At 66.7% G+C, this 112,986-nt stretch carries 109 protein-coding genes, 1 tRNA gene and 1 pseudogene (2 of these 111 running past the window's edge); 64 read left to right on the top strand and 47 right to left on the bottom strand.

The genetic code is table 11. The features are described 5' to 3' along the window. From AAFP30_RS10170 to AAFP30_RS10160, 3 genes are all read right to left on the bottom strand, one after another. Positions 1–380, bottom strand: partial view of a DUF350 domain-containing protein gene (locus AAFP30_RS10170; RefSeq protein ID WP_419229779.1) — the 5' portion only. The gene continues 49 nt to the left of window position 1, outside the view; the window shows 380 of its 429 coding nt (coding positions 1–380); it begins with the start codon at positions 378–380; its stop codon lies off the left edge, out of view. A gap of 122 nt (positions 381–502) precedes the next feature. Beyond that, on the bottom strand, positions 503–1,615 hold the full coding sequence (locus AAFP30_RS10165) for an acyl-CoA dehydrogenase family protein (RefSeq protein WP_419229778.1): 1,113 nt from the start codon (positions 1,613–1,615) through the stop codon (positions 503–505). A gap of 52 nt (positions 1,616–1,667) precedes the next feature. Further along, positions 1,668–2,861 carry an acyl-CoA dehydrogenase family protein gene (locus tag AAFP30_RS10160; RefSeq protein WP_419229777.1) on the bottom strand — a complete coding sequence of 398 codons (1,194 nt, stop codon included), beginning with the start codon at positions 2,859–2,861 and terminating at the stop codon, positions 1,668–1,670. Between the two features lie 162 nt (positions 2,862–3,023). Here AAFP30_RS10160 and AAFP30_RS10155 point away from each other — a divergent pair, with 162 nt between their 5' ends. Further along, positions 3,024–3,602, top strand: coding sequence for a TetR/AcrR family transcriptional regulator (locus AAFP30_RS10155; protein WP_419229776.1), 579 nt, complete (start codon positions 3,024–3,026; stop codon positions 3,600–3,602). Then, on the top strand, positions 3,599–5,029 hold the full coding sequence (locus tag AAFP30_RS10150; RefSeq protein ID WP_419229775.1) for an amidase: 1,431 nt from the start codon (positions 3,599–3,601) through the stop codon (positions 5,027–5,029). The genes AAFP30_RS10155 and AAFP30_RS10150 overlap by 4 nt, the downstream gene beginning before the upstream one ends. Positions 5,030–5,137: 108 nt before the next feature. Here AAFP30_RS10150 and AAFP30_RS10145 read toward each other — a convergent pair whose 3' ends face one another. The 6 genes and pseudogenes from AAFP30_RS10145 to AAFP30_RS10120 form a co-directional block, all read right to left on the bottom strand. Further along, complete coding sequence (locus tag AAFP30_RS10145; protein WP_419229774.1) at positions 5,138–6,769, bottom strand: cation acetate symporter; 1,632 nt, start codon at positions 6,767–6,769, stop codon at positions 5,138–5,140. Further along, positions 6,766–7,122, bottom strand: a complete 357-nt coding sequence (locus AAFP30_RS10140; protein ID WP_419229773.1) for a DUF485 domain-containing protein — start codon at positions 7,120–7,122, stop codon at positions 6,766–6,768. Before AAFP30_RS10140 ends, AAFP30_RS10145 begins: the two co-directional genes overlap by 4 nt. Before the next feature lie 149 nt (positions 7,123–7,271). Further along, positions 7,272–9,013, bottom strand: a pseudogene (locus AAFP30_RS10135) (cation acetate symporter). Between the two features lie 18 nt (positions 9,014–9,031). Next, a complete protein-coding gene (locus AAFP30_RS10130; RefSeq protein WP_419229772.1) occupies positions 9,032–9,403 on the bottom strand; it encodes a hypothetical protein in 372 nt (123 codons plus the stop codon). Then, entirely contained in the window at positions 9,400–10,209 is an 810-nt protein-coding gene (locus AAFP30_RS10125; RefSeq protein WP_419229771.1) for a LytR/AlgR family response regulator transcription factor, read from the bottom strand. The genes AAFP30_RS10130 and AAFP30_RS10125 overlap by 4 nt, the downstream gene beginning before the upstream one ends. A gap of 15 nt (positions 10,210–10,224) precedes the next feature. After that, a complete protein-coding gene (locus tag AAFP30_RS10120; RefSeq protein ID WP_419229770.1) occupies positions 10,225–11,433 on the bottom strand; it encodes a sensor histidine kinase in 1,209 nt (402 codons plus the stop codon). A 225-nt stretch (positions 11,434–11,658) separates the two neighbouring features. On the opposite strand from AAFP30_RS10120, the gene AAFP30_RS10115 reads away from it, so the two are divergent. Next, positions 11,659–11,802, top strand: coding sequence for a hypothetical protein (locus tag AAFP30_RS10115; RefSeq protein WP_419229769.1), 144 nt, complete (start codon positions 11,659–11,661; stop codon positions 11,800–11,802). Positions 11,803–11,850: 48 nt separating this feature from the next. Further along, complete coding sequence (locus tag AAFP30_RS10110) at positions 11,851–12,027, top strand: hypothetical protein (protein ID WP_419229768.1); 177 nt, start codon at positions 11,851–11,853, stop codon at positions 12,025–12,027. 102 nt (positions 12,028–12,129) lie between these two features. Here the strand turns inward: AAFP30_RS10110 and AAFP30_RS10105 are convergent, their stop codons facing one another. Then, on the bottom strand, positions 12,130–13,311 hold the full coding sequence (locus tag AAFP30_RS10105; RefSeq protein WP_419229767.1) for a nitrate ABC transporter substrate-binding protein: 1,182 nt from the start codon (positions 13,309–13,311) through the stop codon (positions 12,130–12,132). A gap of 298 nt (positions 13,312–13,609) precedes the next feature. Here AAFP30_RS10105 and AAFP30_RS10100 point away from each other — a divergent pair, with 298 nt between their 5' ends. The 7 genes from AAFP30_RS10100 (at position 13,610) to AAFP30_RS10070 (ending at position 20,666) form a co-directional block, all read left to right on the top strand. Then, complete coding sequence (locus AAFP30_RS10100) at positions 13,610–14,392, top strand: ABC transporter ATP-binding protein (RefSeq protein WP_419229766.1); 783 nt, start codon at positions 13,610–13,612, stop codon at positions 14,390–14,392. Continuing rightward, positions 14,389–15,264 carry an ABC transporter permease gene (locus AAFP30_RS10095; protein ID WP_419229765.1) on the top strand — a complete coding sequence of 292 codons (876 nt, stop codon included), beginning with the start codon at positions 14,389–14,391 and terminating at the stop codon, positions 15,262–15,264. Before AAFP30_RS10100 ends, AAFP30_RS10095 begins: the two co-directional genes overlap by 4 nt. Positions 15,265–15,288: 24 nt before the next feature. Next, positions 15,289–16,320: an isopenicillin N synthase family dioxygenase gene (locus tag AAFP30_RS10090; protein ID WP_419229764.1), complete on the top strand. Its 1,032-nt coding sequence runs from the start codon at positions 15,289–15,291 to the stop codon at positions 16,318–16,320. A 21-nt stretch (positions 16,321–16,341) separates the two neighbouring features. Next, complete coding sequence (locus AAFP30_RS10085) at positions 16,342–16,989, top strand: GntR family transcriptional regulator (RefSeq protein ID WP_419229763.1); 648 nt, start codon at positions 16,342–16,344, stop codon at positions 16,987–16,989. A 177-nt stretch (positions 16,990–17,166) separates the two neighbouring features. Further along, entirely contained in the window at positions 17,167–18,792 is a 1,626-nt protein-coding gene (gene groL / locus AAFP30_RS10080; RefSeq protein ID WP_419229762.1) for a chaperonin GroEL, read from the top strand. Positions 18,793–19,034: 242 nt separating this feature from the next. Further along, on the top strand, positions 19,035–19,838 hold the full coding sequence (locus tag AAFP30_RS10075) for a tyrosine-protein phosphatase (protein WP_419229761.1): 804 nt from the start codon (positions 19,035–19,037) through the stop codon (positions 19,836–19,838). Between the two features lie 27 nt (positions 19,839–19,865). Further along, a complete protein-coding gene (locus AAFP30_RS10070; protein ID WP_419229760.1) occupies positions 19,866–20,666 on the top strand; it encodes a tyrosine-protein phosphatase in 801 nt (266 codons plus the stop codon). 11 nt (positions 20,667–20,677) lie between these two features. On the opposite strand, the gene AAFP30_RS10065 is transcribed toward AAFP30_RS10070, so the two are convergent. After that, complete coding sequence (locus AAFP30_RS10065; protein ID WP_419229759.1) at positions 20,678–21,178, bottom strand: PaaI family thioesterase; 501 nt, start codon at positions 21,176–21,178, stop codon at positions 20,678–20,680. 55 nt (positions 21,179–21,233) lie between these two features. Here AAFP30_RS10065 and AAFP30_RS10060 point away from each other — a divergent pair, with 55 nt between their 5' ends. The 7 genes from AAFP30_RS10060 to AAFP30_RS10030 all read left to right on the top strand — a co-directional run bounded on the left by AAFP30_RS10060 (position 21,234) and on the right by AAFP30_RS10030 (position 26,418). After that, positions 21,234–21,836 (top strand): TetR/AcrR family transcriptional regulator, encoded by a 603-nt coding sequence (locus AAFP30_RS10060; RefSeq protein WP_419229758.1) that lies wholly within the window; start codon positions 21,234–21,236, stop codon positions 21,834–21,836. A gap of 91 nt (positions 21,837–21,927) precedes the next feature. After that, positions 21,928–22,605 carry a DUF4166 domain-containing protein gene (locus AAFP30_RS10055; protein ID WP_419229757.1) on the top strand — a complete coding sequence of 226 codons (678 nt, stop codon included), beginning with the start codon at positions 21,928–21,930 and terminating at the stop codon, positions 22,603–22,605. Positions 22,606–22,655: 50 nt separating this feature from the next. Then, entirely contained in the window at positions 22,656–23,099 is a 444-nt protein-coding gene (locus tag AAFP30_RS10050) for an SRPBCC family protein (RefSeq protein WP_419229756.1), read from the top strand. A gap of 116 nt (positions 23,100–23,215) precedes the next feature. Further along, entirely contained in the window at positions 23,216–23,734 is a 519-nt protein-coding gene (locus AAFP30_RS10045; RefSeq protein ID WP_419229755.1) for a DUF6764 family protein, read from the top strand. Between the two features lie 86 nt (positions 23,735–23,820). Beyond that, positions 23,821–24,783: a polyphosphate kinase 2 gene (gene ppk2, locus AAFP30_RS10040; protein ID WP_419229754.1), complete on the top strand. Its 963-nt coding sequence runs from the start codon at positions 23,821–23,823 to the stop codon at positions 24,781–24,783. Positions 24,784–24,824: 41 nt separating this feature from the next. Continuing rightward, positions 24,825–25,640, top strand: coding sequence for a hypothetical protein (locus tag AAFP30_RS10035; protein WP_419229753.1), 816 nt, complete (start codon positions 24,825–24,827; stop codon positions 25,638–25,640). Between the two features lie 61 nt (positions 25,641–25,701). Next, positions 25,702–26,418 (top strand): rhomboid-like protein, encoded by a 717-nt coding sequence (locus AAFP30_RS10030; RefSeq protein ID WP_419229752.1) that lies wholly within the window; start codon positions 25,702–25,704, stop codon positions 26,416–26,418. Here the strand turns inward: AAFP30_RS10030 and AAFP30_RS10025 are convergent. After that, the gene (locus AAFP30_RS10025; protein ID WP_419229751.1) at positions 26,364–28,424 is read right to left on the bottom strand and encodes a prolyl oligopeptidase family serine peptidase; all 2,061 of its coding nucleotides are present in this window, start codon (positions 28,422–28,424) and stop codon (positions 26,364–26,366) included. The genes AAFP30_RS10030 and AAFP30_RS10025 overlap by 55 nt on opposite strands. A gap of 150 nt (positions 28,425–28,574) precedes the next feature. On the opposite strand from AAFP30_RS10025, the gene AAFP30_RS10020 reads away from it, so the two are divergent. Continuing rightward, positions 28,575–30,230, top strand: a complete 1,656-nt coding sequence (locus AAFP30_RS10020) for a serine hydrolase (protein ID WP_419229750.1) — start codon at positions 28,575–28,577, stop codon at positions 30,228–30,230. On the opposite strand, the gene AAFP30_RS10015 is transcribed toward AAFP30_RS10020, so the two are convergent. From AAFP30_RS10015 to AAFP30_RS10005, 3 genes are read right to left on the bottom strand one after another with little or no spacing between them, the layout of a single operon-like run. Next, complete coding sequence (locus AAFP30_RS10015) at positions 30,188–31,447, bottom strand: NADH:flavin oxidoreductase (protein WP_419229749.1); 1,260 nt, start codon at positions 31,445–31,447, stop codon at positions 30,188–30,190. The two genes, AAFP30_RS10020 and AAFP30_RS10015, sit on opposite strands and share 43 nt — an antisense overlap. Next, the gene (locus tag AAFP30_RS10010) at positions 31,447–32,052 is read right to left on the bottom strand and encodes a TetR/AcrR family transcriptional regulator (RefSeq protein WP_419229748.1); all 606 of its coding nucleotides are present in this window, start codon (positions 32,050–32,052) and stop codon (positions 31,447–31,449) included. Before AAFP30_RS10010 ends, AAFP30_RS10015 begins: the two co-directional genes overlap by 1 nt. Before the next feature lie 58 nt (positions 32,053–32,110). Beyond that, positions 32,111–32,287, bottom strand: a complete 177-nt coding sequence (locus AAFP30_RS10005) for a hypothetical protein (protein WP_419229747.1) — start codon at positions 32,285–32,287, stop codon at positions 32,111–32,113. A gap of 91 nt (positions 32,288–32,378) precedes the next feature. Between AAFP30_RS10005 and lpdA the strand changes: the two genes are divergently transcribed. Further along, positions 32,379–33,764: a dihydrolipoyl dehydrogenase gene (gene lpdA / locus AAFP30_RS10000; protein WP_419229746.1), complete on the top strand. Its 1,386-nt coding sequence runs from the start codon at positions 32,379–32,381 to the stop codon at positions 33,762–33,764. Between the two features lie 115 nt (positions 33,765–33,879). Then, positions 33,880–34,758 carry a DNA-3-methyladenine glycosylase family protein gene (locus AAFP30_RS09995; RefSeq protein ID WP_419229745.1) on the top strand — a complete coding sequence of 293 codons (879 nt, stop codon included), beginning with the start codon at positions 33,880–33,882 and terminating at the stop codon, positions 34,756–34,758. Here the strand turns inward: AAFP30_RS09995 and AAFP30_RS09990 are convergent. Both AAFP30_RS09990 and AAFP30_RS09985 read right to left on the bottom strand, forming a co-directional pair. Beyond that, positions 34,743–35,402: a class I SAM-dependent methyltransferase gene (locus AAFP30_RS09990; protein WP_419229744.1), complete on the bottom strand. Its 660-nt coding sequence runs from the start codon at positions 35,400–35,402 to the stop codon at positions 34,743–34,745. The genes AAFP30_RS09995 and AAFP30_RS09990 overlap by 16 nt on opposite strands. Before the next feature lie 2 nt (positions 35,403–35,404). Further along, entirely contained in the window at positions 35,405–35,944 is a 540-nt protein-coding gene (locus AAFP30_RS09985; RefSeq protein WP_419229743.1) for a carboxymuconolactone decarboxylase family protein, read from the bottom strand. Between the two features lie 26 nt (positions 35,945–35,970). Between AAFP30_RS09985 and AAFP30_RS09980 the strand changes: the two genes are divergently transcribed. Next, a complete protein-coding gene (locus tag AAFP30_RS09980) occupies positions 35,971–36,438 on the top strand; it encodes a MaoC family dehydratase (protein ID WP_419229742.1) in 468 nt (155 codons plus the stop codon). Between the two features lie 6 nt (positions 36,439–36,444). Here AAFP30_RS09980 and AAFP30_RS09975 read toward each other — a convergent pair whose 3' ends face one another. From AAFP30_RS09975 to ramB, 3 genes are all read right to left on the bottom strand, one after another. Then, positions 36,445–37,872: a lipase family protein gene (locus AAFP30_RS09975; RefSeq protein WP_419229741.1), complete on the bottom strand. Its 1,428-nt coding sequence runs from the start codon at positions 37,870–37,872 to the stop codon at positions 36,445–36,447. Between the two features lie 174 nt (positions 37,873–38,046). Next, positions 38,047–39,420 (bottom strand): lipase family protein, encoded by a 1,374-nt coding sequence (locus AAFP30_RS09970; RefSeq protein WP_419229740.1) that lies wholly within the window; start codon positions 39,418–39,420, stop codon positions 38,047–38,049. 175 nt (positions 39,421–39,595) lie between these two features. Further along, positions 39,596–41,014, bottom strand: coding sequence for an acetate metabolism transcriptional regulator RamB (gene ramB / locus AAFP30_RS09965; protein WP_419229739.1), 1,419 nt, complete (start codon positions 41,012–41,014; stop codon positions 39,596–39,598). 39 nt (positions 41,015–41,053) lie between these two features. Between ramB and AAFP30_RS09960 the strand changes: the two genes are divergently transcribed. The 4 genes from AAFP30_RS09960 (at position 41,054) to AAFP30_RS09945 (ending at position 45,630) form a co-directional block, all read left to right on the top strand. Continuing rightward, on the top strand, positions 41,054–41,809 hold the full coding sequence (locus tag AAFP30_RS09960) for a hypothetical protein (protein ID WP_419229738.1): 756 nt from the start codon (positions 41,054–41,056) through the stop codon (positions 41,807–41,809). A 423-nt stretch (positions 41,810–42,232) separates the two neighbouring features. Next, the gene (gene aceA, locus AAFP30_RS09955; RefSeq protein ID WP_419229737.1) at positions 42,233–43,528 is read left to right on the top strand and encodes an isocitrate lyase; all 1,296 of its coding nucleotides are present in this window, start codon (positions 42,233–42,235) and stop codon (positions 43,526–43,528) included. A gap of 181 nt (positions 43,529–43,709) precedes the next feature. Further along, entirely contained in the window at positions 43,710–44,585 is an 876-nt protein-coding gene (locus tag AAFP30_RS09950; RefSeq protein ID WP_419229736.1) for a 3-hydroxybutyryl-CoA dehydrogenase, read from the top strand. 235 nt (positions 44,586–44,820) lie between these two features. Then, on the top strand, positions 44,821–45,630 hold the full coding sequence (locus AAFP30_RS09945) for a heparin-binding hemagglutinin (protein WP_419229735.1): 810 nt from the start codon (positions 44,821–44,823) through the stop codon (positions 45,628–45,630). Positions 45,631–45,660: 30 nt separating this feature from the next. Here AAFP30_RS09945 and AAFP30_RS09940 read toward each other — a convergent pair whose 3' ends face one another. Beyond that, positions 45,661–46,218 carry a helix-turn-helix domain-containing protein gene (locus AAFP30_RS09940; protein WP_419229734.1) on the bottom strand — a complete coding sequence of 186 codons (558 nt, stop codon included), beginning with the start codon at positions 46,216–46,218 and terminating at the stop codon, positions 45,661–45,663. Positions 46,219–46,282: 64 nt separating this feature from the next. On the opposite strand from AAFP30_RS09940, the gene AAFP30_RS09935 reads away from it, so the two are divergent. Beyond that, on the top strand, positions 46,283–47,464 hold the full coding sequence (locus AAFP30_RS09935) for a benzoate/H(+) symporter BenE family transporter (RefSeq protein ID WP_419229733.1): 1,182 nt from the start codon (positions 46,283–46,285) through the stop codon (positions 47,462–47,464). A 44-nt stretch (positions 47,465–47,508) separates the two neighbouring features. On the opposite strand, the gene AAFP30_RS09930 is transcribed toward AAFP30_RS09935, so the two are convergent. Both AAFP30_RS09930 and AAFP30_RS09925 read right to left on the bottom strand, forming a co-directional pair. Then, positions 47,509–48,378: a polyphosphate kinase 2 family protein gene (locus AAFP30_RS09930; RefSeq protein ID WP_419229732.1), complete on the bottom strand. Its 870-nt coding sequence runs from the start codon at positions 48,376–48,378 to the stop codon at positions 47,509–47,511. Positions 48,379–48,387: 9 nt separating this feature from the next. After that, complete coding sequence (locus AAFP30_RS09925) at positions 48,388–49,191, bottom strand: SDR family NAD(P)-dependent oxidoreductase (RefSeq protein WP_419229731.1); 804 nt, start codon at positions 49,189–49,191, stop codon at positions 48,388–48,390. A gap of 151 nt (positions 49,192–49,342) precedes the next feature. Here AAFP30_RS09925 and AAFP30_RS09920 point away from each other — a divergent pair, with 151 nt between their 5' ends. From AAFP30_RS09920 to AAFP30_RS09895, 6 genes are all read left to right on the top strand, one after another. Next, positions 49,343–50,695, top strand: a complete 1,353-nt coding sequence (locus AAFP30_RS09920; protein WP_419229730.1) for a DUF445 domain-containing protein — start codon at positions 49,343–49,345, stop codon at positions 50,693–50,695. An 84-nt stretch (positions 50,696–50,779) separates the two neighbouring features. Continuing rightward, on the top strand, positions 50,780–51,250 hold the full coding sequence (locus AAFP30_RS09915) for a helix-turn-helix domain-containing protein (protein ID WP_419229729.1): 471 nt from the start codon (positions 50,780–50,782) through the stop codon (positions 51,248–51,250). A gap of 4 nt (positions 51,251–51,254) precedes the next feature. Beyond that, positions 51,255–52,169, top strand: coding sequence for a histone H1-like repetitive region-containing protein (locus AAFP30_RS09910; RefSeq protein WP_419229728.1), 915 nt, complete (start codon positions 51,255–51,257; stop codon positions 52,167–52,169). Positions 52,170–52,278: 109 nt separating this feature from the next. After that, positions 52,279–52,575, top strand: coding sequence for a DUF2516 family protein (locus tag AAFP30_RS09905; RefSeq protein ID WP_419230151.1), 297 nt, complete (start codon positions 52,279–52,281; stop codon positions 52,573–52,575). A 50-nt stretch (positions 52,576–52,625) separates the two neighbouring features. Then, positions 52,626–53,501, top strand: a complete 876-nt coding sequence (locus tag AAFP30_RS09900) for a MerR family transcriptional regulator (protein ID WP_419229727.1) — start codon at positions 52,626–52,628, stop codon at positions 53,499–53,501. Between the two features lie 33 nt (positions 53,502–53,534). Beyond that, a complete protein-coding gene (locus tag AAFP30_RS09895) occupies positions 53,535–54,614 on the top strand; it encodes an alpha/beta fold hydrolase (RefSeq protein WP_419229726.1) in 1,080 nt (359 codons plus the stop codon). Positions 54,615–54,624: 10 nt separating this feature from the next. On the opposite strand, the gene AAFP30_RS09890 is transcribed toward AAFP30_RS09895, so the two are convergent. Beyond that, entirely contained in the window at positions 54,625–55,707 is a 1,083-nt protein-coding gene (locus tag AAFP30_RS09890) for a UDP-N-acetylmuramate dehydrogenase (RefSeq protein WP_419229725.1), read from the bottom strand. Between the two features lie 36 nt (positions 55,708–55,743). On the opposite strand from AAFP30_RS09890, the gene AAFP30_RS09885 reads away from it, so the two are divergent. The 6 genes from AAFP30_RS09885 (at position 55,744) to AAFP30_RS09860 (ending at position 60,382) form a co-directional block, all read left to right on the top strand. Beyond that, on the top strand, positions 55,744–56,241 hold the full coding sequence (locus tag AAFP30_RS09885; RefSeq protein ID WP_419229724.1) for a DUF2505 domain-containing protein: 498 nt from the start codon (positions 55,744–55,746) through the stop codon (positions 56,239–56,241). 57 nt (positions 56,242–56,298) lie between these two features. Further along, entirely contained in the window at positions 56,299–56,808 is a 510-nt protein-coding gene (locus tag AAFP30_RS09880) for a DUF2505 domain-containing protein (protein WP_419229723.1), read from the top strand. Between the two features lie 74 nt (positions 56,809–56,882). Next, positions 56,883–57,584 carry a class I SAM-dependent methyltransferase gene (locus AAFP30_RS09875; protein ID WP_419229722.1) on the top strand — a complete coding sequence of 234 codons (702 nt, stop codon included), beginning with the start codon at positions 56,883–56,885 and terminating at the stop codon, positions 57,582–57,584. Positions 57,585–57,635: 51 nt separating this feature from the next. Beyond that, the gene (locus tag AAFP30_RS09870) at positions 57,636–58,454 is read left to right on the top strand and encodes a carbon-nitrogen hydrolase family protein (RefSeq protein ID WP_419229721.1); all 819 of its coding nucleotides are present in this window, start codon (positions 57,636–57,638) and stop codon (positions 58,452–58,454) included. 11 nt (positions 58,455–58,465) lie between these two features. Beyond that, positions 58,466–59,491 (top strand): LmeA family phospholipid-binding protein, encoded by a 1,026-nt coding sequence (locus tag AAFP30_RS09865; RefSeq protein ID WP_419229720.1) that lies wholly within the window; start codon positions 58,466–58,468, stop codon positions 59,489–59,491. Positions 59,492–59,584: 93 nt separating this feature from the next. Continuing rightward, positions 59,585–60,382, top strand: a complete 798-nt coding sequence (locus tag AAFP30_RS09860) for a DUF1542 domain-containing protein (protein WP_419229719.1) — start codon at positions 59,585–59,587, stop codon at positions 60,380–60,382. On the opposite strand, the gene purU is transcribed toward AAFP30_RS09860, so the two are convergent. Continuing rightward, the gene (purU, locus tag AAFP30_RS09855) at positions 60,379–61,281 is read right to left on the bottom strand and encodes a formyltetrahydrofolate deformylase (RefSeq protein ID WP_419229718.1); all 903 of its coding nucleotides are present in this window, start codon (positions 61,279–61,281) and stop codon (positions 60,379–60,381) included. The two genes, AAFP30_RS09860 and purU, sit on opposite strands and share 4 nt — an antisense overlap. Positions 61,282–61,308: 27 nt before the next feature. Between purU and deoC the strand changes: the two genes are divergently transcribed. After that, a complete protein-coding gene (deoC, locus tag AAFP30_RS09850) occupies positions 61,309–62,001 on the top strand; it encodes a deoxyribose-phosphate aldolase (protein WP_419229717.1) in 693 nt (230 codons plus the stop codon). 231 nt (positions 62,002–62,232) lie between these two features. Further along, positions 62,233–63,870 (top strand): DUF222 domain-containing protein, encoded by a 1,638-nt coding sequence (locus tag AAFP30_RS09845; RefSeq protein ID WP_419229716.1) that lies wholly within the window; start codon positions 62,233–62,235, stop codon positions 63,868–63,870. Between the two features lie 83 nt (positions 63,871–63,953). Here AAFP30_RS09845 and AAFP30_RS09840 read toward each other — a convergent pair whose 3' ends face one another. Together AAFP30_RS09840 and AAFP30_RS09835 are read right to left on the bottom strand one after the other, a co-directional pair. Then, positions 63,954–64,907 (bottom strand): NAD(P)/FAD-dependent oxidoreductase, encoded by a 954-nt coding sequence (locus AAFP30_RS09840; protein WP_419229715.1) that lies wholly within the window; start codon positions 64,905–64,907, stop codon positions 63,954–63,956. Between the two features lie 20 nt (positions 64,908–64,927). Next, a complete protein-coding gene (locus tag AAFP30_RS09835) occupies positions 64,928–65,785 on the bottom strand; it encodes a class I SAM-dependent methyltransferase (protein WP_419229714.1) in 858 nt (285 codons plus the stop codon). A gap of 47 nt (positions 65,786–65,832) precedes the next feature. Between AAFP30_RS09835 and AAFP30_RS09830 the strand changes: the two genes are divergently transcribed. Continuing rightward, positions 65,833–66,396: a helix-turn-helix domain-containing protein gene (locus AAFP30_RS09830; RefSeq protein WP_419229713.1), complete on the top strand. Its 564-nt coding sequence runs from the start codon at positions 65,833–65,835 to the stop codon at positions 66,394–66,396. A gap of 42 nt (positions 66,397–66,438) precedes the next feature. Next, the gene (locus AAFP30_RS09825) at positions 66,439–67,710 is read left to right on the top strand and encodes a L,D-transpeptidase (protein WP_419229712.1); all 1,272 of its coding nucleotides are present in this window, start codon (positions 66,439–66,441) and stop codon (positions 67,708–67,710) included. A 50-nt stretch (positions 67,711–67,760) separates the two neighbouring features. Here AAFP30_RS09825 and AAFP30_RS09820 read toward each other — a convergent pair whose 3' ends face one another. Both AAFP30_RS09820 and AAFP30_RS09815 read right to left on the bottom strand, forming a co-directional pair. Continuing rightward, entirely contained in the window at positions 67,761–68,717 is a 957-nt protein-coding gene (locus AAFP30_RS09820; protein WP_419229711.1) for a hypothetical protein, read from the bottom strand. 138 nt (positions 68,718–68,855) lie between these two features. Continuing rightward, on the bottom strand, positions 68,856–69,632 hold the full coding sequence (locus tag AAFP30_RS09815; RefSeq protein ID WP_419229710.1) for an SDR family NAD(P)-dependent oxidoreductase: 777 nt from the start codon (positions 69,630–69,632) through the stop codon (positions 68,856–68,858). Positions 69,633–69,672: 40 nt separating this feature from the next. Between AAFP30_RS09815 and AAFP30_RS09810 the strand changes: the two genes are divergently transcribed. From AAFP30_RS09810 to AAFP30_RS09800, 3 genes are read left to right on the top strand one after another with little or no spacing between them, the layout of a single operon-like run. Next, the gene (locus AAFP30_RS09810; RefSeq protein WP_419229709.1) at positions 69,673–70,794 is read left to right on the top strand and encodes an ROK family protein; all 1,122 of its coding nucleotides are present in this window, start codon (positions 69,673–69,675) and stop codon (positions 70,792–70,794) included. A gap of 56 nt (positions 70,795–70,850) precedes the next feature. Continuing rightward, positions 70,851–71,663 carry a transglutaminase-like domain-containing protein gene (locus AAFP30_RS09805; protein ID WP_419229708.1) on the top strand — a complete coding sequence of 271 codons (813 nt, stop codon included), beginning with the start codon at positions 70,851–70,853 and terminating at the stop codon, positions 71,661–71,663. Positions 71,664–71,667: 4 nt separating this feature from the next. After that, complete coding sequence (locus AAFP30_RS09800; RefSeq protein WP_419229707.1) at positions 71,668–72,789, top strand: zinc-binding metallopeptidase family protein; 1,122 nt, start codon at positions 71,668–71,670, stop codon at positions 72,787–72,789. A gap of 60 nt (positions 72,790–72,849) precedes the next feature. On the opposite strand, the gene otsB is transcribed toward AAFP30_RS09800, so the two are convergent. The 4 genes from otsB to AAFP30_RS09780 all read right to left on the bottom strand — a co-directional run bounded on the left by otsB (position 72,850) and on the right by AAFP30_RS09780 (position 76,899). Further along, the gene (gene otsB / locus AAFP30_RS09795; protein WP_419229706.1) at positions 72,850–73,632 is read right to left on the bottom strand and encodes a trehalose-phosphatase; all 783 of its coding nucleotides are present in this window, start codon (positions 73,630–73,632) and stop codon (positions 72,850–72,852) included. Beyond that, entirely contained in the window at positions 73,629–75,152 is a 1,524-nt protein-coding gene (locus AAFP30_RS09790; RefSeq protein WP_419229705.1) for an alpha,alpha-trehalose-phosphate synthase (UDP-forming), read from the bottom strand. The genes otsB and AAFP30_RS09790 overlap by 4 nt, the downstream gene beginning before the upstream one ends. 4 nt (positions 75,153–75,156) lie before the next feature. Then, a complete protein-coding gene (locus AAFP30_RS09785; protein WP_419229704.1) occupies positions 75,157–75,318 on the bottom strand; it encodes a hypothetical protein in 162 nt (53 codons plus the stop codon). An 84-nt stretch (positions 75,319–75,402) separates the two neighbouring features. Then, the gene (locus AAFP30_RS09780) at positions 75,403–76,899 is read right to left on the bottom strand and encodes a threonine/serine ThrE exporter family protein (protein WP_419229703.1); all 1,497 of its coding nucleotides are present in this window, start codon (positions 76,897–76,899) and stop codon (positions 75,403–75,405) included. A 4-nt stretch (positions 76,900–76,903) separates the two neighbouring features. Between AAFP30_RS09780 and AAFP30_RS09775 the strand changes: the two genes are divergently transcribed. The 3 genes from AAFP30_RS09775 (at position 76,904) to AAFP30_RS09765 (ending at position 80,457) form a co-directional block, all read left to right on the top strand. Then, positions 76,904–76,978: transfer RNA gene (locus tag AAFP30_RS09775), tRNA-Thr, on the top strand. Between the two features lie 210 nt (positions 76,979–77,188). After that, positions 77,189–77,899: an ABC transporter ATP-binding protein gene (locus tag AAFP30_RS09770; protein ID WP_419229702.1), complete on the top strand. Its 711-nt coding sequence runs from the start codon at positions 77,189–77,191 to the stop codon at positions 77,897–77,899. Next, the gene (locus tag AAFP30_RS09765; protein WP_419229701.1) at positions 77,899–80,457 is read left to right on the top strand and encodes an FtsX-like permease family protein; all 2,559 of its coding nucleotides are present in this window, start codon (positions 77,899–77,901) and stop codon (positions 80,455–80,457) included. Before AAFP30_RS09770 ends, AAFP30_RS09765 begins: the two co-directional genes overlap by 1 nt. Before the next feature lie 15 nt (positions 80,458–80,472). On the opposite strand, the gene AAFP30_RS09760 is transcribed toward AAFP30_RS09765, so the two are convergent. Further along, the gene (locus AAFP30_RS09760; RefSeq protein ID WP_419229700.1) at positions 80,473–81,723 is read right to left on the bottom strand and encodes an acyltransferase; all 1,251 of its coding nucleotides are present in this window, start codon (positions 81,721–81,723) and stop codon (positions 80,473–80,475) included. A 152-nt stretch (positions 81,724–81,875) separates the two neighbouring features. On the opposite strand from AAFP30_RS09760, the gene AAFP30_RS09755 reads away from it, so the two are divergent. After that, a complete protein-coding gene (locus tag AAFP30_RS09755; protein WP_419229699.1) occupies positions 81,876–83,420 on the top strand; it encodes a carboxylesterase/lipase family protein in 1,545 nt (514 codons plus the stop codon). A 4-nt stretch (positions 83,421–83,424) separates the two neighbouring features. Here AAFP30_RS09755 and AAFP30_RS09750 read toward each other — a convergent pair whose 3' ends face one another. Next, positions 83,425–87,180: a hypothetical protein gene (locus AAFP30_RS09750; protein WP_419229698.1), complete on the bottom strand. Its 3,756-nt coding sequence runs from the start codon at positions 87,178–87,180 to the stop codon at positions 83,425–83,427. A gap of 365 nt (positions 87,181–87,545) precedes the next feature. Between AAFP30_RS09750 and AAFP30_RS09745 the strand changes: the two genes are divergently transcribed. The 5 genes from AAFP30_RS09745 to AAFP30_RS09725 all read left to right on the top strand — a co-directional run bounded on the left by AAFP30_RS09745 (position 87,546) and on the right by AAFP30_RS09725 (position 92,171). Continuing rightward, positions 87,546–87,947, top strand: a complete 402-nt coding sequence (locus tag AAFP30_RS09745; RefSeq protein ID WP_419229697.1) for a RidA family protein — start codon at positions 87,546–87,548, stop codon at positions 87,945–87,947. Next, entirely contained in the window at positions 87,944–89,128 is a 1,185-nt protein-coding gene (locus AAFP30_RS09740) for a winged helix DNA-binding domain-containing protein (RefSeq protein ID WP_419229696.1), read from the top strand. Before AAFP30_RS09745 ends, AAFP30_RS09740 begins: the two co-directional genes overlap by 4 nt. 65 nt (positions 89,129–89,193) lie before the next feature. Next, positions 89,194–89,883, top strand: a complete 690-nt coding sequence (locus tag AAFP30_RS09735; protein ID WP_419229695.1) for a DUF899 domain-containing protein — start codon at positions 89,194–89,196, stop codon at positions 89,881–89,883. A 78-nt stretch (positions 89,884–89,961) separates the two neighbouring features. Further along, positions 89,962–90,675 carry a response regulator transcription factor gene (locus AAFP30_RS09730; protein ID WP_419229694.1) on the top strand — a complete coding sequence of 238 codons (714 nt, stop codon included), beginning with the start codon at positions 89,962–89,964 and terminating at the stop codon, positions 90,673–90,675. 53 nt (positions 90,676–90,728) lie between these two features. After that, positions 90,729–92,171, top strand: a complete 1,443-nt coding sequence (locus AAFP30_RS09725) for a sensor histidine kinase (protein WP_419230150.1) — start codon at positions 90,729–90,731, stop codon at positions 92,169–92,171. Between the two features lie 183 nt (positions 92,172–92,354). On the opposite strand, the gene AAFP30_RS09720 is transcribed toward AAFP30_RS09725, so the two are convergent. Both AAFP30_RS09720 and AAFP30_RS09715 read right to left on the bottom strand, forming a co-directional pair. Next, positions 92,355–93,194, bottom strand: coding sequence for a hypothetical protein (locus AAFP30_RS09720; protein WP_419229693.1), 840 nt, complete (start codon positions 93,192–93,194; stop codon positions 92,355–92,357). A 19-nt stretch (positions 93,195–93,213) separates the two neighbouring features. Then, on the bottom strand, positions 93,214–94,215 hold the full coding sequence (locus AAFP30_RS09715; RefSeq protein WP_419230149.1) for a DNA adenine methylase: 1,002 nt from the start codon (positions 94,213–94,215) through the stop codon (positions 93,214–93,216). Between the two features lie 158 nt (positions 94,216–94,373). Between AAFP30_RS09715 and AAFP30_RS09710 the strand changes: the two genes are divergently transcribed. Then, positions 94,374–94,802: an HIT family protein gene (locus tag AAFP30_RS09710; RefSeq protein WP_419229692.1), complete on the top strand. Its 429-nt coding sequence runs from the start codon at positions 94,374–94,376 to the stop codon at positions 94,800–94,802. Between the two features lie 163 nt (positions 94,803–94,965). Here AAFP30_RS09710 and AAFP30_RS09705 read toward each other — a convergent pair whose 3' ends face one another. Beyond that, positions 94,966–97,062, bottom strand: a complete 2,097-nt coding sequence (locus tag AAFP30_RS09705; protein ID WP_419229691.1) for a RecQ family ATP-dependent DNA helicase — start codon at positions 97,060–97,062, stop codon at positions 94,966–94,968. Between the two features lie 114 nt (positions 97,063–97,176). Between AAFP30_RS09705 and AAFP30_RS09700 the strand changes: the two genes are divergently transcribed. The 4 genes from AAFP30_RS09700 to purD all read left to right on the top strand — a co-directional run bounded on the left by AAFP30_RS09700 (position 97,177) and on the right by purD (position 103,208). After that, positions 97,177–98,457, top strand: a complete 1,281-nt coding sequence (locus AAFP30_RS09700; RefSeq protein WP_419229690.1) for a glycosyltransferase — start codon at positions 97,177–97,179, stop codon at positions 98,455–98,457. Further along, on the top strand, positions 98,454–100,628 hold the full coding sequence (locus AAFP30_RS09695) for an ArnT family glycosyltransferase (RefSeq protein ID WP_419229689.1): 2,175 nt from the start codon (positions 98,454–98,456) through the stop codon (positions 100,626–100,628). Before AAFP30_RS09700 ends, AAFP30_RS09695 begins: the two co-directional genes overlap by 4 nt. A gap of 77 nt (positions 100,629–100,705) precedes the next feature. After that, entirely contained in the window at positions 100,706–101,920 is a 1,215-nt protein-coding gene (locus AAFP30_RS09690; protein ID WP_419230148.1) for a low temperature requirement protein A, read from the top strand. Between the two features lie 34 nt (positions 101,921–101,954). Continuing rightward, the gene (gene purD / locus AAFP30_RS09685) at positions 101,955–103,208 is read left to right on the top strand and encodes a phosphoribosylamine--glycine ligase (RefSeq protein ID WP_419229688.1); all 1,254 of its coding nucleotides are present in this window, start codon (positions 101,955–101,957) and stop codon (positions 103,206–103,208) included. Positions 103,209–103,212: 4 nt separating this feature from the next. Here the strand turns inward: purD and AAFP30_RS09680 are convergent, their stop codons facing one another. The 7 genes from AAFP30_RS09680 to AAFP30_RS09650 all read right to left on the bottom strand — a co-directional run bounded on the left by AAFP30_RS09680 (position 103,213) and on the right by AAFP30_RS09650 (position 108,677). Then, positions 103,213–104,187, bottom strand: coding sequence for an alpha/beta hydrolase (locus AAFP30_RS09680; RefSeq protein ID WP_419229687.1), 975 nt, complete (start codon positions 104,185–104,187; stop codon positions 103,213–103,215). Positions 104,188–104,264: 77 nt separating this feature from the next. Continuing rightward, entirely contained in the window at positions 104,265–104,420 is a 156-nt protein-coding gene (locus tag AAFP30_RS09675) for a hypothetical protein (RefSeq protein WP_419229686.1), read from the bottom strand. A gap of 1 nt (position 104,421) precedes the next feature. Further along, entirely contained in the window at positions 104,422–105,033 is a 612-nt protein-coding gene (locus AAFP30_RS09670; protein WP_419229685.1) for a DsbA family protein, read from the bottom strand. Positions 105,034–105,043: 10 nt separating this feature from the next. Beyond that, positions 105,044–105,454 (bottom strand): DUF302 domain-containing protein, encoded by a 411-nt coding sequence (locus tag AAFP30_RS09665; protein WP_419229684.1) that lies wholly within the window; start codon positions 105,452–105,454, stop codon positions 105,044–105,046. 15 nt (positions 105,455–105,469) lie between these two features. Further along, positions 105,470–105,739 (bottom strand): metal-sensitive transcriptional regulator, encoded by a 270-nt coding sequence (locus AAFP30_RS09660; RefSeq protein ID WP_419230147.1) that lies wholly within the window; start codon positions 105,737–105,739, stop codon positions 105,470–105,472. A gap of 61 nt (positions 105,740–105,800) precedes the next feature. Next, entirely contained in the window at positions 105,801–107,891 is a 2,091-nt protein-coding gene (locus tag AAFP30_RS09655; protein WP_419230146.1) for an MMPL family transporter, read from the bottom strand. Between the two features lie 177 nt (positions 107,892–108,068). After that, a complete protein-coding gene (locus tag AAFP30_RS09650) occupies positions 108,069–108,677 on the bottom strand; it encodes a TetR/AcrR family transcriptional regulator (RefSeq protein ID WP_419229683.1) in 609 nt (202 codons plus the stop codon). A 50-nt stretch (positions 108,678–108,727) separates the two neighbouring features. Here AAFP30_RS09650 and AAFP30_RS09645 point away from each other — a divergent pair, with 50 nt between their 5' ends. Further along, on the top strand, positions 108,728–109,633 hold the full coding sequence (locus tag AAFP30_RS09645; RefSeq protein ID WP_419229682.1) for an SDR family oxidoreductase: 906 nt from the start codon (positions 108,728–108,730) through the stop codon (positions 109,631–109,633). Positions 109,634–109,636: 3 nt separating this feature from the next. On the opposite strand, the gene AAFP30_RS09640 is transcribed toward AAFP30_RS09645, so the two are convergent. After that, the gene (locus tag AAFP30_RS09640) at positions 109,637–110,107 is read right to left on the bottom strand and encodes a nucleoside deaminase (RefSeq protein WP_419229681.1); all 471 of its coding nucleotides are present in this window, start codon (positions 110,105–110,107) and stop codon (positions 109,637–109,639) included. A gap of 100 nt (positions 110,108–110,207) precedes the next feature. Here AAFP30_RS09640 and AAFP30_RS09635 point away from each other — a divergent pair, with 100 nt between their 5' ends. From AAFP30_RS09635 to purB, 3 genes are all read left to right on the top strand, one after another. After that, positions 110,208–110,801: a TetR/AcrR family transcriptional regulator gene (locus tag AAFP30_RS09635; protein ID WP_419229680.1), complete on the top strand. Its 594-nt coding sequence runs from the start codon at positions 110,208–110,210 to the stop codon at positions 110,799–110,801. A gap of 77 nt (positions 110,802–110,878) precedes the next feature. Continuing rightward, the gene (locus tag AAFP30_RS09630; RefSeq protein ID WP_419229679.1) at positions 110,879–111,241 is read left to right on the top strand and encodes a hypothetical protein; all 363 of its coding nucleotides are present in this window, start codon (positions 110,879–110,881) and stop codon (positions 111,239–111,241) included. Between the two features lie 49 nt (positions 111,242–111,290). Next, positions 111,291–112,718, top strand: coding sequence for an adenylosuccinate lyase (purB, locus tag AAFP30_RS09625; RefSeq protein WP_419229678.1), 1,428 nt, complete (start codon positions 111,291–111,293; stop codon positions 112,716–112,718). A gap of 78 nt (positions 112,719–112,796) precedes the next feature. On the opposite strand, the gene AAFP30_RS09620 is transcribed toward purB, so the two are convergent. Next, positions 112,797–112,986 carry the 3' portion of a SelT/SelW/SelH family protein gene (locus AAFP30_RS09620; protein WP_419229677.1) on the bottom strand. It continues 101 nt past the right edge of the window, so 190 of the gene's 291 nt are visible here — the last part of the coding sequence; its start codon lies beyond the right edge, outside the window; it ends in the stop codon at positions 112,797–112,799.

Raw genomic sequence — 112,986 nt, 5'->3', positions numbered from 1 at the left:
ATGGCGCTGACGAACGCCGCGGGATGCTCGTCGTCGTAGATCACGGTGTCGCCGAGTTTGCCGGGTGTCACCCAGTCGACGAGCACGAAGGACCACATCATCACCGCGATCGCGAGGATCGTGTAGATAGTCGTGTACAGCAGACCGCGCCATAGTTCGAGTCCGGCCGACGCATTGATTCCGCAGACGAAGACGATCGCCAGGCCGATGATCTGGGCGACCACGAGCAGGGTGGCGTTGCGCTTGTGTTCGGTCCACAGGATGACGCGTAGTCGGCCGGGCGTCACCAGGTCGAGGGCGAAGAACCCGATGAAGAACAGCAGGATGCCGATGATGCTGTAGGCGGCGGCGTGCCCGACGTTGTCGCGAAGGAGTTCCACGCGTAAACCCTAGCGAGCGTTCCCTGTTCATCGGGCAGTTTGTCGCCAACACGTTTGGGACGACGCAATCCGGGCGCGCTGCTCGAGGCGGCGCGCCCGGATTGGCGGTACAGCAGCTCAGGTCAGCCGACGGTCACCATGTCGTAGTCGCCGACGGTGCGCGACAACGCGGACAGATGATCCGTGGCGTCGCCAAGGGTGTGCGAGATGGCAGTCAGGCGGGCCAGGTAGTGGCCGACCGGGTACTCGGCGGTCATGCCGATGCCGCCGTGCATCTGCACCGCTTCCTGTGCGATGTCGCGGCCCGAGCGGATGATCTGCAGCTTGGCGCGTGAGGCGATCGCCGGGTCACAGATGCCCGAGGCGAGCGCGGTGGTGGCGTAGAGGCTCATGCTGCGTGCCAGTTCCAGCTGTACGTACATGTCCGCGGCCCGCTGCGTCAGCGTCTGGAAGGTCGCCAGGGTCACACCGAACTGCTTGCGTGTCTTCAGGTATTCGACGGTGAGATCCATCGCGCGTTCCATCGCGCCCACGGCCTCTGCGCAGAGTGCGGTCTGCACGCCGACCTCGGCGTCGGCGATGATCTGCGATGCGTCGCCGCTGCCGAGTCGTGTTGCGGGCGTGTCGGAGAACTCGATCTGCGCGCCCCGACGACGGTCGCTGGTGCGGTACGCGGTACGGGTGACACCCGCCGCGTCGGCGTCGACCAGGAACAGCCCGATGCCGTCGTCGACCCGTGCCGACACGACCAGTTTGTCAGCGCAATCACCGTGGCCGACAAGGGTCTTGGTTCCGGTGAGCTTGTCGCCGGTGGCGGTGGTGGCCACCTTGGCGCCCGGCCAGCGGTCGCCCGGCTCGAGGTGTGCGAAGGCCATCAGCAGTTCGCCCTCGGCGAGGCCGCCGAGCAGTTCACCGCGAGTGGCGTCGTCGGCGGTCGCGGCGATCAGCGATCCGGGAACCAAGACCGAGTCCAGGTACGGCTCGGGTGCGATGGCGCGGCCGAGTTCGGTCATCACCGAGGTGAATTCGACCGGTCCGGCGCCCATGCCACCGTCGTCCTCGGGGAAGGTCAGACCGAGAATGCCGATCTCGGCCAACGACTTCCAGACGCCCTTGTCCCACCCGAGTTCGGTGTCGGTGACAGAGCGCAACGTCTCGATGTCGTACTTGCGGGTCAGTACCTCACGGACGGTGTCCCGCAACATCGTCTGTTCATCGGTGAGTTCGAAATCCATGAATGATCCCTCAGCGTCTATGTCTGGTGAAAAGTGTTGTGGCGATGTGGGTTTACAGACCCAGCACGGCCTTGTCGATGATCTGGCGCTGGACCTCGGACGAGCCGCCGTAGATGGAGACCTTGCGGTAGTTGAGGTAGGTCGGGACGCTCAGCTGGGCCCATTCCGGCGACGTCACGTCGGCGCTGCCGTTGCCGCCGCCGTCGATCGAGGACACCGGCAGGGAGTCCGGGCCGGCGATATCGGCGATCAGTTCGGTTGCCGCCTGCTGCAATTGGCTGCCCTTGAGCTTCAGCAGCGACGACGCCGGGTTCGGCTTGCCGTCGGCCGACGACGCGGCCACCCGCAGCTGGGTGAGTTCGAGGGCGAGCAGTTCGTTCTCGACCTCGGCGAGGCGGGCGGCGAACAGCGGATCGTCGAGCAGCGTCTTGCCATCAGCGGTCGCGGTTTCGCGAGCAAGCTGCTTGGCCGCGGCGAGCTTCACCTTGGTGTGGCCGATGCGGGCGATGCCGCTGCGCTCGTTGCCGAGCAGGAACTTCGCCTGCGTCCAGCCCTCGTTCTCGTTGCCGACCATGTTCTCCACCGGCACACGCACGTCGTTGAAGAAGACCTCGTTGACCTCGAAACCGCCGTCGATCAGCTGGATCGGCCGCAGTTCCACGCCCGGGGTGTCCATCGGGAAGAGGAACATGCTGATGCCCGCCTGCTTCTTGACATCCGGGTTGGTGCGGGCGAGGCAGAAGATCCAGTCGGCGTACTGGCCCAACGTGGTCCAGGTCTTCTGGCCGTTGATCACGTAGTGGTCGCCGTCGCGGACGGCGCGCGTCTTGAGCGAGGCGAGGTCGGAGCCGGCCTCGGGCTCGGAGAAGCCCTGGCACCACCAGATGTCGAGGTTTGCGGTCTTGGCGAGGAAGCGTTCCTTCATCTCCTGCGAACCGAACTGCGCGATGACCGGACCGATCATGCCGACGTTGAACGCCAGCAGATCCGGCACGTGTGCCAGCGCCATTTCTTCGCGGTAGATGTGGCTCTCGATCGGGGTCCAGTCCTTGCCGCCCCACTCGACCGGCCATCCGGGAGTCGCGACGCCGTGCTCGTTGAGGACGCGGGTGACGGTGACCATGTCCTCCGGAAAGTTGAGCTGGCCGGCGGCGGAGCGCTCGCGCAGATCCTCGGGCACCTTGGCAATGATGCTGCGGATCTCGTCGCGGAAGGTTTCTTCCTCAGGACTGAATTTCAGCTGCATGGGTTCTGTCTTACTCCTTGTCGAGGTGATTCGAGGCGCGCTCGCCGAAACCGGAAATCTGCATCGGTAACCCGCTCGAAGTGCACATGTAAGCAGTTGCTTAGGTACCAATCTACCGCCATGACGGTCTTAATGCAACGATCTTTGCAGTAATGTGCGGGTATGAGCACTGATGCACCGGACCGCACGGTCCGCACCCGTCCCGGTGGCCGCACTGCGCGCGTGCGATCGGCTGTCTACCGCGCGGTGGGTGAACTCGTCGACGGTGGGCGCGGGGCGACGATGACGATTCCGCAGATCGCCGAACAGGCCGGGGTGAACCCGACCACTGTCTATCGACGGTGGGGCACCGTCGACGCCCTGCTCGGTGAGGTGGCCGTTTTTGTGCTGACCCGGGAGGAGCACATCCCCGATCGGGGCCGACTGCACGACGACCTGCTCGAGTGGGGGGATGCGATGGCCATCGACATCGACAAGCCGGACCGCCGCGCGCATCTGCGCGCGATGATCTCCGCGCGCGACGGCGTCGTCGAGCTGTGCCCGTGCTGGGAGTTCCGTCGTCGGCAGGTCGAGGTGATGGTCGGACGCGCGCGCGACCGCGGTGAAGGAACGCCGACCGTCGATCAGGTTCTCGACCACGTCGTCGCTCCGCTGTACGGGAAGTCGGTGTTCGGACTGGCGATCGACCGCGCCTTCGGGGCGTCGCTCGTCGACGACGTGATGCGGATGGCGGCCGCGTGAAGAACGTTCACGCCTTCGGCGACGACTGCCTGGGTGACCTCGATGCGACGGCAGTCGCCGAAGCGATTGCGGCGGGCGAGTTCTCGGCCGCCGAGGCGCTGGAGGCGTCGCTTGCGCGGATCGACGCGGTGGAGCCTCACCTGCACGGTGTCGCTGTCGACGACCGGGAGCGAGCCCGTGTTCGCGCGCGGGACAACCGTTTTCCGGCAGGGTCGTTCGCCGGGGTGCCGTCGGCGATCAAGAACAACACCCTGTTCACCGGATTGCCCACCCGCCACGGCTCGGCTGCGGTGCCCGCCCGGCCGGCGACGGCGAACGAGCCGTTCACCGACCAGTTGCTCTCCACCGGACTCAACATCGTCGGAGCCACCACCCTGCCGCCGTTCGGTCTCACGGCGACAACTGAATTCGTCGACGACGAACCCACTCGCAACCCGTGGGGCACCGACTATTCCAGTGGTGCGTCGTCCGGCGGGTCCGCGGTGCTCGTCGCATCCGGGGCGCTACCGATCGCCCATGGCAACGACGGCGGCGGATCGATCCGCATCCCGGCCGCCGCCTGCGGCCTGGTGGGGCTCAAGCCCTCTCGTGGTCGGGTGGCACCCTCGCCCGAGGGTGAGGCCGCGCCGATCGACATCATCTCCAACGGCGTGCTGTCGCGGTCGGTGCGCGACACCGCCCGGTTCCTCGGTGACGCAGAGAGATTCCGTCGCGCGCCGGATATGCCGCCGGTCGGGCTCGTCGAAGGGGCGGCCACCCGCAGGCTGCGCATCGGGTTGATCACCGAGACGGTGACCGGCCGGCCGATCGACGACGACACCGCCGCCGCGATGAAACGGGCCGCCGATCTGCTGACGGTGCTCGGGCATCACGTCGAGCCGACGCCGATCCCGGTCGATGCGCGATTCGTGGAGCAGTTCGCCGACTACTGGGCGCTGCTGGCCTTCTCGCTGGAGTACTTCGGAAAACAGTTGATCGACAAGGGTTTCGATCGGCGTGCCATCGACCCGTTCACCCACGGGCTGTCGCGCAAGTACCTGCGCGGATTCTGGCGGACGCCGTCGTCGATCCTCGGTCTCAGACGCGCGGACGCCCGATTCCGTGCAGGCTTCGATCATTTCGACGTCGTCATGTCACCGACCCTCGCCCACACCACCCCGAAGATCGGCTACCTCGACCCGGCAGGCGATTTCGACCTGATCTTCGAACGCCTGGTGCACTACGTCGCCTTCACCCCGGCCAACAACACCACCGGGACTCCCGCGATCAGCCTGCCGATGGCGCAGACGTCGGCCGGCCTGCCCCTCGGCGTGCACTTCGCCGCGGACCGCGGTCGGGAACGGACCCTGCTCGAGTTGGCGTTCGAAATCGAAGCGGCGCAACCCTTTGCGCGGATACAGGATTCTCGCCAGCTCCCTGAGGTGTGAGGAGCGCAGCGGAGCCAGCCCGATCCCTGAGGTGTGAGGAGCGCAAGCGACGAGCCACGAAGGGTGACAAACCCTTCGTGGCTCGACGAACCGCTCAGTACACGGAACTCAGTGCACCACAGCCTTTTCCGCTCCGACGCCGGTGAGCGAACGCACCTCCATCTCCGCGTTGCGTTCCGGGGTGCCGCGTTCCGGCGACGTCAGGGTGCCGACGATGCCGAGGATGAAGCCGAGCGGGATCGAGATGATGCCCGGGTTGGCCAGCGGGAACCAGGCGAAGTCGGCCGACGGGACCATCGAGGTCGCCGAGCCGGAGACGGCAGGCGAGAAGATGATCAGCACGATGGTCGAGATCAGGCCGCCGTAGATGCTCCACAGCGCACCGCGGGTGTTGAATCGCTTCCAGTACAGCGAGTACACGATGGTCGGCAGGTTGGCCGCCGCGGCGATCGCGAAGGCCAGTGCGACCAGGAAGGCGATGTTCTGGCCGTTCGCCAGGATGCCGAGGATGATGCCCATGATGCCGAGAACCACGACGGTGTACCGGGATACGCGAACCTGGTCGGCCTCGCTGGCCTGTCCGCGCTTGATGACGCTGCCGTAGATGTCGTGGGCGAACGACGCCGACGCGGTGATGGCCAGACCCGCGACCACCGCGAGAATCGTCGCGAACGCGACCGCGGAGATGATGCCGAGCAGCACCACACCGCCGAGTTCGAACGCCAGCAGCGGTGCCGCCGAGTTCTGTTTGCCGGCCGCCGCCATGATCTTGTCCGGTCCGACGAGTGCGGCCGCGCCGTATCCGAGGACCAGGGTGAACAGGTAGAACGCACCGATCAACGCGATCGCCCACACCACCGACTTACGGGCCTCCTTGGCCGTCGGCACGGTGTAGAACCGCATCAACACGTGCGGCAGACCGGCGGTACCGAGCACCAGCGCGATGGCCAGCGAGACGAAGTTGATCTGTGAGGTGAGCGATCCGCCGTACTGCGCGCCCGGCGCGAGAACGTCACGCGCGGCGATCTTTTCGTCGGTCGACCCGGAGATCGCGTCCTGCGCGGAACCGAGGATGCTGGACAGGTTCATGCCGAACTTGGCCAGCACGATGAAGGTCATGATGGCCGCACCGGCGATCAGCAAGACCGCCTTGATGATCTGCACCCAGGTGGTGCCCTTCATGCCGCCGATGAGGACGTAGACGATCATCAGCGCGCCGACGACCGCGATGACGATGGACTGTCCCACACGGCCTTCGATGTCGAGTAGCAGTGCGACCAGACCGCCGGCACCGGCCATCTGCGCGAGCAGGTAGAACAGCGACACGGCCAGCGTGGAGATGGCGGCCGCCAGGCGCACCGGCCGTTGTCGCAGCCGGAAGCTCAGTACGTCGGCCATGGTGAATTTGCCGGTGTTGCGCAACAATTCGGCCACCAGCAGCAGGGCCACGAGCCAGGCGACGAGGAAGCCGATGGAGTAGAGGAAGCCGTCGTAGCCGTACACGGCGATGGCGCCGGCGATGCCGAGGAAGCTGGCTGCCGACAAGTAGTCGCCGGCGATGGCGATGCCGTTCTGGGGTCCGGAGAAGCCGCGGCCGCCGGTGAAGAAGTCGGCCGCCGACGAGTTGTTCTTGCTGGCGCGGATCACCACGAACATGGTGACCGCGACGAAGGCGACGAAGATCGAGATGTTGGCGACGGGATTGCCGACCGCCTCGGCGAGGATGTAGGTGTCGGTCATGACTGCGGTCCTTCCAGTTCTTCACGGATCGCGGAGGCGCGGGGGTCGAGTTCACGGTTCGCGAAGCGCACGTAGAGGCCGGTGATCACGAAGGTCGTGACGAACTGCAGCAACCCCAGGATCAGGCCGATGTTGATGTTGCCCCACACCTTGGTGCCCATGAAGTCCTCAGCGAAGGCGCCGAGGAGCACGTAGACCGCGTACCAGAGCAGGAAGAACGCCGTCATCGGAAAGACGAACCGGCGCAGACGATGACGCAGATCGGTGAACTCGGGACTCTGCTGCATGTCGAGAAACTCTTGGCCGGTCGGCGTGTGTGGCGCCGAGCCGGGTGGATGTTCAAGCGTGGACACGAATGACCTCCTGCGTTGACTGTGATGACACCTCTGGCGCTGAGATTATTGAGGCACGGGTCACAGGAGAATGGGGTGGCGCCGGTCACACGCTGAACATGTTCACTCGTGCGGTAAACGGTCGGTGCGGGCCGACGAGCGGCGAGCGGTCAGCCCTCCGGCAGCCGCTCCACGCCCATACCCAGGCGTTCCGGAACGTGCATGCGCGCGAAGATGCGGGCGCGGTCCGGCGGCAATCCGCTTGTGGTGGCCAAGCTGATCACGATCATTGTGAGGAAGGCCAGCGGCACCGTCACCGCGGCGGGATAGCCGATCAGCACAGCGGGCCAGCCGCCGAGCGCGGTCTCGTCGACGACTCCGGCGATCGCCAGACTCGTCGTCACCCCGGACGCCACACCACCCACGACCAGCCCGGAGATCGCGCCGGCCGGAGTCAGGCCGCGCCACCAGATCCCGAGAACCAACAGCGGACACAACGTCGAAGCGGCCACCGCGAACACCAGACCCACCGTGCGGGACAGCTCCAGGGACGCGGCCGCCAGGGAGAACAGGATCGGGATGATCCCGCCGATCACCGCGGCCACCCGGAAATCCCGGACCCGGCCGCGCAAAACATCGGTCGACAGGGCGCCGGCCACGCTGACCAGCAGCCCCGACGACGTCGCCAGGAACGCGGCGATCGCGCCGGCCGCCACCAACGCCGCCAGGAACTGCCCGGCGATTCCGCCCACCGCGGCGCTCGGCAGCAGCAACACCGCGGCGTCGGCGGTCCCGGTGATCAGCAGTTCGGGCACGTACAACCGGGCGAAGACGCCGAGCAGGGTGGGGAAGAGATAGAACAGCGACAGCAGCGCGATCACCGCGAGCGCGGTCCGCCGCGCCGACCGGCCGTCGGGGTTGGTGTAGAAGCGCACCAGCACATGGGGCAGTCCCATGGTGCCGAGGAAGGTCGCGACAATCAGCGAAAGCACCTGAAACAGTGCATGTTCGCCACCCAATCCGCCGCCGGAGGCGATCCAGTCGGAGCCGGTCGCGGGTGCGCCCTGGACGACGGGGGTCGCAGTGTCGGCGTCGAGGTGGATGATCGTGCCGGCCGACAACATGTGCGACCCGGGCGAGGTGATCGGTGCATCGACCACGTCGATGCCGTCGAGGGTGCCGGTGACCATGATGCCGGTGGTCTCGCTGACCGACACGACGACGTCGGTGGTCACGTCGACGGTGGTCGCGGCGGTCACGCGCGGGGGCGCCGGTGAACCGAGATCGGCTCGGTCACTGAGGAAGACACCGAGCAGCACCAGCGCGGGAATCGCGATCGCGGTCAGCTTCAGCCAGTACTGGAAGGCCTGCACGAAGGTGATCGAGCGCATTCCCCCGCCGACGACGTTGACGATGACGATCGCCCCGACGGCGACCGAGCCCACCCAGACGGGCGCGCCGAGCAGGATGTGCAAAGTCAGTCCGGCGCCCTGTAATTGAGGGATCAGGTACAAAACGCAGACCACGACGACCACCATCATTGCAGCGCGCCGGGCCGCCGACGACGCCAGTCGGAACTCGGCGAAGTCGGGGACGGTGTAGGCGCCCGAGCGGCGCAGAGGGGCGGCGACGAACAGTAGTAACCCGAGGTAGCCGGCGGTGAAGCCGACGGGATACCAGAGGGCGTCGGCGCCATACTTCGCGACCAGTCCGGCACGCCGAGAAATGATGCGGCGGAGAGATATTCACCGGAGATGGCAGCAGCATTCCAGCGCGAGCCGACGCTTCGGGAGGCGACCAGGAAGTCGGAAGTGGTCCGCGCGAAGCGCCCGCCGTAGGCGCCGACGGCGACGGTTGCGATCGCCGCGAGCGCGAGTGCCAGCGCGGTCAGCGAGTCGATGTGGTTGCTCATCGGATGATCCGGTTCGGGTCAACTGTCGTCATCGACGACGCCCATGAAGTCGCGTTCGTTTTGCTCGGCGAACCGCACGTACAGGCGGCCGGTGGCGTAGAGCAACGGGTACAGCAGCACGCCCAGGACGATCCAGTTCAGCCGTATGCCGGCGACGGTCGCCGTGGTGAGGGCGGGAAACAGGGTGCCCAGCAACGGGATCGCGACGATCACCGCGGTCACGCTCAGGCCCAGTCGCAACGCCAGGCCCAGTTGGGCGCGCATCAGTCCGCGGACGAGCGCATCACCCACCTCTGTCTGCTCCTGCACCTCGACGCGGGTGCGCACCACCCGAGCACCACGCCGCCGCCCCAGGACGACGCGCTCACGCCGGGGTATCTGACCGGTCATCGTGCGGTCCCGTCATCGACGCCGGACGGTCCGGTCCGGAACTGCCGCATCGGATCTCGGATCAGTCGGTCCTTGAGTTCGCGCACCTGTCGACGGCTCACCGGCAGCTCGACCGATCCCGACGCCCCGTTGTCTCGCACACTCACCATGGTCGTGGAGCCCTGCGTGCGGAGTCCGGTGACCATCGGGAGTGCGACCAGATAGGAGCGGTGGACCCGATGAAAGCCGTGATCGTGCCAGCGGGACGCCAAGGTGGACAATGGAATACGCACGAGGTGGGCACCCGAGTGGGAGTGTAGTCGGGCGTAGTCGCCGACGGCCTCCACCCAGGAGATGCTGTTGCGCGGTATCAGCGACGTCACGCCGGACATCTCGACCGGGATCACGTCATCGGCGACCGGCCCCTTCGTCGATGGGGATTCGGTTGGGCGGGCCGGGTTCTCGCGAGCCGCGACCACCCTCGCGATCGCCTGCGCGAGCCGTTCGGCGCGCAGGGGTTTGAGGAGGTAGTCGACGGCACCCACCTCGAACGCGTCGACGGCCTTGTCCTCGTGAGCCGTCACGAACACCACCGCCGGCGGGTCGGCGTAGTTGGTCAGGACGCCGGCGAGTTCGAGCCCGGACAGCCCCGGCATGTTGATGTCGAGGAAGATCGCGTCGAAGGGTCGCTCGTTCAACTCGCGCAACGCGGCGGTGGCCTCGCCCGCGCTGTACACCTCGCCGATGTCGGGTTGTCGGTCGAGTAGGTAGGTGAGTTCGTCGAGGGCGGGGCGTTCGTCGTCGACGGCGAGGACGGTCAGGGTCATGGGTGGTTCACCTCCTCAGGCGCGGATTCCGGCGCGGAACTTCGGGACTCGCATGCCGACCCGGGTGCCCGCCCCGACGCCGGTTTCGACCACTAGACCGTAGTCGTTGCCGAATGCGGCGCGCAGCCGATGATCGACATTGGTGAGTCCCACGTGCGCGCCGTCGGATTCGCTGCGCGCGCCCGGCACCGGGTCCAGTGCGTCGATGTCGCCGGACCGCAGCAGTTCCGGGTCCATGCCGACACCGTCGTCGTCGACGGTGATGACGCAGTCGGAGCCCTCGTCGCGGGCGGTGATGGTGATGGTGCCGCCGCCCTTGCCGGCCAGGCCGTGGCGGACCGCATTTTCCACCAGCGGTTGCAGGGCGAGGAACGGCAGCACCACGTTGAGGACCTCGGGTGCCACATGGAGTTTGACGTCCAGCGACGGTCCGAACCGTGCCCGTTCGAGGGTGAGGTAGCGGTCGATGTTGCGCAGTTCGTCGGCGAGCACGGTGTACTCGCCCGCCGCGCGGAACGAGTAGCGGGTGAAGTCGGCGAAATCCAGGATCAGTTCGCGGGCCCGGTCGGGATCGGTGCGGACGAACGACGCGATCGTGTTGAGCGCGTTGTAGATGAAGTGCGGACTGATCTGGGCGCGCAGCGCGAGCACCTCGGCGCGGTCGAGGCGGGCCCGGGAGGTTTCCAGATCGGCGAGCTCGATCTGGCTCGACACGTAGCGGGCGACCTCGGCGACCGCGCCGAGCATGCCCGGGCTCGGACGGCTGGTCGTCGCGACCACCAGCACGCCGACGCCGCTGTCGCCGGCGATCAGCGGCTGCGCGATCAAGGCCCGCCACGACGACATGTCGCCGCACGGATCGCTGATCATCACTCGGCGCCGGTCCACTTCCGCCGACTCCGCCGCGGTGTGCGACTGCTCGGCCACCTCCGCGGTCCACTCCTCGCCGCCGGTCTCCTGCGCGAGCAACTCCCCGTCGGCGTCGTAGAGCGCGACCGCCTCTGCGGCGGTCAGCGCCCGAAGATGTGGCAGCGCCTCCGACGCCGACTCCGCCGACAACCCCGACCGCAACGACCGGGCCGCCTGCGACGCGGTCTGCAGCGCGAAGTGCACAGCCCGCTCGGTCGGCGTCGCGACCTGCCGACGGGTGCGGACGAGTACGACGAGCGTGCCGATGATGAGCAGCACGAGGACTGCGAACACGACAGCGAGTTGGGCAGACATCGAACCTCCTGCGGCCATTTTCGCGCACCTGTGGATGGAGTTCGGAGAGGTCTGCCCAAATCGCGGCATGACTTATGGACGACACGAAGGGGGACAGGGATGTCGGCACAGGCGTGGGTCACGTTGATTGTCGGTGTCATCGGCTTTACCGGCGTCGTGGTGGGCTTGCTGCAACGGACACACGCCGACCGCCGAGCCGAGAGGTGACGCCGTGCGACCTGGGCGGTGGACCACACGCTGTCGGACGACGAAGCTCGACAACTTGTCGGCTTCGATGTGCTGGACTGGCTGAACAACTCCGGACTGCCTTCGCGCGCCGAGCGTGAGATGTTCGCCGCGTGGATTCTGGCATCCACCTTTGCACCGTGACATCGGCGACGATCACGCCGATAATGGCGCTACATCAGGAGGTGGGCAGTGACCAGATACGAAGACTCTCTCGCGCGCGAACGTTGGTCGCCCGAGGTGCGACAGGCTGCCGCTCGCGTCGTGGTGACCGTCAACAAGCGCAACCGTAAACCCACCGAGCAGTGGCTGATCGATATTGCCGAAGGCAAAGAGTTGCGCGACTATCGGCGGCGCGTGACACAGTAGTCCGACCAATCGGGCCGAGTTCGCCACTTCGCCACTATGTGGCACGAATACCCCCTCACCGCAGTTTCTGGAGTGAGAGGGTATTCGATCGATCAGAGTCCGTCAGCGCACCGACGCACTGATGAACTGAGTCGTGAACAGTTGATCGGCCGGCAACTGCGCAGGCAGGTTCGCCCCGTCGGCGTTGAGGATCGGCACGAGATCGTTGACCACCTGCTGTGCCTTGGCCGAGTCGTAACTGCCCCACACCCCATCGGTTCCCGGAGCAATAACGGCCTTGTCCTTCAACAACTTTGCCGAGTAGGCGGCTTCACCCGCGGTGTACGGGGTGAACGAAACATCCTGCGACACCCAGTCGACGATCGTGGCGTTGATGGCCTCGGGCGAGTTCACGTGGTTCTTGCCGGTCTGCTGGATCATCGGGACCAGCTTCTGCAGACACGGGGAGAGCTTCTCCACCCGGTCCGCGCGCACCGACACATTCGAGGCGTACACGTCATACCCGGCGTCCTTGACCATGGCGTAGCCGACCGGCTTGTCCCACGTCGGGGTCTCGTGCTCGTAGGTGTAGGGCTCGGAGTTGGCGAACCCCTGCTGGGTGATCGTGGGGTCGCCGACGAAACGAGCAGGCGCACCGTCGTAGCTGGTGTCGAGCTGGCCGGCCTTGAGTAGTCCCTTCGCGACGAGCCACTGCGGGAAGATCTGATCTTTCGACACCACCACGCTGGCATTCGACTTTCCTACGTCGGCAATGGTTTTGACGTTCGGATGCGACGATGGATCCCACATGATGATCGACGGGTTGTACTGCAGGAGCGGGGTCACGCCGACGACCCGCTGCTTGGCCGCGGCCGAGATCAGCTGGTCGCCGTGGACAAGCCCGAGGTCGATGGAATCGTCGGCATACATCGCCGACGGCACCGACTGGAATCCGATCGCCGGGCCGCCGGCCCGCAACGTGATGTCCACACCGGTGTCCTGGCCGTCGAAGGCCAGCGGCCCGGTCACCGACTTCGCGTTCGTATCGACGGTGTAGCCAGGTCCGAGTAGGCCGATCACCCCGGCCATGTCCGACTGTGGCTGCCACTGCAGCTGCACCACAACGTCTTTCGGGCAGACCGCGGACAGGTCGTACTCGGCCGAAGCCGGCGCGAGAGTTGTTGCCGCTGTGGAATCGGTACCGGAGTCGGTGCAACCGGCGAGAGCGGCGGCGCAGACCGCGGTGGTGGCGGTGGCGATCACCGCGCGGCTGCGGCCGCCGGTGAGCAGGGAACGAAGGGTCATGGGAGCTCCTGGGCTGATGCCGATGGATCTCGCGATTGCGAGCTGCATGTAAAGCTAAGCGCTAGACGGTGTCTTCGCCAGCGGACTGCATGTAATCAATGGAATGGTGTGGCGCGCTTCAGAATGTGGATAACGGCAGGTAGATGCTCAAAAATCGCTGATACAGACGGCAAATTCGTCAGACGACGTCACGAACTGTTTACATACAGATACTTCACCGCAATGCATGTAACCCACGATAGGAATCGGCTTCAGACCCACGATCTACATGTATCTCCGACCAGTTATGGGAGTGCGCATGACGCTGCACGACACGATGTCCGACGTCGACGCCCGGCACCTGACGAAAGGTGTGGTGGTGTCGGTGTCCGGCGTGACCAAGCAATACGACTCCGGCACGCGGGCGCTCGCCGACGTGGACCTCGACATCGCCGAAGGTGACTTCGTCGCCGTGGTGGGGCCGTCCGGATGTGGCAAATCGACCCTGCTGCGCATGGCGGCAGGCCTCGAACGGCCGAGCGCGGGCAGCGTCGCCCTCGCCACCGACTCGGTCGGCTTCATCTTTCAGGAGCCCACCCTGCTGCCGTGGCGGTCGGTCCGCGCGAACGTCGAACTCGTCGCCGAGATCGCCCGACTGCCCAAGTCGGAGAGGCGAACCCGCGCCCAGCGCGCCATCGACGCCGTCGGCCTCACCGGATTCGAGTCGCAGCTGCCCCGGATGCTCTCGGGCGGCATGAAGATGCGTGCCTCGCTGGCGCGCACACTCACCTCCGAGCCCGAGGTGATGTTGCTCGACGAGCCGTTCGGCGCGCTCGACGAGATGACCCGGCTGGATATGCAGACCGAACTCCAACGGCTCTATGCCGAGCGGGGTTTCACCGCGATGTTCATCACCCACTCGGTGTCCGAGGCGGTCTTCCTGGCCAATCGGGTGATCGTCATGTCCGCGCGGTCCGGGCGCATCGTCGCCGACACCCGCATCGACTTCCCCTATCCCCGCCACCCCGAACTCCGCTACGACCCGCAATTCACTGCGTACGTCGCCGAGATCTCCGACACTCTGCGAGAGGCACGGCAATGACCGCGACCATCACCACCACCGCTGACGCACATTCGGAAAAGACCATGCCGCAAACCAATCCGGCTGTGGAGTCGGCAGCCCCTACCTCGTCGCGGGCGGACTCGATCGGCAAGGCGCTGCGCCTTGGTCTCCCGCCGCTGCTCTCCCTCGCGATCGCCGTCGGCGTGTGGTACCTGGTCAGTTACCTGATCCTCAGTCCCACAAGGCGTTTCCTCCTTCCACCGCCGCATGAGGTGCTCACCACCTCGCTGCTGGATCGTGCCCACGTCGGCCCCATGCTCGACGCACTCTGGGTTACCGCCAAGGTGAGCCTGGTCGGCTTCCTCGTCGCCGCGGTCCTCGGTGTCGCGATCGGTGTGGTGATGAGCCGCGGACCCTTTCTTGAACGCGCCATCTATCCCTGGGCTGTTGTGCTGCAGGTGATCCCGGTGCTGGCCATCGTCCCGCTGATCGGTCTGTGGTTCGGTTACGGCATGGTCGCGCGCACCATCGTCTGCGTGATCATCGCCATCTTCCCGATCATCGCCAACACCCACTTCGGTCTGGTGTCGGTGGACTCCGGTGCCCACGAACTCTTCACCCTCGCGAAAGCTTCACCTGTGCAACGACTGTGGAAGCTGGAGTTCCCGTCGGCGATGCCGTCGATGATGACCGGCTTCCGCACCGCGTCGGGACTCGTGGTGGTGGGTGCCATCATCGGCGACATGTTCTTCGCCAAAGGGCAACCCGGCATCGGCACCCTGCTGGACATCTACCGAGCCCGCCTGCAATCCGAGGACCTGATCGGCGCCATCGTCCTCGCCTCGCTGTTCGGCATCCTCGTGTTCGGGGTGTTCAGCGTGCTCAATGCGGTCGTCACTCGTCGACGCTGACTCATAAAGCAAAGGGAGAAACCAATGTTCACCGTTCCCATCGTCGACATCTCCTGCTACGTCGACCCGCACGGATCACCCACCGACCGCGCTCGCGTCGCCGCCGAACTCGACAATGCGTGCGCCGGTGTAGGTTTCATCCAAATCGTCGGCCACGGCATCGGCCGGGCCACCGTCGCTGCGCTGACCGCTGCGCTCGACGAGTTCTACGCGCTGCCGCTTGACGTCAAGAAGCGCTACACGCGGCCGGGGGAGAACCGCGGCTACAGCCCGCCCAAGAGCGAATCGCTGAGCATGAGTCTCGGTGTGGCGGCGGCCAATCAGATGAACGACTTCTACGAGGCGTTCACCGTCGGCGCCGAACGCGGCTGGTTCCCCCACGTCGACCTCCCCGCCACCAGCTATCCCGACAACACCTGGCCCGCCGCCGCGGGCGGCTTCCGACCGGCCGTCGAGGCCTGGTTCGACGCGGCCTGGGCGGTGTCACGCACCCTGCTGACCGCGTTCGCCGACGCGCTCGGACTGACCCCCGGCTACTTCGACCCGCTGACCGACCACTCCATCGACGCACTGAAACTGAACAACTACACGCTGCCGGAGGGCGAGATCGAACTCGCCGGAGAGCTCACCGGCATGGGCGCGCACACCGACTTCGGCATCCTCACCGTGCTGCGGGCCGATCGGGTGCCCGGCCTGCAGGTCCTCGACCACGACGGCACCTGGCACGACGTCCAGCCAGTCGACGGTGCGCTACTGGTCAACCTCGGCGACGCGATGGCGCGCTGGACCAACGACCGCTGGCGCTCCACGGTGCACCGCGTCGACCCGCCCGTGGTCGACGGCCGGATCATCCGCCGCCGATCCGCCGCGTTCTTCTTCGACGGCAACCACGACGCCGTCATCGAGACCCTGCCCGGGTGCGCCGACGTCGGGGGACCGGGGTACGAGCCGATCACCATCGGCGAACACATCTCCGCCAAACTCGCCGGCATGAAATCGGGCGTGGCACCCATCGATGCCGACCGCGAAGCACAACGCGTCCTCGCTGCCGGCTGATCCGAATACCCTGGAGCAACGATGACCACCAGCGACAACGGGGACCTGCTCACCGACTCGGTGCTGCGTCGGCTCCGGCAGCAGATCTTCTCCGGCGACCTCGCCCCGGGCACCTCACTGTCGGTACCCGGACTGGCGACCCGCCTCGAGGTGTCGCGCACTCCCGTGCGGGAAGCGGTGCAGCAACTCGTCGTCGACGGACTGGCCGTCTACACCCCGCGCGCCGGGGCCAAGGTCGCGGCTCTCGACGAGGACATGCTCCGCCACGTCTTCGAGGTACGCGAGGTGCTCGACGGACTCGCCGCACGGCAGGCCACCGCGCGGGTCACTCTCGCCGAACTCGCACTGTTGACCAAGCGTGTCGAAGAGCAAGAACTGCTCTTGGCCGCCCCCGCCGACCATCTCCGTGACGCCGACCTCGACCTCGAGTTCCACACCGCGGTCCGTGCGCTCTCCGACAACAAACCGCTCTGCGATGCCCTGCTCAAGCTCGACACCCAGGCCCACCTCTTCCGGTCGGACATGTGGTCGCACGAGATGAACCGGCGGCTGGCGGTGGCCGAGCATCGTCGGATCGTCGCCGCGCTGGAGGCCGGCGACGCCGACGAGGCCGAGCGCGCCGCGAAGGCGCACGCCGCCGGAGTGCTGGTGCGGTTGCTGCGTCGCTGACCCGCACCTTGCACTCGACCCGGTCGAGTGCTAAAAACGACTTTGGCACTCACGGACCGTGAGTGCTAGGTCGGGACGGTGAGACCGGTACCGAATGACACACCGGTCGTCCGTCGCGGGCACCGAGTTCCGGCCATAGATACCTGGTGTCACCCCCTATCGGAGGATCACTTACCCATGGCCAAGCAAATCGCGTTCGACGAAGAGGCACGTCGCGGCCTCGAGCGGGGCCTCAACAGCCTCGCCGACGCAGTCAAGGTGACGTTGGGACCCAAGGGTCGCAACGTCGTTCTGGAGAAGAAGTGGGGCGCCCCCACGATCACCAACGATGGTGTGTCCATCGCCAAGGAGATCGAGCTCGAGGACCCCTACGAGAAGATCGGTGCCGAGCTCGTCAAGGAGGTCGCCAAGAAGACCGACGACGTCGCAGGCGACGGCACCACCACCGCCACCGTTCTGGCTCAGGCTCTCGTTCGTGAGGGTCTGCGCAACGTCGCTGCCGGCGCCAACCCGCTGGGTCTGAAGCGCGGCATCGAGAAGGCCGTCGAGGCCGTCACCGAGTCCCTCCTCAAGAGCGCCAAGGAGGTCGAGACCAAGGAGCAGATCGCTGCCACCGCCGGTATCTCGGCCGGCGACCCGTCCATCGGCGAGCTCATCGCCGAGGCTATGGACAAGGTCGGCAAGGAAGGCGTCATCACCGTCGAGGAGTCCAACACCTTCGGGCTGCAGCTGGAGCTCACCGAGGGCATGCGCTTCGACAAGGGCTACATCTCGGGCTACTTCGTGACCGACGCCGATCGTCAGGAAGCCGTTCTCGAGGATCCCTACATCCTGCTCGTGTCGGGCAAGGTCTCGACCGTCAAGGATCTGCTGCCGCTGCTGGAGAAGGTCATCCAGGCCGGCAAGCCGCTGCTGATCATCGCCGAGGACGTCGAGGGCGAAGCCCTCTCGACCCTGGTCGTCAACAAGATCCGTGGCACCTTCAAGTCCGTCGCCGTCAAGGCTCCGGGCTTCGGTGACCGTCGCAAGGCCATGCTGGCCGACATCGCCATCCTCACCGGTGGCGAGGTCATCAGCGAAGAGGTCGGCCTGTCCCTCGAGGGCGCCGGCGTCGAGCTGCTCGGCACCGCCCGCAAGGTCGTCGTGACCAAGGACGAGACCACCATCGTCGATGGCGCCGGCGATGCCGACGCGATCGCCGGTCGCGTCGCGCAGATCCGCACCGAGATCGAGAACAGCGACTCCGACTACGACCGTGAGAAGCTGCAGGAGCGTCTGGCCAAGCTGGCCGGCGGTGTTGCGGTCATCAAGGCGGGCGCGGCCACCGAGGTCGAGCTCAAGGAGCGCAAGCACCGCATCGAGGACGCCGTCCGCAACGCGAAGGCTGCCGTCGAAGAGGGCATCGTCGCCGGCGGTGGCGTGGCCCTGCTGCAGTCCGAGCCGGCCATCGACGCGCTCTCGCTCGAGGGTGACGAGGCCACCGGTGCGAACATCGTTCGCGTCGCGCTGTCGGCTCCGGCCAAGCAGATCGCCGTCAACGCGGGCCTCGAGCCCGGCGTCGTCGCCGACAAGGTGCTGAACTCGAAGAAGGGCACCGGCCTCAACGCCGCCACCGGCGTGTACGAGGACCTGCTCAAGGCCGGCATCAACGACCCGGTGAAGGTCACCCGCTCGGCGCTGCAGAATGCAGCCTCGATCGCGGCGCTGTTCCTCACCACCGAGGCCGTCGTCGCCGACAAGCCGGAGAAGAACCCGGCCCCGGCCATGCCGGGTGGCGACGAGATGGGCGGAATGGGATTCTGATCTCGTCTCCGACGAGGATGGGCTTCTGATCTGATTCAGAACCCAACGCTCTCAGCGCGTTATCGTTTCGAAGGCCGGTCACCCGCAGGGGTGGCCGGCCTTCGGCGTACCGACGAATCGGTTGTGGTTTTCTTCGCTCAGCGCACAAAAGCGCAACCGATTCACTGAGCCAAACCATGCTCTGTCGGTTGCCGACGAAGTGACCGAGCCACGGGTGGCCCACAACCGGCACAATGGGCGCCATGACAGGTTCCGTTGCACCGAGCCCGGTTCCCACCCTGCCCAACCTGCGGGACCTCGGCGGCTGGGCCACCGCCGATGGCCGCACCGTGCGGCCGGGTGTGCTGTACCGCTCGACCGACTTCTCCTCGCTGGCGACCATCGACCTTGAAGCGTTCGAAGCGCTCGGCATCCGCACGATCTACGACCTCCGGTCGGCCACCGAACGCAAGGCGCTCCCCGATCCCGACCTGCCCGAGGTCACCGACATCCATCTCGACGTCCTCGCCGACGCCGAGACGGCGATCCCCGCCGACCTGCAGAACTTCTTCTCCGACCCCGCGTCGGTCGCCATGGTGACCAAAGAACTCTCGGGATCGAAGGCCAAGGAGCTCATCGCACAGACGTACCGTCAGATGATCACGCTGCCCAGCGGCCTCGCGGCCTACCGCGGCCTGTTCCACGGGCTCCTCGGCGAGCACGCCGGACCGTCGCTGTTCCACTGCACCACGGGCAAGGATCGGACGGGATGGGCGGCCGCGTCATTCCTGACGCTCCTGGGTGTGGCGAAAGACGACGTCTACGCCGACTACCTGCTCACCAACGAGCGCCTGGTGCCCGCCCTCAAGCCCGTCTTCGACCGGTTCGGCGCGGCCGGCGGCAACCCCGACCTGCTCATCCCGGTGCTCGGCGTCGACGCAGGCTACCTCGACGCAGCCTTCGATGAGGTCGACACCACCTACGGCGGAATCGCTGAGTACTTCGCCGACGGACTCGGCGTCGGACCCGACGAGCAGGAGCAGCTGCGGCACCTCTACTCGAGCTAGTGATTCGCCATCCGTAACAATGGACGGGTGACCGAACAGCTCGATACGCCCGGATTGACCAGCGTCGCCAACTTTCGTGACGTCGGCGGATGGCCGACCACCGACGGTCGGACGGTCGTCACCGGCAGGGTGTTCCGGTCGGCGGCACTGGCCAAGGCGTCCGAGGCCGACCGTAGGTTCTTGGCCGATCTCGGCTTGCGTACCGTCGCGGATCTGCGGTCGGTGGCCGAGGCCGACGCGGCGCCGGATCCGGAGATCGGCGACGCGAGGGGTGTCCTGCTCGACGTGCTCGCCGACGCGGCGAGGATCAGCGCGCCGGCCAACCTCGACACGCTGATCGCCGATCCCGAGGCGGTCGCCGAGGCCAACGACCGACTCGCCACCGGCAGCGGCGTCGAGCACATGATCGGCGCCTACCGGGGCCTGGTGAACCTACCGAGCGCCAAGCGCGCCTATCGCGAGCTGTTCACCGGCTTGCTCGACGGCACCCCGACACTGTTCCATTGCACCGCGGGCAAGGATCGAACCGGTTGGGCGGCAGCGGTTTTCCTCTCCCTGATGGGTGTTGACCGCGACGACGTGTTCACCGACTACCTCCGCACCAACGAGCAGTTCCTGCCCGCGATGGCCCACGTCTTCGAGGGCTTCGAGGCCGCGGGCGGTGACCCGGATCTGTTGCGCCCGTTGCTCGGAGTGCAGTCGTCGTACCTCGCGATCGCCCTCGAGGAGGTGACGATTCAGTACGGCACCATCGAGCACTACTTCGCCGAGGCACTCGGGATCGACGCAGCCGCCCAGGACCGGCTCCGCGAGCTGTACCTGACGTAAACCTCAGCCGCTCAGCGGAACACGATGCACGTCGTGGTGCCATGTGCGACGAGCTTGCCGTCGGCGGAGAACACCTTGCCCTCGGCGGTCGCGGTGCGGCCGCCGACATGGATCACCGTGCCGACTCCGGTCAATTCCTCGGCGTCGGTGGCGACCGCGCGGATGTAGTTCACCTTCAGTTCCAGGGTGGTGTAGCCGACACCCGCGGGCAGGGTCGTGTGGATGGCGCACCCCATGACCGAGTCCAGCAGGGTCGCGCAGACGCCGCCGTGCACAGTGCCCAGCGGGTTGGCGAAATCCGGTTTCGGCGTCACCGCGAAGGTGACCGCACCCTCATCGATCGCGACGGGTCGCATACCCAGAAGGCGCCCGATGCTGGGCCGGTTCTCGTGGGCTGAGTCGTTCTGCCAGGCGCGCATCAGTTCGAGTCCCGACATCGAGAGCGGATCGAGGTGGTCGGTCGAATCGGTGCGACTGTCTGCTGTCTGCGTCATGATTATGTATGGTTGCATAGAACGGACGGAATATGAAGCCAAGCATAGAAGTGCTGGTGGAGGGGATGACTCGATGAGTGCGGAGCCGACCACGGTCGCCGGCGGTGCCCAGCGCGCGAGTGGGCCGCGCGATCGCATGGTGGTCCACGCAGCCGATCTCATCGGTCGCGACGGGGTGGCCGCCACATCCATCGGGGACGTCATCGCGGCCAGCAAGGCGCCCCGCGGATCGATCTACCATCACTTCCCCGGTGGCAAGACCCAGCTGATGACCGAGGCGGTCCGGTACGCGGGCGATTTCATCTCGACCCGGATCAGCCGCGAGCGCTCCGCGACACCCGCCGAGGCCGTCGCCGAGATCGGTGACGTCTGGCGCCGGATGTTGGTCAACACCGACTATGAGTTCGGGTGCCCGGTCCTCGCCGGCGGATTGGCGCGACGTTCCGAACCCGAGGTCGCCGACGAGGCGGACGCCATCTTCACCCGCTGGACCCGGCAGATCGCCGCCCGACTGATCCATGAGGGCGTCGACCCCCACCGCGCGGATTCGCTCGCGCACCTGATCATCGCGTCCATCGAGGGCGCGGTCGGGCTGTGTCAGACACAGCGCAGCGTCGCGCCGCTCGACCGGGTGATCGACGAACTCTCCCGCCTCTGCGAGGCCGCGGCGGCATAGCCGATCCGCATCGACTAAGTTCAACTCCCAAGCGCGTGTCGACGGTGTGATGGGTCACAACCGGCGCCGGGGAATCTTGGGGGAGGGTGCGATGACGCCGGTCTATCGGCAGATGCTGGGGTCGGATTTCGATCGACTCCACCCGAACGTCGCGTGGCGCTACGGCATCGATTCGACGTCGGGTGTCGCCCAGATCGCCACCGGGATCTACGAATCGGTGTACGTCAGCGGGGCGCTGCCGCCGCCATTCTTCTGGTACTACGCCAAGCGCAATGCGTTGCCCGCGAAAACGAGTCGGATGGTGCCGTTCACCCAGCGGCACTACTGCTACGTCGATGAGTTGGACCGCGAGTGTCTCGCGGTCCTGCGGACGTTCGAGTACACAAGCGGATCCCGGGGTCTGAACTCGCTGCTCGTCTCCGGTCGCGACGGTCTCGTCGACTACTTCGGAGACGGTCCGGAACTGCTCTACCCGATCGAACCGTCGGTCACCCCGGCCGGCGAGCTGCTGCTGGAGAGCGGTCCGATGCGATGGCTCGGTCGCGGCCCGAAGGTCGGTATGAAAGGCATGTTCTCCGCGCAGATGAAATACATGGAGGGATGGGACGAAGAGCGGCAACGCTTTCGGTGCGACGCGACGGTCCGCAACCCCGTCGTCGGCGAGATCCTGCACTTCCGTGGCTGGTTCACCGCCACCGACCAGGCATGCACCATCCGCGACATCCCCGACGAGGCGTGGCCGTTCGCGCTCGTCGATCGCGAGGCCTGAGAAGCAGGTACGCCCACATCACGCTGAGCACGCACGGTAGGTTCTGTGCCATGGCTGTCTCCGCGAAAACCGAGTTCGATGTCGCCGCCCCACCGTCCGTCGTGATGGAAGTCCTGCTGGACGTGGAATCCCTGCCGGAGTGGTCGGGTCCGCACAAGCAGGCCGAGATCCTCAGCACCCACGAGGACGGCTCCCCGAACGAGGTGCATGTCGTCGTCAACGCGGTCGGCGTGTCCGACGAGCAGACACTGAACTACAGCTGGACCGAGAACACCTGCACTTGGGATCTGATCGAGGCCAAGCAGCTCAGCCACCAGCACGGCGTCTACACCGTGACACCGAACGACGACGGCGGTGCGCACATCGAGTTCGTCCTCGACGTCGACCTCAAGATCAAGATGCCCGGGATGCTCGTCAAGCGCGGCCAGAAGATGGCCGTCGACACCGCCAAGAAGGGGCTGACCGCCGAGTCGGAGCGACGCGCCAAGAGCTGATCCCGACACGCCAGTTGTCCCGGCCACCCGCCGCACCGATTGTCGGGTGCGGTGGGTACGCTTGTCGCCAGTGTGGGGGCTACCACGCGCCGTGGCGATTCAGGAGGCCAAAAGCAATGCGTATCAAGAAGTTTGGGGCTCGTAGTGCAGCACTGCTGGCCGGTGGCGCGGCGGTGTCGTGGATGATCGCGATCGGTGGCGGTGCGGCGCATGCGGCCACCACCTGCCAGGCCGCCGACGGCCATCAGATCCAGAAGACCACCGCGGCGGGCGGCTGCGGAGCCAAGGCCGGCCCGGGTAGCCAGGCCCACGCCGAGGATTCCAGTGGCGCGGGTACCGCGGTCGCCGTCGCCGACAAGGGGGGCAACGCGACCGCTCGCAATCTGCAGCCCGGCTCCACCGCGCTCGCCGGCGCCACCACGCAGGGCACCTCCTACTCGGTGACCACCGGCCCGGGTGCGTTCGCAGTGGCGCAGGCCCGGCAGGGCGGCACCACCATCTCCGTCGGCGGCTGGGGTGGCCAGGCCGTCTCCGGTCCGTCCGGTGCGAACTGCCAGGGCAGCTTCGCCACCGCCTACGACAGCACCACCGGCAAGGCCTGCATGGCTGCGGGCGTCATCAACCTGCACAACTGACGAACGATAGCGGGATGGACCGGGTCGAAGGACCCGGTTCACCTCGTAGCAACCCGATGTTCGCCCGTTACGCATATCGTTGAGGGGTGACCGAGCTACACGATCATGCGATCGAGGCCTCCCCGGAAATCGGACCCGATTTCAGCAAGCTGAACGGGCGCGAGGCACTCCAGCATCTAGTCGACCTGCACAACACCACCCAGTTCACCGTCAACGACGACGATGACGATGACCCGGTCCTGCTCACGCTGCCGGAACGCAACGTCGTCGACACCTGGCGGCAGGACTACCCGTACGAAGAGCGGATGAGCCGTCGTGAGTACGAGGTGACCAAGCGTCGTCTGCAGATCGAACTGCTCAAGCTGCAGAAGTGGTCCAAGCAGACCGGGCAGCGCCATCTCCTGGTGTTCGAGGGGCGCGACGCGGCGGGCAAGGGTGGCACCATCAAGCGGTTCAACGAACACCTCAATCCGCGCGGTGCGCGGACCGTCGCGCTGGAGAAGCCGAGCGAACGGGAGTCCACCGAGTGGTACTTCCAGCGCTATGTCCAGCACCTGCCGGCGGGCGGCGAGATGGTCTTCTTCGACCGTTCCTGGTACAACCGCGCCGGCGTCGAACGGGTGATGGGCTTCTGTACGCCAGAGCAATACGACCAATTCATCGGCCAGGTGCCCGCGTTCGAGAAGATGCTCGTCGACGACGGCATCAACCTGGTGAAGTTCTGGTTCTCCGTCACGCCGCTCGAACAGCGGACGCGGTTCGCGATCCGTCAGATCGACCCGGTTCGGCAGTGGAAGCTCTCGCCGATGGACCTTGCGTCATTGGACAAATGGGACGGCTACACCTCCGCCAAGAACGCGATGTTCGCTGCCACCGACACCGATCACGCGCCGTGGACCGTGGTGAAGAGCAACGACAAGAAGCGCGCTCGCGTCAACGCGATGCGCCACGTCCTGAGCTTGTTCGACTACGCAGGCAAGAACGAGGAACTCGTCGGCGCACCCGATCCACTCATCGTCGGACGCGCACGAGATCTGGTCGGAGAGTAGCAAGTTCGCGTTCGCCACGGGGTCGCCGGTAGCCTCGTGGCGTGCGAACTTTCATCAGTGGGCTCCTGACGCTGATCGCCATGGCGGCGATCGTGATAGCCGTGCCGTCGGTGTGGACCAAGGAACGGATCGTCGACCCGGAAGGGTTTGCCACCCTGGCGACGCAGTTGGCCGCCGACACCGAGGTGAAGGACTCCCTCGCCGCCGAGGTGTCTGCGGCCGTGGAGACGCAGACCGGGGTACCCATCGCCGGGCAGGTGGCCGAATCGGCCACGCGCGCCTACATGAACACCCCGCAGTACGAGGCGGACTTCGCCGACGTGCTCGCGCAGCAGCATGCCTGGCTGTTCGATCCGCCACCCGCCGGCGGCGACACCTCGGTCATGCAGCTCGACATCACCGCGATGGTCAACCGGGTCATCGCGCAGACCGGCATCGCAGCACAGGTGAACGGGCCGATCCTGGTGCCGATCAACAGTGGGGGCCGGTCAGGTCTGGAAGCCGGCCGCTATCACGAGGTGGGCCAACAGATCACCACGCTCGCCTTCGCCACGCTCGCCATCGCGATCGTCGCCGGGCTGCTGGCATTGCTCATCGCCCGTCGCCGCGGCACCGTCGTCGCCTGGCTCGGTGTCGGACTCGTCCTCGCCGCCGCCTTCGCGTGGGTGGTCGGACTGTACTTTTCGTACCGCGGTAAACAGGAGGTCGACGGCACCGACGAATCCGGCCGCAAGGTGTCCGAACTGATGATCAACGCCGCGGTCGGCGACCTGCACCATGTCGCGATGATCGTCGCCGCGGTGGGCGTGGTGGTGATCCTGCTCGGGGTGTTGGTGCGGCTGTTCGCCCGCCACTGATCCGACGCGGTGGTGGCCGGCTGTCAGTAGGATTGGCCGCGGATCGGCGAGAGGACGCGGCATGGCGGTGCAGACGCGACGCGACCGGTGGCGTTCCGGCGCGCTGTCGACGGGGCACCTGATCCGCAGCGCGCCACTGACCTTTCTCTGGCTGGCCGTCCTGCTGGTCACCACGATCATCCAGCGCAACCTGAGCACGCAGGACCTCGACCGCCTCCTCGGCGCCCGCTCCACCAACATCCACCACCTGACCACCGATCCGATCCAGGTGTTGGTGACCAGCCTGTTCTGGATCGACGGCGCGTTCTGGCTGCCGTATCTGTTGATGTTCCTCATCTTTCACGTCCCGGCAGAACGCTGGCTGGGTTCGTGGCGGTGGCTGGTCGTCGGACTCTCCGCCCACGTGATCGCCAGCTACGTCAGCGAAGGAATTCTCGCGCTGGCCATCCGCGACGGCGTCGCGAAAACGGACATGGTCAATACCCTCGACGTCGGCGTCAGCTACTTCCTGGCCGCCATCGTCGGCGTGCTGACCTACCGGATCGCCTACCCGTGGCGGTGGATCTACCTGGCCGGCATCATCATCATCTACGGTGCGCCGCTCGTCGTCGACATCAACTTCACCGCCGTCGGGCACTTCACCTCACTGCTGATCGGACTGGCATGGTATCCGATCACCCGCAGTCGCCGGGTACGGCCATGGAGTCCGCACGACGTCTTCGACTATTGGCCGCTCGCCAAGTGGTCCGGAACCAGAGTGCGCCAGAGGAATTCGTAGGCCAATGCCGACATGAACGCGGCCTGCTTGTTGTCCGCAGCGCCACCGTGCCCACCCTCGATGTTCTCGTAGTACTGCACGGAGTGACCCAATTCCTCCAGCCGCGCAACGAGTTTCCGGGCGTGCCCGGGATGCACCCGGTCGTCGCGGGTGGACGTGGTGACCAGCAATTCGGGGTAGTCGACATCGGCCGCGAGATTCTGGTACGGCGAGAACGGCTCCATGAACGCCCACTGCTCGGGGTCGTCGGGATCACCGTATTCGGCCATCCACGATGCTCCCGCCAGCAGCAGGTGATAGCGCCGCATGTCGATGAGCGGGACCTGACAGACCAAGGCGCCGAACAATTCCGGGTACCGGGTCAGCATGACACCCATGAGCAGGCCACCGTTGGAGCCGCCCTGCGCACCGAGCTGCGCCGGTGTCGTCAGGCCGTCGGCGACGAGTGCCCTGGCCACGCTGGAGAAGTCCTCGTAGACGAGGTGTCGGCCGGCCTTCTGTGCCTGGGTGTGCCACGACGGCCCGTACTCGCCGCCGCCGCGGATGTTGGCGATCACGTAGATGCCGCCGCGGCTGATCCAGCTGCGTCCGGCAATCGCGGCGTAGCCGGGAGTGAGTGCGTTCTCGAAGCCACCGTACCCGTAGAGCAGGGTGGGGCCGGACTCGACGTCGTTGCGCCGCACCACGAAATACGGGATCGCGGTGCCGTCGTCGGAGGTGGCGAACCGTTGTTCGGTGACCACATTGTCGCCCTCGAAGAACGACGGCGACTGTTTGATGACCTCGACGGCGGCGCCACTGTTGCCGTGCAGCAACGTCGGAGGAGTGGTGAATGAGCTGGCCGACCAGAACACCTCGTCGCTCTGGTCAGGGTCGGTGTCGAGGACCGAGATCGTGGCCAGCGTGGGCAATCCGGGCTGCTCGACCGGTTCCCAGGTACCCAGGGTGTGCACCGAGATCTGCGTCTGGACGTCGTGCAGGGTGGTGAGGATCAGGTGCGAGCGCGTGAAGCTGTAGTCGGCCAGGCTGGTGTGCGCATCCGGGGTGAACAGCGCGGTGGCCTCCCGGCCGCCCGCCAGGAAGCCGGCATAGTCGAACACCAGCAATGCGCCGGTCGCATAGGTGGTTTCGCCGATCGACCAGTCCGAACGCGGCATCACGAACAGCCAGTCGCGGTAGACCGCGGAGTGCGCGTCGGTGGGCACGTCGATCCGAATCAGTTCGTCGTCACGGATCTCGTAGCGCAGGGAGTTGAAGAAATCGGTTGCACGGCTGGCGAAGTGACGCTCATAGCCGGGGGTGTTGTCGTACCCGGCGCCGGCCGAGACGTCGTCGACCTCTCCGGCGAACACCGTGACGGCGCTCTCGAGCGGCGTGCCGCGGGTCCAGCGTTTGGCGATCCGCGGATAACCCGAGGTGGTCAGAGCGCTCGAACCATCGGGCTGCTCACCGAAATCGGTGCCGACATAAACGGTGTCGCGATCGATCCAGCCGACGCTGGACTTGTTCTCCGGCAACGTGAATCCGTCGGTCACCCACTCGCGGGTCTCGACGTCGAACTCGCGCAGCACCGTGGCGTCGGCACCGCCCCGCGACAACGACACCAGGGCATGGCGGTACTCCGGATACAGCAGGGTGGTGCCGGACCACACCCAGTTCTCGTCCTCCGCGGCGGCCAGCGCGTCGACGTCGACGAGGACGTCCCACTCGGGCTCGTCGGTGCGGTAGGACTCGAGTGTCGTCCGCCGCCACAGCCCCTTGGGGTGGGCGGCATCGCGCCAGAAGTTGTACAGATATTCACCGCGACGACGCACATACGGGATGCGGTCATCGGTGTCGAGGACTTCCAGGGCGCCGGCCTCGAGGTCGGTGAAACGATCGGTCGCGGTGAGTGCCCCGACGGTCGGGTCGTTGTGGGTGCGTACCCAGTCCAGGGCCTGATCGCCGGTGACGTCCTCCAGCCAGAGGTACGGATCGTCGGCGATGTTCGCGTCGTTGTCAGCCACGCGACCAGTGTGCCACCCGCGCCACCGGTCAATCGGGCGAGCGCGGATCCGACCGGCGAAACCGCCTCCGAACAGCGCTGTTGCCGATAGAGTTGGTCGGGGTCGGTCATCGTGCCACACGGCACGCCTCGAGGAAGCAGGGTGTTGCCGATGTCGTCGATGCGCTCTCGCCAGATCACTTCCCGTCGTGCGGCGCTCGTGGCCGTGTCGCTTCTTGCCACCGGCGCGTTGGTCGTCGGCTGCGACAGCGGCACCGAGACGAGTTCCGGCGCCACGTCGTCGGCGGCCACGCCCGCCGAGGAGTCGGCCCAGAAGTCGGGACAGCCGGACAATCCGAACGAAGACGTCGCGACCGCGCTGCCGGACAACGCCGTCGAGAACGCTGTCGGCAAACTCGACGGTCTCGTCGACTCGATGATGAACGACACCAAGATCCCCGGCATGGCGGTCGCGGTGGTGCACGGCGGCAAAACCGTGTACGCGAAGGGTTTCGGTGTCGCCGAGGTGGGCACCGATCGGAAGGTGGACACCGACACGGTGTTCCCGTTGGCGTCGATGTCGAAGTCCATCGGGTCGACGGTGCTGGCGAAACTGGTCACCGACAACGTGATCGCCTGGGACACCCCGGTCACCGCGAATCTGCCGCAGTTCGCGCTCGCCGATCCATGGGTCACCCAGCACGTGACGATCGCCGACATGTACACCCACCGTTCGGGTCTGCCCGGTCACGCCGGCGACAAGCTCGAGGACATGGGGTACTCGCGGGAACAGGTCCTCGCCCGACTGCGGTATATGCCGCTCGAGCCGTACCGAATCACCTACAATTACACCAACTTCGGGATCACCGCAGCGGCCGAGTCGGCTGCGCGAAAGGCGGGTACCGATTGGGAGACGTTGTCGCAGAACGTGATCTACGGTCCACTCGGGATGACCAGCACCAGCTCACGCTTCGGTGACTTCGAGACGCGGACCGATCGAGTGGTGGGCCACGTCAAGGTCGACGGCGCGTGGGTCAAGACGCCCGCCCAGCGAGATCCCGACGCTCAGGCGCCCGCGGGTGGGGTGTCATCGTCGGTGAACGACGTGACCCATTGGCTCACCATGGTTTTAGCCGGCGGCAAGTACAACGGCACCCAGATCGTCGGGACCGACGAGTTGACCGAGGCCACCACGCCACAGATCATCTCGAGCCCGGCGAGCAGTCCGGACGCGCGGGCCGGGTTCTACGGCTACGGATTCAACACATCGGTGACCGCGGCCGGACGCACCACCTTCAGTCACGCCGGCGCCTTCTCGATGGGGGCCGGCACCAACTTCCTGGTGATGCCCTCGGCGGATGTCGCCATCGTGGTGCTGACCAACGCGTCGCCGGTCGGTGCGGCCGACGCGCTGTGCGGCGAGTTCGCCGACCTCGTCCAGTTCTCCGAGGTACGCCACGACTGGCGCACTCTCTACGGCAACGCCTACGCGGCGATGGCCAAACCGTCCGGCTCGCTGGTGGGGGAGCAACCGCCGGCCAACCCTGCTCCTGCCCAACCACTTTCCGCCTACGAGGGCACCTACCAGAATCAGCTGTACGGTGCTGCCACCGTCAGCGACGACGACGGCAAACTCGTGCTGGCCATGGGACCGAACGGTGTCACCAAACACGAGCTCACCCACTGGGACGGCAACACCTTCACCTTCACCATGCGCAACGAGAACGCTGAAGAAGGAACCATCTCCAAGGTCACCTTCACTGGACCGCGGATGACGATCGAGTATTACGCCGACGACGAGTCGGACGGAGTGTTCACGAAGTCGTGATCGAGCGGATCCGCCACCTCACCATCCCGAATCGGGCAGCGAGTGCGCGAGTAGATCGTCGGCATGCACAGATTGCAGTGCACGCAGCGCGAGGTGACGGTGGGATCGGACTGAATCCGCAGCGGCAGGTCGGGTTCACGCAGCAGCGCGCGACCCATCGCGACGAAGTCGAAACCCTCGTCGAGCGCGGTCTGCATGGATGCGCGATCGGTGATGCCGCCCAACAGGATCAGCGGCATCCGGACGGCGGCGCGCAGATGCCGGGCGAGTGGCAGCAGGTAGCCGGGGTGATAGTCGTACTCCTTGAGGAACACCGGGGCGGCGACCTTGAGGCCGGTGCGCATTGACCCGCGGAACGCGTTGGCGAACTCCTCGCGCGGAGCATCTCCGTGGAAGAGATACATCGGATTGAGCAGCGAGCTGCCGGCGGTGGGTTCGATCGCATCGAGATGGCCGTCGGACTCGAGGAGCTGAGCCACCGCGCACGCCTCGTCGACGTTGAAGCCGGTCAGGCGTCCGCCGTGCCCCGGTCCAGGGGTCCCGACGCCGTCGTACATGTTGAGCTTGGCCCAGACGGCGGCCTCGTCGCCGACCTCCTCGCGCACGACCCCGATGACCTCGCGGGCCAGTCGCGCCCGGTTCACCAGTGAGCCGCCGTAGCCGTCGTGGCGATGATTCAACGCCGGTGACAGGAAGCTGCTGATGAGATAGTTGTGGCCGCAATGGATTTCGAGACCGTCGAAGCCGGCGTCCACGGCCATGCGGGCACCGCGCCGGAACTTCACGAGGAGATCGGTGATGTCGTCGCTGCTCATCTTGTGCGTGAGAGACATCCCCATCGGGGCCGGAATACGCGACGGCCCAAGGGCCTTCTTGCGATTCGAGACCGAATTGGCAACGGCCCCGGCATGTCCGAGCTGGGCGGCGGCGAGCGCGCCTTCGGCGTGGATGGCGTCGGTGAGCTGACGCAGTCCCGGCATCGCCTCCTCGCGCAGATAGATCTGGTGCCGGTCGGTGCGGCCCTCCGGGGACACCGCGCAGTAGGCGACCGTGCTCATCGCCACGCCGCCGGTGGCGACCTCGCGGTGGAAGGAGATCAGGTCGTCGGTGACCAGGGCGTCGGGGGTGGCGCCCTCGAAGGTGGCGCATTTGATCAGCCGGTTGCGCAGGGTGAGTGGGCCGAGTTGGGCGGGGGTGAACGGATCGGGTGTGGTCATCAGATTTCCTCCGGGGTTGGGCTGGTGGAAGCGGACGCCGAGAGTCCGGCGACCACGAAGTCGGTGAGTGCCGTGATGGCAGCGGGTGGTTGTTGTTCGGGACCCCCGAACCCGACGAGCATCAGCTCGAAGGCGAGCGACCAGCGTCGGGCCGCAGCCGAAGAAGTGAGTCCGGGGACAGTGGCCGTCAGGAAGTCGGCCCACGGCTCGAGGCGGAACCAGGTGCCGGTCCAGTCGGCGTTCGGGTGGGCGAGCACGAATCGGCACAGCAACTGCAGATGAAGGTGACCAAGCGGGTCGTGATGGAGGTCGACGAGGGGGCGCAGCACGACGTCGACGACGCGGTCGATCGGGTCGATGCCCGGCTGCAGGGTGGCGAGTGGATCACGCCACAGCGGGCCGAGCCGATCCTGCAGGAGCGCGACGGTCAGGTCGGTCTTGGACCCGAAGTGATAGTGCACCGCGGCTGCGTTGGCGTCAGCGGCCGCGCAGATCGCGCGGACGGACACCTTGTCGTAGCCGTCGGCGAGGAACAGGCGCTCGGCGGCCGACAGCAACGCGGTGCGGGTGTCGGTGGTCGGCGGCGCGACCGGTTCGTTGACCATGCCGAGGATCGAAGCACAGTTCAATCACTGATTCAATCAGTGATTCAACTGAGTGGGATCAGTTGAAATCGAAGATCGAATGCGCGTCGTAAAAGTGCAGGACATAGCGGCAGCGCTGGCAGATCATCAGCGTCATCCGGTGGCTGGTGAATCCCCAACGGGAATCCTGACGTGCCTGTTCGCGCTGGAAGGTCGTGTTCTGGCACAGCGGGCAGGTCAATGTCGGTGCAGTCATGACCCGAGTTTAGGTTCGGGGCCGATGATCTTACTGCCGAGTAATCGGGACACCCTGCGCCACCGATGTGGGGCGAAGTAGGCTGAACGCCGTGGCTGAACACTTTCAAACAGTTGTATTGGGTGCAGGTCCAGGTGGGTACGTGGCCGCGATCCGGTCCGCCCAGTTGGGTATGAAAACCGCCGTCATCGAGGAGAAGTACTGGGGCGGTGTGTGTCTGAACGTTGGATGTATCCCATCCAAGGCGTTGCTGCGCAACGCCGAGCTCGCCCACATCTTCAACCACCAGGCGAAGACCTTCGGCATGTCCGGTGACGTGTCCTTCGACTTCGGCGCGGCATTCGACCGCAGCCGCAAGGTGTCGGACGGGATCGTCAAGGGCGTCCACTTCCTGATGAAGAAGAACAAGATCACGGAGATCGACGGGTACGGGGTGTTCACCGACGCCAAGACCATCAAGGTCGGCGACCGCGAGATCACCTTCGACAACGTCATCATCGACACCGGCTCCACCGTCAAGCTGCTGCCGGGCGTCGAACTCTCCGACAACGTCGTCACCTACGAGACCCAGATCCTCACCCGTGAGCTGCCCGAGTCGATCGTCATCGTCGGTGCCGGCGCCATCGGTATGGAGTTCGGCTACGTCCTCGCCAACTACGGCGTCGACGTCACCATCGTCGAGTTCCTCGACCGGGTGCTGCCCAACGAGGACGCCGACATCTCCAAGGAGATCGCCAAGCAGTACAAGAAGCTCGGCGTGAAGGTGCTCACCTCCACCAAGGTGCAGACCGTCACCGATAACGGTGACAACGTCACCGTCACCTACAAGGACGCCAAGGACAACGACGGCGAGATCACCGTCGACAAGGTCCTCATGTCCGTTGGCTTCGCCCCGCGCGTCGAGGGCTTCGGCCTCGAGAAGACCGGCGTCGAACTCACCGACCGCGGCGCCATCGCCATCGACGACTTCATGCGCACCAACGTCGACGGCATCTACGCCATCGGCGACGTCACCATGAAGCTGCAACTCGCACACGTCGCCGAGGCGCAGGGCGTGGTAGCGGCCGAGGTGATGGCCGGTGCCGAGACCATGACGCTCGGCGACTACCGGTTCATGCCGCGCGCCACCTTCTGCCAGCCGCAGGTCGCGTCGTTCGGCCTCACCGAGGCGCAGGCCAAGGATGAGGGTTACAACGTCAAGGCCACCACCTTCCCGTTCTCCGCGAACGGCAAGGCACAGGGCCTGGCCGAGACCGCAGGCTTCGCCAAGCTCGTCACCAACGCCGACACCGACGAACTCCTCGGCGGACACCTGGTGGGCGACAACGTTTCCGAGATGCTCCCGGAGATGACCCTGGCACACAAGTGGGATCTCACCGCCAAGGAACTCGCCCGCAATGTGCACACCCACCCGACCATGTCGGAGGCGCTGCAGGAGACGTTCCACGGCGCGATCGGGCACATGATCAACCTGTAGAAGGCGCGTTGCGTCGACCCGAAAGTTCTTCCCCCGCTTCTACGTTCGTCCGTCTGCTGCAACCGACGGACGAACGTGCAGGCGGGGGAAGAACTGTTTTGGACTTTGGTCGGTGATGTCGGAATCCGTGCGTAGGTGGACCCCGCAGGGGCCACTGAACATCCGTGCGACGGTCGGACTGCACCGACGCGGCAGCGGCGATCCCGCGTTCACCTACGGACGCGACGGGTCGGTGTGGCGTGCGGTGTACACGCCCGACGGCCCGGGCACGTTGACCATCGCCTCCGACGGCACGACGATCACCGGACGTGCGTGGGGTCCGGGCGCGGCCTGGCTGCTGGATCAGATGCCGGATTTCCTGGGCGCCCATGATGATCCGCAGCAACTCGAGCCCCGCGACCCGGTCGTGGAGCGGCTGCTGCAACGCTCCGGCCCATTGCGGATCGGCCGGACGGATCGGGTCTGGGAGGCCCTGGTGCCCGCAATTCTCGAGCAGAAGGTCGTCGGCAAGGAAGCATGGCGCGCGTGGCGATATCTGTTGCGGCGCTACGGAGAACGCGCACCCGGGCCGGTCCCGGACACCATGCGCGTGCCGCCGCCGCAGGCGAGTTGGACGCAGATCCCGTCGTGGGAGTGGCACCGCAGCGGCATCGAACCGGTCCGGATGCGCACCATCCGCGGCGCGACCGCGATGGACGTCGAACGTCACTCCGATCGACTCCGCCTTCTCCGCGGCGTCGGGCGCTGGACCGAAGCGGAGACGCGGGCCCGCGCGCTCGGGGACGCCGACGCCGTACCGGTCGGCGACTATCACATCCCGTCGCTGGTCGGACAGACTCTCGTCGGTGCACCGGTCGACGACGCGGGCATGCTCGAACTGTTGGAACCCTATGCCGGGCAACGCTATCGACTGATCAAGATGATCGAACTGTACGGGGAGTGGCCGGAGCGGCACGGAGCGCGGATGTCGGTGCGCGACTACCGGTCGTTCTGAGTGGTGGCGCTCTTGGTCGCGACGACGTACTGTCCGAGACCGGTGATGGTCTGCTCGACGTGGTCGGCGCCCGCGGCGCGCAGTCGAGCGACGATCTCCGATCGCTCGAAGATGTGATAGCCGGAACGTTCGGCCACCTCCCGCACACCGGGCAACGCGGTCAGGTGCGAGGTCACGGAGGTGAAGATGAACACCTCGCCGTCGGGTTTGGTGACCCGCAGCAACTCGTCGACCACCGGCAGCGGATCGGGGATGAGGTAGAGCGCAGCCAGACACGTCACCTCGTCGAAGGTGTTGTCCGCGAACGGAAGTGCGTGTGCATCGGCGCGGATGTAGGCGGCTCGTGGGGTCGCGTTGGTGCGTACCGCACGTTCGAGCATCGACGGCGAGAAGTCCACGCCGACACAGCGTCCGTCGCCGTCGAGTCCCTCGGCGAACCGTCGGGTGTAATTGCCCGGTCCGCACGCGACGTCGAGCATCATTCGCTCACCCGGACGCGACAGATACGCGGTCAGTGCCCGGTCGACGTCGGCGGTGCCGCTGCCGCCCAGACTGAACAGGCGGGTGAAGGTGGGGCGCCAAAGTCGTTCGTACACAGCGGAGAATACCGGATTGCGCATTGTCCGATGCACGATCGGGTCCATCGTCAGGCCTTGATGTGATCGCGCTGCACGCGCAGCGTGCCGATGGTGGTGGCCAACATGTCGTACTGCCCGACGAGGAGCACGAAAGCGACGAGCTTCGACTCGTCGAGGTGGTTGCTCAACGTGGCCCACGTGCCGTCGCTGATGTCCTTGGTGGCCACCAGTTCGTCGGTGGCGGTGAGCAGGGCCCGCTCGCGGTCGCCCCATCCCGCCTCGGGTCCGGCGATCACCTTCTCGAACAGATCGCCCTTGATGCCGGCGCGGGCGCCGAGCCGACGATGGTGGTCGAGCTCGTAAGCGCAGTCGCGTAGGTGGGCCACCCGGATGATGATCATCTCGGAGTCCTTGCGCGACAACGCCCCGAAGGGCATCAACCGGGCACCGAAATGCAGCCACCCCCGGAACAACCCCTTGGCGCGGCCCAGCGTGGAGAAGATGTGGGCGTCGTCGACCCCGATGGACATCGCCGCTCCGCGCGCCACGATCCAGTTGATCGGACCCAACTCGGAGAACCCGCCCGGTGATACGCGAGGTGTGCTCATGAGGGCAACGGTAGACTACCCGGACTATGACGAGCAGCACACAGCGAACGTTCACCAGTGTCGATGAATTGAAGGCCGCGATCGGCGAGGATCTCGGATCCGGCGAGTGGCTCGAGGTCACCCAGGAGCGGGTGAACCAGTTCGCCGAGGCGACCGGCGACCACCAGTGGATTCACGTCGATCCCGAACGCGCCAAGTCGGGCCCGTTCGGTGCCCCCATCGCCCATGGCTTCCTGACGCTGTCGCTGCTGCCGATGCTTGCCGGCAGCATCTTCACCGTCGAGGGACCGAAGCTGGTCATCAACTACGGGCTCAACAAGGTGCGGTTCCCCAACCCGGTGCCGGTCGGCTCGCGAATCCGCGCCAACGCCGTCATCGCGTCGATCGAGGAGACCAGCGCCGGTGTGTCGATGGTCGTCAAGAACACCGTCGAGATCGAGGGTGTGGCGAAGCCGGCCTGTGTCGCGGAGAACGTCCGCGTCATGGTGTTCTGACGGGAATCATCGTCGCGGGCAACCGCTGACGGGCACCTTCCCGGCCATGCGGTCGTGCAACCAGCTCATCGCATCGTTGAACGCGACGAACACCGTGGTCATGTGCTCGCCGGGGTACTCCTTGTAGGTGGCGTTCGCCCCGAGTGCGCATTGCTGCGCGAAGAGCGAACGCGCCTGGCTCGCCGGAATCCACCATTCCTGCGCCCCGTGGTAGATGAAGATCGGCATGGCCGCCTTGTGCCCGGACATCTCGGTGATGTCGAAGATGTGCTCGGCCACCGGTGAATGGAAGGGATCCGGATCGACCGACAGCAACTGGGTCGGACCGAAAGCCAGGCCCATGTAGCCCATCGTGCCGGTGCAGAGATTCTTCATGAACTCGTTGGTGGCCAGCGCCCGTGCCAGGTTGTTGGCCATCGGCAGGAGTTCCGGCCGTTCGCGCGCGATCCCGAGGATCGCCGCGTGGAACACCCCGGACGCCAGGTTGGCGTTCATCGCGCCGGCGAGTACGCGATAGTCGGCGGGGACACCGCCGATCGCGGCGCCGACGAACCGGGACGCGACGTCCGGGGCGTACGACGACGCGAGTTTCGCGGTCGCGTTGGTCGCGATCGCACCGCCCGAGTAGCCCAGCATGCCGATGGGTCCGGTCCCGAAGTTGCGGTGGTCGTAGGTGGCCGCGGCGCGGATGGAGTCGAGGACGACGTGGGCGGCGACGTACGGCTCGGCGTAGGCCATGCGGGCGCCGGTGTGGTCGGGCACGATGACCGCGTATCCGCGCTCGAGTGATTCCTGTGTCGTGCCGGGCTTCAGATCGGTGTTGTTGGTGTCCCCGCTCTTGCCGTGGGCGAAGGTGTAGCCGGTGGTGCAGCGGGTGCCGAGGGCAACGATCGGCGGGTTGTTCACCATCACCGGCCGCGCGCCGGGCCCTTTCCACGGCGTGGGCGGCACGAACAAGGTGGCGGTCGCGAAGAGCGGGCGATCGGCGGCATCGACGGTGCGGAACTTGATCTGCCGGGCAGTTCCGACCTTGACCTCGAGCAGCGGGGCGGCCACCTTCGCGACATCCCGGCTGGCCAGGATCTCGCCGGGACGATGATCGGCGAGGTCGGTCGGCCAGGAGTCGAAGAACGAATCGCCGGTCGGCGACGGCATCACGGCTTCACGTAACTCCTGCAATTCCTTGCTCGCGCCGGGAATCCGTGAGCGGGCCGGAATCCGCTTCAGCTGCGGGATCGCGGGTGCGGGCACCATGGCGTCGATGTCCTGCGGCACCTGGGTGGGGAACGGGGTCATGTTCATCGGATCGGCGGCTGCCGTCGATCCGATTGCGGTCGATCCGGTTGCGACGACGGTGATCGCCGCGGCGGCCACCATGAGGGTCCGCATCCATCGTCGTGTCACCGTGCGGCCGGGGCCACGTTGCGCAGGCATCGCCCACTCACTCCTTGCGTCTGGCAACCGGGCTCGGCCCCCGGACGGTCTGCACCGTCCACGACCCCTGTCTTGCGTGAACTCATTCTTTGGCGGAGTGTAGATTGCGCCCTGGAGGATCGCTGGATAAGGGTGAACTATCGTTCTTCGGTGCGAGCCTGGGCGGTCATGCGCTCACCGCTGACGCGGGCATTCATCGGGTGCGGCGATGCCGCGTAGGCGCTGATCGAGCCAGTCGAGCGCTTCTGGATAGCCCACCAGAATCGCGAGTACGTGCTCGCCGAAGACTTCGCGGTAGACCGCCCGCGCGCCCAGCGCACACTGTCCGCGGTACAGATTGCGGGCGCCGGCCGCCGGGATCCACCACTCGTAGGTCCCGTGGTAGATGTACAGCGGCACCTGCGATTTCCGATCCGCCATCCGGGTGATCCGGTAGATTCGTTCGGCCACCGGCGAATGGAATGGGTCGGGGTCGCTGGCCATCAGCTGCAGCGGCCAGAACGTCTGGCCGGTGAGGGTCGCCGGAATGGTGCACACGTTCTTCAGTGGTGAGGTGGCAAACCACTGGGCGAAGTTGTTGGCCATCGCCAACATGTCCGGGTGTTCGCGGGCGATCCCGAAGACTGCGGAGTGGAAGATGCCCGATGCGAGGTTGGCGTTCATCGAGCCGACCAACATCCGGAAGTCCGCGGGCACCCCGCCCAGCGCGGCACCGATCATCCGCGGTGCGAGTTCCGGTGCATAGCTGCCGAGAAGTTTCGCCGCGCCGTTGGTCGCGATGGCCCCACCCGAGTAGCCTGTCATCGCAACTCGACTGTCGCCGAACATCTTTCGGTCGAGGTTGGCCAACGCCCGGATCGCATCGAGCACCACATGACCGGCGACGACGGGTTCGGCGTAGGCCATCCGCGGTCCCTGATGATCCGGGATGAGCACCGCATATCCGCGCGCGAGCGCCAGCTGCGTGGTGGGCGGAATCAGGTCGGTGACGTTTGTCGCGATCGAGAAGCCATGGGCCAGAGTGTATCCCGGATCGCAGGCGGTGCCGAGGGAGTCGATCGGGAGGTTGTTCACCAGTACCGGTCGCGGTCCCCGGGAGGGGATGCGCGGGACGAGGATCGTCGCGGTCCCGAAAAACGGTGTGCCCGAGGCGTCGGTACTGCGGAACTTCAGCAACCGCGCCGACCGGATCGGGGTGGTCACCACCGGCGCGGCGGTCGCGGTGACGTCGCGAACCGCGATGAGTTCGCCCGGCGACATCGCCGCCAGGTCGGTGGGCCACCGATCGAACATGGGGTCGCCGGTGGGCGAGGGCAAGACCGCCTCCCGGAGTTCGAGGAGTCGATGGTCGAAGCCCTCCGCCCGTGCGCGCAACGGAATTCGGTTCAGTCGTGGGTAAGGTGGCGCCGGCAGCGTGCCGTTGATCGCCTGGGGGATCTGTCGTGGGATCCCCATCATGTTCGGCGGTTCGGCCGCGGCCGGGGTGGCGGTCAGGGTGCTCATGCCGATCGATAGTGCGACGACGATGGTCGAGATCATCCGCCTCATGCCGAGCCCCCTGTCGGGTGGCGACGGGATCGCCGGTGATCTCGTCACGTGATGCGAACCTACGACGACAACCGGGACAATCGACTGGGACAGGCGTCCTGAAAACAAGTGTTATCAGATCGATGCGCCTTTGAGATGATCGGTGGGGTGATGGCCGCGATCGGCGAAAGGTCGCTCAGTTCATCATGTATGGGGACACGGTGCTGCGGTGCTCGTCGATCCGCAGGGGCGCGCCGAGCGCCGGAAATGCCCGCTGTGCACAGTCGGGACGGTCGCATACCCGGCAGCCCGCGCCGATCGGGGTGACCCGCGCCTGCGGCCCGATCTCGAGGCCGTCGGAGTAGATGACCCGCGCCGCATGCCGCAGTTCGCATCCGAGGCCGATCGCGAAGGTCTTGCCGGGCTGCCCATATCGGGCGGCGCGACGTTCGACGGTGCGTGCCACCCAGAAGTACTCACGGCCGTCCGGCATCTCGGCGATCTGCGTCTGGATCTTGCCGGGGGAGGCGAAGGTCTCGTACACCGCCCACAGCGGACATGTGCCGCCGCTCGACGAGAAGTGGAAACCGGTGGCGGACTGCCGCTTCGACATGTTGCCCGCGCGGTCGACCCGCACGAACGACCACGGAATGCCCCGCAGGTTCGGGCGCTGCAGCGTCGAGAGTCGGTGGCAGATGGTCTCATACGACACCGCATAGAACGCCGAGAGTCGCTCGATGTCGTACCGGAAATCCTCGGCGGCACCGTGAAATTGGCTGTACGGCAGGACAACCGCCGCGGCGAAGTAGTTGGCCAGGCCGAGCAGGGCGAGTTTGCGGGCATCGTCGCTGGTGAAGTTGCCGTCGTCGACCAGTCCGTTGAGCAGATCGCTGTACTCCAGGTAGCCGAGTTCGGCGGCGAGTTTCATGGTGCGCTGACCGGCCGAGAGCGCCGCCGAGAACTCCAGCCGCCGCGTCTCCCGATCGAAGCGATGCAGGGTGGTGTCACCGAGGTCCACGCGCCGGACGATGGTCACGCCGTGTTTGATCTCGAGCCGATTGGAGATCTCCCGGCGGACGTCGGCCGAATGCATCCGCATCCGTGTGGTCATCTCTTCCGCCGCCACATCGAGCTCGTGTATGTAGTTGCGGCGCTGATAGAAGTAGTCGCGCACTTCTTCGTGCGGTGCGGTGATGGAGCCGCGCATGCTGCGATCGCCGCGTTCGTCGGTCGCGGCGGCCAGCTGATCGGTGGCGATCCGGTAGCGGCGGTGCAGGTTGACCATCGCCTGGGCCACCGCGGGATGGGCTGCGACGACCGAACTGATCTCATGCGCCTCGACTGCCGGCGACGGCGCCTCCACGTCGTCGTCGAGGAGAACCTCGCGCAGTTCGGCGACCAGGCGCACGTTGTCCTGGGAATCGAAGAAACCCTCGTCGATGCCGAAGACCTCGGTGATCTTGGACAGCACCGGCACGGTCAGCGGGCGGGCGTCGTGTTCGATCTGGTTGAGGTACGACGGTGAGATCGCCAGCGACTGGGCGAGCGCGACCTGCGAGAGTCCCCGTTCGGATCGGAGCTGGCGTAGCCGCGAACCCACGTAGGTCTTGGTCATGGCAACCTCCTGTCGCACCCCTCACGGTACGGTGACCGCGTGCGTCTGTTCCGCTCTCGCCGTGCGATCGCCGCAACCCTCCTGTTGTCGGCGATCATCACCCTCGGCGGATGCGGCAGTTCTCCGGCACCCACCACCCCCGTGGCACCCGCGGATCTGCTGCTGAATCCGGAACAGTTGCCCGACGGCTTCGAACCCGCGCAGCTGACCGTCGCTGATCTCGTCGGCAGCAACCGGGGCATGATCGAGCGGTCGGTGAAGGCGCAGGTGATTCCGCCGGATTGTCGACCCACCGCGGATGCGGACCTCAATACGCAGGTGTCACAGGCCAACTCGGCAGTGCTGGCGGCACGCAGTGATGCGTCGTCGCTGGTGGAACTGGTGACCACCGTGCGGCGCGACCTCGATGCCGACATCCGGGCGACCAGCGGCGGCTGCTCGACCACCACGACCGTCGTCGGCAGCGGCAATCTGCGTGGGGCGCGGGTCGTCACCCGATACACCGAGATCGCCCACCCGGACCTCGGGCCGCACGCGTCGTCGGTGCAACAGTCGTTGCTGCTGCGCTCGGAGTCCACCACGACGCTGCCCGACGGCACGGCCGGCGGCCAGATCGGGTACGCGGGGTATGCGATTGTCACGCGTGTCGGTGCCGCTCCGGTGACGGTGCAACTGACCGTCACCGGGGACGCTTCTCTGCCGGCCAACCCGCCCATGCCGGCGCGTGAACCGCTGTCCGTCGCCGGGTTCACCAACGTATTCCGCGACGCCGTCAGTGCCGCCGCCGCACCCTGATCGGGCGCCCCGGAGGCCATCTGGCACAGGTTCGACAGCGCCTCGCATATGATTGCTGTCACACATCGAGCGATGTCACATGGCGCCGACGCCGCCCAGGCGGGTCGCTCTGCCGCGTGACCGCCACCTGTCCGGTCGGGCGAAAACCCAGTACGCGCGTACTTTTTGGGGCGACACCGAACATTTTTCACAGGTGAAGATTTGCAAACTTTGCAAACTGGAGTCAAATGCTGGAGCAAGTTTGCATTCGTCAGGGGTTGGACCTGCATGTTTGTCCTGTGGCACTCTTGTCTCAGGCACCACCGGAGACCGCCGGATGATTCGCAAAGATACGGATCATGCGTCAGCCCCCGGACTGTCTGTCAGCACACCGGACCGGTCAGACCGCCGGTCCGAAGCAGGACAACGAAAGCGAAGTAGGCAATGAGCAACGTCGGAAAGCCACGTACCGCCGCCGAGATCCAGCAGGATTGGGACACCAACAACCGCTGGGACAACGTCAAGCGCGACTACACCGCCGAGCAGGTCGCCGCGCTCCAGGGATCGGTCGTCGAGGAGAACACCCTCGCCCGCCGCGGCGCGGAGATCCTCTGGGACGGCGTCACCAAGGGTGACGGCAGCTACATCAACGCGCTCGGCGCGCTGACCGGTAACCAGGCCGTGCAGCAGGTCCGCGCCGGCCTGAAGGCCGTGTACCTCTCCGGTTGGCAGGTCGCCGGCGACGCCAACCTGTCCGGCCACACCTACCCCGACCAGTCGCTCTACCCGGCCAACTCGGTGCCGAACGTGGTGCGTCGCATCAACAACGCGCTGCTGCGCGCCGACGAGATCGCCGCCGTCGAGGGTGACGACTCCGTCGACAACTGGGTCGTGCCGATCGTCGCCGACGGCGAAGCCGGCTTCGGTGGCGCCCTCAACGTCTACGAACTGCAGAAGGCCATGATCGCCGCGGGTGCCGCCGGTACCCACTGGGAGGACCAGCTCGCGTCGGAGAAGAAGTGCGGCCACCTCGGTGGCAAGGTGCTCATCCCCACCCAGCAGCACATCCGCACCCTGAACTCGGCGCGCCTGGCCGCCGACGTCGCCGGAGTCCCGACCGTCGTCATCGCTCGTACCGATGCCGAGGCCGCCACCCTGATCACCTCCGATGTCGATGACCGCGACAAGGAGTTCGTGACCGGCGAGCGCACCGCCGAGGGCTACTACCACGTGAAGAACGGCATCGAGCCGTGCATCGCGCGCGCCAAGTCCTACGCGCCGTACGCCGACATGATCTGGATGGAGACCGGTACCCCCGATCTCGAGCTGGCGCGTAAGTTCGCCGAGGCCGTCAAGAGCGAGTACCCCGACCAGCTGCTGTCCTACAACTGCAGCCCGTCGTTCAACTGGAGCAAGCACCTCGACGACAGCACCATCGCCAAGTTCCAGAACGAACTCGGCGCCATGGGCTTCACCTTCCAGTTCATCACCCTGGCCGGCTTCCACTCGCTCAACTACGGCATGTTCGATCTCGCCTACGGTTACGCCCGCGAGCAGATGACCGCCTTCGTTGACCTGCAGAACCGTGAGTTCAAGGCCGCCGACGAGCGTGGCTTCACCGCCGTCAAGCACCAGCGTGAGGTCGGCGCGGGCTACTTCGACAGCATCGCCACCACCGTTGACCCCAACACGTCCACCGCGGCGCTGAAGGGTTCGACGGAAGAGGGCCAGTTCCACTAGGAGCTGTACCCCCTCTCGGAGATACTTCTTCGCACCAGTCAGGCGGTCCGCAGCTTTCGTTGCGGGCCGCCTGTTGGCATTCTGAGGGCTGAGCCCGTACCCGGTGAGTTACCCATGTTCTTGCGAGATCTGTTCTTGCGAAATCTGTTGTTTGCGTTGTTGTTTGATCCGAGGAGTCGATGTGGCGAGTGTGAAGATCTCTCGGGTGGGGGTTGTGGGGGCGGGGCAGATGGGGGCCGGGATTGCGGAGGTGTGCGCTCGGGCGCACGTCGACGTCCTTGTCTATGAGGCCACCCGGGACCTGGCCGCTGCGGGCCGAACTCGGGTGCTGCGGTCGCTTGATCGGGGTGTCTCCAGCGGCAAGCTCACCGAACGGGAGCGCGACCAGGCCGCCGATCGCCTGCGGTTCACCTCGGATCTCGGCGACCTCGCCGACCGTCAGCTCGTCTGCGAGGCGATCGTCGAGGACGAGATCGTCAAGACACAACTCTTCGCCGACCTCGACAAGGTCGTCACCGACCCCACGGCAGTTCTCGCGTCCAACACCTCATCGATCCCGATCATGAAGCTGGGCATGGCGACCCAGGACGCATCGCGAGTGATCGGCATGCACTTCTTCAACCCGGTCCCCGTGCTGCCGCTCGTCGAACTCGTCACCACCCTCATGACCTCGCCGGAGGTCAGCGAACGTGCCGAGGGCTTTGCCCACGATGTGCTCGGCAAACAGGTCATCCACTCCGCGGACCGTTCCGGATTCATCGTCAACTCGCTACTCGTGCCGTACCTGCTGTCGTCAATTCGCATGGTGGAGAGCGGTTTTGCCTCTGTCGAGGATATCGATAAGGGGATGGTGCTCGGCTGTGCGCACCCGATGGGGCCGCTCAAACTCGCCGATCTGGTCGGCCTCGACACGGTCAAGGCGATCGCCGACAAGATGTACGAAGAGTTCAAGGAACCGCTGTACTCACCGCCGCCATTGCTGCTGCGCATGGTCGAGGCCGGTCGCCTCGGCAAGAAGACCGGTCGCGGCTTCTACGTCTACGACGCAGGCAAATAGTCGCGTTTGTCCTTTGTGTTGACAATAGATCAACAAAAAGTGACATCTACCACGTGCGTTAGCAGATCGCTTGCATTTGCTAGCAGAGCGTGGATACTGGGTTGTGGGTAATGAAAGACAAGGCCCGATGCGCCATCGAAAATACGGCATCAGCGGGCGGTACCGAGGGGTGACCGCTCAAAGCCCAGTGCCGCAGCGCAATTGGTGACCACACAACCTATTTGAGGAGATTGCTGTGAGTGAATCCACACGCACGCTGGCCAATCCGTTCTACGCTGCCGTCGGCGCCGGAGACCTGGCCGTCGCGCAGTTCAATGACATCGTCGCGCAGCTGCGCGAACGTACCGAATCGGTGAGCGAGACCGCTCAGACCCGGCTCGAAGAGACCCGTACCGCGGCCGAGGGCCGTTTCGAGAAGGCCGTCGAAGACGCCAAGACCTCCTTCGAGGACGCCAAGACCCGGCTGAACTCGCTGCCTGAGGACCTGCCCGGTGAGTTCGAAGAGCTCCGCGGCAAGCTGACCACCGACGAGATCCGCAAGGTCGCCGAGGGCTACCTCGAGGTCGCCACCGGCTTCTACAACTCGCTCGCCGAGCGCGGTGAAGAGGCTGTCGAGCGTCTGCGTCAGCAGCCGGTCGTGCAGGAGAACCTCGACCGTGCGGGCAAGGTCTACAACGACGCCGTCGACATCACCGAGGATGCTCTCGGAGTGGTCTCCTCGCAGACCCGCGTCGTCGGTGAGCGCGCCGCCAAGCTGGCCGGTCGCGTGAGCACCAAGGTCGAAGACGTGGCCGAGGATGCCGCCGTCGCACTCGAGGACGCTGCAGGCGAAGCCGCCGAGGCCATCGCCGACGCCGGTGAGTCCATCAAGGAGCAGTCGGCCGATGCCGCTCAGCAGATCGACGGCGCTGCCGGCACCGTCGAAGCCAAGGGACGTACCGCAAATGCGTCGCCGGCCAAGAAGATCGCGGCCGCCAAGAAGGCTCCGGCCAAGAAGGCTCCGGCGAAGAAGGCTGCACCGACGGCCGGTTCTGCCGACAGCTGAACATGATTCGACGCTGATCGTCGAGAACACTCACCCCCGAGGCGCTCGCCTCGGGGGTGAGTTGCGTCCGGGGGAGTGGATGGTCAGCACGGCCTCAGCACCGGCGTCGGTCCGGTAGGTGTGCGGCACGTCGCTGATCCACTGAAGCGAATCCCCCTGCGACGCATCGGCTTCATCGCCGACCCGACCTGCTCGGAGATTCCCGGCGACGACGTGGACATGTTCAACAACGCCCGGCCCGTGCGCCGGCGACGTGCGGATGCCGCCGGGCAGGACGCGCAGCCAGAACACCTCGGTGGTGGCACCATCGGAATGGTGCTCGACATGCAGGATCTGCGCGTGCAGGTATTCGCCGCTGCCCTCGGTGCCCGAGGTCTCGCCCAATAGACTGGTCAGTGGCACGCCGAGTGGCCCGGCCACTGCATAGAGGGTATCGAGCGTCGGGTTGCGTTGTCCCGATTCGATTTCCGACAACGAGCCTTTCCCGATGCCGGCCTGTCGAGCCAGCTCGGACAGCGAGAGGCCGGCCTCGGCGCGCAGCGCGGCAATCCGTTCGCCGACGATCCGTCGACGGTCCGCCGTGGTCATCGGATGTATGACATATCTACTCCCGGGTGTTCTGTTTACAGAACGATAGCGCTATTCTCTGCTCATGACCACCACCACCGAGCACGATCTGCAGCAACCCGTGGTCGCCGGGATCGTCACCGCTCTCGTCGGCTTCACGTCGTCGTTCGTCGTCGTGGTCGCCGGCTTGCGGGCGGTCGGCGCCGATGCGCACCAGGCTGCGTCCGGATTGCTGGTGCTCACCGCCCTCTTCGCGATCGGCATCATCGTGCTGTGTCTGCGGACGCGGATGCCGATCACCCTGGCCTGGTCGACACCCGGCGCGGCGATGCTGGTGGCGGCCGGGGCGTCGTATCACGCAGGCTGGGCGGCCGCGGTCGGCGCGTTTCTGGTGTGTGGCGTGCTCATCGTCGCGACCGGGCTGATTCCCGCTCTCGGTGAACTGATCGGACGTATCCCAACCCCCATCGCGCAGGCCATGCTCGCCGGCGTGCTGCTGACCCTGTGTCTGGCGCCGATGAAATCGCTTGCTGCACAGCCCTTGCTGACGCTGCCGATACTCCTCGTGTGGCTGGTGGCGATGCGCTGGTTGGCGCGGTGGGCCCTGCCGCTGGCGCTCATCGCGGCGCTCGCCGTGATCGGGATCTACCTCGTGATCCACGGCGTGCACGGCTGGGGTGAGACACCGTGGTGGCCGGAACTGACCTGGACGACACCGGCATTCGACGTCCGCGCCCTGGTCGGCATCGCGGTGCCGCTCTACATCGTGACCATGGCGTCGCAAAATGTGCCCGGTGTCGCGGTGCTGAATTCCTTTGGCTACCAGGCACCGTGGCGGTCGGCGATGACCGTGACGGGTGTCGGGACGATGATCGGCGCGCCGTTCGGCGGGCACGCGATCAACCTGGCGGCGCTCTCCGCGGCGCTGGCGGCCGGCCCCGAGGCCGGCCCGGACCGCTCTCGACGCTGGATCGCCGGCATCTCCGCCGGCGTGAGTTACCTTGTCCTCGCAGTGTTCTCCGGACTGCTCGTCGCCATCACCGCGGTCGCGCCGGCCGGACTGTTGGAAACCGTTGCGGGTCTGGCCTTGCTGGCCACTTTCGCCAACGCACTGCTCGGGGCGTTCGCGCACGAGGAGCACCGCATCCCGGCCGCTCTCACCTTCGTCACCGCGGCCTCTGGTGTCACGTTCGGCGGTATCAGTGGCGCCTTCTGGGCGCTGGTCGTGGGGTTGGTGGCACAGGCGGTGCTGCGGCGCGACACGTAGAACAGGCGCAAACGCTCAGATCGGGTGGTCAGGATTGCTCGATATCAAACATCCAGCGCCGCAACTCGTTTCTTCTCCACCTCGACATCGAAGTCGGCGGCCGGCCAATCGAGGTCGAGGCGTTGGAGGGCATCGATCAACAGCTCACACACGGCGAGTCGCGCGAACCACTTCTTGTCGGCGGGGATGAGGTACCAGGGGGCGGAGTCACTGTCGCAGCGGTCGAAGATGGCCTGGTAGGCCTCGAGATAGGCGTCCCAGTAACCGCGTTCGTCGATGTCACCGGGGTTGTACTTCCAGTACTTGTCGGGACGTTCGAGACGCTCGGTGAGTCGGGCCTTCTGCTCCGACTTGGAGACCACCATGGCGCACTTGATGATCGTGGTGCCGTTCGCCACGAGCTCACGCTCGAACTCGTTGATGATGTGGTAGCGCTTTTCCCACTCCGCTTGCGGGACCAGGTTGTGCACGCGCACCGGCAGGACGTCCTCGTAGTGTGAACGGTCGAAGATGCCGATCCGACCACCGGCCGGCAGTGCCCGGTGAACGCGCCAGAGGAAGTCGTGTGCGAGTTCCTCTTTGGTCGGTTTGCCGAATCCGGTGATGGCGAGGCCCTGCGGATCGACGAGGCCACCGACGTGGCGCACGATGCCGCCCTTGCCGGCGGTGTCCATTCCCTGCAAGACCAGGAGCACCGACCGATGATCTCCGGCGCGACCGTTGGCATACAACAGTTCCTGAAGGTCGGCGAGCACCTCGCCGCGCTCCAGCAGGAGCTTCTCGCCGAGAGCCTTGTCGCCGGTGAAACCTGGTGTGCTCGATGCGTCGAAGGTGGCGATGGGGCCGGTCGAAGTGATCCGCAGCGCCTCGGTCGCCGGTGACTCCCAGCCGGATCTGTCTTTCTTCTTGCTCATGAATCCTCCTCAGCGAGTGGATGAATCGACGGCCGGCGGGAACATCGGTCCGCCACCGAACGCGGTACGATGCGAATCCGGCGGAGTCCCATCGTTGTTGGTGATGCCCAGCGTCGACCCGAGCTCGGCGGTCACCAGGGTGTGGCCGTTGCGGTCGGACAGCGCAGGGTCGTCGGCAAGCGCGGCGATCACCCGCCCCACGAACTCCGGGTCCTCGGCGCGCTGCAGGGAGAAGCCTTCGAACTCGTCGATGCCGAGTGAGAGCATCAGCTCGGTGCGGATCAGGCCGAGCCACAATGACACCGCGGTGACACCGGTCCCGGCGAGCTCGTGCCCCATGTCGAAGGCCATCTTGTCCAGCGCCGCCTTGCTCATCCCATATAGCACCGAATGCAGATGGCCGCGGGTGCCGAACGACGAGATGGTCGCGATCAGTCCGCTGCCGCGGGGCACCATCGCTTGCGCCGCGTGTACCGACGCGACGTAGTGTGCGCGGACGCCGACACCGATCAGCGTGTCCCAGTCGTCGACGGGCCGCTCCCAGAACTTGTCCGAGAAGCCGCCGAAACCCGGTGGCGCGGCCCACGCATTGTTCACCAGGAGATCGAGCCCGTCGGTCTCGTCCGCGATGCGCGCGAACACTCCCGCGACCGCGTCGTCGTCGGTGTGGTCGCACGCAATCGGGATCGTGGTGTCGGGCCCCTCACCCTTGCGGGAGGTCACGTAGACCGTCCAGCCTGCGTCGGCCAGTGCGGTGGCCACCCCGCGGCCCACGCCGCGACTGCCTCCGGTGACCAGCGCGGTCCTGCTCATATGATCTGTCCTCGTCGTTGATGGCGGGTGTGGCAGCGTGACATGTTCCCCGAACAATAGAGCGCGACGGCCGAGGTCGTTGCGGACTCGGCGGGATCGCGCGCGTCGTGGGACGTGGCCGGTATCGGGCGCGGCGGGTAAAACTGATCCAATGACGCCAACAGTCATTTCGGACGTTCCCGGTGGGCGCCACCGCGCGCCGGGCGGGGACCCGCCGCCGCCGTCGCTGGGATTCGGTGAGAGCGGGGCGGGAGACGAGCAGCGTCGGAAAGACCTCCGCAAGATGAAGGTGGTGGCGACCGGATTCCTGGTCGTCGCCGCGCTCGTCTACCTGTTCACCCGCTACCTCGAACACCGCGACGGCCAAGACGTCGCGGCGTGGGTCGGGTATGTGCGAGCCGCTGCCGAAGCCGGGATGGTCGGTGCGCTCGCCGACTGGTTCGCGGTCACGGCACTCTTCCGGCATCCACTGGGACTGCCGATCCCGCACACCGCGCTGATTCGCAAGAAGAAGGACGACATCGGCGAACAACTCGGTGGCTTCATCGAAGACAACTTCATGACGCCCGACGTGATCGAGATGCGCGCCACCAGCCTGGAACTGCCGCGCCGCCTGTCGACCTGGCTCGCCGACCCCGCCAACGCGCCACGAGTGTCCGACGAGGCAGCCCGAATGATCGCACTCGCGGCCGAGATGCTGCGCGACGAAGACATCGAGAACCTCATCCAGCACGCCATCAAATGGGCGGGCGAACCGGAATGGGCTCAGCCGCTTGGCCGCATCCTCGAGCAGCTCATCGCCGAGGATCGTCTCGAGCCGGTGTTCCAGCTGGCCTGCGACCGCGCCCACGAATGGGCGCTGGGCAGCCAGGATCTCATCGACCGCGTCGTCGACCAGGACGTCGGCCCGTCGTGGAAACCGAAGTTCGTGAACAACCTGTTGGGCGACAAGATCTATCGGGAACTCGTCGACTTCACCTACAAGGTCCGTACGGATCCGAATCATCAACTGCGGCGGAACATGCACGAGTTCGTGCAGCAGTTCGCCGACGACCTGCAGCACGATCCGGTGATGATCGCCAAGTTCGAGGAGATCAAGCAGGAGCTGATCGGCCGCGACGAGGTGACCAATGCCGCGTCGACCGCATGGAAGACCGGTAAGGCCGTCATCGAACAGATGCTGTCGGACCCGAACAGCACGCTGCGGAACTCGTTGTCGAACTCCGCAATTCAGCTCGCCACGCGTATCCGGGACGATCGCGCGTTGCAGGAGAAGATGAACGGCTGGGTGGCGCGGGCCGCCCGACATATCGCGGCCAACTACTCGCAGGAGATCATCTCGGTCATCACCGAGACCGTGCGCGGCTGGGACGCCGACGAAACCAGTCGCAAGATCGAACTCCAGGTCGGCCGTGACCTCCAGTTCATCCGGATCAACGGCACCGTCGTCGGATCACTGGCGGGCCTGGCGATCTACACCATCTCCGTGCTGATCTTCCACTGACCGTCGACCGCGCCGTGCGAACAGTCTGCTTGCACCTGTTAGCACTCGTGTCGATACTGAGTGTCGGGGACCGAACGGAGACCGATGACACCGGACGACAGCAACGAGCATCAACACACCGAGGGCGAGCCGTCGGCCGACGACGACGGCGGGGCCAACAACCCGGTGGAGGCCGTCGCCAACGCGGCGCAGGACATCGGCGCGTTCATCCGGGCACAACGACTGTCTGCCGAAGTGTCGTTGCGGCAGTTGGCCGAACGGGCCGGCGTCAGCAATCCGTACCTCAGCCAGATCGAGCGTGGACTGCGGAAGCCGTCGGCCGATGTGCTGGCGCAGATCGCGAAGGGTCTGCGGTTGTCGGCCGAGGTGTTGTACGTTCGCGCCGGGATACTCGAGGAACGTCCGGCCAGCCCGGTGCGCGATGCACTGCTCGTCGACGACTCGATCAGCGAACGCCAGAAGCAGATGCTGCTCGAGATCTACGAGTCCTTCCGCCGAGAGAACAGCGACAACGAAGCCGCCGATAGCCGCACGACCACCGACGTCAAGGAGTGAAGCCATGCCGGAAAATCCGTTGACCACTGCGATCGGCCAAGTGAGTGCACTGCTGAACGACCTGCAGGAGCGTCGGGAAGCGGCGGGTGAGCAGGCGCAACAACGCATCGCCGAAACCGTTGGCACCGCGCAGGCGATGCTCGGCGAGGCGCGGGAGCAGGCGTCGAATCGGGTCGACGACACCCGGGAGACCGCGCTTGCGGTGTTCGAGGATGCCCGGACGAAATTGTCGTCGCTGCAGGTGGAGTTGCCGACCGAGATCGAGGATCTCCTCGCCCGCTTCAGCCCGGACGAACTACGCAAGGTTGCCGAGGCCTACCTCGCGGTGGCCGCCGGACTGTTGTCGGCCCTGTCCGAGCGCGGGGAAGAGGTCGTCGACAAGTTCCGGTCCCAGCCCCTCGTCGAACAGAACCTGCCCAAACTGGAGAGGGTCTACAACGACGCCGTCGGCCTCACCGAGGATGCACTCGGCACCATCTCCGGACAGACGCGGGCGGTCGGGGAGCGGGCGGTCGCACTGGCCGGTCTGACCACCGGCAAGGCCGACGAAGTGGTCCTCGAACCGGCCAAGAAGCCGGCGGCGAAGAAGGCACCGGCCAAGAAGGCGCCGGCCAAGAAGGCGCCGGCGAAGAAGGCTGCGGCCAAGAAGTCATCTGCGAAGAAGGCGCCGGCCAAGACTGCAACGCAGAAGGCGCCCGCGAAGAAGGCGGCCGCACAGAGGGCCGAGCCGACCAAAGCGCCCGCCAAGAAGACGGCAGCGAAGAAGACGACCCCGGCCAAGAAGACGACCCCGGCCAAGAAGACCACCCCGGCCAAGAAGACTGCGGCCAAGAAGGCGACCCCGGCCAAGAAGACTGCAGCCAAGAAGGCGCCGGCCAAGAAAACTCCGGCCAAGAAGGCGGGTCCGGCCCCGAGTTGACGATCGGTTGCGATCTTGATCGCTGACCGATGAAAACCACAACCGATTCGGCGACACGGCGGCGAATGCCAGAAATGTCTAGAGTGGTGGCGTGAATTTCCTCAGCGTGATGGCCTACGGGCAGAACCTCATCCTGTTGGCCCTGACCGTCATCGCCGGTGTCGCCTCCGCCGTCGCGTTGGTCCACGCCGCGATCCAGCGACCCGACGCCTTTCCGGCGGTCGACCGGCAGAGCAAGGTGATCTGGGTCGCGATCCTGGCGGTCGCGACCTTGTTCATCTGGTTGTTCGGCGCGGTCAACTTCCTCGGTCTGATCGGCGTGGTCGCGATGTTGGTCTACATCGTCGACGTCCGCCCGCGGGTCGACAGCATCCAGGGCAAGTCCTGGTTCAGCAAGAAAGGGTGATCGCCGCGAGGCTCGTTGGGTCGCGAATGCCTTCGCAATAGACTGGCCGGGTGGCTGAGTATCGGATCAACGACCTCGCGCAGGAGTCGGGGGTCAGCGTGCGCAACATCCGCGTCTATCAGGACCGCGGGTTGCTGCCGCCGCCGATCATCCGTGGGCGCACCGGGTGGTACTCCGACGAGCACCTCGTGCGGCTCAATCTGATCTCCCGCATGCTCGAACGCGGCTACACCTTCGCCACGATCAGTGAACTGTTGCAGGCCGCGCACCACGGCATGAAGGTCGAACACGTCCTCCGGGCCTCACCCAAGGGTGGACGGTTCCGCAACTTCAAACGCGCCGCCACGATCACCATCACCGAACTGCGCAAAACCCTCAATGCGTCGGATCGTTCCATCGCGTTGAGTCAGAAACTCGGGTTGCTCGCCAAGGACGGCGCGCACTACGCAATCCGTAACCCCGAGGTGCTCGAGGGTGCCGAAACGCTGGTCAAGGCCGGTATCGACATCGATGTGCTCCTCGACCGATGGGTGCGGGTGCAGGGTGACCTCGAGGATGTCGCGAAGAGTTTCGTCTCGATCATCACCGACAAGTACTTCGACGAGAACCTGCCCGACCTGGGTGAACAGGGCGTCAGCAAGATGGCCGAACTCATCGGAACGGTGCGCCCGATGGCGCACGAGATCGTCGAGACGACCTTCCGTAAGGCGCTGGATCAACAGATCTCCCAGGCGATCGGCGAGGCCAGCACCTACTTCGACGCGGCGCTTGCCGCGAGTGATGCAGAGCACGCCGGTGTCGCCGGCGACTCGGATGTCACCAGCCAGAACGGAACGACGGGTGGGGGCCCGATCGTTGACCAACCGAAGGTATTCGACAACGACGTCGATACCGACACACCGACCCGGGCCGAGCATCTCGACTGAGTTCGGTAGATCGGCATCGATCAGGGGGGACACATGAACAAGCGAGCACTGGCGATCGCCGGCGGCACTGTCGCGGCAGCCGGGGTCGGGGCGGCCGCACTCGGGCTCGGCACCATCGCCGTGGGCCTGGTCCGCGAGGCGCTGGGCGCCGACATCGCCGTCGACGACGGACCCGACGACCTGCTCACGGTGCCGACCAAGGCACCCGCCCGCAGGGCCGTCACCACACCGGACGCCACCCGACTCAACGTGGAACACTACGGCCCGGCGATCGAGGACACCGACGACGACGTCGTCGTGCTGGTCCACGGCTGGACCTGCAGCACCACGTTCTGGTACCCGCAGATCAACCATCTGGCCGACCGGCAACCCGTCGTCGCCTACGACCAGCGAGGCCACGGCGCCAGCGAACTCGGCCGCGCCCGGCCGACGATCGCGATGCTCGGCCAGGACCTCGACGCGGTGCTGCGCGAGGTCGTGCCGGACGGACGGCGCGCCGTGCTCGTCGGGCACAGCATGGGTGGCATGACCATCATGTCGTGGGCCGCACAGTTCCCCGACCGGGTGAGTTCGACCGTGTCCGGTGTGGCGCTGACCTCCACCGCGGCCAGCGCAGTGCTCAGCAATCACCTACTCATTCCGGTCGACCTGCCGCGCTACACGAAACCGTTCGAACCGACCGTGGCCAAACTGTTCACCTCGGCGCCGGTCCCGTTGCCGCGCAACGCCTACAGCTCAAAGCTCTCGCAGTACATCGCCCTCGGGCCGAACGCCCGCAAGGCCCACGTCGACTTCGTCGACGACCTCATCGGCACCTGCGCACCGCGCTCGCGGGCGGGCTGGGGATCGGCGATGGGCAAACTCGAGGTCACCGCCGGACTCGATGCACTGACCGTGCCGACCACCGTCATCGTCGGCACCGCGGACCGGCTTACCCCGCCGACGCACGCCGAACAGATGGCCGAGGTGTTGCGGCGCAACGGAAATCTGCGTGACCTCGTCGTCTACGACGGTGTGGGGCACATGTCGACGATCGAGGCCGCGGTCGAGTACAACAAGTTGCTCGACGCCATCATCGCCGACGTTGCGCGGGACCCGATCTCGGCGCGGTAGCAGGGGACGGTCAGAGCTCGCAGTTGACCAGTACCGGCTCTGGATGCAGCGACACGCCGAATGCGTCGCGGACCCCATCGCGGACGTCGCGGGCGAGGTCGAGGAGTTCGTCGGTGGTCGCGTCGCCCCGATTCGTCAGTGCCAGAGTGTGTTTGGTCGACAGCCGGACCGGTGACTCGGGACCGGGGTAGCCGCGGGCGAAGCCGGCTCGCTCGATCAACCAGCCCGCCGACAGCTTGACGCCATCCTCGGCGGGGTAGCTCGGCACGGTGATGTCGGAGCCCACCCGCTCCCGGATGCGCCGCAGGACGTCGTGCGCTTCCTCGGCGTCGATGATCGGGTTGGTGAAAAACGAACCGGCACTCCAGGTGTCGTGGTCGTCGGCGTCGAGGACCATGCCCTTGCCGCGGCGTAATGCCAGCACCTGCTCACGGACGGTCGCGGCCGGTGCCCGCTCGCCGGGTTCGACGTCGAGGGACGTCGCAAGTTCCCGATACCGCAGCGGCTGGCTCAGCCGATCGTCGTTGAGCCAGAACGACACCGCGACGACGAGGAAGTCGTCGCGGTACTTCAGCGTGCTGGTGCGGTAGCCGAGGCCGAGTTCGGACGGGGCCACCCACCGCAGGGTGCCGGCGCGGCGGTCGAGGACCTGCACGCTGCGCAACAGGTCGGACACCTCCACCCCATACGCGCCGACGTTCTGCACTGGTGTCGCACCCGCCGCGCCCGGAATCCCAGAAAGGCATTCCAGTCCGCCGAACCCGGCGTCGATGGTCGCGGCCACCAGCGTGTCCCAGTTGACGCCCGCGTCCGCGGTGACATGTGGCCGGCCCGACTCGCGCCCGGTGCCGAACTCGACGTGCGCACTCTCGATCACCAGTGCCGTGCCGTCGAAGCCCTCGTCGGCGACGACGAGGTTCGAGCCGCCGCCGATCACCAGGGTGGGCTCGGCGGCGCGGTCGAGGGCGCCGATCTCCTCGACGACGTCGCGGGTGGTGCCGCACCGCAGGACCGCGCGTGCCGGCCCGCCGAGACGGAGCGTGGTCAGGTCGGCGAGGAGGGGGATCGTCACCGAGGTAACGGTAGTCCTCACGCGAACGCCGTCGGTGCGGGCCGGTAACCTCCTCCCATGGCCACCTCGATGACCCACAGCGTCTCCTACCCCTTCTCGGCGCAGCGACTCTGGGAGATCATCTCGACCGACGAGTACTGGCGCGACCTGCTCGAGTCCATCAACTCCAGCCACGGCAAGCTCGAGTCCTTCGAGTCGTCGGGCGAAACCGTCACCGTCGTGATGCGCCAAGGTGTGCCAGAGGACAGACTGCCCTCCGCTGTGACCAAGATCCGGCCCGGCGACCTCCACATTCCTCGGCAATCCACCTTCACGCACGACGGCAATGCCATCCGCGGCACCATCGAGGCCAGCGTCGAAGGCGCCCCCGCAAAGATCCACGGCACCGTCGTGACCAGCGGAGATCCGGCGACGACGACGTATGAGGCCGAGGTGACGGTCAGCGTGCCGTTCGTCGGCGGCAAGATCGAGAAGGCCGTCATCGAGCAGCTCATCGACCTGCTCGACCGTGAGGCCGAACAGACGGTGACCTGGGAGGCAGCTCACCCCGCGTGACTTACCGATCGGTAAGGAACTTGGGTTGGCGGCAGGCGCTCACGTAACCTGTTCGTCATGGCACGACGGCTCAGCTACTCTGCACGCTTCACCGAACCTGTGGAGAAGCTCTACCAAGCGCAGAGCACCAAGCAATATTGGGACGACATGATGGCGGGATTCCAGATGATCTCCCCGCACTGCTCGGTCGACTCCTTCGTTTCCGACGAGACCGGCATGAAGGTCGTGCTCAAGCAGACCATCGGCCGCGATCAGCTGCCGGCCCTCGCGCAGACCGTGTTGATGAAGGACATGGTGATCACGCGCGAGGAGTCGTTCGGGGTGTTCGATCCGGACCTCACCAAGGGCAACTACAACGCCTCCATCCCGGCCGGCCCGGGCAGCCTCAACGGGTGGCAGGAACTGTTCCCCACCGACACCGGCTGCACCATCCGCAAGACCACCGAGGTCAAGGTGTACATCCCGTTCGTCAACGGGAAACTGGAGCAGCTCATGCTGGTCAATCTCGTCGATCTGTTCCGCGCCGAAGCCGAGTACGCGGCCGACTGGATCAAGAAGAACCTCTGACTCGGGGTAAGCCCAACGGCCGCATCACCCGCGGCACCACCAACCTGAACCGGCTGCGTCGCGTCGACCGGTGGATGACCACCAACCCGGGCATCCGGGGCGCGCTCGACAGCGTCGCGCGACCGCTGGTCGTCGACCTAGGGTACGGCGCCCGCCCCGACACCACCCTCGAGATGGCCACACGGTTGCGGACCGTCGTCCCCGACATCGACGTCGTCGGACTCGAGATCGACCCCGAGCGCATCGTCGACGCGCGCGACGGTGTCCGATTCGCCCTCGGCGGATTCGAATTGGCCGGTCTCACACCACAACTGGTACGTGCGTTCAACGTGCTGCGGCAGTACGACGAGACCGAGGTCGCGGCGGCCTGGGCACAGATGCAATCGGCGCTCGCGCCCGGCGGGCTCATCGTCGAGGGCACCTGCGACGAACTCGGCCGTCGCTGCTGCTGGGTGGTCCTCGACGCCGACGGGCCACGCACCCTCACCCTGTGCTGGGCGCCCGAACACACCGGCCCCCCGTCCGAACTCGCCGAACGACTCCCCAAGGCGCTGATCCACCGCAATGTACCCGGCGAGGCGATCCATCAACTCCTCGCCGACGCCGACCGGTGCTGGGACATCGCCGCCACCCACGCGGCCTTCGGGCCGCGCGTGCGCTGGCGACAGGCACTGACCCTGCTCCGTGACCGGGGCGTCGACTGCGTCGTGCCGCGCGGCCGTTCGGTGGACAACATCCTCACCGTGCCGTGGTCGGTGGTCGCACCCGGGACGTGATCGGTCCATCGAACGATCGACTTCCCCGCGCTCGTGGTTACCCTGAATCTCATGCGAATTGCCATGGCGCAGATCAGTTCGGGCACCGACCCGCAGGCCAATCTCGCGGCCGTTGCCGCGGCCACCGAGCGGGCGGCGGCCGACGGCGCCCGTCTCGTGGTGTTTCCGGAGGCGACGATGTGCCGATTCGGGGTACGGCTGGGCCCGATCGCCGAACCGCTCGACGGACCGTGGGCGACCGGCGTCTCGGAGATCGCCGCCCGCCATGACGTCACCGTCGTCGCCGGAATGTTCACCCCGGACGCGGACCGCGTCCGCAACACCCTGGTGATCGCCGGACCCGACGGCAGCCGGATCGGTTACGACAAGATCCACCTCTACGACGCCTTCGGGTTCGCCGAGTCGCGCACCGTGGCACCCGGCGACGAGCCGGTGACCTTCGACGTCGACGGAGTTACCGTCGGCGTGGCCACCTGCTACGACATCCGGTTTCCGGCGCTGTTCACCGAACTGGCCGCGCGTGGCGCCCAGTTGATCGTCGTACCGACCTCGTGGGGCGCCGGACCGGGCAAGCTACAGCAGTGGCAGACCCTGGCCACCGCCCGCGCGCTCGACACCGCATGCTTCGTCGCGGCCGTCGGTCAGGCGCTGCCCAGCGATCCCGAGCTCGCCACATCCTCAGCGCCGACCGGAATAGGTCACAGCCAACTCACAGACCCCTTCGGTAGCGTGGCCGCAGCATACGACGACGGCGAACACATCGGCGTCCACGACATCGACCCCGACGTCGTCGACAAGGCGCGTGCCGCGCTGGGCGTACTGGCCAATCGTCGGCCGATCGCGCAGTCCCCGGCACCCACGACGAACTGAGGACGTCCACCATGACCGACAGCGAGAACGACCGCACTCCGCCGCCGGGTCACGACGACGCGACGGCACAATTCGACGCGGCCTCGACCGATCCCGCCCCGCGGGCATGGTCGCAGGCCGGGCCGTCGGGGACTGCGCAATTCGGTGCGACTCCCGACACCACTCAGTTCGACGATTTCCAGCCGATCCCGGGGGCCGCGCCGCCGCCCGTTGTTGCCACCTCACCGGCCAAGCGCAACACCGGCAAGATCATCGCTGGGGTGTCGCTGGCGGTCATCCTGCTGGTGGTGATCGCCGGAGTCGGCACCGAACTCTACGTCCGCAACAAGACCAAGGACTGCCTGCAACAGGCCTTCACCCAACTGACCGGTACCGAGACCTCCGTGTCGCTCAGTTCGAAACCGGTGCTGCTGCAACGTATCAGCGGTGAGGTGCCGTTCGTGCAGGTGGACACCGCCGACAAGGCGGACGCCATCGGCCTGCACGCGCGGGCCGACGGCATCACCGGCCTCGACGGCACACCGACCGCCCGCTCGATCAGCGGTACCGGCTCCGCGCCGTTCGAACGGGTGATCACCATGAGCAAGGAGGCGTCGGCGGCGTCCACCGACGGCTCCGGCACCAATCCCGGTGGCACCAACCCGGATTCGGACTCACCGTTGTCGGGTCTGGTGCAGGGCGCGACCATCCAGTCGATAACCGGCAACCCGGCCGACGGCACCATCAAGGTCGAGTCCACCGTCCAGGTGGCGATCCTGCCGATCCCGGTGACCACGACCATCAAACCCGTCGTCAACGACGGTCACATCCACATCGAGGTCGTCGACGCACAGGCGTTCATCTTCGGTGTCCCCAAGGACTACGCGCAGGGCATCGTCGACAGCGTCAGCAAGTCGATGTTCGGGTCGCTGGCCGACGAACTCACGGTCACCAACCTGAAGGTCACCGACTCCGGCGTCGACTTCGCGTTCGACGGCACGGACGTGACGCTCGGCAACAACGCCCAGATGACCGGCAACTCCACCACCTGCTCCTGACCCGCGGGGTCGCCCGTCGATCTGCGGTGCCGACCTCGGTCGCCAAACCCCGGTACGCTCGATGATGTCCGATTTGCCGCTCCGGAGGAGAAGATGAGCGCCCTGATCCTGATCGCCCTCGTTGTTCTGATCGTCGTCGGCGTCGTCGTGATGTCGCAGCAGCGATCCGGCGCCAACGCCGCGCGATCGCTCGACGACGCCAAGGCCGATGCCCGCCAATCCATCGAACGACTCGGCGGGCAGGTCTTCATGCTCGTCGGTGACGGCCCCGCCTCCAAGCAGGCCCTGGCCGATGCGGGGGAGCGGTACAACGCCGCCGGTTCCCAGATCGAGCAGGCGAACTCCGTGGCGCAGGCCCGTCTGGCCAAGCAGACCGCGATCGAGGGGCTCTACTACGTCCGAGCGGCACGCGCCGCGATGAACCTCGACCCCGGACCTCCCGTCCCCGAACTCGAGGGTCAGCGCAGCGCCGGTGCGGTCACCGAGGATCGCACCGTGGACTACGACGGTCGCCAGATCGAGGCGTCGCCCGCACCGACCTCCCGTACCCCGAACTACTATCCGGGCGGTCGTGTCGCCGGTCGCCCGGTGCCGGCCGGCTGGTACTCCGAACCCTGGTGGAAACCGGCCCTGGTCGGCGGCGCCTGGGGTATCGGCTCGGCGTTGCTGTTCACCTCGTTGTTCTCCGGCATGCACGGAGTGCCGTACGACGCCAACGCCTTTGAGAGCGGTGCCGGCGACGGCGGCGACATGGGTGCGATCGATGGCGGCGACGGTGGCGGTGACTTCGGTGGTGACGCTGGAGACGGCGGCGGTGACTGGGGTGGCGGAGACTTCGGCGGTGGTGGAGATTTCGGTGGCGGCGGCGACTTCGGTGGGTTCGACTTCTAGGTGAAAACCACGGTCTTGCGACCGTGCACGAGCACCCGGTCCTCGAGGTGCCACCGCAGTCCGCGAGCCAGCACGAGTGTCTCGATGTCACGGCCCTGACGCACCATATCGGCGACGGTGTCGCCGTGATCGACGCGGATGACATCCTGTTCGATGATCGGCCCGGCATCGAGATCCGCGGTCACGTAGTGGCAGGTGGCGCCGATCAGTTTCACGCCGCGTGCAAACGCCTGATGGTAGGGGCGTGCTCCGATGAAACTGGGCAGGAAGCTGTGATGGATGTTGATCGCACGTCCCGCCCACGCGTCGCACAACTGCGGCGGCAGGATCTGCATGAACCGGGCGAGCACGACGGCGTCCGGCTCGTATCGGTCGACGACCTCGGCAACCTCGGCGAAGGCGGCGGCCTTGTTGGTTGCGGCGAACGGGACGTGATGGAACGGGACACCGAAGCGGGTGGAGAGTTCCTCGAGATCGCGATGGTTGCCCACCACCGCCGAGACCGTCGCCGGCAATTCGCCACGATGCGCCCGCCCGAGCAGATCCACGAGGCAGTGGCTCTCCTTGCTCACCAACAGCACCACCGACTTCGATGACCCGGTGTCGGTGAGGCGCCACTCGGTTGCCGGGCCCAGCTCCGCGGCGACGTCGGCGGCGAACCGGTCGCGCAGTTCGTCGAGACTCATCGACACCGAGTCCGCCCGGACGGTCTGGCGGGTGAAGAACCAGCCGGTCTCGGCGTCGGAGTGATAGCCGGCCTCGACGATCCACCCACCCACCTCGGCGAGGAACCCGGAGATGCGGGCCACGATGCCGGTCCGGTCCGGACAACCCAACGTCAGCACGTACTGTCGGTCGGCGTCGGATACAGCGGTTCGGGTCGTCTCGGGTGAAGTCACGACCCTCAGTGTGCCAAGCTCGATTGTGTGAGCACCACCGACCTGACCCGACGCGACGTAGCGGCCCTCATCGATCACACCCTCCTCAAACCCGAGGCCACCCGCGCCGCTGCCGAGGCCGCGGTGGCCGAGGCCGCCGAGCTGGGCGTCTACGCGGTGTGTCTGTCGCCATCGATGCTGCCGATCGACACCGGCGCCCAGAAGACCTGCGTCGTGGCCGGCTTCCCCTCCGGTAAGCACCACTCGCTCGTCAAGGCCGCGGAGGCGCGTCTCGCCGTCGACTCCGGCGCCGACGAGGTCGACATGGTCATCGACATCGGCGCCGCCGTCGATCAGCGGTTCGACGAGGTCTTCGCCGACGTGCTGGTCGTCCGCGAAGCCGTCGGCGAGGGCATCGTTCTCAAGGTGATCGTCGAATCCGCCGCGCTGCTCGAGCTCGCCGGACCCGACACGCTCACCGAGGTCTGCCGCCGCGCCGCCGCGGCGGGGGCATCAATGGTCAAGACCTCCACCGGGTTTCACCCCTCCGGCGGCGCGAGCGTGGACGCGGTGTCGATCATGAGGGCGGCCGTCGATGCGCGAGTCGGCGTCAAGGCCAGTGGCGGCATCCGGACTGCGGAGTTCGCCGCCGACCTCATCGCGGCAGGCGCCACCCGTCTCGGATTGTCCAACTCGAGAGCGGTTCTCGACGGGTTCCCCCTCACCGCACCCGGTCGCTGAGCAGCTCGCGAGCGCCGCTTTCTGTTGCCTGAGCCGTTGTTGATGTGGGTAGTTGAGTGGCGTCCTTTCCGTTCCCTGAGCCGTCGCCGAGGCGCTAGCCGAGGCGGCGTGTCGAAGGGTCGCGCGCGCCGATCACGAATTGTCGGACCCCCGAGGTAAGTTCTTGGTAGCAGGAAGAGGAAAGCAAACGAAGCGCCGCGACTCCGAGGTCAAGGGTCGTATCAGAGATGAATGTGGGTGTCCTGCAGCCATGTCCGCATCTCTGAAAGGCTCCCCGTGTCCGCGACTGCAGGGTCCCCGACGCCGTTGTGGTGTGGGTTGCCGGCTGGCTTCGTGGGTGGGATCGAGGCGGGCGAGGCCGATGAGGCGCCGCTCAACGAAGTGCTGCTCGCGATGAGCGATGTCGATCGTGGGCATGCGTATCTGGCGTATCGGGACTACCAGTTCGCTCAGGTGGTTTTCGACCGGATCGTGGCGCCGCGGGCCGAGTCGGATGGTTTCGTGGTCGACGGGTTCGCCGACGCGGCAACCCGTATTGCCCAGCAACGCACGATAACCCGTCATCAGGCCGAGACCCTGCTCAATGAGGCCATCGTGGTGCGGGACCGACTACCGGATGTGTTCGACTGCTTGCGCGATGGGGTGATCAGCCAACGTCAGATCCAGCAGATCATCACCGACACCGATCTGATCGACGGCCAATCGTATGCCCCGTATGTGGATGCGGAGATCGCGAAGCGGTTGCGGGCGGGTACGTATTCGTTGAAGCGGTTGCGTGACATGGTTGATCGCCTCATCTTCCGGCATGATCCGGATGCGGTGCGGGAACGTCGCAAGGATGCGGTGGACAACCGTGGTGTGTGGGTAGAGAAGCGCGCCGACGGGACCGCGGAGCTGACGGCAGTGATGTCGGCGGAGAACGCGCGCATCGCCTACGCCCAGATCGATGCTCTGGCCGATCGGGTGTGTGCCCATGATGGGCGCGCCAAGAACCAGCGGCGTTCCGATGCCGAGTTCGCGTTGCTGACCGGCAGCGAGTTCGGGTGTGAATGCGGGCACGCCGACTGCCCGATCACTGCCCTGACCCTCGACGACGCCGAAGGCGACACCGCGACCGAGGGGGAGGCCGGGCGGTCGACGGCGCTGGCTCCGACCGCACCGAAGTTCGTTATCCACGTGGTCTGCGACGAAGCCACCCTCGAAGGCCGGGCGAATAATCCGGGCTACCTCGACGGACACGGGGTCATCGACGATGAGCACGTCCGCGAACTCGCCGCCCGCCCCGATGCGCGGATCGCACCGCTCATCCCGGCGGGGACTCCGATGAACCCGGATGGCAGTGTCACCCTGCCCGGCTCCCAACCGTCGGACCCCTACCGGCCGACCACATCGTTGGATGCGTTCATCCGGATTCGGCACGGCGTGTGTAGTGAACCTGGCTGCACTCGCAGTGCGTGGGAGTGCGATGGCGACCATGTCGCCGAGTTCGACCACGATGATCCGGCTGCGGGTGGGCAGACGACGTCGGAGAACATGAATCCGAAGTGCCGGCCATGGCATTTGTTGAAAACGAACTCCGGGTGGCTGGATGACCAGTGGCGTGACGAGGACGGTCGGTTACGCACCGAGACAATCACTCCCGAAGGCCTCGTCATCCCGGGTGAGGCCGAAACCATGGAAGAACTGTTCCCTGGACTCCGCCGCATCCGCTACACCGCCCCACCCCAAGCGCCGCCAGCCGAGACCGGCCCGATCACCGAACGCCCGACCCGCACCCGCAGTCGGACGGCGAACAAACATGCCCGACGCCGGGCGGAGAGGAATCGGAACCGGAAGCGACACCACGACGGACCCGAGGCGCCGTTCTGAGGGTTTCGACGCGCTCGGCTCCTACGTCGCCGGGCTTGCTCAACCAGCGGTGGGGCGCTCGGCTCCTACGTCGCCGGGTTTGCTCAACCAGCGGTGGCGGCCGCCGAGTTCGCCAACGCCAGCCGCGCTTCCTCGGCGATGAGGTCGGCGTTGATCGCCGCACCGGCCATCACACCGGCGCCCATCGACACCGCGACCACGGCCGCCAGATCGGTGTTGTTGCCGGCCGCCCACACGCCGGGCAGGTCGGTGGCACCCATCGGATCGGTCGGAATGATCTGGCCTGCAGGATGTTCGGCGAGGGTCCCACCGAGTCGGGTGTAGAGCTCGGAGACGACGACGAAGCGGGGTGCGACGACGAGTGCGTCGCGGTCGATCGATGTGCCGTCGGCGAGCTCCACCGAGCGCAATGAGCCGTCGGCGATATCCAGTCGTGCAACCGGCCCGTCGACGATCTGCACCCCCAGTGCCGAAAGCTGTTGGCGCTCTTCCTCCGACAGCGGTGGCATGGTGTGGGTGAACAAGATGACGTCGTCGGACAGTTGCTGGAACAGCATGGTCTGGTGCACCGACATGGGGCTCGTGCCGAGCACGCCGATGCGCTTGCCCCGCACTTCAAATCCGTGGCAGTACGGGCAGTGCAGCACCGACGAACCCCAGAGTTCGGCGACGCCGGGCACATCGGGCAACTCGTCGACGAGTCCGGTGGCGAGCAGCAGACGTCGCGCGCTCACGCGCCGAGCATCGCTGGTCTGGATGTCGAAGTCGCCGTTGCTGTTCCGGGTGATGTCACGCACCTCGGTGGCGCGGATGTCCACACCGTAGCCGGCGGCCTCGGTGCGTCCCTTGGCCAGGAGATCCAACGGCGAGATGCCCTCATTGCCGAGCAGGTTGTGGGCGCCGTGCGCGGGTGCGTTGCGGGGGTGCCCGGCGTCGAGGACGACGACCGATCGCAACGAGCGGCCGAGCGCCAGAGCGGCACTCAGTCCGGCGGCGCCGCCACCGACGATGGCTACGTCGAAATTGTTGGTACTCATGGATTTCCTTCCGATAGTGGTCAGGCGGGGCGCCGGGCGATCCACGCGGTGCGACGCGACCGCACAGCGAGGTCATCACGATGGCGCAGCGACGACGGACCGTCGTCGGCCAGGAGGTCGTCGAGTAGTGCGCGATCCTGTCTCGACAGCGAGTCGGCGAGCCCCGAGCGAATGTGGGTCAACCAGGCGATGGCGTATTCGCGCGCCTTCGCGGGCAATTCCGCGGGTGAGGTGACGATCTGCACGGTGTCGATGGACTCGAATCCGGCGGCGGATATCGTTGGCGCCCAGTCGAGATCCTGATTCCAGCCGCCCGCGGACATCGCCGACTGTACGCGCTGCTCCATCTGTCCCTCAGGTGAGTCAGGTGGCAAGAACGTCGGTACCTCGGCGATCTCGAGTGCCGCGAGAATCCCGCCGGGCCGCAGTGCATCGAAGGCGGAGCGCAGCAAGGCTTTCGGGTCGGCGAAGTGATGCAGCGTCGATGACGCCCATGCGACGTCGATGTCGGTGAGATCGGCGGGCAGCGCCGAGTCGAGGTCGGCCACCACGGTCCGGACCCGGTCGCCGACGCCTGCGTCTCGGGCGCGGACGGCGACCCGATCGAGCATCTCCGCCGAACTGTCGAGCGAGACGACCTGCGACATCGGAAATTGTCGGGCGAGGGCGATGGTACCGACGCCGGTGCCGGCACCCAGATCGACGATGGTGGTCACCTCGGGCGCGAGTGTCGCGATCCGGTGGGGAACATCGGTCAGATATTCGCCGCAGATCTCGGCGTCGAGGTCGAGGACGGTGGCCATGGTGTCGGCATCCGGATGAGCGTGGTGACCGCCGTGATGCTGGTGATGATGATGAGCGTGATTGGTGTCGGTCATGACTCCACGGTAGCGCGCTAATGCGCTTGACGCATACACTCTTGCGTATGGAGCAAGAACTCGATGCAGTCGTCCGTCAGCGCATCCGCGGGCTGCGGATGGCCAAGGGGTGGACTCTGGACGCGCTGGCGGCCCGGTGCTACCTCAGTCCGTCGACACTGAGCCGCATCGAGACCGGCCATCGCCGCGTCGCACTCGACCAGCTCGTGCCGATCGCCCGGGCGCTGGGCACCACACTCGATCAATTGGTGGAACCGGCCAACGACGAGGACGTGGTGATCCGCCCGGAACCGCACACTGCGCCGGGCATGATCATCTGGAAACTGTCCCGGGATTCCACGCCCGGTGGGGTGACCGTCGCGAAGATGCGCATCACCGAAGAGCACGTCGTCGACCCGGCGAATCTGGGGGTTCACCCAGGTCGCGAGTGGTTCACGGTCCTGTCCGGCGCGGTGCGGATCCATCTCGGCGAGCGCACCATCGACGTACCGACCGGGGAGGCCGCGGAGTTCTCCACGATGATCCCGCACGGTATGGCTGCGTTGGGCGGCCCCGCCGAGGTCCTGTCGATCTTCGACCACGACGGTGAACGTGCCCACATGCCGGGTTGAACAAGCGTTTTCACAGGTCATCTCGGTAGGCTGGGTAACGTTATGAGCGCGAATCCCTCACTGAACCGACGCACCGTCCTGGCCACTGCAGGTCTCGGTGCCGTCGCGTTGGCCGTCGCAGCCTGCTCCAAGAACGAGCCGGCCGCGCAGGACGCCAAACCGAAGACGCCGACCGTGCAGGTGGTGTTCACCCCGGCACTCGACGCCGCGGCGCCGAACCCGACGACGACCTATTCGGTCAAGGCCGAGAACGGTGTCCTCAACCCCGACGTCAAGCTGCTCAACCCGGCGGGTAAGGCGGTCGCGGGCACGATCTCCGACGACCAGACCACCTTCACCGTCACCGAACCCCTCGGTTACGGCACGAAGTACACCTGGAGCGGTAGCGCGATGGGGTACGACCGCGTGAGCACGCCGATCGACGGCACCTTCAGCACCCTGGCGCCGCAGTCGCAACTCAACGTCGTGGTCAACATCGGGGATGGGCAGGAAGTCGGCATCGCCGCGCCCATCATCCTCAAGTTCGACGGCACAGTCGAGGACAAAGAGGCAGTCGAGAAGGCGTTGACCGTCACCACCGATCCGCCGACCGAGGGGTCATGGGCGTGGCTGGGCGAGGACAACGGGTCCCGGGTGCACTGGCGTTCCAAGGACTACTTCGTGCCCGGCACCAAGGTGCACATGGGCGCCAAACTCTACGGCGTCGATCACGGCGAGGGCGCCTACGGTGCGGCAGACGTGACCGTCGACTATGCGATCGGGCGGTCGCAGATCGTGAAGGCGGAGGCGTCGTCGCACCAGATCGTGGTGGTCCGCGACGGTGGCGTGCTGATGACTTTGCCGTGCAGTTATGGCGAGGGCGACCTCGATCGCAACGTCACGCGCTCGGGCATCCACGTGGTGACCGAGAAGTACGAAGACTTCTACATGAGCAACCCGGCCGCCGGCTACTTCAACGCGCACGAGCGGTTCGCGGTCCGCATCTCCAACAACGGCGAGTTCATCCATGCGAACCCGCAAACCGTTGGCGTGCAGGGGTCGTCGAACGTGACCAACGGCTGCATCAACCTCTCGCTGGCCAACGCCCAGCAGTACTACGCGACCGCGGTCTACGGTGACCCGGTCGAGGTCACTGGAACCCGCATCGCACTGTCGGAGGCCGACGGCGACATTTTCGACTGGGCCATCGACTGGCCGACGTGGAAGAGCATGTCGGCCATCAAGGGCGAACCGGCGAAGGTCAACGCGCCGGCCACGCCGTCGGACGCACCGACCCTGCACACCCCGACCTCGGCGCCGGCTCCCGCGGGCTGACGCGTCCTGGTCGGTATTGCCGTATTTCCGAGTCGCCAGGTGGCACGGATCTACGGCGCAGAGACCTCGGGCCCGCCGACGCACTGTGGGCACGAGGCCACCTCGCCCGGCCAACCATGGCGGTTCAATACCGTCCCGATCTTGACCGCCGTCGAGCACGCACGCGTGTACACCTGCCCCCAGCCGATGCGGAGCGTCTCTCGGTCGGCACCCGCGGCGGCGTCGAGGTCGCGCTCCATATCTCTGTCGCGGGCGAGACCATCGTCGTGACCCAGCCGCCCGTCCAGTTCCACCACCACGTTCCACTCGAGATAATCGACATCTCGAAAGCCGTTTCGCCCCACACGCGTGGGCGACTGCCGCTGCGGTGTCGGAAGACCATGGGCGCGTTCAACTTTGGTCAGGTATCCGTACTCGAGTACCGAGCACGTCCCGTCGCGGGCATCGCACAAAACCTGCTCGACAAATGCGCGCCACCGCATCCGCGGGCGGGTCTGCAACGCAGCGAGAAGTCGTTCGGCAGTGGTTTTTCGGGCTTGTACGACATCGGTCAGACACGCGACGGCACGCATCTCCGAGCTCACCAGCCCGACCATGTCGAGGGCCGCCTCCTCGAGCCGTTGGCGCGGTGGGTGAGCGCTACCGAGCACCTGCTCGTCGAATCTGGCGGCGTAGTGGACGACCACACCCGCGCGTCGAGTCACTCGACGACGACGTGCGACCGTGATGTGGATCGGGCCGGCGCCCTGATCGTCGGTGTCTCCGACAGCCGATGCGTGGCTCAACGCGGCCGGCCATGCATCGAGTACCGCCGCCCACGCCCGCTGCCGCCACGTCAGGGGGCCTGTGTGATTCACGTACGTCCCGGGGTAGACCGCGACCCACTCCCGACGGCGAATCCGACACCGAATGTAGGGCGCGGTGAAGCCGCAATCCATGACCTGTCGGCGCGCGATCACCCCGTCTTGGGCGTCGAGCAACTCGTGTAAGCGGGCGGCATCGGCCATGGCATCAGTCTCGCCCCGCAACCGGCCCAATATCCGTCCCCGTCAGCGCCCTGTGGATAACTATCTGTGCCGTATTTCCGAGTCGCCAGGTGGCACGGATCTACGGCACAGAGGAGCACTACCGGTGGCGAGCGGGGATCAGCCGGGGTTCTTGACGTTGCGTCGCGCCGACGCCTGATCGCGCGGCCGGATGATGATCTGATCCAGGTCCACATGGGGTGGGCGGGACGCGGCGAATCCGATGACCTCGGCGATGTCCTGCGCAACCAGCGGGGTCAGTCCCTGATAGACCGCGTCGGCCTTCGCCTGGTCGCCGTCGAATCGGACGAGTGAGAAGTCGGTCTCCACCATGCCGGGCGCGATCTCGGTGAGCCGCACCGGTTTTCCCAGCAACTCGTAGCGCAGGGTGCGATGCATGACGGCCTGCGCGTGCTTGGCCGAGGTGTAGCCTGCTCCGTTGTCGTACACCTCGAGGGCTGCGATCGACGTGACGGTGACGATCAGTCCGTCGCCCGACGCGATGAGTGCCGGGATCAGCGCCTTGGTCATCCGCAGCGTACCCAGGACGTTCGTCTCCCACATCCAGCGCCAGTCGTCGAGGTCGGAGGTAGCGACGGGGTCCAAACCCTTTGCGCCACCGGCGTTGTTCACCAGGACATGGACGCGGTCGAGTCCCGCGACGAACGCGTCCACCGAGGCCTCGTCGGTCACGTCGAGTTGTCGGCCGGTGCCGCCGATCTCGCTCGCCAATTCGTCGACGAGTTCGGTGCGACGCGCCCCGAGGACCACGTGGTACCCCTGCGACGCCAACTGCCGCGCGGTCGCTGCGCCGATGCCGGAACTGGCCCCGGTGACCACCGCGATCTTCTGATCGTCGGGGATCGACGACCCTGATACTGCCGATTCAGTGCTCATGAGCCCACCTTATTGGTTTTGCCTGCGCTAGATTCATCGCATGTCGCTGTCCGGAGTGGTGCCCGCCGCGCTGCAGGTGGGTGCGGTTCCCGCGTCGACGGTGCTGCAGGCGGTCCGGGTCAACGCGCCGGTGACCCGCGACCAGCTCGCGGCGGCGACCGCGCTGTCGCCCGCAACCATCAACCGACAGGTGACACTGCTGGTCAGCCGGGGCCTGATCCTCGAGCGGCCCGACCTCGTCGACCCGGGCGGGATCGGCCGGCCGAAGAATCCGCTGACCCTCGACCACGACAAGTTGTGCGTGGCCGGTATGCACATCGGTGCACGCCGCACCCTGCTGGCAATCGCCGACCTCGGTGGACGAACTCTCTACAGCCACGCCGTGCTCACCCAGAAGGATGGCACCTCGCCCGACGACCTGTGCGCCCAATTACGGGATCTGGCAGCGCGATTCAGCGGCAGGCGCCTGCTGTGGGCCGGGATCGCATCGGGCGGTGTGGTCGATGCCGACACCGGCATCGTGGACCACCCGGTGCTGGGCTGGCGCCGAACTCCGATTGGGCCCATGCTCGCCGACGCCCTCGGCGTTCCGGTGTCGGTGTGCGAACACGTGCAGGCCATGGCCGCAGCCGAACTCCTCCTGACCTCGCCACGTGAGTTCGACGGCACCGGGCTGTTCTTCTACGCCCGCGAAACCGTCGGCATGGCGATGACCATCGACGGCAAGGTCCACATGCCACGCCACGGGGCCGGGTCGATCGCGCATCTGCCGGTACGCGCACCGGTGCTGGCACCGACCGCGGCGGCCACCGTGCAGGACATCGTCGGCCGGGCCGCGGCCTGCCGCGCGGCCGAGCGACTCGGCGTCGCCGAGGACGCGTCGGCGATCACCGACGAGCGGGCGCAGGTGTTGGGCACAACCGTGGCGATGTTGCGTGATGTGCTCAACCCCGACGCCATCGTTGTGGCCGGCGACGCCTTCGCCGAGCATCCGCACGGACTCGCCCCGGTGCAGGCGGCGTTCGATGCGGCCTCCACCACCCGTCGACCCCTGGAACTCAGCCCGACCCGGTTCGGGGTCCGGGTGCAGGAGAGCGCGGCAATTGTGGTGGCGCTCAGCGTGATCTACGCGGATCCGGCCGCCGCCACCGGCGGCGGCTGACGCCCGCGCGATCGCGCGTTGGGAGAAGCGCCCGGTAATGCCCTACCGTGGGGGACATGACCACACCCCCACGCGACGTGAGCGCGAATCTCGAGGTCTTCGTCTCCGACGCCACCGAACTCGAGATGCAGATCGCCGTCGCTCAACTGCCGGGCCTCACGATGACCGAACAGCTCACGGTCACCGTCGACGGCACCGAGGTGGAGCCCGAAGAGATCATCGACGACCATGGTGCACGGATTCATCGACTCGACGTCGAGTCCGGACTCGTCGTCATCGACTACTCGGCCAGTATCGAGACGCCGGCCGACCCGATCCCGGTCGAGGTCACCGATCACTCGGTGTACCTACGACAAAGCCGATACGCCGAGAGTGACAAGTTCTTCGGATTTGCTGCCGGACAGTTCGATTCGAAGCTGCCGCCGGCCGAATTGCTCAATCAGGTCACCGCGTTCGTGGAGGACCGGCTCAACTACATCCCGGGCGCGAGCGACCCCATCGACGGTGCCGCCGACACGCTGCTCGCCGGTGCGGGCGTCTGCCGTGACTACGCACACCTCGTCGTCGCGCTGTTGCGGGCGTTGAACATTCCCGCGCGACTGGTCGCCGTCTACGCCCCCGGCTGTGACCCGATGGACTTTCATGCGGTGGCCGAAGCCATCATCGACGGCGAGTGGGTGGTCGTCGACGCCACCCGACTGGCACCCCGGCAGAGTCTGGTGCGCATCGCCACCGGCCGCGATGCCGCCGACACCGCATTCCTCGACAACCATCGCGGATCGATCAATCTGAACTACTACAAGGTGACCGCCACTGTGCGCGGCGATCTGCCTATCGACACCGGAGAAGACCGAATCCGCATAGGCTGACGCCATGCACGCACTCACCTGTCCGATCTGTAACGCGCTGTCGGGCTTCCTGAATCAGCAGTGTCCGAATTGTGGCACCACCGTCGGTATCCACCTTCCGTCGAGGTCGCTGGTGGTCGCCTCGGAGGAGGGCGTCGACATCGGGGGTGAGCGCTGGGTGCGGTGCTCGAACTGGGAGCATCCGGGGTGCAACTGGATGACCCTCGCCGAGGTCGACGACGACTCGGCCGGGTTGCGCGGCAGGTGCTTTCCCGACTCCCTGGTGCGTAAACGGCCGGACAACGAGGATACGATCGGGCTGGAGAAATTGCCCAGCACGCTGCCCGACCTGCGGATGCTCATCTACCAACTCGTCGACCTCGGCTTGCCGGTGGAACCGTTCTGGCGCAGCGAGGGTGGTCTCGCCTTCGACCTCCTGTCGAGCATGAGCACCGGCAAACCGGTCATGATCGGGCATGCGAACGGCGTCATCACCATCGACCTCGCGGAGACGATGGACGCCTACCGGGAACGTCTACGGGTGCAACTCGGCGAACCCTACCGGACGATGCTCGGGCATTTCCGGCACGAGGTCGGCCACTACTACGAGCACATCCTCGTCGAAACCGGTTCAGGTGCCGATGAATATCTCGACAAATGTCGGAAAATCTTCGGCGATGAGCGCGCCAGCTACAGCGACGCCCTCGACCGGCACTACAAGTCCGGGCCGCCCGCGGACTGGCACGCCTCCTACATCTCCGAGTACGCGACGATGCACCCGTGGGAGGATTTCGCCGAGTGCTTCGCGCACTACCTGCACATCACCGGCACCATCGACACCGCCCGCGAATCCGGGGTGATGCTGGAGAGCGATCAGGTACGTTTCGCCATGGACCGCGACATCGTGCCGCTGGAGTCCTACGCCGACCAACCCATCGAACGGCTGCTGTACGACTGGAAGTGGTTGTCCACCATGTTCAACCGGGTCAACACCTCGATGGGCCGGCGACCGCTGTACCCGTTCGAGATTGCGCAACCGGTCGTCCGCAAACTCGGCTTCGTGCATCGGGTGATCCGGGAAACCGCGAAACGGCGTGCAGGCGAGGGAGATCCGCTGGTCGATGCGGTGTCGCCCTCGGCTTCCTGACGGGGTTTCGACACGCTCGGCTCCTTCGTCGCCGGGCTGCTCAACCAGCGGGGAGAACGCTCAGCGCGACAACCACTCTCGTCGCTGAGCCGCCAGCACCTCCAACACCGACGCGACGTCGTCGGGGTCGCCGACGCGGAACTGCGCTGCGGTGTCACCCGATCCGACCTTGATGCCCACATCGCCGGACTCCGGGCGGAGGTGGGCGAAGGCCTTTTCGTCGGTGACGTCGTCGCCGAGGTAGATCACCGCGCCGGAGTCGGTGCGGTCGCGCAGGATGTCGAGTGCATGTCCCTTGCTGGTGTCGATGACCGCGAGTTCGATGATCGACTTGCCCTCGGTCACTTCGACTCCCGACCATGACGCCGGACCCGAGCGGACCCGTTCGAGCGCAGCTTCGGCATCACCGGTCACGTTCCGTACGTGCAGGGTGGTGCTGGCCGGCTTGGTCTCCACCATCGCGCCCGGATAATCGGCTGCGATGGACCGCAATTCGTCGATGATCCGGTTGAGCAACGCTTGCCGCTCGGGAGTGATCTCGATGACGAAACCCGTGTCGAACTCGCTACCGTGACTGCCCACCAGCGTGACCGGCGGTGTGAGGCCGGAGAGTTCGGACAGCACGGCGAGTTCTCGGCCGGACACCACGGCAACGGCCGTATCCCGAAGTCCGCCGAGCTCTTCGATCGCCGTGATCGATGCCGGGTTCGGCACGGCATCCTCGGGTCGCGACACGATCGGTGAGATGCAGCCGTCGTAATCGGAGGCGACCAGCAACCGTTCGGTCTGCGCCGCGGCGACCAGCGCCGCACGCAGATCGGCGGAAATTCCGGTGGGGCTCATTCGTCTTCGTCCATCTGGTCGCCGACCAGGTGGACGCCGCGGTTGGCATTGGTCTCGGTTTCGGTCGCCGAGGCGAGTGTGGACAGGAAACTGTCGGCCCACTTGGCGACGTCGTGGGTCAGGACCTGTCGACGCAGTGCCCGCATCCGTCGTCGGCCTTCTTCGGGTGCTTGCTCGGCGGCGGCCTGGATGGCGTCTTTCACGCCGTCCAGATCATAGGGATTGCACAAATAGGAATTGCGTAGTTCGGCTGCGGCGCCGGTGAATTCGCTCAGGACGAGGGCTCCGCCGAGGTCGCTGCGGCAGGCCACGTATTCCTTGGCGACGAGGTTCATCCCGTCGCGCATGGGGGTGACCAGCATGACGTCGGCGGCGACGAAGAACGCGATGAGTTCGTCGCGGGGGACCGGGCGATGCAGATACTGCACCACGGGCTGGCCGACGGCACCGTAGGTGCCGTTGATATTGCCGACCAACTGCTCGATGCCGGCCCGCATCTTGACGTAGGAATCGACACGCTCGCGGCTGGGCGTCGCCAGCTGCACCATCACGGTCTGTTCCGGGTCGACCCGCTTCTCCGCCAACAACTCCGAGAGCGCCTTGAGGCGGACGTCGATGCCTTTGGTGTAATCGAGGCGGTCGACGCCGAGCATGATCGTCTTGGGATTGCCGAGTTCCTTGCGGATCTCGGTGGCCCGCTTGCGGATCTCCCGGGAGCGCGCCTTGGTGTCGAGTTCGCCGGAGTCGATGGAGATCGGGAACGCGCCGACCCGGACGGTGCGGAAGCCGACCTGCACCACGCCGAATCGGGACCGCACACCGACGGTGCCCTTGCTGGTGGCCTGACCGGCCAACCGCCGCGCCAGGTACAGGAAGTTCTGTGCGCCACCGGGGAGATGGAAACCGATCAGGTCCGCGCCCAGCAGCCCCTCGACGATCTCGGTGCGCCACGGGTTCTGCATGAACAGCTCGACCGGCGGGAACGGGATGTGCAGGAAGAAACCGATCTTCAGATCGGGCCGCAACATCCGCAGCATCTTCGGGACCAACTGCAGCTGGTAGTCCTGCACCCACACCGTCGCCCCGGGACCGGCGGCGCGCGCGGTGGCCTCGGCGAAACGACGGTTCACCGTCACATACGTGTTCCACCACTCGCGGTGATATTCAGGTTTGACGATGACGTCGTGATACAGCGGCCAGAGGGTGGCGTTGGAGAAGCCTTCGTAGTATTCGGCGATCTCCTGCGTCGAGAGGGGTACGGCGAAGATCTCGATTCCGGGGATGTCCGGGTTGTCGTCGGAGTCGGCGATGCCCGACCAGCCGACCCACGCGCCGGTCTTGGTGCGCAGCAGCGGTTCCAGGGCGGTGACCAGGCCACCGGGGCTGCGTTTCCACTGCACCGTCCCGTCGGGCTGGACCGTCTTGTCGACCGGGAGACGATTGGCGACGACGACGAACTGCGCGTCGCCCTGGATGTCGGCGGTAGTCCCGCCGTTTGCAACGTGCCCGGACTCCGCCATGTGGTCAGGCGTTCTCGCCCGGCGCGATCCCCAGCATGGACAGCAACATCCGGCACTCGTCGGCGTCGGTGGCGTAGGCGGCGACGACGCGGCGCGCGGAGTTGGCGGTTTCGTCGGCTACCGGCTCCAGCTCTTCGTCGGTGATGTCGGTGGTCTTCGCAGGCATGGTGTCCTCTGGTGTTCGCTGGCGTCATCCGACGGCGGTGGCCGACGGAGAAGTCGTGCGCGTTATGGCGCGCGACCTCCGATTCTACCTGGTCGGTCCCTTGCGCCCGGGCAGGACCTGGCGACGCCGTTGCGCTGCCCGGACGGCATCGCGTCGTCGGTTGCGTCGCAACATGGCCATCCACTCCGGGCGATGGGGCAGTTGCGGTCGACGCAGCAGCCGGGCGATGAACTCGCCGAGCGTGACACCGGCGGCCAGCGCGCAGCCGATACCGAGCGCGCTGGTCATCCAGGTGAACCCGACCAGCGTCTGATCGTTGAGGATGCCGTACAACCCGCGATAGACCGCCAGACCGGGCAGCAGCGGAGTGATGCCCGCGACGGCCACGACCAGGGGTGGTGTGAGCGCCCGACGCGCGAGGAGACCGCCGACGAGACCGACCGCCGACGCCGCGATGCCGTTGGCGATGACGTCGCCGACCGGGACGAAGGTGCCGACGGCGACGATCGTCGCGCCGATGACCCCGCCCATGAACGCGACCGGGAGTGCCCGTCGTTCGGCGTAGCTGGCCAGCGCGTAGGCGGCTGCGGCCACGGCACCGGCGAAGACACGGACCGGCAGTTGGACAGCCGGGAATGTGGTGTCGGTGGTGATCGACGGCAGATAGATACCGAACTGCTGCAGCAGTTGGATCGCGATGCCGACGCCGGCGATCAGACCGCCGGTCATCAGCAGCAGCTCGAAGAATCGGGCGACACCGGTGATGGGGGCGCCGGTGATGGCGTCCTGCACCGAGCCGACCAGCGACAGACCCGACAACAGCACGACGATGCCCGCGGCGATGGTCAGCGACGGTGTCAGGTCGAGGTTCAGGTGCTGGGTGGCACCGAACACGACCGCGGCCGGCACCACCGCGATGAAGCCGCCGGTGACCTGCTGAAAGAACACCGGCGTGCCGATCCGGTTGAGCCTGCGGTTCACGATGATGATCACCGCGGTCGTGACGAACGCCAGCAGCGCGCCGATGACGCCGGCGCCGAGGAGCACCGCGATGCCCGACGCCATGAATCCCCAGGCCGTGGTGGCCACCCGATGCGGGTACGGGTGCGGCGCCGAGATGATCTCGTCGACCAGTCGGTGCGCGGTCTCCGGCGTGATCGCCATGTCGCGGATACGACGGACCAACCGGTCGATCTGCGCGAGCCGCGTGAAGTCCATCGAGCGGTAGTAGACCTGTTCCATCGTGGTGATGGGCGGCAGCGTGGCGCCGCGGCGGGCGCTGACCTGGATGGTGTTGTACGTGACGTCCACGTCGACGTCCTCGAGGCCGTAGACACCGCAGACGAACACGATCTGCCGTTGGGTGTCGATGGCCGCGGTACCGGAGTCGAGCAGCACCGCACCGACCTTGGTCGCCAGGTCGAGGACCTCGGTCATGGCACCGACGTCGAACCGGTCGATCGGTTTGCGCGGCGACACCATGATGCTGCCCGGCTCGATGGTGTCGATCGTCGCTTGGGAGTCACCGATCAGGCGGACGGGGTTCAGGTACCCCAATGCCCGGCCGATATACTCGCGCACGCAGGCCTCCTTAGCTCAGTGGTAGAGCACTCGCCTTGTAAGCGAGCGGTCGTCAGTTCAATCCTGACAGGGGGCTCCAACGATTCGCTTCCGACTCCCCGGGCCCATCGGTCAACGGGTGCCCGGCGTGGTGGTGTTCCGATATGTGACGCGACTCATTTCCGGGTCCGGCAACTCAACCGTTTTGCTATGCGCAGGATGCGTGCGTGTGGGGTCCGACGGGTGTCGAATAGATCGGTAGGCGTGACGACGTCGCGGTCACGCACCGTTTGCGAGAAGACGTGAGTCGATGCCTCCACACGTGACGCCGGCCCTCGAACTGCGTGCCGTCAGCAAGGCCTACCGCATCGGTGGCCGGCGAACGGACGTGCTCGTCGACTTCGATTTCTCGATGGATGCCGGCGAGTTCGTCGTGGTGACCGGGCCGTCGGGTGCCGGTAAGTCGACGTTGCTCCACCTCGCCGGTGGGCTGGATGCACCCGACCGCGGGACGGTTGCGGTGGCCGGCCGCGACGTCTGGTCGGTCGGTGCCGGGGCGCGTGCCGCATTCCGGCGGCGCAACCTCGGCTTCGTGTTCCAGTTCTTCAACCTGGTGCCGATGCTCAGCGCCGTCGAGAACGTCTCCCTGCCGCTGGTGCTCGACGGAGTGCCGGCCAGGTCGGCTGATGCGCGGGGCGTGGAACTGCTCGAGCGGGTCGGACTCGGTGATCATCTGCGGCATCGTCCCGCCGAACTGTCCGGCGGTCAGATGCAACGGGTCGCGGTCGCGCGGGCATTGGCCGCCCGGCCGTCCATCGTGCTGGCCGACGAGCCGACCGGAAATCTGGACAGTCACTCGTCCACCGAGGTCCTCGATCTGCTGCGGTCGCTTGCCGACGAGGAGCACACGGCCGTCGTGCTGGTCACCCACGATCGGGATGCGGTGCGCTACGGCACCCGCGAACTCCACCTCGTCGACGGTCGGACACGGCCCTCGACCGCGCCCGGCGGTGAGGTGTGATGCGGGCCGTGCGCGGGTGGTGGACCACGTTCCGGCGCGTCCACCTCGCGGGCTTGGCCGCCGACTGGCGGAGGACGCTGCTCAGCGCGATCGGGGTCGCGATCGGCGTGACCATCGTGCTCGGCGTCCTGATCCTCAAAGCCGAACTGGCTCGTCCCTTCGACGCGTTCGGTCCGGCGCTCACGCATGCCGCCGACACCGGAACCCTGGAGGTCAGCCCGATCATCGACGGCCGACTGCCCGATGACACGGTGGCGCGCATCGAGAATGACGTGCCCGGGGCTCGGGCCGTGGTCCCCGTGGTCGGTGCCCTGACTCCCGTTTCCGCCGCCACCGCCGACTCCCACGGCTTCTTCCTACTCGGCGGAACATGTCAGATCGAGTTGCTCATCGGACCATTCGAGTGCGCCCAACGTGCACTCGGGACCCGACCCGCGCCCGGTCCGGGTGTGCCGCTGGCGATGCCGGCCGCGATCGCGGCGCGTTACGGAGTGTCGCCGGGCGACGAACTGCGACTGCCCGGCCTGCCGCCGGGAGCGACACACCTCGGGTCGACGTTCGACGAACTCGACCTGGTCGCCGGCATCAACGACGGCTTCGTGCTGATCGCGCCGTCACCGGAGATCGCGGCCCGCCTGCTGTCCGCGCCGGGCTATGCCACCTCCGCGTTCGTCGTGCCGCGGACCGGTGCCGGCATCGCCGCCGATCTCACCCGTTCCGTCACCGGCATCGCCGAGGTGGGCCCACCGCGCCCGCACGCACCGGCCATCCTCGAAAATGGCACGCAGACACTCGATCTCGTCGCTCTGGCGGGAATCATCGTCGGTGTGCTGGTCGCGGTGAACACGATCCTGCTCGCAGTGGAGGACCGGCGTGCCGTGCTGGGCACCGTTGCCGCGATCGGTGCCCGACCGGCCGGCGTGTTCGGTGCCATGCTCGCCGAGGGTTCACTGGTGGGTCTCCTCGGCGGACTGCTGGCGGTGCCCAGCGGATATCTGCTCGGCATGTTTCTCGTCGAGAACTTCGAACGGTCCGTGCTGTCCGGGTCGGGTGCGAGCGTCAGTGCGCACTTCACCGCGACCGTGATCCCCTTGGGCGCGATAGTGGGAATCGTGTGCGGTGTGCTCGCGATGCTGGGTCCGGCGGTGCGGCTGATCCGTGACGGTGGGCTGGCGTCGATGGCGGTCGCCGGTGGGGTGCCGCGCGGGCGGCGAGTACCTTTGTGGCCGTTGCTCGTAGGCGTGGCGCTGTTGGTGGGGGCAGTCCTTCTGCTGCAGGTGGTTGCGCGGGGGGTCTTGCCGCTGGCGATGGGGATCAACGGTCTGACCGTCTGGTTGTTCGGGGTGGTGCTGGTGACCGTGTGGCTGGCGCCCCGGATCGCAGCGCTTCTGATCGGTGTATTTGCCAGGGGCCGTGCAGATATCGGACGGTTACTGGGGGCCGACATCCAACGCTATGCGTTGCTGTTCGCGCTGTCGGCCGCGTTGCTCACCGAGTCGGCCGGCCTGGTCATCGCCGCGCAGAGCATGCAGACGTTGGCGGCCGACCAGATTGCCGAGCAGCAGGCGGACCGTCTCCCATCCGCGTTATTGCTCTCTGCGCAAGCCGCATTCGATCAGCGGGACAGCGCGATCTCCGATCCCGTGATGCCCCTGGTGCACGAAGCTGCTGCCGGACAACCCGTGTCGTCGAGATGGCGGTCGACGATCGGCACGGGCGCAGCGACCCGACTGATCTTCGGCGTCACGCCGGGCGACTGGTATGCCGCCGCGATGTTCGAGCCGACAACCGACCGGGCACGGCTCTGGCAGGGGATGCGCGACGGCGAGGTCGCGGTCAGCCAACTCGCCGCAGGTCGGCTCGGGGTCGGTGTCGGCGACGTCGTCGACCTACCCACAGTCAACGGGAACCGGCAGTTTCGTGTTGCCGGGGTGGTTGCACCGCAGGTGGCCAACGATGCAGCGGTGGGTGACATCGTGGTGGTGTCCGACGCGCGGGCCCGGGCGGACTGGGCTGCGGTGCGTGATCAGGTCGCGGTGAACTACCCGACATCCGAGGCGGCGACCGCACATCGCGACGACTTCCTGCGTCTCGGTGCCGGTCTGCAGGTGTACGACACGCAACGGTGGCGGTCCGCGGCGACCGGGATCAGCCGATTCCTGCAACCGTTCACCATCGCGGGATTTCTGGTCATGGTGGCTGCCGGGCTCAGCGTGCTCAATGTCTTCATCCTCGGCCTGGTGCAGCGCCGCCGGGAACGGGCGGTGCTGCGGGCGATCGGGACGACAGCCGGCCAAGAGCAGGGCGTCATCGCGGCCAACGCCATGATCCTGTGGGTGGTGATCGGTGTGCTCGCCGCGCTGGGTGCGATCGGCCTCATCTACCTGTGGACGCTCGGATCACCGGTGTTCTACGGGATTACGTTGCATCCGGCGGTGCCGATCGGACCAGTGGTGAGCGGAATGGCCGTCGTCGGGCTGATCCTGCTCGTCTCGGCGGTGTATCCGATGCTGCATGCGCGTCGCCTCGAGCCGGCCGACCTCCTACGCGTCGGCTGACCCTTCGGTTCCCGGTCAGCCGTGAATGTCGCGGTGCAACTGCGGAATATCGTCGGACGGTCGCCGGAATTGGTGAATCCTCTCCCGCATTGCGGATTTACTCATCACATCGAACTCCCTGGGCGGCAACGACATCTGAAAGACCAGCCCGCGACCGCCGGTGCCGTCGAGCAGCGCGCCGAGCCCAGCGACCGGCAACGTGAGTACCTGGGTGCAGTAGTACGTGTCGGCGCCGCCGAATCGGATCCGGTAGACCCCGAAGCCACTGAGGTTGGTGATCAACGGATTCCACCGAACCGGATCAAAGGAAGTGGAAACACAGCGTGGCGCGGTCAGGCGGCCGGCCGCGTCCAGCATGCGCTGGTTGGTCCGGATGTCATGGCCTTCGTCGGCGAGGCGGTTCACCCGGTGACGGAGACGTTCGGCGATCGACCCGGCATCCTCGCCGCGGAACACGGGAACCTGCAGGGTCGTGATGATGTTTCCGACCAATGCCGGATCGAGGCCGCCACGCTCGCGCAGGTTGACCGCGATCGCGAGGGTGCGGTGGTCGACGGTCGGATCTACGTTCATCAGACTCGCGCAGATGTGGGCGCACACAACATCATTGGCGGACAGTCGGGTCTCGGCGCCGTAGGCGTTGCGCATGCGGGTGATCTCGTCGGCGCCGAAGTACAGGCCGAGTGTGCGTTGCCGGTGTGCTCCCCGCATCAGATACGCTGCGCTGCGCATGGTTTCGCCGACCGTCAAGAACCGGATTCCGGGCTCGTCGGTGCCGTCGGCGGGGAGCTGCTCGTCGAGGTAGGCGGCGCGGTCCTCGACGATCAGCGGCGGCGTGATCGGGTCGCCGGCGGCCGCCGCGGCCCACGCGTTCAGGAACAGCATCAAGGTCGCCATGTCACCGATCGCGTGGTGCCACGAGATGCCGATCGCGGTTGCGTCGTCGGCGAAGTGGGTGACGCGCACTCGACAGACGGGACCAACGCCCCACCGCGCCGTCGCGCCGTCGACCGGGTCGACGAGCCAGAGTCCGGTGTCGGTTGTGGTGGCCCGGATCGCCGTCGACAGTGTGTGCTCCGACGACATGGCGGTGAACGGGACACCACGACCGTTGCATCGAATGCGCATCCGGCCGTGGGTGAGGCCCATCCGCCCGGCAAACGGCGGGAACTGGTCGAGCGCCTCGGTAAACGACTGCGCAAGGGCGTCGGCATCGAGATGATGTTCGAAGAAGAACACGAAGTTGAGGGCAATGTTGGCGACCATTGCGTCGCCCACGTCACAGCGAATGTCGAAGGGTGGCGTAGCCGATGGTCGGAGCACGTGGGTCGTCACGTAACCGCCGGTGACCATGGCCGATTCTAAATCCGGACGAGCCCGGAATTCGGCGAACGAGCGAATGCGGCACCATCGACACCATGACCACCGACACGCTCGTCATCCACCCCACCACCGGCCCGATCCGCGGCACCTCCGGTGGCGGGGTCGACGTGTGGAAGGGCGTCCGGTATGCGGCGCCGCCGGTCGGCGACCTGCGCTGGCGGCGGGCACGACCACCGCACCCGCACGACGAGGTCGTCGATGCCGACGCCTACGGGGCCGTCGCGCCACAGGCGCAGATGCCCGGCTTCAACCTCGGTCCCGGGGTGGTGATGGACGAGGACTGCTTGTTCCTCAACATCTGGACCCCGTTGGGCGCTTCGACCGGCTCGCGCCCCCGACCGGTGATGGTCTGGATTCATGGCGGTGCGTACGTCCTGGGCAGCAGCAGTCAACCGCTTTACGACGCGGCGCGCCTCGTCGTCGACGGCGACGTGGTGGTGGTCAGTGTCAACTATCGGCTCGGGGCGTTCGGCTTCGGCGATTTCTCCTCCCTCAACGAGCACCTCGACGAGCCGCGGTTCGAATCGAACACCGCACTCAGTGACGTCCTGCTCGCGCTGACCTGGGTGCGTGACAACATCGGCGCGTTCGGTGGCAACCCGGACAACGTGACCGTCTTCGGCGAGTCAGCCGGCGCCGGTGTCGTCACCACGCTACTCACCATGCCGGCCGCAGAAGGACTGTTCCACAAGGCAATTGCCGAGAGTTCTCCCGCGACGTCGATGTACGACCACGCCCGTGCCGCCCGGGTGGCCGCACAGTTTCTCGAGGCGGCTGACGCGACACACGACGAACTCGTCGGCCTCGCCGTCGACCGGGTGGTCAAGGCCACGATGACGCTCATGGACCGGGTGCCCACCGACACCCCGGGAACCATCCCGTTCGCACCGGTCATCGACGGAGACCTGGTGCCCCGCAACCCGATGGATGTCTTTCGCGACGCCGAGTCGCTGCCGGTGCCGCTGCTGATCGGCACCAACAAGGACGAGGCCGCACTGTTCAAATGGATGCGTTCGCCGATGATGCCCATCGCGCCCGCCGACATCGAGCGGATGTTCGCCACGCTGGCCGCCGAATACCCGGAGGTGACGTTGCCGCCCCGCGCGCAGATCACCTCGGCCTACCAGGGGATGAAGCCGAAGGTGGTCGGACTCGGCGTCGCCCGCGACATCGCGTTCCGCATGCCGACCGTGTGGATCGCCCAGGCGCACAGTCAACGTGCACCCGTCTTCCTCTACCGATTCGACTGGGCCACCAGGATGTTGCGCGTCCTGACCCTCGGAGCCACCCACGCCACCGAGTTGCCGTACGTCTTCGGGAACCTCTCGATGGGTCCAGCCGACATCACCTTCCGGCTCGGTGGACGCAAGACCGGTGAGGCGGTGTCGCGCCGAATGCAGCGGCGGTGGACGTCCTTCGCGCATCGCGGCGATCCGGCCGCAGACCCGACGCTGCCCTGGCCGAGGTTCGACTCCGCCACCCGCGCAACGCTGGTCATCGACGCCGAGGATCGCGTCGTCGACGATCTCGACGCCGAGCTGCGTCAGGCGTGGGGCGACGAGGTCCTCGGTTTTCGGTAGCCCGTCAGCCGCACTCCGGCGGAATGTCGGTGTGCGGCAGATACATCTCGCGTTGCGCGGGGGTGAGTTCGGCGGTGGTACCGCAGATCCACCGTTGTGCAACAGCGGGATCGGTCGTCTGACGTTGAATGCTGCCGGTGGTGTCACCGCCGGTGACGATCTCGGCATCGGTCGACAGCCGTTGCGGTAGTTGCCAGGTCGTGGTGGTGTCGGTGGTGACGATGAGTTGGGAGATGGTCTGTTCGTCATGCAGCTCACCGGAATCGGTGAGGGTGTAGGTGATCAGCCGATGCGTCGCGGTACCGACCGCGAGTCCTGACGGTGTCAACGAGAGTGTGGCGGCATGGATATCGGGTTTGCGGTCCAATCGTCGCGGCGTTGCGGTGGTGATCTCCCAGGTGGTGAGATCTCGCGCGGCGACAATGAGTTTCGTTCCGTCGGCGCTGAAGATCGCTTTGACCGCGGGCGCGTCGACGGTGATCACCGTCGGCGGTAGGCCTGCGGTGGTGAGGTCGTAGAGGTAGACCCGCTTGTCGTCGGAGCTCACCGCGAGTCGAGTGCCGTCCGGACTGAACATGATCCCCCGGATCAGGTCGGTCGGCCCGGTCAGCGGAGCGCCGACGGGGGCCGGCTGCCGTGGGTCGGCGGTATTCCACAGCTGCACAGTGGTATCCGTCGCACCGGTCGCCAGCGTGTCGGCTGTCTGGGAGTAAGCGGTGGCGTTGGTGTACCGGGTGCCCACCGTCAGTTCGGCGGTCCGCACCGGCCGGTTCGGCGCGGCGATGTCCCACACCTCGACCAGTCCGCCGTTGTTGTTCGCGGTGGCCGCCTGAGTGCCGGCCGCGTTCATCGAGATCGTCGGATGGTCGTTGACCCGCCGCTGAATGGGTGTGCGCGCATGCTGAATCCACCCATCTCGTCGGTCGGTCCAGACATTGAGTGTGGTGTCGGTGCCGACCGATGCGACCACCTCGCCCTGCGCGCTGCGCGCGAGACCGGTGATGACGCCACCGCGGTCGGGTGTGACCGTCGGCGGCAGATGCCACAGGTCCACGGTGCCGTCGGAACGGCCGACCGCGAGGCTCGACCCGTCGGGGCTGAACGCGGTGGAGAACGCGCGGATCGACCCCTGCTCGGAGATCCCCTGAGCGCTGGCCGATTGCAGCGACCACATGGTGACCGGGTTGGCCGGGTCTACGGTGTTCCACACCGTCACGGCGCCGTCGGCGCGTGCCGACGCGACCTGATTGTCGTTGGGTCCGTAGACGATCGACCACGATCCCGCGGTGGTGGTGGGCATCGTCGTGGTGAACGGCACCGGTCGGGCCGGGTCCGCGACGTTCCACAACTGAGCGTTGGGGCTGTCACCGGTGACCGCCAGCGAGCGACTGTCGGCGCTGAAGGCCACCGAGTGCGCGATGCTCGGGAACCCGGTCAGTGGGGCACCGGCGGGGATGGGGCGATCGGGGGAACTGTTGTCCCACAGTCGAACCACTCGATCGTCGCCGCCCGTCGCGAGGAGGCGTCCGTCCGGACTGTAGTCGACGGTGCGGGCCGCGCCGGTGTGGCCGGCGAGTACTGCGGTCTCGGTCAGCGATCCGTCGTCACCCACCCGGTAGATGGTCACCGAGCCGTCGTCGGAGGAGGCGGCCAGATGACGTCCGTCTGGGGCGAAGCGCACCAGATACACGGTGCCGTGTCCGGGTGTCACCGACGTGACCTGGCTGGGTGCCGCAGGGCTGTCGATGTTCCACACGCGCACCGTACCGTCGCCGCTGCCGGTCGCCAGGAGTGGCCGGGTCGGGTGAAAGGCGGTGGAGGTCAGATAGTTTCCGTATCCGGTGAGGGTGGACACGGACCGGTAGGAGCCGTCGTCGGCGCGTTCCCACACCCGGGCGGTCCGGTCACCACTGGCGGTGGCCAGCAGCCGACCATCGGTGTCGAAGGCCACGTCGTATACCGGTCCGGTGTGCCCGGCCAGTGGCAACGCCAGGGGGCTGGTTGTGGCTCCGAGAACCCGTTGGCTCACCGACGGGTCGTTCGGATACAGACCCTGGGCCACCAGCAGCAACCGCGCGGCGACCGACGGATTGCTCTGCTGCAGGCTGTCGATGTGCGAGAGCAGCGCGGCGTGCTCGGCGTTGTTGCGCTGGCGGGTCAGGTCATGTGCCTGACGCAGCGCGATCGCCGCGGTGATCGACGAGGCGACCGCGAGCACCACCACCGTCGCGACCGACAGCAACCGGATGATGCGGCGTCGTCGTTGCTGGGTGACCGCCGCGTCGAGGAACGCCTCGTTCTCGGCGGAGAGGAGATGCTGATAGTTCTGGCGCAGCGCGGCTCGATGCGCGCGGGCGGTGTCCAGCCGCGAGCCGGTGTAGAGGAATGAGCGGCTGTGGTCGGTCTCGGTCCAGGAGACGGTGTCGGCGTCGAGTTGCTGCCGCCACAGGTGCACTCCTGAATCGGCGGCGATCCACTCGGCCAGGCGCGGCCACGAGGTGAGGATGACGTCGTGCACGAGCATCACCGAATCCGCCGACATGATCAGCAGGCGGGCCTGCGCGAAGATGTCGATGACCCGGGAGATGCGGTCGGGGAAACGGTCGGCGATCGTGTCGGTGGCCAGCGGGACGCGCAGCGCGATGCCTGCGGGCCCGACATGGACCAGCGCGAGCAACAGGGCGCGGGCCAGGTTGCGGTCGGCCGCGTCGACCGATGACCACGCCGCTTCGGCAGTGTCGGCGACGGCCCGCGCGATGCCGCCCGTCGCGCGATATCCGGAGATCGTCATGCGGTTGCCGGAGCGTCGGGACCAGGTCGCCGCGAGCACGTGCGCCAGCAGCGGCAGCCGGCCGGCACGATCGCCGATCGTGGAGGTGGCGTGCAGGTCGTTGATCATCACGTCGGCGAGCCCGGACTCGATGCGTCCGCCGGCGAGCCGGACCGGACCGGTGATCACCTCACGCAGTTGCGCGCCGGTCATCTCCGAAACGATCACGCAGCGCGTCTGCCAGGCCTGGGCGAGGATCGGGAACTCGACGCACTGGCCGAAGAAGTCGGCGCGCACCCCGAGCACGACCACCGCGTCGTGCGCCCACTCCTCGACCCAGCCGATCGCGGCGACGAGGTCGTCGTCGGGCAAGCCGAACACATCCTCGAACTGATCGACGACGATCACGCCGCAGTCCGCAGCCTCGTCGATGCGTGGACCGTCGACCTCGATGCCGTCCGACGTGACGACCGCACGCCGGGGCGCCGCGAGGCGACTGTCCCGGGCGAGTCCGGCACCGAGCAGCGACGACTTCCCGGACCCCGACACCCCGGCGACGATGATCAGCCGCGGCCCGCTGGGTGCAGCGGCGGTCTCCAGGATGGCATCGACAAGGGTCGTCACCAGATCGTCGCGACCGAAGTACAACGCCCTGTCGGCGGCGGTCAGCGTGGCCAGCCCCGCGTAGGGCCGGGTCACGGGCGCGCTCCCGACGGGGGCGGGATCTCCGTCGTGCTGCTCGGTCAGATGCTGATCCCACAGTTCTTTCCACTGCGGGATCGACAGCACATCTGCCTCGTGCGCGGCGACGGCCCGCGACGTGAGCCACACGAGCAGCGGCTCGACGGTCGCGAAGTCCCGCGGCAGATGCCGCCCGTTCCGCCAGTCACTGATCCGCTGCGCCGACACTGTTGACCGCGACGCTGCGGCGCGCAGCGTCGGCCGCCCGGCCTGCACGAACAACCGGGCCAAAGCCTCACCAAAGTCCACTCGTCCCCACCGACATCCCCGACCGACAAGTCCCGTCAATGATGCGCCGAACAGGGGCACGGCCGCCAATCGAGTCGTGTGACTGCCGAAACCGAAGCGGTCCGGACGGGTCCGGCGTCCGGTCCGGAAAGTCGGATCCGGTCCTGACCTGCTGCTACGCCACAATCCTGCGCTGGATGATGGATCCGCGTACGCGCGTCGGGTCAACTGGTTGCAGCGAGTTCGAGGGCCGGTCACCGGAGCGACGAACCCGCAACGCTGCCGCCGTTGCACGACATGTGGCGGTGCGACGGACACCGCCCGGTCGGGGGTCCATGTCGCGCAACGGCGCAGCAGTGTCAGACCTCAGCCGTAGGATCGGGCGCATGTCGCGAGTTCGCCTGAACGGATCGGCCGCCCTGCACGACGGGGGATACGCGTACAGCGCGACGGTCGCCCCGGGCCCGCTGTTGTTCACCGCCGGAATCAGTCCGCTCGACGCGGAAGGTGTCATCGTCAAACCCGGCGATGTCGTCGGCCAGATGCGTCGGTGTCTGGAGATCCTCGGGGTGGTGCTGTACGAGCAGGGCGCGTCGTTGACCGACGTCGTGAAGCTGACCATCTACGTCGCCGAGCATCTGCAGGCCGACCTGTATGTCGCGTGGCAGGAGGTCGTCGCCGAGTTCGGCGCCCCGGTGCCGCCGGCCATGATGCTCGGGGTCACCGTGCTCGGCTACGACGATCAACTCGTCGAGATCGAGGCGATCGCCGCACCGCCCGTCGCGTGACCGCACGCCCGTTCATCTCCGACGCCCAACGCCGGGCGCGGCTGCTGCGCCGGCACCGACTCACGGCCGATAGCCGCGCGGCGACGGTCACCGAGGTCGCCGACTCCGTGGTCGGCCTGCACGCGACGACGCCGTCCACCGTCTACCTGTCGGCCCGCGCCCGGGTGGTCGACCTCACCCCGGACGTGGTGGACGACGCCCTCTACGTCCGGCGCAGCGTCGTCAAACAGCTGGCGATGCGCCGCACCCTGTTCGTGATGACCCGGCCGGTGCTGGCCGAGGCGATCGGTGCCATCGGACCCCGGGTGACCGCCTCCGAACGCACCAACATGCTGCGTGACCTCCGGCGCAGTCCCGACTTCGACGACCCCGACACCTGGATCGACACCGCTCGGGCGGCGGTGCTCGGCGACCTGGCCGACGGGTCCTGCCGCACGTCCACCCAGCTCCGCGAGCGGCTGCCCGACCTGGACGGCTACGTGCAGATCGCCCCGGACAAGTCCTACGGCAGTCGGGTCCCGATGGGGCCACGGGTGCTGAACATGATGAGTGCCGCCGGCGACATCGTGCGCGGCCCCAACACCGCCGTGGCCTGGTCTCAGTCCCGACCGGCATGGGCCTCGATGACGGCATGGCTCGGCGAGGAGCTACCGCAGATCTCGGTGGCCGACGGGCACCGCGCGATGATCCAGCGCTGGCTGCGGTCCTTCGGCCCGGGCACCGAGACCGATCTGGTGTGGTGGCTGGGCAGCACCAAGACGGCCGTGCGCGCGGCGCTCGCCGAACTCGACGTCGTGGAGGTCGAGCTGGATCGCGATCAGACCGGCTACCTGCTCGCCGACGACCTTGCACCCGAGGATGACGCCGCACCCCAGGCGTCGCTGCTGCCCGAACTCGATCCCACCACGATGGGCTGGAAGCAACGCGACTTCTATCTCGGCGACCACGCAGCCCACATCTTCGACTCGACCGGCAACGGCGGGCAGACCGCCTGGTGGGGCGGACGCATCGTCGGCGGGTGGCGACAGAACCGCGACGACGGATCGATCGTCGTGCATCCGCTGGAGAAACTGCCCCGCGCCGCGACCCGGGCCCTCGCGGCCGAGGCGGAGCGACTCGCCGACTGGCTCGGCGACGTCCGACCGACGCCCGGCTACCCCGCGCCGTTCATGCGCAGCTGATGGACCGATGACTTCGGGACGGCGTCGCGGTCTACCCAGACACAGCACCTCGAAGGGAGCAATCAATGACCAACGGAATCGGCGACGTGGTGGACGAACACACCTGGCGCAGCGCCCTCGACGAACTACGCACCCGCGAGAAGGCGGCCACCCGCGAACTCGACGCGATCGCCGCGGCGCGACGACGGCTACCTGTCGTGGAGTTGCCCGACTACACCCTCATCGGCCCGGACGGCCCGATCCGGCTTGTCGACATCTTCGACGGCCGGCCCCAACTCATCGTCTACCACCACATGTGGAACGACGGCGCCGAGTTTCAGTGCGGCGGCTGCACGAGTTTCACCTCGCAATTCACCCGCCTCGACTTCCTCGACAACTACGACGCCCGGTTCGTCATCGTCACGAACGGCCCGATCGACGAAGCACTGGCCTACCGGCGAAAAGTCGGCAACCGGATGGAGTGGTACTCGTCGTCGGAGAGCAGCTTCGGCGCCGACATGGACGCCGCGCCCGGCGAGGGCTTCGGGCTCAACACCTTCGTGCGGGACGGCGACACCGTCTACCGCGCATGGCACACGAACGGGCGGGGAGTGGAACAACTTGCGCACACGTTCCCGCTCATCGACGCCCTCCCGTGGGGACGTCAGGAGGAGTGGCAGGATTCGCCCACCGGGTGGCCGCAAAGGCCCACCTACTCGGGTTGGCTCGACTCGCCGGATGTGGCGAACCTGTACGGTCCCGACTCCGACAGCTAGAAACCGCAGGTCACGGCTCACAGGTAGCTCCCAGACAATATCCAGAGAAAGGTGAGCTTCCTGGGAGATAGTGATGGCATGAGCGAAACTGCAAAGGGCAACGGTGCGAAGATCCTGGTCGTCGACGACGAGACCAACATCCGGGAACTGTTGTCGGTATCGCTCAAGTTCCAGGGCTACGAGGTCGAGACATCGGAGAACGGCCCGGCCGCCATCGACCGCTGCCGTACTTTCAAACCCGACGCCCTGATCCTCGACGTCATGATGCCCGGCATGGACGGGTTCGGTCTCCTGCGGCGGCTGCGCGCCGACGGCGTCGAGGCGCCCGCCCTGTTCCTCTCCGCCCGAGATTCGGTGGAGGACAAGATCAACGGACTCACCATCGGCGGCGACGACTACGTCACCAAACCGTTCTCCCTCGAAGAGGTCGTGGCCCGGCTGCAGGTGTTGTTGCGGCGCAGCGGTTTCGACGAGCAGGCCAAGGATTCGTCGCGACTGCGGTTCGCCGACATCGAACTCGACGACGAGACCCACGAGGTGTTCAAGGCCGAGAAGCTGGTTCCGCTCTCGCCCACCGAGTTCACCCTGCTGCGCTACTTCATGGTCAACGCGGGCACCGTGCTGTCCAAGCCGCGCATCCTCGATCACGTGTGGAACTACGATTTCGGCGGTGAGGTCAATGTCGTTGAATCGTATGTGTCCTACCTGCGCCGCAAGCTGGATTACGGTGAGAAGCCGCTCATCCACACCCTGCGCGGAGTCGGCTACGTGATGCGGGAGCCGCGCGGGTGACCACCACGCCGAAGACCACCGAGCAGGCCCCGAGTACATCCGGGCCTGCTCCGTTGTTGTCCCGTCTGGAAGATTCCCGCAAACGCGGAGTGCCGCTGCGTATCTCGCTGGTCGGGTTGACGCTCGTGCTGGTTGTGCTCGGACTGTTCGCGTCCGGCCTTGCCGTCACCTCGGCGATGAAACAGGACCTGATGTCGCGGGTCGATGCAGGTCTGATGAACGCCGTGCAGACCTGGGCCAAGCCGCGCGATCCCGCCCAGGCGCCGCAGCAGGGGCCACCGCCGGGGCCGCGACGCCCACCGTCGCAATACTATTCGATGATCACCATCGGCACGGGTGACACCATCACCAACAACGACTTCGCCGACGAACCCGACGTCGACGCCATCCCCGCGAACGATCCGGGCCCGGTCACTGTCGGATCCGCCGATGGCGACGGCCCGGACTGGCGCGTCGTGCGGACGGCCACCGAGTACGGCGAGTCGGTGGTGGCGACCCCGCTGACCGACGTGCAGGCGACGTTGCGCCGCCTGATGTGGCTGCAACTCGGTATCGGTGCCGTCGTGGTGCTCGCCATCGGGGCGCTCAGCTACTGGCTGGTGCGCAACAGCCTGAAACCGCTTCGGCGCGTGGAGGAAACCGCGCACGCCATTGCGGCAGGCAATCTCAACATGCGGGTGCCGCCGGCGCCGCTGAACACCGAGGTCGGCAGTTTGTCGTCGTCGCTCAACACGATGCTCGGGCAGATCCAGCGAGCGTTCGCGGCGACTGCCGCCTCCGAGCAGCAGGCGCGTACCTCCGAGGAGAAGATGCGCCGGTTCATCGCCGACGCCAGCCACGAGTTGCGTACCCCGCTGACCTCGATCAAGGGTTTCGCCGAACTCTACAAACAGGGTGCGGTGCCCGACGCGGCAGATGCCATGGGACGCATCGACACCGAGGCCGGCCGGATGGGGCTGCTCGTCGAGGATCTGCTGATGCTGGCGCGCCTCGACGCGCATCGACCGGTCGAAGAGCAACCGGTGGATGTTCTCGCGTTGGCCGCCGACGCGGTTCTGGGTGCGAGAGCCGCTGCGCCGCATCGAGAAATCGAGATCCAGATCGGCGACTCGGACGAACCACCGATGGTGTCCGGGGATGCGCCGCGCCTACTGCAGGTGTTGCGCAACCTGATCAACAATGCCATCGCCCACACCCCGGACGAGGCGTCCATCACCGTCGGTATCGGGTTGGATCGGACCGGCGGCCGCGACGACGTCGTGCTCACCGTCACCGACACCGGCCAAGGGCTCACCCCCGAGGAGGCCGCCCACGTGTTCGAGCGGTTCTACCGCGGCGACTCATCGCGCAGTCGGGGCGACAAGGGCGGCGGCAGTGGCCTCGGACTGTCGATCGTCGCCGCACTCGTCGACGCGCACGGCGGCACCGTCGGTGTCGACTCGACCCCCGGCCAGGGCGCGACCTTCTGGGTCCGCCTGCCCCGCTTGGCAAGCTGACACAAGAGCGGCGGCGGTGGCCTCGACTTCGACAAGCTCAGCCCGGCGGATGCGCTCGGCTCCTTCGTCGCCGGGCTGATCCGAAGAGGCCCCCCACACGCTGATCGAGTAGTGAGGAGCGCTAGCGACGAGCGTATCGAGATCATGTGCGCACCGAGGCCACTTACGTTGCAGCAGAGGCCCTCACAACAAACGCTGTAGCCGCGCGAACTCGGCGAGATCGTCGCGGAACACGTCGAGGGTGGCGAGGGTGTACATCCCGTCGATGAGATGATCGGCCCACAACTGGTGGATGCGTCGTAGGTCGGCTTGCCGTGACTTCCAACCGATTCCGTCGATCACCGCGAGCACCATCTGGCGCGGGAGCCGGACCTCGGCCATCTCCTCGATCTCCCGCACGGCGTCGGTCAGTTTGCTGCCGGTCGAGTCGAAACCCTTGGCGGCCACCACGATATCTGCGCCGCCGTCGCGGCCGACGATCAGATCCGCGGGCGCATCCCGACCACCCCGGCCGGTGAACCGGGAGCGGGTGACATACGGCAACCCGAGGTCCGAGGCGATCGCCTCGATCTCGTCCTCGATACGTCGGCCAGATTCGCCCGCGCGGGTGGCGGTGGCGCGGGTGCCGGATCGGGCGATGAGAATGTCGGCGAAGGTGTAGGTGCGGTCCATCTGGACCCGCAGTGTGCGCACCAGATCGAACTCCTCGTCCATCCAGCTGACGAGTTCGAAAGGCTGTGTGCGCGCGACCTTTCGCCACGACGACGTGCCGAACTTGTGATGCAGATTGTTGCGCAACTTCTCCTGCGAGAGTCCCACCGCCAACCGCAGGATCGAGTCCTCGTCGGCGTGATCCCTGGCCCACACCGCGAGGCCGGTGAGGTCGGTGTCGAGTACCTCGGTGAGCGTGTCGACCACCTCGACGATCTGCTCGGCCTCCGGTGTCGAGGCGGTCGGGTCGACGTGGGAGGTCAAGCGTCCCAACGTCTTCAGGTAGTCATCAAAATCGCCGGCATCACTCATTGCGGAATCTGTCTGCGGCTCAGTCGCGCCCGATGAACAGGAACTCGCTCACGTCGCGACGGGTGGCGGCGGCGTGGGTGCCGAAACTGTACTTGTGATCGATGGCGATCACCTCGACCGACGGTTTGACCTTACCCAGCAGGTCGACGATCCGATCCGCGCCGGGCAGTGCATTCGACGAGTACGACAGCACGATCGCCCCGGCGGACTCGAAATGCTCGAAGGTGCGAACCAGCGCATCCTCGATGCTGTGCTTGTACGCGAACGGCGTGTAGCGCTTGGTCAGCTTCTTGGTCTTGGTGTGCTCCATGATCGTCATGCCGCGCCAGTACGCGGAGAGCCCTTCGAGGAAGTGATAGCGCTTGATGTAGTCATTGTCGTCGGTCGGGGGCGCATACGGCGGGTCGAGATAGACCAGATCCGGCGGCGCGCCGAGCGCACTCACGTCGAGATCGAACACGTCGCCGCTGGTGCTGCGGCTGGTGCGGCCGTTGCTGAACACCGTCGCGTTGTACTCGCCGGCGGCGCGGAGCCGGAAATGGTCCCGCAGCGACATCGTCAGGTCGCGACGCCCGTCGGCGTAGCGCGACGAGTCGGTGAACGTGAACACCCCGCGCGGCTGCTTACGCGCCGCCGAAAGCACCAGCGCCGAGATCGCCAGATCGCGACGATAGCCGCGCAGCAGGTCGATGTGGGACCACGCCGAATCCAGGAACTCGCGATCCTCGGCGGTGAAGTAGAGGCCGTCGAAGGTGCTGCGGATGAAGTCGCGGTCGTCGGCGGGTGGCCCGCAGATCTCCTCGATCAGGTCGGACTCGAGTCGGACGCTGGAATTGGCGACGGTGGCCCGCGCGATGATGTGCGGAAAGGTCAGGAAATCGTTGCTGATCACCCCGAAACCCTGTGCCTTGAGGAGGTAGGACACCACGCCGGAACCGGAGAAGGCGTCGACCGCGGTGGTACCGCCGATCTCGGCGAAGGTCTGTTCGAGGTGGGGGAGCAGCCGGTACTTCGAGCCCATGTAGCGCAGCCGCGGGAACCGCTGTGCTTGTGCCACGACGTCACTCGAACTGACGATCCGGGCGGCGCGGGTGAACTCTGGTCGACTCACAGGGAAAGGATGTCATGGAGGTCCGACAACGCCGCGGCGTCCACGCCGGGGGACATACACTGACGCCCATGGCTTCCGTCTTCACCAAGATCATCAATGGAGAACTGCCCGGACGATTCGTGTGGAAGGACGGTCAGGCCGTCGCCTTCCTCACCATCGAGCCGGTGGCGCCGGGTCACGTCCTCGTCGTCCCGCGCAAAGAGGTCGACCACTGGGAGCAGATGGACACCGCGTCGTTCACCCATCTCGCCGACGTTGCGCAGAAGGTCGGACGCGCCATCAAGGAGGGACTCGACGCTCCCCGTATCGGCATGCTGATCGCGGGACTCGAGGTGCCCCACGTGCACGTCCACGTGTTCCCGGCGGCGAGCCCGGAAACCTTCGACCTCGGCAATGCGCGCAAGGACATCACGCCTGCGGAGCTCGACGCCGATGCCGAGCGCATCCGGGAGGCGCTGCGGGCCACCGGCTACGGCGAGTACGTCGCCGACGCCTGACCTAGTGGTCCTGTCCGTAAATTCGCCGGGGGTCTTCGGCGTTCGATGAACGACTGGCTGCGTTGTCGTCGATCACGATGACGCTGTCATCGCTCACTCCTCCGCCTTGCCAGTCGCCCATCGCTCCACCGAATACCCCGGACGAATTTACGAACAGCACCACTCATACCGTGCGGTGAATCAGCAACGGCAACACTGCGGTCGCCCCGGCCTTGCGTAACTCGGTCGCGGCCAGTGTGATCGCCCACCCGGAACGGGATTCGTCGACGACGAGCAGCACCACCTGACCGGCCACCTCGGGCACCTCGCCGAGATGGTCACGCCAGTACGTCGCCTCGGTCGCCCCGGTCGCGTCGCGGCCGGGGCCATCGCCGGAGCGCACCGGGAACCGCAGGCCCGGCCGGCGGCCGACCTCGCAGAGATGTTGCGCGACCTGCTCGGCGAGCACGGTGCCGGTCAGGCGCAGCGACAGGATCACGTCCGGACGGATGCCGGCCTCACGCACCCACGCCGACAGCGTCGCCACCGCCGCATCGCCGAGATCACGCAGTGCTTGCTCGTCGCCTCGGCGGGCATCGAGGAGCAGGTCCGCCCACTCGGGTGCGTCGGCATGGGCCAGTACTCGGCCTGGCTCGGCGGCCAGATCCGCGCCGATCCGGCCTCGGGTCCCGAAGTCGCCGCCGGGCCACATCTTTCGTGGCTCGAGGATCAGCGCTGACCGGCGCAGTGAACCGGTGATCGCGCGCACCGTGTCGGCGGGCACCTCCGCCGACAGCGGTTCGGTCAACCGGCCGCGACACACCGAACACCGACCACACGGCTCGGCGGCGGGATCGTCGAGTGACGATGTCAGCAACTGCATCAGGCATTCCCGCCCGGCGACGTAATCACGCATGATGTCGGCTTCGCGCCGGCGCACCGCGAGCACCCCGTCGTAGTGTTCGGCGTCGTAGGTCCACGCCTTGCCGGTCGACTCCCACCCGTCGGGTCCACGTTCGGTCACCCCATCGACGGCGAGTTGCTTCAGCATCAATTCGACGCGGCCCCGGCGGAATCCGGTCGACGACTCCAACTGCACCACCGACATCGGTCCGTCGGCGCTGCCCAGCGTGTCCAGCAGGCGACTCATCCGATCCGGATCGGGGATGGTGGCGGTCGCGAAATGTTCCCAGATCGCGTCGTCGGACGTCGCGGCCAACAGCATCACGACCGCCTCGTCGAGCGCGCGACCGGCACGACCCACCTGCTGGTAATAGGAGACCGGCGACGGCGGTGACCCGACGTGGACGACGAAGCCGAGGTCGGGTTTGTCGTACCCCATGCCGAGTGCCGAGGTCGCGACGAGTGCCTTGATCTCGTTGCGCAACAACGCATCCTCGAGGCGATGTCGGGTGTCGGCGTCGAGTTGGCCGGTGTAGGCGGCGACGGGATAATCCGCGCCCTGTACCGCGCGGATCGCGTCGACCAGGCGGTCGGCGTCGGCGACGGTCAGGACGTAGACGATGCCCGAGCCCGGCAGGGTCGGCAGGTACTGTGCCACCCAGCCGTACCGTTCGATCGGGGATAGCCCGTCGATAACGTTGAGATGCAATGACTTTCGGGCGAGCGGTCCGCGTAGGACCAGGGTGTTGGCGCCGAGCTGGGCGGCGACGTCGTCGGTGACGCGGGCGTTCGCGGTTGCCGTGGTCGCCAGCACGGGTGTCTGCGGGTTCAGCGTCTGCAGCACATCGGAGACGCGCCGATAGTCCGGCCGGAAGTCGTGGCCCCAGTCCGAGATCGCGTGCGCCTCGTCGATCACCAGCAACCCCAGTTGACCGGCCAGCGCATCGAGGACTCGCCGCCCGAATCCGGGGTTGGCCAGGCGTTCTGGCGACACCAGCAGCACATCGAGCTCCCCAGAGCGGAGTTCGCCTTCGATGACCGACCACTCGTCGAAGTTCGACGAGTTCAGCGTGGCCGCCCGCAGTCCAGCGCGCTCGGCGGCCGCGACCTGGTCGCGCATCAGTGAGAGCAGCGGCGACACGATCAAGGTCGGACCGCCGTGGGCGGACCGGATGATCGCCGTCGCCGTCCAGTAGACCGCGGACTTTCCCCACCCGGTGGCTTGCACGACGAGGACGCGTGCCGCCGGGTTGAGCAGCGCAGCCACCGCGGTGAGCTGGTCGTCCCGCAACCGTGCGTCGGCGCCGGCCAGACTCCCGATGACGCTGTCGGCGACCTGCTGCTGCTCGGCGGTCAGGTGTGCGATTTCGGCAGGCATGGTGCCAACCTAATCGCAGGGGCCGACAAGACGGTCCGCGGACGGTGAGTTGTTCACAGGAACCTGCCAGCGACGGCGCAGTGTGGACGAAGTTTGCGAACCGATATTTGACTCATGACAGCAGAAGCGCTCCCGATGGCCGCCTCGGCCATCACCACCGTGGCCGACAGCTCTGCACCGGCCCCCGTCCTCGACATCGTCGTTCCCGTCTACAACGAACAGGCCGACATCGTGCGGTCGGTGCGTCGACTACGCGAGCACTTGGACACCCACGTGCCCTACCCGTCGCGGATCACCGTCGCCGACAACGCCAGCACCGACTCCACGCTGGCGCTCGCGGCCGAGCTAGCCGGCGACCAGGACGGCCTGCGCGTCATCCACCTCGACGAGAAGGGGCGCGGTCGTGCACTCAACGCGGTGTGGCGGGCCAGCGACGCCGAGATCGTCGCCTACTGCGACGTCGACCTGTCGACCGACCTGAACGCGCTGATGCCGCTCATCGCGCCGCTGAAGTCGGGTCACTCCGACATCGCCATCGGCAGCCGCCTCTCGCGGGGCTCGCGGGTCGTGCGCGGACCCAAGCGTGAGTTCATCTCGCGCTCCTACAACCTGATCCTGCGCACGACGATGCGCGCCAAGTTCTCCGATGCCCAGTGCGGCTTCAAGGCCATGCGCACCGACGTCGCGCGACTGCTGCTGCCCTACGTCGAGGACACCGGCTGGTTCTTCGACACCGAACTCCTCGTCCTCGCCGAGCGGATCGGCCTGCGCATCGCGGAGGTGCCGGTCGACTGGGTCGACGACCCGAACAGCACCGTCGACATCGTCGCCACCGCGGTCGCCGACCTCAAGGGCTGCGCGCGCGTGGGCTACGCACTGGGTACCGGCCGCCTGCCGATCGCCGAATTGCGCACCACCATCGGCCGCGACCGGGCACCGGGACCTCAGCTCGACGGCGTGCCGCCGGGCCTGGTCGGGCAGCTCGCCCGATTCTGCGTGATCGGCGTCGCCTCGACCATCGCCTACGCGGTGCTCTACCTGATGCTTCACTCGATCCTGGGTGCGCAGGTGTCGAACTTCGTCGCCCTGGCCATCACCGCGGTCCTCAACACCGCCGCGAACCGCAAGTTCAGCTTCGGCATCTCCGGTCGGGAAGGTGCGGTCAAACACCAACTCTTCGGGCTCGGGGTGTTCGTATTCGGCTGGCTGGTCACCGCCGGCTCGCTCGCCGGCCTGCATGCCTTCGCGCCTGAGGCCTCCAAGCACGTCGAACTGTTCGTTCTGGTGGTCGCGAACCTCGTCGCCACCGCCACCCGATTCGTCGGCCTACGGTGGGTGTTCCGCGGCCATCTCGAGCGCACCGGCGCCCCCGCAACCGAAGGGACCGCTCAGTGAGCACCACCGTCGTCGAACCTCCATCGACCGCACCCGTTCCGCCCGGCGCTTCCGCGTCCGGGCGGAACGCCCGTGTGTGGGAGCCTCTTTCGCTGGCGTCGCTGCTCATCGGCACCGCCGTGCTCTACATCGTCAACCTGTCGGCGAACGGGTGGGCCAACTCGTTCTACTCCGCGGCGATTCAGGCGGGCTCGCAATCGTGGAAGGCCTGGTTCTTCGGGTCGTCGGACATGGCGAACTCCATCACCGTCGACAAACCGCCGATGTCCCTGTGGATTCCGGGCATCTCGGTGCGGATATTCGGTCTCAACTCGTGGGCGATCCTGATCCCGCAGGCGCTCATGGGTGTTGCGAGTGTGGCTCTGCTCTACCTCATCACCCGTAAGTACTTCGGCCACTGGCCCGGCATCCTCGCGGGACTCACCCTGGCCGTGACTCCCGTTGCGGCGCTGATGTTCCGGTTCAACAACCCCGACGCCCTGTTGGTCCTGCTGATGATCGCCGCGGTGTGGGCCACCCTCAAGGGCATCGAGGACGGCCGGCTGCGGTGGATGCTCCTGACCGGCATGTTCGTCGGATTCGGGTTCCTCACCAAGCAATTGCAGGTGATGCTGATCGTGCCGCCGTTGGCGATCACGTATCTGGCTTTCGGACAACACAACTGGATCAAGCGCCTCAGCCATCTGGTCGCCGCTTTGGGCGCGCTGATCGTCAGTGCCGGCTGGTGGATCCTCGCCGTCGAGCTGTGGCCGGCGGACAAGCGGCCGTGGATTGGTGGCTCGCAGAACAACTCGATCCTCGAACTGACCCTCGGCTACAACGGTTTCGGACGCCTCAACGGCAACGAGACGGGCAGCGTGATGCCCGGCGGTGGACGCATGGGTGAGATGTCCGGCTATGCCGGCGGATTCGGCGGGCCCCCCGGCGGAGGTCCCGGCGACCCGGGCGGCGGTGGCATGTGGGGCCAGACCGGTTGGCTCCGTATGTTCGAACCCGCGCAGGGCGGCCAGATCGCCTGGCTGATCCCGACCGGACTCGTTCTCGGTGTCGCGGCGCTGGTCATCATCGGCAAGGCCCGTCGCACAGATCCGCGTCGCGCGTATCTCGCGGTCTGGGGTCTCTGGCTGCTCGTCACCATGGCCGTGTTCAGCTTCATGGCCGGCATCTTCCACAGCTATTACACGATGGCACTCGCGCCTGCGGTCGCCGCGGTGGTCGCCGGTGGGGCTGCGGTGTGTTGGACTGCGCGCGAACGACTCTGGGTGCGCATCGTACTCGCGGTCGCGGTGTGGATCGCGGCGATCTGGGGCTTCGCGCTGCTGAACCGTTCGGCCGACTTCGTGCCGATGCTGCGATGGATGGTGTTGATCCTCGGCATCGTCAGCGGTCTGATCATGCTCGTCGCCCATCGGGCCTACCTGTCCACCCTGGCGCTGGCGACGGCGATCATCGCCGCCCTCGCCGGTCCCGTCGCGTACACCATCAACACCGTCGCCACCCCGAAGCAGGGATCGATCATCAGTGCCGGGCCGCGGGTCAACGGCGAATTCGGTCCCGGCGGGGGCGGATTCGGCGGACGACACGGCGGCATGCGCGGACCGGGTGGCCCCGGTGGCGGCATGTGGGGCCAGGGCGGGCAAGGTGGTCGCGGTGCCCAGGGTGGCCCCGGCGGGATGCCCACACCCGGCAGCACCCAAGGTGGCGCCGGGCAGGCCGGTGGTTTCGGGCCGGGTATGGCCGGTGGACCGGGCGGCGCAGGCGGTCCGGGTGGCATGAGCGGGGAAGGCGGCATGGGCGGCCCCGGCGGACTCCTCAACGGATCCAAGCCGAGCGAGCAGTTGGTGACAATGCTGCAGACCGACGCCGACAAGTACACGTGGGTCGGCGCATCCGTCGGCTCCAACGAGGCGTCGGGCTACCAGCTGGAATCGGGATACTCGGTGATGCCGATCGGTGGCTTCAACGGCACCGATCCGTCGCCGACCCTCGAGCAGTTCCAGAAGCTGGTCGCCGAGAAGAAGATCCATTACTTCCTCGGCGGAGGACGCGGGTTCGGCAACTCCGACACCTCGCGGCCCTCGGCGCAGATCGCCGAGTGGGTGAAGGCGAACTTCACTGCGCGGACGATCGACGGCACCACGGTGTACGACCTCACCGCGCCCACCAGCTGAGCCGATGCTGGGTAGCTGATGCGGCCAGCGCCTACAGTTCGACTGTGACGCTCTCGATCGGACACCCCCTGCGCCGGATGACCGGTCGCGACCCGCACGAGGACGGGCGGGTCGCGACCAGTCTCGAATTGTTCTACGACCTGGTCTTCGTCGTGGCCTTCTCGGTTGCCGGCACCCAGGTCGCGCACCAACTGGCCGAAGGCCACTACCAGGTGGCGACGGTCGGCTATTTGATCTGCACCTTCGCCGCGATCTGGGCGTGGATCAACTTCGCCTGGTTCGCCTCGGCCTTCGACACCGACGACTGGTTCTTCCGGCTCGTCACCCTGGTCCAGATGATCGGCGTGGCCATCATCGCCCTTGGCATCCCCGACATCTTCGTCTCGTTGAACGAGCACGAACACGTCGACAACCGCGTCCTGGTCATCGGCTACATCATCATGCGCGTTGGCATGGTGGCGCAGTGGCTGCGCGCCGCCGCGCAGAGTGCGGAATACCGTCAGGCGTGCCTCATCTACTCCGGCATGACACTCCTCGCCCAGATCGGGTGGGTGGCGGTGATGCTCGTCGACATGACGCCGTTGCCGACAGTGCTCGCCATGGTCGGGTGCGTCCTGATCGAGCTGCTCGGCCCGTGGATCGGGGAACGCGCCACATCCGGAACCCCGTGGCATGCCCATCACATCGCCGAACGCTATTCGCTGCTCACCATCATCACGCTCGGTGAAGGTGTGGTCGGCACCGTCGCGGTGCTCGGCGCACTCATCGAGGTCGAGGGGTGGTCGGTGGAGACCGCGGTCCTCGGTCTGGCCGCGATGGGCGCCACCTTCGCGATGTGGTGGATGTACTTCATCGTGCCGGTCGGTGACGCCCTGCACCGACACCGTGAGAAGAGTTTCGTCTGGGGCTACGGCCACATCATCATCTTCATGGCCGCCGCCGCAGTCGGTGCGGGCCTCCACGTCGCCGCGCTCTACATCGAGCACGAAACCCACATCGGGCCCGGGATGGTCGTTGCCACCTTCGCGCTTCCCCTCGGCATCTACTGCCTCGGGGTGCTGACCATGTACGACTACCTGCTGCCCTTCGACTCGCTCACCGTGTTCCTCGGCCTGGGCGTCATCGCGTTGCTGGTCGCCGCGGTCTGGATGGCCGCCGCCGGCGTGTCGGTGATCGTGGCCGTCGTCGTCGCGGCGTTCGCGCCCGTCCTGGTCGTGGTGCTCGACGAGGCGTTCGGCGTGCCGCGGCGGGCGCAGGCGTTGGCGTCGATGGGGGTGGAGGTGGCGAACTGAATATCGGAGCTGTGTCAACGCTAGAGTCATCACCGTGCGCGTACTCGTGATCGGCTCGGGCGGCCGCGAACATGCCCTGCTCCTCGGACTGTCCCAGGACCCCTCGGTGACCGAACTCCACGTCGGTCCCGGCAACGCCGGCACCTCGACGCTGGCCACCAATCATCCGGTCGATGTCGCGTCGTCGGAAGAGGTTGTGGCGCTGGCCAAGCGCGTCGCCGCCGACCTGGTCGTCATCGGCCCCGAGGTGCCCCTGGTACTCGGGGTCGCCGACGCGCTGCGCGACGCCGGTTTCGCCACCTTCGGCCCGAGTGCCGCCGCAGCCCAGATCGAGGGTTCCAAGGCGTTCGCCAAGGACGTGATGGCCGCCGCCGGTGTCCGGACCGCGCACAGCGAAGTCGTCGACAACCCCGCCAAACTCGATGCCGCACTGGATCGATTCGGCCCGACCTGGGTGGTCAAGGACGACGGCCTGGCGGCCGGGAAGGGCGTGGTGGTCACGCCCGATCGGGCCGTCGCCCGCGATCACGCCGCCGAATGCCTGGAGAGCGGTCACCCGGTGTTGCTCGAGAGTTTCCTCGACGGCCCGGAGGTCTCCCTGTTCAGCCTGGTCGACGGCACCACCGTGGTGCCGCTGATCCCGGCGCAGGACCACAAACGCGTCGGCGACGGCGACACCGGCCCCAACACCGGCGGCATGGGTGCCTACACGCCGCTGCCGTGGCTGCCCGACTCGGTGACGCAACAGATCGTCGACGACGTGGTCAAACCGGTCGCCGCCGAACTCGCCAAGCGCGGTACGCCGTTCTCCGGGTTGCTCTACGCCGGGTTGGCGATCGGCGCCGACGGGCCGTCGGTCGTCGAGTTCAACTGCCGCTTCGGTGATCCGGAGACCCAGGCGGTGCTCGCACTGCTGAAATCACCTCTGGGGCAAGCGCTCAACGCGACCGCCACCGGTACCCTCGACCAACTCCCGCCGCTGGAGTGGGCCGACGGCGCGGCCGTCACGGTCGTCGTCGCCGCCGAGAACTATCCCGGAAAGCCGCGCACCGGCGATGTCATCAGTGGTTCAGAAACCGACGGTGTCCTGCACGCCGGTACGGCACACGATGGCGACGGCGCGGTGGTGTCCGCGGGCGGTCGAGTGCTCGCCGTGGTCGGGACCGGTGCCGACCTGGCCGAGGCCCGAGCGCAGGCCTACGACCGCATCGCGAAGATCAAACTGCCTGGGGCACATCACCGTACCGACATCGGCAAGGCCGCGCTCGAGGGCCGGATCACCCTCTGATAGGTCATCGGGCCAGGTTGCGGCCCAAGAACTCCACGTGATCGGGTAGCACGCTGCGCCAGTAGCGGTTGGTGTGCCCGCCCGCCGACGTCCCGAAGGCGGCGGGCGGGTGCAGTCCGGCCGCCCATTGCCGGGTGTAGGTGAAGAACTGGTCACTGGAGCCGATGGCGATCAACAGCGGGATCTTCGCGAAGGCCTGCTGCTGCCCGAACAGCGAATTCGCTTCGTAGTCTTCATAAGAATCGAAGGCGCGAGGCGGGTAGTTGCGCGGGTCCGCCCACAGCGCCGGTGAGCTGACGGCGATCGCCGCCACCCGCGGCGACCCGAGGAGCGCCCCGATGCGTAGTGCCCCATAGCCACCCATCGACCAGCCGTACAGTCCGATCCGGTCGGTCGAGAGATTCAACGCCGAGTCCGACGCGAGCATCGGCATGAACTCGTCGAGAACCATTGCCGCAGCATCGGACCCGTCGACCCGGGCGTGGTAATAGTTGCGTCCGGCATCGGCCGCCGCGATGGCAAACGGTGGATTGCCCGCATCCACATAGGATTGCAGGACGTTCTGCATCTCCAGCTTCGACGAAAAGATCGACTTCTCATTCGTGTTCAGCGCATGCAGCACGATCACCACGGGCAGCTGCCCGGACACCCCATTCGGCCGCGCCACCGCCCACCTCGTTTCGCGACCGTTCATTTTCGCCGACACGAAACTTCCGGTGACCACCCGTGGCCCACCCGGGGTCTGGGCCGTGTCGGTCTCGGTCTCCGACGGCAATTCATCGTCGGCGGCATGGGTTTCGAGCTTGCGTGGCTCGACGGTCGTCGCCCCCGGCGACCCACAGGCGGCGAGTCCGCCCGCCACGGCGACACCGAGGCCGCCGACCAGCACGGAACGACGACTGACCCGTCGGTGCACGGTCGGATCAGCGGCTGTCAGGTCCGGCGCAGCGTCGGACGATCGGGGGTGTTCTGTGGTCATCGCTTCCACAGCGTACTGGCCCCGCGACGGCGGCACCGACACCAGCGCACCGCGCCCGGGCGCGTCTCACACCGGTGTCAGTGGCGGCGGCCGAACAGGCCGCGTTTGGGCTGCTCTGTGTGTCCCGGACACCACTGCTCGGGCGGCACCGACGCCTTCACGTCGTCGATGTGGTCACCACAGCCGGCCCACGTTGTCTTGCCGCACACACGGCAGGTGGTCGCGTAACACATATCAGGCAGCCTCCTCGAGTTTCGGTGGACCGACCCGCGGTCGTTCCATCTGGGCGAATGCGGGTGCATCGGACAACGCAACGAGTCCGTCGAACAACCGATCCGCTTCGTCCGTCGACGGTATCTCGGTGAGCACCGGCCCGAAGAAGGCGCGACCGGAGACGACGGTGATCGGGCACCCGCCGGTGCCGCCGAGCGCCTCCTGGCTGCGACGATGCGCCTCGGCGACCGCGTCATCCCATCGGTCGTCGTACATCGCCGTGGTCGACGCCGAGTCGAGACCGCACTCGGTGAGTGCCGCAGCCGCGACGTCGTCGGTCAGTGCCAAGCCCTCGGTGTGGAGTCGCCGCCCCAGGGCGAGGTAGAGGTCCTTCGCCGGAACGAGGTCGGCGGTGGCGGCGAGGAGTCGGCCGGCATGACGCGAGGTCACCATTCGCTCGGCGTGTGCGCCGTCCATCTCGCGGCCGTCGTTGAGGACCGCAAGGCTCATCTGATGCCAGGTCACCTCGACACCACGACGCTCGGCGACACCGGCGAGCCAGCGGGAGGTGACCCAGCCGAAGGGGCAGGCCGGATCGACATAGATGTCCACCGTCGGTGCGTGTTCGGTCATCGTCCCCACCTCACGACGCGACCGCGGCGGTCAGGTTGGCGATCGCTGCTTTGAGCTTCGTCGACGCGTCGGCCGCAACGGCCCGCAGATCCGGTTCATCGGTGACCGCGACCATGATGTCGGGATTCATCGCCTCGACGATCACCGTGCCGGGATTCTCGACGTCGTCGCGGACGACGACGTTGCACGGCAGCAGTAATCCGAGCTGTCGGTCCACGCCGAGCGCGCGGTGGGCCAGTTGTGGGTTGCACGCGCCGAGGATGAGGTAGTTCTCCAGTTCTTCGTCGAGCTTCTTCTTGAGTGTCGCGGTGACGTCGATCTCGGTGAGCACGCCGAACCCCTGCTCGGTCAACGCCTCTCGCGTGCGAGCGACCGCATCATCGAAAGTGGTTGGCAGGGTGGTGGTGTAGCCGAGTTCCATGATTGGTGTCCTTTCTCAAGCCAGGGCGAGAAACAGCTTCTCCAGCTGCTCCTCGGTCATGGGTTCACTGTTGTCCGCCTGCTCACCGGTCAGGCATTGCCGCAGTCCGGTGGCCACGATCTTGAAGCCGGCCCGGTCCAGCGCGCGGGATACCGCCGCCAGCTGGGTGACCACGTCCTTGCAGTCGCGGCCCTGCTCGATCATCGAGATCACGCCGGCCAGCTGTCCGTGTGCTCGACGTAACCGGTTGAGTACCACGGTGATCGATTCGTCGTCGCCAACCATCGTCTGTCCTTTCTGCCAGTTGATCCAAGTATACCCCATGGGGTATATGGTCAAGGGTGTTTCAGTGGCTGAACGAGATCTTCGGCAAGACCCGATCCAGCCACTGCGGCGCCCACCAGGCGCCGTGGCCGGTGAGGCGCAGCAGGACCGGCAGCAGGATCAGCCGGACCAAGGTGGCGTCGAGCAGTACCGCCACACCCAGTATGATGCCCATCTCCTTCGGCGGAAGCGGTTGTGCCAGAGCGAAAGTAAAGAACACTGCGACCATCACCGCGGCCGCGGCAAAGATGATGCGGCCCGAATACGCCAGGCCGTTGATCTGGGCGGTCGCCGGGTCCGCCGAATGTTCATAGTGTTCCTTGGCCGTCGCCAGCAGGAACACCGTGTAGTCCATCGCGATGGCGAAGATCATCGCGAAGAAGAACACCGGCCCCCAGCCATCGAGGAACCCTTGCGGCGTGAAGCCGAGGAGCCCGGCGCCGTGACCGTCCTGGAAGATCAGCGTGGCCACCCCGAATGCCGCGGCGGTCGACAGCAGACTCACCAGGGTACCGAGCAACGCGATGAGCGGCGCTCGCAGCGCGACGAGTAGCAGCAGGAAGCCCAGTGTCAGAATGACGCCCACCACCACCGGAAACCATGTGTTGAGGGCCTGCTGGAGGTCGAGATTCTCGGCCGGTGCGCCTCCGACGAGCGCCTCCGACTGCAGGTCCGCACGCAACGTCGCCAGGATCTCGCCCATCTGCGGGCTCGACGGATCGACGTTCGGGATCGCCTGCAGCATCACGTATCCCGATCCATCGGCAGCAGGTTGCGGTGGTGTCACCATGGCAACTCCGCTGCTTTTCGACGCGATCGTCACGGCCTGTGCGGCGTACTCGGCCGGGGTGATGATCTGCAGGGCGCCCGGTGCTCCGGGGCCCATCGCCTCCTGGACCACGCTGTAGCCCTGGCGAACCGGCGCGTCATCGGGCACCACGGTGATCGACGGCATGGCGACCTTGAGGCCGAGCACAGGCAGGGCGAGCAGGATCAGTATCGCCACCGAACCGATGGCGAACGGCCACGGATGCCGATGCAGCAGGCGTCCCCACTTCTCGAATAGCGGCGAATGATGTTGTTGCTTCTTGGCCCAGGGGAGCGAGCCGGCATTGACCTTCGGTCCGAGAGCGGCGAGCGCTGCAGGTAGCAGAGTCATGGTGGCGGCGAGCACGAACACCACCGCCAGCATGATGCCAATCGCCATGGTGCGCACCGCCGGCGCCGGCACCAGCAATACCGCCGACAGGCTCACGAGCACGGTCAGACCCGAGAGCAGTACGGCCTTGCCCGCGGTCTCCATCGTCTCGACGACCGCATGCCCTGGCTCGTTGCGCAGGATCATCGCCGCTCGGAATCGGGACACCATGAACAGCGCGTAGTCGATACCGAGTGCGAGCGCGAACATCATCGCAAAGTTCATGGCCCACACCGAGATCGGTGTGACCGAGTTCAGCAGCACCAGACCGCCGGCCGAGGCGACGAGTCCGGCGACGGTCAACAGCAACGGCAGGCCGGCGGCGACGAGCGAGCCGAATGCGACGACCATGATCGCGAGGGTGATCGGCCAGGAGAACATCTCGGCCTTGATCATCGCCTCGTGATTGGCTTTGTTGAAATCGCTCCACAGTGCCGATGCGCCGGTCGGATAGACCTCGATACCGTTGCCCGACAGTGCAACCAGGTCTTCCTTGTGATCGTCGACGGCCTTGACCATGTCGTCGGTGGAGCTGTTGGCGCCGATCAGAACGACGCCGGTGTGCCCGTCGGCGCTGACGGTCATCCCCGGTTGCGGTGCGACGACCGGTCCGAACCGTGAGTCCGACGCGGCGACGTGGTCGATCTCCGCGACGACACCCTGGACCCGGGGGTCAGCGATCTGCGCGGTGTCCGAGTGGATCACCACCTGTATGGCCGCCGACGAGTTGCCGCCGAAATGCTCTTGTGCCAGTTGGCGAACCGCGACCGACTCGGAGTTGTTGGCCTGCCACCCGGCGCCGGCGAGGGAGGAGAACACCGACGGTGCAACGGCGCCGAGGCCGATCACCATCAGTGTCCAGATGCCGAACACCCAGCGGCGATGAGTGGCGGCCCAGTGTCCGAGTCGACCCATCGGGCCAAGCCGTGCAGTGGACTCCGGACCGGTGGTTCCGGGTTGTGCGGTCGTTGTCACGAGGCCTCCTCAAATATACCCACTGGGGTATTCAACCAACGAGGCGAACATACCCCAGGGGGTATATGGAAGGCAAGCGTCGCCTGCTGATGGACCGGGGAGGATGCCGGTGGCGCGTCAGTCCGAGTGGTCACCCGAGACGGCGCGTAGGCGTCGGAAGGAGTCGCCGATGATGTCGGTCAGTTCGCTCGTGGTCTCCGATGCGACCCACTCTGTGAATGACACTTTGAACACGGTGACACCCGCCTCCGCGGCGAGTCGAGCGTCCACCGCCGCCGAGCCGCGCGCCTGTAATCGCGCCGCCAGAGCATCGCTGAGTGATGCCATTTTCAGCAGTTCGCGTTCCTGCAGTTCGGGATTCGCGTCGATGACGGTTTGTCGTCGACGGGACCAGGGGAGGCGATCGGCAAAGAACAGAGTTGCCGCGGCGCGGATCGCGGTATCTACGGCGGCAAGTGGCGGCAGGTCTGGCGGCGCCGCATCGAGTGCGTCGATCATTGCGTGCTCCAGGGCGTGGCCGCCGTCGAAGAGGACCTCACGCTTGTCGCCGAAATGGCGGTAAAAGGTGCGTTCGGTGACTCCGGCCCGAGCCGCGATATCGGCGACCGAGGTGCTCTCGTAACCGCGCTCGATGAACAGATCGAGCGCGGCCAATTGGAGGCGCTCTCGTGAACCCGTCGGCCATCGTCCCACTCGTCGAGGATACGTGATGACAGATACTGACATCAGGCGTACGGTTGTTGATGTCAGAACCTGACATCAACCGAGGAGTATCCATGCAGGTCTTCATCACCGGCGCGTCGGGCCACGTCGCATCGGCCGTCATCCCCGAATTGATCGACGAGGGACACCAGGTTGTCGGGTTGGCGCGGTCCGACGATGCGGCCGCAGTCGTGGCCGAGCGCGGCGCGGAGGTCGTCCGCGGCGATCTCACCGATCTCGACGTCCTGCGTAGCGCCGCCACCGACGCCGACGGTGTCATCCACCTGGCCTTTCGGCACGATCTGATGCAGGTGGGCGATATGGCCGGGGCCGCCGCGTCGGATCTGGACGCCGTCCGCGTTCTCGCGGAAGCGTTGGCGGGCACCGGCAAACCGATCGTCGGCACATCGGGAACGGCGATGATCGCGATGATGGGCATCACCGACCGGCCGGGTACCGAAGCCGACGTGTTCGAGGGTGGCTATCGGATCGATGCCGAGAACGTCATCCTCGCGTCCGCCGAGAGGGGCGTGCGGTCATCGGTCGTCCGGCTGCCGCCCTCGGTGCACAGCGACCTGGACCAGCACGGCTTCGTCCCCGGCCTCATCGGCTTCGCGCGCGACAACGGCTTCGCCGGCTACCTCGGCGACGGCACCAACCGGTGGCCCGCAGTGCATACGCGCGATGCGGCGCGGCTGTATCGCCTGGCCGTCGAATCGGCGCCGGCCGGCTCGGTCCTGCACGCGGTCGGCGACGAGGGTGTCGAGTTCCGGGAGATCGCGGCCGCAATCGGCAATGGTCTGGGAATCCCCACGGCGGCAGTCGAATCCGTCGACGCGCCGCAACGTTTCGGTTACCTCGCGCGCTTCGTCGGGGTCAACAACCCGACGTCGGCAGAACGCACCCGTGCACTCCTGACGTGGAAACCGGAGCAGCCAGGCCTCATCGAGGACATCGACGCCGGGCACTACTTCGCCTGAACGTCAGGGGTGCCAGAACCCGACGTGCACTTCGTGGGCGGCGGGGATGTCGAACGGCCCGCGCACCGTTGTCGGGTGCGCACCGCGCGCGAACACCTCGCGGCACGGCAACGCCAACGTGGGATTCTGTGGGTCGGCGCCGGTCAGCGTCCGCAGATCGGCCTCACCGAGTGCGAACACGACGGTGGGGACCCCGGCCCAATAGATGGCGCCGGCACACATCGCGCACGGTTCGGTACTGGTGTACAGGATCAGGTCCCGCCGCTCGGCGTCGGAGAACAGGCGTCCTGCCTCGCGCACGAGATTGGTCTCCGCATGCCCGGTCGGATCCGACTCGGTGTTCACCGTATTCAGCGCGGTCAGTACGGAGTTGCCGTCGGCGTCGACCAACAGTGAGCCGAACGGATGATCGCCGCGCGCGCGTGCAGCGGCGGCCAGATCGATCGACTCACGCAGATATCGTTCGTCATCCATAGACGACATGGTCGCATCAAGGATCGCCCAATTGGTGTCAGGACGGTCGCGTTTGGCAAAACCCAACACGAGGCGACCCGCGCCTTGGCAGCATGATTCCATGACATCGGCGGCGACCCCGAAAGGGCTGCGACGACGGTCGCGACTCATCGAGGCGGCCGGCGCTCTCCTGCTGGAGGGCGGGTTCGACGCGGTACGTCACCGGGCTGTCGCCGAGCGGGCCCAATTGCCGCTGGCGTCGACCACCTACTACTTCGGTTCGCTCGAAGACCTGATGGCCGAGGCGGCCGGGTACATCTGCCGCCACGACGAGGACGCGATCTCCGCGCGCTGCGAGGCGCTACCGCGTCGGCGTCGCGGCGGCTCGGCGACCGCCGACGCGCTCGCCGAAGTCTTCGTGGGCCCGGAGACGACGATCGAGGAACTCGCCGCCCGCTACGAGATGATCACCCTCGCGGCCCGATATCCGCGGCTGCGGGAGGTCGTCGTCGATCGGCAGATCATCTTGTCGTCGCGGCACTCCGATGTACTCGACAAGTCGGGGCGTCTCGCCGATCCGGTTCATGTCGGGCAGCTCATCGCGCTCGAGGACGGGGCCGTCGTCGGTGCGCTCGGATTGCCGCAGATCACGCCCTACGCGGCCGCCCGCGACGCGCTCCACGAGGTCATCGACGTTCTTGCGCCGCGGCAATAGGATCGCGGCAACGCCGATTCGCGTCGAGCAACCAGGGGGAGAAGATGTCGAAGGTGGGCAGCAGGAGTCTGTGGGCGATGACTGCCGCGGTCGCGCTCGGAGTGCTCGGAGCGCCGGGTCTCGCGCAGGCCGCGCCGGCAGGCACGGTCGACGCCGGGGTGCCGCTCTCGTCCGTCGTGTACGGCACCGGCTGCGTCTACACGCTGCGAGTACCGGTCAACTCGTCGGGCACGGTCACCTTCTGGGAGAAACGCCAGGGATCGCCCGAGCACCTCATCGGCTCCGATGTGCCCGACGGCGCGGCGGCCACCCTCGAGTGGTGGCCGCGCACCATCGGCGATCGACTGGTGTACGCCAAGCAGAACGGCGTCGTCGGACCGTCCACGGTGCTCCGGGTGCGGCAGGGTTACGGTTCGGGCGGCATGTGCTTCGCCGTCTGAGCTGATCGCCCGGCGCGGCCGCGTCAGGAGCGCGCACTACACTGGCTACGTGCCGAAGCCTGTCATCGCCAACGTTCTGGCCAGCCGCTATGCCTCCGCCGACCTCGCGGAGATCTGGTCACCACGCCACAAGATCGCTCTCGAGCGGCAACTCTGGATAGCTGTCCTCAAGGCGCAACGCGACCTGGGCATCGATGTGCCGGACGGCGCGATCGAGGACTACGAACGCGTGGTCGACCAGATCGACCTGGATTCCATCGCCGACCGCGAACGCATCACCCGCCACGACGTGAAGGCGCGGATCGAGGAGTTCAACGCGCTGGCCGGGCACGAACAGATCCACAAGGGCATGACCAGCCGTGACCTCACCGAGAACGTCGAGCAACTGCAGATCCTGCGGTCGCTCGAGTATGTCCACGGCCACGGTGTCGCGGTGCTCGCCCGCGTCGTCGACTTGGCCGCCCAGTATTCGTCGACCGTGATGGCCGGCCGCAGCCACAACGTCGCCGCGCAGGCGACCACGCTGGGCAAACGCTTCGCCAGCGCCGCCGACGAACTGATGATCGCGATCACCCGGCTGCGGGAGCTGATCGACCGGTACCCGCTGCGTGGCATCAAGGGCCCGATGGGCACCTCCCAGGACATGCTCGACCTGCTCGGCGGCGACGCCGTCAAGCTCGCCGATCTCGAATCGCGTGTCGCCGAGCACCTCGGCTTTGCCCGCTCGCTGACCTCGGTCGGCCAGATCTACCCGCGGTCGCTCGACCACGACGTGGTGTCCGCGCTGGTGCAGGTCGCAGCCGGACCGTCGTCGCTGGCCCACACCATCCGGCTGATGGCCGGCCACGAGCTGGTCACCGAGGGCTTCCAGCCCGGGCAGGTCGGTAGTTCGGCGATGCCGCACAAGATGAACACCCGCAGCTGTGAACGCGTCAACGGCCTGCAGGTGATCCTGCGCGGATACGGCTCGATGGCCGCCGAACTCGCCGGTGCCCAGTGGAACGAGGGCGACGTCTTCTGCTCGGTGGTGCGGCGCGTCGCGCTGCCCGACGCGTTCTTCGCGATCGATGGGCTGATGGAGACGTTCCTGACCGTGCTCGCCGAGTTCGGTGCCTACCCGGCGGTCATTGCCAACGAACTCGACCGCTACCTGCCGTTCCTGGCCACCACCAAGGTGCTGATGGCGTCGGTGCGCGCCGGGGTCGGTCGCGAGGCCGCCCACGAGGCCATCAAGGAGAACGCCGTCGCCGTTGCCCTCGCGATGCGTGAGGAGGGCCGCGAACCCGACCTGCTGGACCGGTTGGCCGCCGACGACCGCATCCCGCTCGATCGCGCCCAGCTCGACGACGCCCTCGCCAACAAGAAGGCGTTCATCGGCGCGGCCGAACAACAGGTGACCGACGTCATCGCCGCCGCGGAGCAAATCATCGAGCAGTACCCCGACGCCGCCAAGTACACGCCTGCGCCGATTCTCTGAGAATGTCCTATTGCCGCTGGTTGAGCAGCCCGCGAGGCGCTAGCCGAGTGGGCGTCCGTCGAAACCGGCCCTCACTGCTCACTCGTCGGTGGCCACCCGATCCGCATGCCCCAGGTTCCAGTCGGGGAGTGCGGCATCGCGGATCAGGCGCTTGAGCGTGACCACATCCGGAAACCCGCCGTCCCGTTTGCGTTCCCACACCTGCTCGCCGTCGACGTCGATGTGGAAGATGCCACCGGTGCCGGGCACCAGGGTCACCGCGCCCAGC

The organism is Gordonia sp. CPCC 205515 (assembly GCF_048537925.1).
In the GTDB taxonomy this organism is placed as follows: Bacteria; Actinomycetota; Actinomycetes; order Mycobacteriales; family Mycobacteriaceae; genus Gordonia.
Note: the sequence above shows the minus strand (reverse complement) of the source record. Positions and strands in the feature narration are given on the sequence as shown.

Excerpts from the sequence above, each read along its gene's own strand:
- AAFP30_RS10165 (WP_419229778.1), bottom strand. The coding sequence starts at position 1,615 with ATGGATTTCGAACTCACCGATGAACAGACGATGTTGCGGGACACCGTC.
- AAFP30_RS10160 (WP_419229777.1), bottom strand. The coding sequence starts at position 2,861 with ATGCAGCTGAAATTCAGTCCTGAGGAAGAAACCTTCCGCGACGAGATC.
- AAFP30_RS10155 (WP_419229776.1), top strand. The coding sequence starts at position 3,024 with ATGAGCACTGATGCACCGGACCGCACGGTCCGCACCCGTCCCGGTGGC.
- AAFP30_RS10145 (WP_419229774.1), bottom strand. The coding sequence starts at position 6,769 with ATGACCGACACCTACATCCTCGCCGAGGCGGTCGGCAATCCCGTCGCC.
- AAFP30_RS10130 (WP_419229772.1), bottom strand. The coding sequence starts at position 9,403 with ATGACCGGTCAGATACCCCGGCGTGAGCGCGTCGTCCTGGGGCGGCGG.
- AAFP30_RS10125 (WP_419229771.1), bottom strand. The coding sequence starts at position 10,209 with ATGACCCTGACCGTCCTCGCCGTCGACGACGAACGCCCCGCCCTCGAC.
- AAFP30_RS10120 (WP_419229770.1), bottom strand. The coding sequence starts at position 11,433 with ATGTCTGCCCAACTCGCTGTCGTGTTCGCAGTCCTCGTGCTGCTCATC.
- AAFP30_RS10105 (WP_419229767.1), bottom strand. The coding sequence starts at position 13,311 with ATGACCCTTCGTTCCCTGCTCACCGGCGGCCGCAGCCGCGCGGTGATC.
- AAFP30_RS10100 (WP_419229766.1), top strand. The coding sequence starts at position 13,610 with ATGACGCTGCACGACACGATGTCCGACGTCGACGCCCGGCACCTGACG.
- AAFP30_RS10095 (WP_419229765.1), top strand. The coding sequence starts at position 14,389 with ATGACCGCGACCATCACCACCACCGCTGACGCACATTCGGAAAAGACC.
- AAFP30_RS10090 (WP_419229764.1), top strand. The coding sequence starts at position 15,289 with ATGTTCACCGTTCCCATCGTCGACATCTCCTGCTACGTCGACCCGCAC.
- AAFP30_RS10085 (WP_419229763.1), top strand. The coding sequence starts at position 16,342 with ATGACCACCAGCGACAACGGGGACCTGCTCACCGACTCGGTGCTGCGT.
- groL (WP_419229762.1), top strand. The coding sequence starts at position 17,167 with ATGGCCAAGCAAATCGCGTTCGACGAAGAGGCACGTCGCGGCCTCGAG.
- AAFP30_RS10075 (WP_419229761.1), top strand. The coding sequence starts at position 19,035 with ATGACAGGTTCCGTTGCACCGAGCCCGGTTCCCACCCTGCCCAACCTG.
- AAFP30_RS10065 (WP_419229759.1), bottom strand. The coding sequence starts at position 21,178 with ATGCAACCATACATAATCATGACGCAGACAGCAGACAGTCGCACCGAT.
- AAFP30_RS10060 (WP_419229758.1), top strand. The coding sequence starts at position 21,234 with ATGAGTGCGGAGCCGACCACGGTCGCCGGCGGTGCCCAGCGCGCGAGT.
- AAFP30_RS10055 (WP_419229757.1), top strand. The coding sequence starts at position 21,928 with ATGACGCCGGTCTATCGGCAGATGCTGGGGTCGGATTTCGATCGACTC.
- AAFP30_RS10050 (WP_419229756.1), top strand. The coding sequence starts at position 22,656 with ATGGCTGTCTCCGCGAAAACCGAGTTCGATGTCGCCGCCCCACCGTCC.
- AAFP30_RS10045 (WP_419229755.1), top strand. The coding sequence starts at position 23,216 with ATGCGTATCAAGAAGTTTGGGGCTCGTAGTGCAGCACTGCTGGCCGGT.
- AAFP30_RS10030 (WP_419229752.1), top strand. The coding sequence starts at position 25,702 with ATGGCGGTGCAGACGCGACGCGACCGGTGGCGTTCCGGCGCGCTGTCG.
- AAFP30_RS10020 (WP_419229750.1), top strand. The coding sequence starts at position 28,575 with ATGTCGTCGATGCGCTCTCGCCAGATCACTTCCCGTCGTGCGGCGCTC.
- AAFP30_RS10015 (WP_419229749.1), bottom strand. The coding sequence starts at position 31,447 with ATGACCACACCCGATCCGTTCACCCCCGCCCAACTCGGCCCACTCACC.
- AAFP30_RS10010 (WP_419229748.1), bottom strand. The coding sequence starts at position 32,052 with ATGGTCAACGAACCGGTCGCGCCGCCGACCACCGACACCCGCACCGCG.
- AAFP30_RS10005 (WP_419229747.1), bottom strand. The coding sequence starts at position 32,287 with ATGACTGCACCGACATTGACCTGCCCGCTGTGCCAGAACACGACCTTC.
- AAFP30_RS09995 (WP_419229745.1), top strand. The coding sequence starts at position 33,880 with ATGTCGGAATCCGTGCGTAGGTGGACCCCGCAGGGGCCACTGAACATC.
- AAFP30_RS09990 (WP_419229744.1), bottom strand. The coding sequence starts at position 35,402 with ATGGACCCGATCGTGCATCGGACAATGCGCAATCCGGTATTCTCCGCT.
- AAFP30_RS09985 (WP_419229743.1), bottom strand. The coding sequence starts at position 35,944 with ATGAGCACACCTCGCGTATCACCGGGCGGGTTCTCCGAGTTGGGTCCG.
- AAFP30_RS09980 (WP_419229742.1), top strand. The coding sequence starts at position 35,971 with ATGACGAGCAGCACACAGCGAACGTTCACCAGTGTCGATGAATTGAAG.
- AAFP30_RS09975 (WP_419229741.1), bottom strand. The coding sequence starts at position 37,872 with ATGCCTGCGCAACGTGGCCCCGGCCGCACGGTGACACGACGATGGATG.
- AAFP30_RS09970 (WP_419229740.1), bottom strand. The coding sequence starts at position 39,420 with ATGAGGCGGATGATCTCGACCATCGTCGTCGCACTATCGATCGGCATG.
- ramB (WP_419229739.1), bottom strand. The coding sequence starts at position 41,014 with ATGACCAAGACCTACGTGGGTTCGCGGCTACGCCAGCTCCGATCCGAA.
- aceA (WP_419229737.1), top strand. The coding sequence starts at position 42,233 with ATGAGCAACGTCGGAAAGCCACGTACCGCCGCCGAGATCCAGCAGGAT.
- AAFP30_RS09940 (WP_419229734.1), bottom strand. The coding sequence starts at position 46,218 with ATGACCACGGCGGACCGTCGACGGATCGTCGGCGAACGGATTGCCGCG.
- AAFP30_RS09935 (WP_419229733.1), top strand. The coding sequence starts at position 46,283 with ATGACCACCACCACCGAGCACGATCTGCAGCAACCCGTGGTCGCCGGG.
- AAFP30_RS09930 (WP_419229732.1), bottom strand. The coding sequence starts at position 48,378 with ATGAGCAAGAAGAAAGACAGATCCGGCTGGGAGTCACCGGCGACCGAG.
- AAFP30_RS09925 (WP_419229731.1), bottom strand. The coding sequence starts at position 49,191 with ATGAGCAGGACCGCGCTGGTCACCGGAGGCAGTCGCGGCGTGGGCCGC.
- AAFP30_RS09920 (WP_419229730.1), top strand. The coding sequence starts at position 49,343 with ATGACGCCAACAGTCATTTCGGACGTTCCCGGTGGGCGCCACCGCGCG.
- AAFP30_RS09915 (WP_419229729.1), top strand. The coding sequence starts at position 50,780 with ATGACACCGGACGACAGCAACGAGCATCAACACACCGAGGGCGAGCCG.
- AAFP30_RS09910 (WP_419229728.1), top strand. The coding sequence starts at position 51,255 with ATGCCGGAAAATCCGTTGACCACTGCGATCGGCCAAGTGAGTGCACTG.
- AAFP30_RS09905 (WP_419230151.1), top strand. The coding sequence starts at position 52,279 with ATGGCCTACGGGCAGAACCTCATCCTGTTGGCCCTGACCGTCATCGCC.
- AAFP30_RS09895 (WP_419229726.1), top strand. The coding sequence starts at position 53,535 with ATGAACAAGCGAGCACTGGCGATCGCCGGCGGCACTGTCGCGGCAGCC.
- AAFP30_RS09885 (WP_419229724.1), top strand. The coding sequence starts at position 55,744 with ATGGCCACCTCGATGACCCACAGCGTCTCCTACCCCTTCTCGGCGCAG.
- AAFP30_RS09880 (WP_419229723.1), top strand. The coding sequence starts at position 56,299 with ATGGCACGACGGCTCAGCTACTCTGCACGCTTCACCGAACCTGTGGAG.
- AAFP30_RS09875 (WP_419229722.1), top strand. The coding sequence starts at position 56,883 with ATGACCACCAACCCGGGCATCCGGGGCGCGCTCGACAGCGTCGCGCGA.
- AAFP30_RS09870 (WP_419229721.1), top strand. The coding sequence starts at position 57,636 with ATGCGAATTGCCATGGCGCAGATCAGTTCGGGCACCGACCCGCAGGCC.
- AAFP30_RS09865 (WP_419229720.1), top strand. The coding sequence starts at position 58,466 with ATGACCGACAGCGAGAACGACCGCACTCCGCCGCCGGGTCACGACGAC.
- AAFP30_RS09860 (WP_419229719.1), top strand. The coding sequence starts at position 59,585 with ATGAGCGCCCTGATCCTGATCGCCCTCGTTGTTCTGATCGTCGTCGGC.
- AAFP30_RS09845 (WP_419229716.1), top strand. The coding sequence starts at position 62,233 with ATGTGGGTGTCCTGCAGCCATGTCCGCATCTCTGAAAGGCTCCCCGTG.
- AAFP30_RS09840 (WP_419229715.1), bottom strand. The coding sequence starts at position 64,907 with ATGAGTACCAACAATTTCGACGTAGCCATCGTCGGTGGCGGCGCCGCC.
- AAFP30_RS09835 (WP_419229714.1), bottom strand. The coding sequence starts at position 65,785 with ATGACCGACACCAATCACGCTCATCATCATCACCAGCATCACGGCGGT.
- AAFP30_RS09830 (WP_419229713.1), top strand. The coding sequence starts at position 65,833 with ATGGAGCAAGAACTCGATGCAGTCGTCCGTCAGCGCATCCGCGGGCTG.
- AAFP30_RS09825 (WP_419229712.1), top strand. The coding sequence starts at position 66,439 with ATGAGCGCGAATCCCTCACTGAACCGACGCACCGTCCTGGCCACTGCA.
- AAFP30_RS09820 (WP_419229711.1), bottom strand. The coding sequence starts at position 68,717 with ATGGCCGATGCCGCCCGCTTACACGAGTTGCTCGACGCCCAAGACGGG.
- AAFP30_RS09815 (WP_419229710.1), bottom strand. The coding sequence starts at position 69,632 with ATGAGCACTGAATCGGCAGTATCAGGGTCGTCGATCCCCGACGATCAG.
- AAFP30_RS09810 (WP_419229709.1), top strand. The coding sequence starts at position 69,673 with ATGTCGCTGTCCGGAGTGGTGCCCGCCGCGCTGCAGGTGGGTGCGGTT.
- AAFP30_RS09805 (WP_419229708.1), top strand. The coding sequence starts at position 70,851 with ATGACCACACCCCCACGCGACGTGAGCGCGAATCTCGAGGTCTTCGTC.
- AAFP30_RS09800 (WP_419229707.1), top strand. The coding sequence starts at position 71,668 with ATGCACGCACTCACCTGTCCGATCTGTAACGCGCTGTCGGGCTTCCTG.
- otsB (WP_419229706.1), bottom strand. The coding sequence starts at position 73,632 with ATGAGCCCCACCGGAATTTCCGCCGATCTGCGTGCGGCGCTGGTCGCC.
- AAFP30_RS09790 (WP_419229705.1), bottom strand. The coding sequence starts at position 75,152 with ATGGCGGAGTCCGGGCACGTTGCAAACGGCGGGACTACCGCCGACATC.
- AAFP30_RS09785 (WP_419229704.1), bottom strand. The coding sequence starts at position 75,318 with ATGCCTGCGAAGACCACCGACATCACCGACGAAGAGCTGGAGCCGGTA.
- AAFP30_RS09770 (WP_419229702.1), top strand. The coding sequence starts at position 77,189 with ATGCCTCCACACGTGACGCCGGCCCTCGAACTGCGTGCCGTCAGCAAG.
- AAFP30_RS09765 (WP_419229701.1), top strand. The coding sequence starts at position 77,899 with ATGCGGGCCGTGCGCGGGTGGTGGACCACGTTCCGGCGCGTCCACCTC.
- AAFP30_RS09760 (WP_419229700.1), bottom strand. The coding sequence starts at position 81,723 with ATGGTCGCCAACATTGCCCTCAACTTCGTGTTCTTCTTCGAACATCAT.
- AAFP30_RS09755 (WP_419229699.1), top strand. The coding sequence starts at position 81,876 with ATGACCACCGACACGCTCGTCATCCACCCCACCACCGGCCCGATCCGC.
- AAFP30_RS09745 (WP_419229697.1), top strand. The coding sequence starts at position 87,546 with ATGTCGCGAGTTCGCCTGAACGGATCGGCCGCCCTGCACGACGGGGGA.
- AAFP30_RS09735 (WP_419229695.1), top strand. The coding sequence starts at position 89,194 with ATGACCAACGGAATCGGCGACGTGGTGGACGAACACACCTGGCGCAGC.
- AAFP30_RS09730 (WP_419229694.1), top strand. The coding sequence starts at position 89,962 with ATGAGCGAAACTGCAAAGGGCAACGGTGCGAAGATCCTGGTCGTCGAC.
- AAFP30_RS09720 (WP_419229693.1), bottom strand. The coding sequence starts at position 93,194 with ATGAGTGATGCCGGCGATTTTGATGACTACCTGAAGACGTTGGGACGC.
- AAFP30_RS09715 (WP_419230149.1), bottom strand. The coding sequence starts at position 94,215 with ATGGGCTCGAAGTACCGGCTGCTCCCCCACCTCGAACAGACCTTCGCC.
- AAFP30_RS09710 (WP_419229692.1), top strand. The coding sequence starts at position 94,374 with ATGGCTTCCGTCTTCACCAAGATCATCAATGGAGAACTGCCCGGACGA.
- AAFP30_RS09705 (WP_419229691.1), bottom strand. The coding sequence starts at position 97,062 with ATGCCTGCCGAAATCGCACACCTGACCGCCGAGCAGCAGCAGGTCGCC.
- AAFP30_RS09700 (WP_419229690.1), top strand. The coding sequence starts at position 97,177 with ATGACAGCAGAAGCGCTCCCGATGGCCGCCTCGGCCATCACCACCGTG.
- AAFP30_RS09690 (WP_419230148.1), top strand. The coding sequence starts at position 100,706 with ATGACCGGTCGCGACCCGCACGAGGACGGGCGGGTCGCGACCAGTCTC.
- AAFP30_RS09680 (WP_419229687.1), bottom strand. The coding sequence starts at position 104,187 with ATGACCACAGAACACCCCCGATCGTCCGACGCTGCGCCGGACCTGACA.
- AAFP30_RS09675 (WP_419229686.1), bottom strand. The coding sequence starts at position 104,420 with ATGTGTTACGCGACCACCTGCCGTGTGTGCGGCAAGACAACGTGGGCC.
- AAFP30_RS09670 (WP_419229685.1), bottom strand. The coding sequence starts at position 105,033 with ATGACCGAACACGCACCGACGGTGGACATCTATGTCGATCCGGCCTGC.
- AAFP30_RS09665 (WP_419229684.1), bottom strand. The coding sequence starts at position 105,454 with ATGGAACTCGGCTACACCACCACCCTGCCAACCACTTTCGATGATGCG.
- AAFP30_RS09660 (WP_419230147.1), bottom strand. The coding sequence starts at position 105,739 with ATGGTTGGCGACGACGAATCGATCACCGTGGTACTCAACCGGTTACGT.
- AAFP30_RS09655 (WP_419230146.1), bottom strand. The coding sequence starts at position 107,891 with ATGGGTCGACTCGGACACTGGGCCGCCACTCATCGCCGCTGGGTGTTC.
- AAFP30_RS09650 (WP_419229683.1), bottom strand. The coding sequence starts at position 108,677 with ATGTCAGTATCTGTCATCACGTATCCTCGACGAGTGGGACGATGGCCG.
- AAFP30_RS09645 (WP_419229682.1), top strand. The coding sequence starts at position 108,728 with ATGCAGGTCTTCATCACCGGCGCGTCGGGCCACGTCGCATCGGCCGTC.
- AAFP30_RS09640 (WP_419229681.1), bottom strand. The coding sequence starts at position 110,107 with ATGGATGACGAACGATATCTGCGTGAGTCGATCGATCTGGCCGCCGCT.
- AAFP30_RS09635 (WP_419229680.1), top strand. The coding sequence starts at position 110,208 with ATGACATCGGCGGCGACCCCGAAAGGGCTGCGACGACGGTCGCGACTC.
- AAFP30_RS09630 (WP_419229679.1), top strand. The coding sequence starts at position 110,879 with ATGACTGCCGCGGTCGCGCTCGGAGTGCTCGGAGCGCCGGGTCTCGCG.